This is a genomic window from Chromobacterium sp. CCUG 76385 (genome assembly GCF_059916625.1).
In genome coordinates this window covers 1-113,105 of the sequence record NZ_JAUCGU010000006.1, presented here as the reverse complement: position 1 = coordinate 113,105, position 113,105 = coordinate 1, and the positions used below count along the sequence as shown (strand labels likewise).

The following is a 113,105-nucleotide window of genomic DNA, read 5'->3' as shown; positions in this document are numbered from 1 at the left end:
TGACCATGGTGGGGCGCGGCGGATCGCCCCGTCAGGGCATCCGCCCTACCGAACTCGGAGTGATCTTCTCCCGCTTTTGCATCGACCCGTAGGGCGGAAGCCCGGCCAAGCCGGGCGTTCCGCCGCTGTTGACCATGACGGGGCGCGGCGGATCGCCCCGTCGGGGCATCCGCCCTACTAAACTCGGCGTGGTCTTCTCCCGCTTTTGCATCGACCCGTAGGGCGGAAGCCCGGCTAAGCCGGGCGTTCCGCCGTTGTTGACCATGACGGGGCGCGGCGGATCGCCCCGTCGGGGCATCCGCCCTACCAAACTCGGCGTGATTTTCTCCCGCCTTTGCATAGACCCGTAGGGCGGAAGCCCGGCTAAGCCGGGCGTTCCGCCGTTGTTGACCATGGCGGGGCGCGGCGGATCGCTCCGTCAGGGCATCCGCCCTACCGAACTCGGCATGATCTTCTCCCGTTTTTGCATCGACCCGTAGGGCGGAAGCCCGGCTAAGCCGGGCGTTCCGCCGCTGTTGAGCATGGTGGGGCGCGGCGGATCGCCCCGTCGGGGCATCCGCCCTACCGAACTCGGAGTGATCTTCTCGCGCTTTTGCATCGACCCGTAGGGCGGAAGCCCGGCCAAGCCGGGCGTTCCGCCGCTGCTGACCATGGCGGAGCGCGGCGGATCGCTCCGTCAGGGCATCCGCCCTACCTGACTTGGCGTGGTCTTGTCCCGCCTTTGCATCGACCCGTAGGGCGGAAGCCCGGCTAAGCCGGGCGTTCCGCCGTTGTATGCCGGCCTTTGCCGTGGAATGCCCAGATTAAGCCAGGGCGACGAGGGGCGCTTGCGGCTTGAGGCCGTCAACCAGGGTAAAGACCACCAGCCCGGCCTGGCGCAGCGCGTCCAGCCGCCAGAACAGGAAATTGTCCGGCACCATGCCGGGATGCGTGCCCATGACCTCCCCCACTACGCGGCTGGCCGATTGAGGCGTGCGGGAGAGCCTGGCCAGCAACAGCGGGTCCAGATGGTCCAGCGGGTATTGGACGATGCCGCCGTCTGCGGCGGTTTCGCGCCAGCCGGCCTCGCGTGTTCGCCAGTACGCCCATTGCGCCGCCAAATCCGCGCGCGCGGCGGCGTCCAGCTCCGCCGGCTTCAGATCCAGCAAGGCTTCCGGCGGGCACATCGCCACCGCGTAAAGCCCCTCGTGCTGGAAAGCCACCTGGCCGGTGATGTCCGCTACCAGCAGCGGCGTGGCGGGCGCGGCCACGCTGGCGGCCATGGCTAGCATTAGCAGGTCGTGCGCGTTGTTGCCTATCCAGATGACCAGCGGCGCCGGCGCTTGCAGCGCCTCCAGCAACTGGCCGTGACACTCCGCCTGGTGCTGCAGCAGCGGCGTTTCGTACTCTTCCGCTTCATACCACCACTGCGCGGCCCATAGGCGCTTGAGCCAAGCCATGCGCTGGCGCGGCTTGGCCGCATCGGCATCGGCCAGCTCCCCAATGCGGAAGTCTTCCATCATGGCGGTGACCGGCTGGGACAGGCCAAGCAGCCGGTTGCGTTGCTTCAGGTTGCCGGCGGCGCTGTCGCCCCAGCACAAGTGGCGAAGAGGTGTCATCATCAATGTCGATTGGATACAAACCGACCCAAGCATACCGTTGCTGATGGCTGGCGTGAGTGGTTTTACGCGGGGTTTACTCTCTCAATTTCTTCCCATGATCTGTTTTTGTGAACAGTCACCGCCAAGTGGCGGGAGGGCGCCAATAACTCAGTCAGCTGAGGCGTTCAGCGGGTACTCTTGCTTATTCTGCCCAGCGTCCGCAACGATTGCAGTGTTGAGGGCATCTTGAACTATTTTCCCCTGCTCCAGCACAACTATTCGCTCAGCCATCGCGATGGTCTCCGGACGATGCGCTACCAGGAGCCGCGTCATGGCGATGTCGCGCACCGCGGCGTTCACCATTTTTTCGTTCCACACATCCAGATGGCTGGTGGCTTCGTCCAGCACCAGCAGCTTGGGCTGCTTGTACAGCGCGCGCGCCAGCAGGATGCGCTGCTTCTGGCCGCCGGACAGGCCGGAGCCGATGTCGCCGCACAGCGTGTTGTAGGCCATAGGCATGGTGATGATTTCGTCGTGGATGGCGGCCAACTTGGCGCATTGATAAATGCGGCGTACATCAGGTTGGGGATCGAAGAAGCAGATATTGTCGCCGATGGAACCGGCGAATAGCTGATCCTCCTGCATCACCGTGCCCAGCAGCTGGCGGTAATTGGCTAGGCCAAGCTGTTTCAGCGGGATGCCGCCGATCAGCACCTCCCCTTCACTGGGCTCCAGCAGGCCCAGCATTAATTTAAGCAAGGTAGTTTTGCCGCAACCAGAGGCCCCGGTGATGGCCAGGCATTGGCCGGCAGGCACGATCAAATTGAGGTTTTGCAGTACATAGGGCTCGCCGTCGGAGTAGCGGAAGGAGACATTGCGTATTTCTATCGCCGGCTGTAACTGTTCCGGGTCGACTTCCACATCACTGTATTCGGGCTCTGGCGTCGCCATCAAAATATCGGCCAGCCGTTCGCCATGCAGACGCAGCATGCGGAGCTCGAACAGCTTGTCGATGAGGGAGGAGATGCGCTGGCTGAATTGGTCTTTGTAGCTCAGAAAGGCGATCAGCATTCCGACGGAAAACTGGTGGTCTAGTACAGCCAATGCGGCCAGCCACACCACAATGACGCGTTCCGCGTTGAATAGTATGGAGTTGACGGTTTGAAAAGAGATAGTTAATCGGGCAATGGTCAAGTCGGCGTTGAACTGATCGGCCAGCATGTTCATCCACAAAATGCGGCGGGATTCCTGGCGGCCAAATAGTCGAATGCTTTGCGCGCCACGCGCCGACTCGATGAAATGGGTGTTTTGCCGTGCGGCATGCATGATCTGCTCCGCCGTGGCCTCGCGCAGGCCTCTGAAAATGGACCAGCGAAGCATGGCGTACAAGGAAACGGCAATTAGGCTGATGACCGACAACTTGGCGTTATAGAGCAGCATGACGCCAAGCGTAGCGAGCGCCAGCAAGCCATCGATCGAGCCCCCGACAAATTGGGTGGTCAGGCTGCGTTGTATGGTTTGGATCGCGCCGAAGCGAGAGACAATATCGCCTAGATGACGTTTCTCGAACCAGGCGAGCGGCAACTTCATCAAATGGGCGAAGGCGTTGCCAAACCATTGGAAATTGAGACTAGTGGCCAGGGCTGTGGTGGCCCAAGATCGGACGGCTTCAATCGCGGATTGCAGCAGCACCAGTAGCAGGAAGCCGATGCCGAGCACCGTGATCAAATTGCGATCCGCTGCCAGCAAGGCCTCATCCACCACCCATTGCAGATAGAAGGGTGCCGCCAACACGCATACCTGCAGCGCCAGCCCTAGCAATAGCAGCTGCGTCACGCCACGCCCCAAGCCGTCGACTCGGCCCATCAGCGCGAGCAAACTCACGTGCTGTCTTTCCTCCATCGGCGTGAACTCGTGCCCCGGAGCCAACTCCAGCGCGACGCCGGTGAAGTGTTTGGCGGTTTCTTCCAGCGACAGTTTTCTTTCACCGACGGCTGGATCATGAATGATAAGGTGCTTGGCGGTGACGCGCTTCAACACCACGAAGTGATTCATATCCCAGTGCAGCACGCAGGGCAGCTTCAACTGTGGCAAGAATGGCATGTCGAGCTTCAATGGCCGGGTTTGTAGGCCCAAACCCTGAGCCATGCCGATCAGGCTTTTCAGCGTCGTGCCCTTGCGCGAAACGGCGAAGCGGCGACGCATATTGGTCAGATCGATATGGTGTCCCCAATAGCTGGCGATCATGGCAAGACAGGCCAGTCCGCATTCTGCCGCTTCAGTTTGCAGCAGTAGGGGGAGACGGCGTCGGCTGAAAAATTGGAGCACTGGGTGCTGTAGGGCCATATCAAACCTTTCCGCTGATGCTGAACAGAGGCTCCAACACCCACTCATACAGCTTGCGCTGCTCTAGCAGTATGCTTGCATCCAGTGCCATACCGGCTTTTAGGGGTTGTTGCTGGCCATAGGTTTTCACCGATTGGTTTTGCAGCCGGACGCGTATTCGATAGAGCGGCTCAGTCGCATTGCTGCCCATGGGTAGCTCATCCTTGGTCATGGGGCTATGCGACACCTCCCGGATCACACCTTGAAACTGGCCGAACTTCTGAAAAGGGTAGGCTTGATAGCGGATTTGCACGATTTGGCCTGGTTTGGCGAAACCCGCGGCGCGTGAAGGCGCATATAGTTCGGCTTCGAGCGGTGAGCCGATAGGAGACAGATTAGCCAAGGACATGCCGCTCGATACGGTTTGCCCTGTCTGCGTGGCGATGCCGCTGACGATGCCGGCCTGCGGGGCGCGGATCAGCGTCGTGCGTTTAGCTTCGTTTTCGGTGAGGTCTTGTTCGGCCGCGTCGACATTGCGCTGGGCGGCAGCCTCGTCGCGACGTATCTGGAAGCGCAAATCATTCAAATCTTGCGCCGCAGTATCGCGGTCGTTTTCTGTCGATGCCTTGGCGCGCTGAAGGTCGGCAAGCTTGGCTTGCTGGTCTATCAGCTCCGCTTGCTTGTCTTGCAAGGCCGCCGCAGAAATAAAGTGCGATGATAGCAACTTGTCATTTCGCTCAACAGCCTGCTCCGCCAGTTTGATGCGGCCTTTTTGCAGCATCACTTGCTCATCGATACGCTGGATTTCGCTGCCGAGATCTTTCAGTCTGCGTTGCTGAGCATTGATTTTCTGCTCCATTTGATGATGCAGCAGTCCCGTTTCATTTTGCAGGCTGTCACGTCTCGCCTGCAGCAGGGCGCTGATTGTGCTAGCAGTATCACCGCGTGTTGCACTGACCCGCTCATTCGACAGAACAAACAGTACATCGCCTGTATGTACCTGTTGTCCTTCTTTTGCTTTTACCGCGATTACGATGCCAGGTTGTAGTGACTGAAGCCGAATCAACCCTTGGAGTGGCATCAGAACGCCATTAACTTGCTCTTTTCTAGTGTAACTCGCGAAAGAAAAGAGAAGAATAATGGAAATGGAGAGTAAGCAAAACGTTGCGGTTAGCCAGGCAAGAATAGTTGACCGCAATAAAATAATATTCCCATATTGGCTAACGGTCGCGTGGGATAAGGCTTGAGGGCGGAACAGAGATTGCATGGTAGTCTTAATTTGCATGTCATTGGGATTATTCTCTATCCTGGCAACATTTTTTTCAAGGAAGATAGTTATACGAAGCCGTATCCGCTTTGAGGTGCATTGTAAGTCATTGTATTAAAAAGATATTATTTTTGAATCAGCATTGAAAAAGTGCTGTGGAGTAGAATTTAATAAAGTGCTTTTGTGCTATTGAGGCATAATGTCAAACAGTAATAATGTTCATTATGGCTTTTAACAGCAATTTAATTGCTATTTTATAATAAATAATAAGTTTTGCCATTGACAATCAAATGTCAAAGTCATATCATGACAATGTCATCTTCGGCGCTGCTCCATGTGGGTAATGCAGTCTGGAGTGATATGCACTTCAATTTAGTGCAAATAGAGTAGCGACCATTTATTTTGGTCATATCACATCAAGTCAAGGAGAAATAAAATGCAAAACGAAAAGCAAGCTCAACAATTCGCACAAGACCAAGAAATCGCTGATGTTCTGGGCATTTCGGTTCTGTCTCCGTTGGAAGAAGTTTCTGTTTCTGGTGGCGCTGTTCACGTAGATTCTGGCAGCACTCATATTCATGCAAGTATCGTTGCTGAATAAGGTTGGACCAATGATTGCGTAGGGAAATGCTCTGCGCATGATTTGCTTGGAGGGGCCTAACATCTATTCAGAAGTTAGGCCCTTTCATGTTTTTAGTAGCGACTAAAAGTATTTAGGCGTGTTCGGGTTTTATGGTGTTGGTGATAATCTCAGGGATGCAAATGGAAAATCAGCCGATTGTCTTTAGCAATGAATGGTGGGATGAATTCATTCATGTTACTAAAAAACTTAGCGTTCCAGCGGTTTTTTGTAAGCCTCTAGATGCAGAGAAAATAGTTTCATACCGGCACGCTGTTGCAAACATTATTTCTGCCATTGCTAAACTACGCTCTTCTCAATATGGTTTTCGAGTCTATCTGGAGGGCCACCAACTAGGCTCATCCGAGATAGAGGATATCTATGATAATCCACCGCTAGATGGAGAGTGTGTTGTTCAATGGTGCGAGCGAGTATTTAATGATAAGAAGTTTGGGGTAATAATAAACTCCGGGGAAAAGTTTGATCAGAAATTTTCAAAAGACGTTGCTGTTTTGATGAAGCCCTTGTTTGACAAAATTGGACTTCCTCGCGATGGGATTCAATTTTCAATCTTTGTCGGAAATTACGACAAGACCCCGCTTGGGATACACCAAGATTATCGCGGTGAAAATGTCTTGCACTTACATGTTGGGCCTGGTGAAAAAATCATGTATGTGTGGGATAAGGATGAATACGGTAAGTTGACAACGGAGGGAGGGCTGCGCAAGGGGAATTTTAATGATTTAGAGCCTTATGCGCAGAGCTACCATATACAGTCTGGTGACTTATTTTTCATGCCGGAAGGCACATTCCATATTGGGGCTCAAAAAGAACTCTCCATTGCCATAACGGTGTGGCAGTATACCCACACAAATGGAAGGTTTACCCAAGAGCTATTGAATCATGTGCACAAGCAGATCAACCTGTCAGGTAAAGATGCTATTGATCATGATCTCCGCCCTCTTCAAGATGATAGCCATATAGATGATATTTTTCCAGCCTGCGAATTGCCACAAGAATATAAAAACTTGACGCTTCAAGAATTGATTAAAAAGGCATATCAGGATTGGCGGCTGGGGATTTTCAGCAATGCTGGGTATCGGAATCCTCCTTTTGCAAATAAAACTCGAGAAGTATTCTCTCCTCTGGATGTTGTCAAAATTGAAAGTCCATACCGTATTCTGACGCGTAGAATAGATGGCATGGAGAAAGTGATGGTTTATGTGCGAGGGCATAAATTCGAGATTAAATATCATGCATGCTTGCTTGAGTTGATCAAGGCGCTGAATGATGGGCGTGAGCATAAAGTTAGTTATTTGTTGAAGCTGTTAGACCCGGAGTGGAGCGAGAAGGTTGGCTTGCATTTCTTGTCTGAGCTGCATGTATACCATGGTATTGTGAAAGTAGTGAATGTTAGCCATCTGGCTAATCAAAATGAACTCATGGGGAGTGAAGTGTAATGGAGCGAGTCGTAATTAATAATCCTGCTGTAGGAATTGATTTAGAGCAACTTCAGAATCAATTCAATAATGAGTGGTGGGATGGGTTTTTGACGAAAACCAAGAACATGACGATACCGGCTATACTCCCGACATCTCTCAGTCGGGAGCAGACGCGAATTTTACGACGGTATATCTTGGACATATTAGCCGAGGTGGGGTGTGTTCATAAGGAAAAATATGGATACCGGTTGTGGATTGACGGTGAGCAGGTATTGGACCTTGAGGATCATTTCTCACTTCACCCTAGGCCTGATGAAGATGCCGAGGAGTGGGTAAGCCGGGCATTTGGGGAGAAAAAATTCGGGGTTATTTTAAATCGAGGGGAGAAGTTCAGCGAGGAGTTATCGCAGGCTACTGCATTAATGTTGGAGCCTATTTTGAGGGAAATAGGTATGCCGACAGAGGGGATTCTGTATACGATCTTTGTTGGAAACTACGATATGACCCCGCTTGGGATTCATCGTGATTTTGCTGGTAAGAGCGTTTTGCACTTCCATCTTGGGCCGGGTCCCAAGACCATGTATGTTTGGGAAGATGATGACTATAAGACTGGGCCGGAAGAGAATCGCTTCAATAATATGAATATTGAAAAGCATCTGCCCCATGCGACTAAGCATACTTTTGGTGAGGGTGAGTTCTATTTCATGCCGGAAAATAAATATCATCTCGGCATGCAAAATGAATTGTCAATTGGGATTGCTTGCTGGTTTTTCAATCGCTGTGACTATGATTTTGCCAATCAATTACTCGAACGATTCAGGTCAAATTATTTGAAAAACTCTCGAGTAATGTTGAAGCCAGATAAAAAACCTGTTGATGATATCAGCACGGTGGAGCCGATTCTATCATTGTTTGATCTGCCTGGTGGCGGGGATGTTGGAATCAAGTCTTTGCTTGGTAGCATCTATAAAGATTTTCGCTATTCCTTATTCAGTAATGCCGGGTTCCGGAACCGTCCAATTCCAAGGTCCAAGGATGTCGACATCAAACGGGGAGACCGAGTGTATGCTGACTTACCCTATAAAATAGTCTGCAGGGAAGCTGAGGAGTTAGGCCATTTTGATCTGTTTGTCCGGGGAACAAAGGTTACTTTGCGCAATTTCCAAGGATTAGAACAGATTGTTGATCGAATCAACAATCAAAAAATGGTCGATGTGAATCAGTTGGTGGAGGCAATGGATGATCCGCTGGCGGAACAAAAGGTATGCTATTTGCTAAAGATGTTGCACAAGCATCGTGGCATATCGCTTGTCTAGCGTTGAAGGCTATAAGTGGCTTCTGTTGTGTGCGCGTGCTTTTACGTAGGCGCAAGTCGGCTGAGGAACTGATTTACACGGGGTTTACTTCACCCCCAGCCGCTCCATCCGGTATCGCAAAGACCGAAACGTCACCCCCAGCCGCTTGGCGGCCTGGGTGCGGTTGTAGCGGGTGGCTTCCAGCGCCTTGGCGATGGCTTCGCGCTCCACGCGGTCCAGGTAGTCTTGCAGCGGCTCGTCGCTGCCCGGTTCCGGGCTGTATTCGGCGCAGGGGGTCAGCTGCAGGTCTTCGCGCGACAGCATGGGCGCGGCGGCCAGGGCCACGGCGCGTTCCAGGATGTTTTCCAGCTCGCGGAAGTTGCCGGGGTAGGCGTAGTCCTGTAGCGCCTGACGCGCGTCGGCGGAGAGTTGGGGCGCGGAGCCATGGCCGGCGAAGCGCTGCAGCAGCCGTTCGGCGAACAGCGGAATGTCTTCGCGCAGCTCGCGCAGCGGCGGCATGCGCAGCGGCAGCACATTCAGGCGGTAGTACAAGTCCTGGCGGAAGCCGCCGTCTTCCACTTTGGCAGCCAAGTCCTGATGGGTGGCGCAGATGATGCGCACGTCCACCATCTCCTCTTGCGCGCTGCCCAGCTTGCGCACGGTTTTCTCCTGGATGGCGCGCAATAGCTTCACCTGCATGGCCAGCGGCAGGTCCGCCACCTCGTCCAGGAACAGGGTGCCGCCCTGCGCCTGCTGGAAAAAGCCGTCGCGGTCGGCATCCGCTCCAGTGAAAGCGCCCTTGCGGTAGCCGAAGAATTCGCTTTCCATCAGGTTTTCCGGAATGGCGCCGCAGTTGACGGCGACGAAGGGCCTGCCGGCGCGCGGGCCTTGCTCATGGATCAGCCGCGCCGCCTGTTCTTTGCCGGTGCCGGATTCGCCGCTGATATACACCGCGGCCTGGCTGCGCGACAGCTTGTCCACCAGCCGCAATACGTCCTGAATGGCCGGCGATTCGCCCAGCAGCCGCTGTTGCTGAGCCGGCTTGTTCGATGGCGCGTCCACTTTCAGCGCCGATTTGATCAGGCTGCGCAGCTGGGCCAGGCTGACCGGTTTTTGCAGATAGTCGAAGGCGCCGGCCTTCATCGCCTGCACCGCGTTGTCGGCGCTGCCATAGGCGGTGATCACGGCCACCGGCAGGTCCAGCCCGGCTTCGCCGATATGGCGCACCACCTCCAGGCCTTCGCCGTCCGGCAGCCGCATATCGGTCAGCGCCAGGTCGAAGCGGCCGGCCGCCAGCGCCGTTTTGGCCTGAGCCACGCTGCCGGCGCAGACCGGCGTCAGGCCCATTTTCAGCAGGGTCAGCTCCAGCAGTTCGCGGATGTCCGGTTCGTCGTCGACGATCAATACGCGCAAGGGTGTCTTAGTCATGGGCTAGGCGACAGATCAGCCGGAACACGCCGCCGGGCGGGGTGTACTCCAGACGCGCGTCGTTGGCCTCGGCCAGTTCGCGCGCGATGTACAGCCCCAGGCCGCTGCCGGTGCTTTCCGTGGTGAAAAAGGGTTCGAACAGGCGGGATTGCTCGGCCTCCGGCACGCCGGGGCCGTCGTCGATCACGCGCAGGATCAGGTGGTGTTCCGCCGTGCCGGCTTCCAGCCGCACCGAGCCGCGGGCCTGGCTGCCGTGGCGCCAGGCATTGGCCAGCAAGTTGCTCAGCACCTGGGCCAGGTGGCCGCGGTCGAATGCCAGTTTGCAAGGATCTGGCAGCTGGCAGGCGATGGCGCCGGCCGCTTGCGGCTGCACCAGCGCAAATTGCTCCAGCAACTGGGCGATGAACGATGGCAGATCGATGGTTTCGGTCTTGACGCGGTCGCGCCGGCCCAGCGTCAGCACGTCCTCCACCATGCCGTTGATGCGGCGGGCGTTGTCCTGGACGATGCGCAGCAGCCGTTGCCGCGCCGGGTCGGTTTCGTCTTCCGCCAGCAAGTCGCCGGCGTGGCTGATGGCCGACAGCGGGTTGCGGATTTCGTGGGCGATGTTGGCGGTGAGGCGGCCCAGCGCGGCCAGTTTGACGCGCTTGGCTTCCTCCGCCATGTCCGCCATGTCGCGCATGAACAGCACCACGCCGCGCAGCTGGCCATCCGGCACCGGCACCGGCACCAGCCGGCCCACCAGCTGGCGGCCGCGCACATTGTGCTGAACAAAGGTGGACAGCGCCGGGTAGCCGTTGTCCCGCCAGCGCTGCACCAGCGGCAACAGCTCAGGCATCAACTGGCCGCGTTGCAGCTGGCTGAAATAGCGTTCCGCCTGCCGGTTGAACTGGTGCAGATGGCCCGCCTCGTCCAGCACCGCCACCGCGTCGCGCTGGCTTTGCAGGATCAGTTCGTTCAGGTGGTTGAGGTTGGCGATTTCGCCGCCACGCTGCGCCGCCAGCGCTTCCGAGGCCCGGGCCAGCCGGCCCAGCTGCCAGGTGGCGATGGCGGTGATGAAGCCGGCGGCGGACAGCAGCGCGCTGAACGACAGGTCCGCCTGGCTGGCATTGCCCAGCAGCCTCTCGAAACCGGCGTAGCTCAGCAGCATCAGCGTGGCGATGGAGGCGTAGAACAGCGCGTAGCGGCCGGTGGACAGCAGGCCGGCGGCGGCTAGATACGGCAGCAGCAAGAGGCCGAAGCCGCCGCGCACGCCGTCGTTCATCGCCATCAGCCACACCATCATGGCGATGTCGGCGGCGATGGCCAGCGTCAGTTGCAGGGTGTCGCCCAGGCTGCCTTCGCGCAGCAGATACCAGATGCCGATCAGCAGCAGGTAGACGCTGCTCCACAGGTAGAAATGCGGTCCGCCCTCGATCAGCGCGTGACCGCTGTCGCCGTTGATCAGCGACAGCGAGAACAGCACCAGCAGCAGCAGCGCGCGGAAGCCGTTGACGAACAACAGGGCGGCGCGCGGCGACAGGGCTTGCGGCTGGGCTGTCAGTTTCATCACATCGGCAGCTCGCGGATGGCGCTGATCAGCCATTTCTTCGGCATCAGCTTGCCCTTCTTGGCGCGCTTGCCGACAAACTCTTCCAGCGCCAGCTTTTCATCCGCCACCTTGCCGCGGACGGAAGTGGTGGACAGCAGCGCCTTGTCGCCGGCCACCAGGCCGATGGCGGTCATGCGCGCGCCGTCGTCCAGCGCCAGCAGCATCAGGCCGCGGCCCTTGGCCAGTTCCTTCAGCTCTGTCGCCGGGAAGGCCAGCAGGCGGCCGCTGTCGCTGGCGGCCACCAGTTGCAGCGTTTCCAGCGGCGCGGCCGGCAGCGGCACCGGCGCCAGCACGGTTTCGCCGGCGTCCAGGGTGATGAAAGCCTTGCCGGCTTTGACCCGGCCGGCCATGTCGCTGATCTTGGCGATGAAGCCGTAGCCGCCGCTGCCGGCCACGACAAAGCGGTCGGCATCGCGGCCTGAGATCAGCTGCGCCGGTTTGGCGCCGTCCTGCAGGTCCACCAGCGAGGCCACCGGCACGCCATCGCCGCGGCCGGTCGGCACCGTGGCCGGGTCTATGGTGTAGGCGCGGCCGTTATGGTCCAGCACGATGGCGGACCACACGGTGCGGGTTTCCACCACGGCTGCCAGCGCGTCGCCGTCCTTGAAGCTCAGCGTTTCCAGCTCCAGATTGTGGCCGACGCGGGCGCGGATCCAGCCTTTTTGCGACAGGATCAGCGTCACCGGCTCGTCGGCGGTGGTTTGCGTCAGCACCGCGCGCTCGGCTGCCTTGATCTCGCTGCGGCGCTTGTCGCCGTACTTGGCGGCGTCGGCCTGGATTTCGTCGCGGATGAGCTTGGTCAGCGCGTCCGGCGTGTCCAGGATGTGGCGCAGGCCTTCGCGCTCCTCGCGCAGATCGGACAGCTCCTTCTCCAGTTTGAAGCCTTCCAGCCGCGCCAATTGGCGCAGACGGATTTCCAGGATGTCTTCGGCCTGGACTTCGGTCAGGCCGAAGGCCTTGATCAGGTCCGGCTTGGGCTCGTCCGATTCGCGGATGACGCGGATCACTTCATCGATATGGATGAAGGCGATCATCCGGCCTTCCAGGATGTGGATGCGCTTGTCCACCTGGGACAGGCGGTGCGCCAGGCGGCGGGTGACGGTGGCGCGGCGGAAGTCTATCCACTCGGTCAGGATGGACTTCAAGCCTTTCTGCGCCGGTCGGCCGTCTAGGCCTATCATCACCAGGTTCAGCGAGGCGTTGCCTTCCAGGCTGGTCTGCGCCAGCAGGATGTTCATGAACTCGTCCGGGTCCTGGCGGCTGGATTTGGGTTCGAACACCAGACGCACCGGGTTTTCGCTGTCGGACTCGTCGCGCACGCGGTCCAGCAGGTCCAGCATCAGCTTCTTCAGGTTTTGCTGGTCTTGCGACAGCTGCTTCTTGCCGGCCTTGAGCTTGGGGTTGGTGGCTTCCTCGATCTCCGCCAGCACCTTTTGCGCAGAAGAGCCGGGGGGCAGTTCGGTGACGATGGCGCGCCACTGGCCGCGCGCCAGCTTGTCGATTTCCCATTTGGCGCGCACGCGCACGCTGCCGCGGCCGGTTTCGTAGGCGGACTGGATGTCGGCCGCCGGGGTGATGATCTGGCCGCCGCCGGGGAAGTCCGGGCCGGGGATGTATTGCATCAGATCGGCGGTTTCCAGCGCCGGATTGTCCAGCAGCGCCACGCAGGCGCCGGCCACTTCGGTCAGATTGTGCGGCGGGATTTCCGTGGCCAGGCCCACGGCGATGCCGGACGCGCCGTTGAGCAGCACCATGGGTAGGCGGGCCGGCAGCAGCGACGGCTCATCGAAGGCGCCATCGTAGTTGGGAACGAAATCCACCGTGCCCATGTCGATTTCAGACAGCAGCAGTTCGGCAATCGGCGTCAGCCGCGCCTCGGTGTAACGCATGGCGGCCGCGCCGTCGCCGTCGCGGCTGCCGAAGTTGCCTTGGCCGTCGATCAGCGGGTAGCGCAGCGTGAAGTCCTGCGCCATGCGCACCAGCGCCTCGTAGGCCGAGCTGTCGCCGTGCGGGTGGTATTTACCCAGGATTTCACCGACCACGCGGGCCGATTTCACCGGCTTGGCGCCATGGGCCAGGCCCATGTCGCGCATCGCGTACAGGATGCGGCGCTGCACCGGCTTCTGGCCGTCCGCCACTTCCGGCAGCGCCCGGCCCTTGACCACGCTCATCGCGTATTCCAGATAGGCGCGCTCCGCGTACAGGTCCAGCGGAATCCAGTCGCCGCTGATGGCGTCCGGCGCGGCCGGAGGCGGCGGCGTGAGGTCGCCGGCCGGCGCCGGCGGGTCGAAGAGGTCGTGGTCGCTCATATATTAAATGCTATCGTCTTGATCTGGATTGGGGCACGGCGCCTGCATGCATGCTATAGCATCGCAGACGGCTGTGTCAGGAATGGGAGGGATTCTACTATGGCAAACAGGATAGCGTGGCATTGCCACGGTTTTGACGGTTTTACCCCGCTGGCGCTTTATCAAGTGCTGCAATTGCGGGATCAGGTGTTCGTGGTGGAGCAGCAGTCCATCTACGGCGATGTGGACGGCGTGGACACCCACTGCCTGCACCTGTCCGGCCGCGATGAGGCCGGCAATCTGGTGGCTTACGCGCGGCTGATCGCGCCGGGCGAGAAATACCCGGACGCGGTGGCCATCGGCCGGGTGGTGGTGGCGCCGGAAGCGCGCGGCAGGGGGCTGGGCAAGGCGCTGATGGCGCAGGCGGTGGCGCAGTGCAAAATCCACTTTGCCGGCCAGTCCATCATGCTGTCGGCGCAGTGCGATGCCAGCGGCTTATACGAATCGTTTGGATTCCAATCGGTGTCCGAGCCGTATGACGATGGCGGGATACTGCATGTGGATATGAGGAGGGAGTAAACGCCGCGGTGCCATGAAAAACGGACAACCTGCGGGTCGTCCGTTTTGTCTTTCATCGATAGATGAAGCAGGCTTACATCTTGTACGCGCCCTTCAGGAAGAAACTGCGACCAGTCGGATCAGCCAGACGTGGGTCGTAGTTCATCTGGGTGGTGCGGGTCTGTTGATTGGAAAATGGCGGTTCCTGATCAAAGAGGTTCTTGATCCCTGCGGTTAAGGTGAACTGCTTGTTCCAGGCATACGAAGCAGACATATTCCAGGTGGAATAAGGTTTAACCAGATGATTTTCACCTTTCGGATTCTCATCGGTATAACCAGACTTGTAGTTCTGGGACAGAATCGCGCTCCAGGGACCGTATATCCAATTCAAAGTCAGATTGTGCTGCCAACGGAAGGTGGGGCCACCATCGTTGAAGGTACCCAGATTGCTGAAGTAATTGCCATTTTTCTCACGCTGATACTCATATTTTGCCAGATAGGTACCATCCAGGCCGGCGGTGAATACGCCAAACGATGTTTTGGGCAGGGTCCAACTCAGGCGTAGATCGACGCCGGAGGCGCTCAGATTACCTAGGTTTGAATAGTCATCGATGATGTAGGATAAATTGCCATGCGTGTCGCGAACGTAGCGATCTGCATAGAGAGCTGGGTTCTTGATGATCAGCGACTCATCCAAAATGCTGATTTGGTCCTTGATCATCGTCCACCACAAGTCGGCGCTGGCGGTGAAGTCCTTAGTAGGCTCGATCACCATGCCGAACGACAGCGAAGAAGACTTTTCCGGCAGCAGATTCTTGTTCCCGGCGATGCGTTTGTTGCGTTGCATTTCGGTGCAGGCATCTCCATTGGTGCCCGGCAACGGCGTCCCGTTTACGCAAGCTCCCGTGTCTTTGAAGGGTTTGCCGGTGAGCTGAAGCTGGTTCGGCCGATAGATATTGTACAGAGACGGGGCGCGGAAGCCGGTGCTCGCCGATCCGCGGAACATCACCTTAGGGTCCGGCTGGAACTTGAAGGCTACCTTGGGATTTAACGAGCTTTCGGTATCGCTGTAGTGGTCGTAACGGGCAGCCAATTGAACATCAAGGGTTTTCAATACCGGAATATCGGCTTCGCCGTAGAACGCATAGGCTGAACGACTTCCTGTGGAGTCTTCGGTTTTATCCTGCCCGGTGCTGAGCGCATCGCGGGTCACCGCCTTGTTGTAGAGGGTGCTCAGGCTTTCGCGGCGGACTTCCGCGCCCAGGGCCACACCCAGCTTGCCGGCCGGCAGGTCGAACACTTCCTTGCTGACCTTGGCGTCGGCCATGTCTATGGTCGACTTGGCTTCCTTGGTTTGACCGGTCATACCAACGGCGCGCCAGGCGGCCAGATTGTTGCCGCTCAGGTCGAATGGGTCCAGCGCCTTGCTGTCGACGGCCGCCTGCATCTTGCTCTTGCTGACATAGCCGGAGGTCAGGTTTTCCTTGATCAGGTTCTCGGAACGGCCAATGCCGGCTCGGTAGTCCCAACCGGCGATCAGGCCTTCCATGTTCAGCATCAGGCGCTGTGTGACGGAATTGGCCTCGGTTTCGCGATTGCCCAGCGGCACGGCGCGTACATACAGATTGTCCCGCTGCGTCGGATCCGTGGCGTTGGCGCGAGTGATATCGCCGGAGGTCGGCAGCGGCGCGTTTTGCGCGGTGGTGATGGTCTCTGTGCGGGTATATTGCAGAGACAGCTCATGATCGTCGCTAATCCGCTTCGTTGCCTTGAAAACCCCGGAGATTTGCTCGACCTCGGGCACGATGCTTGGATAAAGCGGGAAGTATTCCCGACAGCGGCCATTGATAAACTGAGAATAAGGCGGACGGCAATTTGGCGCGGACGGTTGAACATATTTCTTCTTCACGCTGTCGTAATAGCTGCCCGGCCAGGCATTTGCGCTGGGCGTAGTGTCGGTTTGCGGCGTGATGGTGCTAGCGAAGCCGCGTTGGCTCGCCATAATCATGTCTTGTTTCAAGTAGTCGATGGCGCCGTAAACATTGAAACCATCCTTTGCTAGATCCCCCATGCCATAAGACGCATTGACCCGTTTCTCGTCGCCACCCCCATGTTGCGGGTTGGCGAAGCTGCCGCCGATGCTGAAGCCCTTAATGCTTTTCTTTGTGATGAAGTTCATCACACCGCCGATGGCGTCGGTTCCATAAATGGCTGAGGCACCGTCCAGCAGTACCTCCACTCGGTCAATAACCGACAATGGAATAGCGTTCAAATCGGCCGATGTGCCGTCGATGGCCTGATTCGCCATGCGGCGGCCATCCAGCAATACCAACGTGTACTGGTTGCCCAGGCCGCGCAGACTTGCGAAGGAGCCGCCGCCGCTGGATGCCCCGACAGCAGACGAGGCACCTTGGGTGGATTGGTTGGCGGCAATGCTGTTGACTACCTGCTCAACCGTGGTCAGGCCCTGTTTGGCCAAGTCTTCAGTCTTCAGGATGGTGACTGGCAGCGCCTTTTCTTGCTTGATGCTGCGCTTGATATTGGAACCGGTAATCGTCACCCGTTCCAGTTGATTGCCCGCATCATCCGCGGCGTGGGCGAAGCCGCTTCCCAAGAGGCCGATGGCGGCGACAGCCTGGGCCAGAATCTTGACCTTCATTTCTTCTCTTCCTTTGTCATCACGGCGTCCGCGCCTGTCGGCGCAGTGCGTATCGTCGCAGTCTCATGGCTGCAACATAATTGGCGATCCATGAAAATGGCATTGAATGGAAGAGATGACAAGGCATTCGCCCGGCATGATTTGCACGGTTGGACTATGTGTAATTGTGTGAAAATTGTTAAGCTTATGAAATTATTTGCGTTTATTTGTTAGCAGGGATGTGCGTGAATTTTTTGGTTCGTGTCTCGACGATGCAACATTCTTGTCATCTTTCGCCGACGACAAGCGTTGGCAGAGGGTAGACCAAGGGCAAGCGCGGGACGGCGCGACCCAGTTAGGCTAAAATGTCCTGTTTTCGTCTGCGGCATTGTTCGCCCATGCATCTGCTTGCCCTCGGACTCAACCACCACACCGCGCCGTTGTCGATACGGGAGAAGCTGGCATTCCCGGCGGAAACCCTGCCGCACGCCCTGGATAGCCTGGTGGCCTCGCAGGCCGCGCGGGAAGCGGCTATCGTCTCCACCTGCAACCGCACCGAGATCTATTGTCTGAGCCCGGACCCGCAGGCCGCGCTGGATTGGCTGTGCCAATTTCATGGGCTGAGCCGCGCCGAGGTGGAGCCGTATCTGTACCGGCTGGAGGCTGCGCAGGCGGCGCGGCACGCTTTCCGCGTGGCGTCCGGGCTGGATTCCATGGTGCTGGGCGAGACGCAGATTTTGGGCCAGCTGAAGGACGCGGTGCGCAGCGCGGAAAGCGCCGGCACGCTGGGCACCCTGCTGAATGGCCTGTTCCAGCGCACGTTCGCGGTGGCCAAGGAGGTGCGTTCCAGCACCGCGGTGGGGGCCAGTTCGGTGTCGATGTCGGCGGCGGCGGTCAAGCTGGCCGAGCAGATTTTCCCATCGGTGAGCGAGCTGAACGTGCTGTTCGTCGGCGCCGGCGAAATGATAGAGCTGGTGGCCACGCACTTCGCCGCGCGCAATCCGTCCTGTATCACCGTGGCCAACCGCACGCTGGAGCGCGGCCAGCGGCTGGCCGAGCAGTTTGGCGGCAACGCCATCACCCTGGCCGAATTGTCGGAATCGCTGTCGCGCTACGACGTGGTGGTGACGTCCACCGCCAGCCAGCTGCCCATCATCGGCAAGGGCATGGTGGAGCGGGCGATCAAGGCGCGCCGCCACCGGCCCATGTTCATGCTGGACCTGGCCGTGCCGCGCGACATCGAGCTGGAGGTGGACAAGCTGGACGATGTGTTCCTGTTCAGCGTGGACGATATCGCCGGCATCGTGGAGGTGGGCAAGGAGGCGCGGCAGCAGGCTGCGGCCGAGGCCGAGTCCATCATCCAGAGCCGGGTGGCCGAGTTCAATGACTGGCTGAAGAAGCGGGAGACTGTGCCGCTTATCCGCGCCCTGCGCGACGAGGCGGAGCGCACCCGCCGCCACGCGCTGGAAGGCGCGATGAAACAACTGGCGCGCGGCGACGCGCCGGAAAAAGTGCTGGAGGCCTTGTCCGTCCAGCTGACCAACAAACTGATGCACCCGCCGACCCAGGCTTTGTCCTCGGGCCGCGGCGCGGAGCATGACGCGCAGGTGCAAACCATCGCGCGGCTTTACCGTTTACACCCGGAGTCGTAATGAAAGCGTCTATTGCGGCCAGGCTCGCGCAGCTGGCCGACCGTCTGGAAGAGGTGACCCATCTGTTGGCCAGCGAAACGGCCACCCAGGACATGGAAGCCTTCCGGAAACTCACCCGCGAACACGCCGAGCTGACGCCGGTGGTGGAAACCTTCGCCGCCTATCGGCAGTGCGAGGGCGATATCGCCGCCGCCGAAGACATGCTGGCCGATCCGGAAATGAAAGAATTCGCGCAAGCGGAAATCGCCGAAGGCAAGGACAAGCTGGAAGCGCTGGACCTGGAGCTGCAGAAGCTGCTGCTGCCCAAGGACCCCAACGACGACAAGAACATCTTCCTGGAAATCCGCGCCGGCACCGGAGGCGACGAGGCGGCGCTGTTCGCGGCCGACCTGCTGCGCATGTATACCCGCTACGCCGAACGCAACCGCTGGCAGGTGGAGATCGTCTCCGCCAGCGAGTCCGATCTGGGCGGCTACAAGGAAGTGATCGTGCGGCTGATCGGCCAGGGAGCGTATTCGCGCTTGAAGTTCGAGTCCGGCGGCCACCGCGTGCAGCGCGTGCCGGCCACGGAGACTCAGGGCCGCATCCACACTTCCGCCTGCACGGTGGCGGTGATGGCGGAGGCGGACGAGATTGCCGAAGTGGTGCTGAACCCGGCCGATCTGCGCATTGATACCTTCCGCGCCTCCGGCGCCGGCGGTCAGCATATCAACAAGACCGACTCCGCGGTGCGCATCACCCACTTGCCCACCGGCATCGTGGCCGAGTGCCAGGACGGCCGTTCGCAGCACGCCAACAAGGCCAGCGCGATGCAGGTGCTGGCGGCGCGCATCTACGACATCCAGCTGCGCGAGAAGAACCAGAAGGAAGCGGCCGAGCGCAAGAGCCTGATCGGCTCCGGCGACCGTTCCGAGCGCATCCGCACCTACAATTATCCGCAAGGCCGCATCACCGACCACCGCATCAATCTGACGCTGTACAAGCTCGATTATGTGATGGATGGCGATCTGCAGGAGCTGACCGACGCGCTGATCGCCGAACAGCAGGCCGAGCTATTGGCGGCGCTGGGCGATTGAGGATTGCCGCTGGGGTTGGTCGGCGTTAGAATCACCCCCGGAAAACGGCGGGCCGCATGGCCCGCATGTTCTTGGCCCATGCAGGCCGGAGCCCGTTTTTCTCCGAAACTTGGGGCCGCCGCTGGGTGGCCTTTTCTTTTTTCCGTCTATAGCGTGGCCATATAGGCCAGCAGCGCCTTGACGTCGTCCTGGCTCAGCGTTTTCAGGATTTCCTGCATCTCCATCCGCGCCGGCGGCTGCGGCATGTCGGATACCTTCATCCTTTGCGCCAGATAGGCGGCGTGCTGGCCCGCCAGCCGCGGCGCGGCGCTGCCGCCTTCTCCCTGCTCGCCATGGCAGGTGAAGCAAGGCGGCGCGCCCACGGCCAGATTGCCCTCGGTGTACAACTTGCGGCCGCGGGCCAGCAGCGCCGGATCGGCCGGCTTGGCCGGCTGCGGAGCGGGTTTTTGCGCAGCGTAGTAGCGGGCGATGGCCTGGATGTCGGCATCGCTCTTCAATCGATCCCACGCCGCTTTGTGCGCGCCGCCGTCATCGCGCTGTCCCAGCCGCATCCAGTCCAGCTGTTGCGCGATGTAATCGGCCTGCTGGCCAGCCAGCCTGGGTGTCGGCGGCGGGCCGTTGCCGTCCATGCCATGGCAGGCGGCGCATAGTTGCTGCGCCAGTTTTGGCGGCGCGGCCAGCGCCGCCGACGCGGCGCTCAGGGCGAAAACGAGGGTGAGGGCTTTCATGCACGGCTCCGGACAGGGCGATGATGAAGGTATAGCCGCCCGCCGCCGCCGCGTCAGCCGCGCGCGTCCCAAGCGCGGTAAAGCGCCATGCCGGCCAGCATGGCCAGCAGAAACAACAGGCCATCGGCCAGGCCGCTGCCGGCCAGCACCAGCGCCGGGCCGGGGCAGATGCCGGCCAGCCCCCAGCCCATGCCGAAGATCAGGCTGCCTATGAGCAGACGTCGATCCGCGCGGCGCGCCGTCGGCAGCTGCATGGCCTCGCCCAGCAGCGAGCGATCGCGCCGCCTGGCCCAGGAAAAGGCTGGCAACGCCACGGCAATGGCGCCGGCCATCACCAGCGCGAGCGAAGGATCCCAGCGGCCTGTGATGTCCAGGAAGGCCAGCACCTTGGCCGGGTTGGCCATGCCGGCCACGATCAGGCCGATGCCGAAGATCAGTCCCGCCAGCGCGGCGCTTATCATGCGCTTCATGTTTTATCCCCCAAAATGACGGACTAGCCAGACGGCGGCAAAGCCGGCCGCCATGAAGGCCAGCGTGGCGGCCAGCGAGCGCGGTGACAGCCGGGCCAGCCCGCACACGCCGTGGCCGCTGGTGCAGCCGGAACCCAGCCGGGCGCCGAAGCCTACCAGCAAGCCGGCCGTGATCAGCAGCCAGGGCTTGTCGTCCAGAACGATGGCCGGCGGCGCGGCGAACACGCGGTACAGCCACGGCGACAGCACCAGGCCGGCGACAAAGGCCAGCCGCCAGTCCTTGTCGCCGCCGGGCGCGAGCAGATGGCCGACGATGCCGCTGATGCCGGCCACGCGGCCGTTCAGTACAACCAGCCAGGCGGCGGCCAGGCCGATCAGCGCGCCGCCGGCCAGGGCGCTCCATGGCGTGAAATGGCTCCAGTCCAGAATCATGTCTACTCCTTGGGGCAGTACAGCTGATACAGCGTGGACAACACGGCCAGGGCGTTGGCGTCCGCCACGGAATAGAAAATGCGCTTGCCGTCGCGGCGGGTGGCCACCAGGCCCTCATTGCGCAGCACGCCCAGTTGTTGCGACAGGCTGGGCTGGCGGATGCCTACCATCTCTTCCAGCTCGCCCACTGATTTTTCTCCCTGGCTGAGTTGGCACAGCAGCAGCAGGCGGTCTTCATTGGCCAGCGCGCGCAGCAGGGCGCAGGCCTGGCCGGCGGCTTGGCGCATGTCGGAAAGGGCAAGAACTGGTGTGTCCATGACGATGGCTTTGTAGAATTGTGGCTTGACTTCAATATATCAATTGATATTATATAAATCAAGATATCAACTTTCTCGATGGCGCATCGGAACAGGAGGCAGATATGAAAAGCAATGTGGGCGGTTTGGATAGAGCGCTGCGCGTTGCCGTTGGCGCAGCGTTGATTGTCGGCGCGGCGAGCGGCGTGATCGGCCCTTGGGGTTGGCTGGGCCTGGCGCCGCTGGCAACCGGCTTGTTCCGCTTCTGTCCGGCCTATTTGCCATTTGGCTGGTCCAGTTGCCGCGCCGCCTCTTCCCCATCCCAATCGGAGCAAAAACCATGAGCGGTGATGTCAACTATCCCGAGCTGACCCAAACCATCTCCAAGCACCTGGCCACCTTGCGCGCCGACGCGCCCGAAGTCATGCAGGGTTTCAACGATCTGGCCCGCGCCGCCACGCGCGACGGCGCGCTGGACAAGAAAACCAAGGAGCTGATCGCGCTGGCGCTGGGCGTGGCCGCGCGTTGCGATGGCTGCCTGGGCTTCCACGCCCAGGCGCTGGTGAAGCTGGGCGCCACCAAGCAGGAAGTGGAAGAGACGCTGGCGATGGCCGTATACATGGGCGGCGGCCCGTCCTTGATGTATTCCGCCAACGCTTTGGCCGCCTTCGAGCAGTTCAGCGCCAAACACGCCTAGTCTCGCACCGTCCGCTGTGGGACAATTCTTCATGGCCGGGCGCAAGCCCGGCTATGCTTTTTGAACCACCGCCCGGATTTCACGCCCCATGCCTGTTTCTTCCCTGCGCGTGCTGTCGCTCATTCCGCCGATGACGCAGCTGAACACGCCCTACCCGTCCACCGCCTACCTCACCGGCTTTCTGCGCTCGCGCGGCGTGGCGGCGTTCCAGGAGGACCTGGCGCTGGCGCTGGTGTTGAAGCTGTTCTCCAGGGAAGGCATGGCCACCTTGCGCGAGCATGTGCGGCGCATCCCTATGCGCCAGCGCACGGACTGCATGATGCAGTTCGACATCTCCTACGAGCGCTACGCCGCGACGATAGATGCGGCGATCGGCTTCCTGCAGGGCCGCGACGCCACGCTGTCCTACCGCATCGCCGGCCGCAACTACCTGCCGGAAGGGCCGCGCTTCGCGTCACTTGACGTGTATGTGGACCCGGACGATCCGGACGGCGGCGACCCGCTGGCCTGGGCCTTCGGCGCGCTGGGCACCCAGGACCGCGCCCGCCACTTGGCCACGCTGTACCTGAACGATATCGCCGACGTGCTGCGCGAGGCGGTGGACCCGCGCTTCGAGTTTGTCCGCTATGCCGAATCCCTGGCGCTGTCGCAGCCGACTTTCGACCCTTTGGCCAAGGCGCTGGCGGCCGAGCCCAACTGGGTGGACGACACCCTGGCCGCGCTGACGCTGGAGGCGATGGACCGGCACCAGCCGCAACTGGTGCTGGTCTCGGTGCCGTTTCCCGGCGCGGTGTACGCGGCCTTCCGCATCGCCCAAACCATCAAGCGCCACCGGCCGGACATCAAGATCTGCCTGGGCGGCGGCTACGTCAATACCGAGCTGCGCGAGCTGGCTGAGCCGCGCGTGTTCGACTACTTCGACTACGTGACGCTGGACGACGGCGAGCGCCCGCTGCTGGCGCTGATGGAGCATCTCGAAGGCAAGCGCGGCGTCAGCCGACTGGCGCGCACCTTTCTGCGCCAGGACGGCGCGGTGCGCTACGTCAATATGCAGGAAGCCGACGTGCCGTTCTCCGAAGTGGGCACGCCGACCTGGGACGGCCTGCCGATAGACCGCTACCTGTCCTTGCTGGACATGCTGAACCCGATGCACCGGCTGTGGAGCGACGGCCGCTGGAACAAGCTGACCATCGCCCACGGCTGCTACTGGAAAAAGTGCAGCTTCTGCGACGTGACGCTGGATTACATTTCGCGCTACGAGACCGCGTCGGCCGAGCTGCTGGTGGACCGCATCGAGGCCATCATCGCCGAAACCGGCCAGACCGGTTTCCACTTCGTCGACGAAGCCGCGCCGCCCAAAATGCTGAAAGCTTTGGCCGAGGAGCTGCTGCGGCGCAAGGTGTCCATCTCCTGGTGGGGCAATATCCGTTTCGAAAAATCCTTCACGCCGGAGTTGGCCCAGCTGCTGGCCGAGTCCGGCTGCATCGCCATCTCCGGCGGCCTGGAAGTCGCGTCGGACCGCTTGCTCAAGCTGATGAAAAAGGGCGTGTCGGTGGAGCAGGTGGCGCGCGTCACCCATGGTTTCGCCGAGGCCGGCGTGCTGGTGCACGCCTACCTGATGTACGGCTTTCCGACGCAAACGGTGCAGGACACGGTGGACGCGCTGGAATACGTGCGCCAGCTGTTCGACACCGGCTGCATCCAGTCCGGCTTCTTCCACCGCTTCGCCTGCACCGTGCATTCCCCGGTGGGACAGAACCCGGAAGAGTACGGCGTCAAGCTGGTGCCGCTGCCGAAAGGCGACTTCGCCAAGAACGACGTCGGCTTCATCGACCCCACCGGCACCGACCACGAGTTGATGGGCCGCGCGTTGAACAAGGCGCTGTACAACTTCATGCACGGCATCGGTCTGGACGGCGACGTGCGCGGCTGGTTCGATATCCGCGTGCCCAAACCCAAGGTGCCGCGCAACTTCATCGAGCGGGCGCTGTATTCGTAGGGCGGAAGCCCCAACGGGGCGTTCCGCCGTCTACTGCTGATAATACTTGGGCGGAACGCCCGGCCAAGGCCGGGCTTCCGCCCTACTCCCCTCCCCAAAGCCCCCAGGCCATGCCAGAATGTCCGATTCCGACTTTTGTCCGCGAGCATTGCCATGGCCCTGAAATACCACGTGATCCCGGTCACCCCGTTTGCCCAGAACTGCAGCGTGCTGTGGTGCGACGCCAGCCGCCAGGCAGCCGTCGTCGACGCCGGCGGCGACATCGAGCGCATCCGCGCCTGGGTGGATAGCCAGGGCCTGACGGTGGAGAAGCTGCTGCTGACTCACGGCCATATCGACCATGCCGGCGGCGCCGCCAAGCTGGCGGAGGAACTGGGCGTGCAGATTGAAGGACCGCAACGCGCCGAGAGCTTCTGGCTGGACCAGCTGCCCACTCAGGGACAGATGTTCGGCTTCCCGCGCAGCGAGCCGCTGACGCCGCAGCGCTGGCTGGAAGAGGGCGACACCGTCACCGTGGGCCAGGAAACGCTGCATGTCATCCATTGCCCCGGCCACACGCCGGGCCATGTCGTGTTCTACAGCCCGGCGGCCGGCGTGCTGGTGGCCGGCGACGTGCTGTTCCAAGGCTCGATCGGCCGTACGGATTTCCCCATGGGCAACCACCAGCAGCTGATAGACGCGATCCAGCAAAAGCTGTTCGTGCTTCCCGACGACACCGTGGTCATCCCCGGCCACGGCCCGCTGACCACGATAGGCGCGGAGAAACGCGACAACCCCTACGTCGCCGATCCGCGCTACCGCTGATGCCGCCGGAATTCGCCCGCCGTGTGTTGGCGCTGCTGGCGCAAGTGCCGGCTGGGCGCGTCGTCACCTACGGCCGGCTGGCGGAGCTGGCCGGCTATCCGCGCCACTCGCGCCACGTCGGCCACTTGCTGGGCCATCTGCCGGACGGCGTAACGGCTCCGTGGCACCGCGTGGTCGGCGCCGGCGGGCGGCTGTCCCGCCCCGGCAGCGAGCAGGCCGACTGGCAGCGCGTGTTGCTGGAGGAAGAGGGTGTGGCATTCCATGTCAATGGCAAAGTCGATATGCGGATTTGCGAGTGGTCGGGCGAGGTAGTTTGACCTGAAACAAACCAGAAAGCGGCGCTGGCTCAGATACTTATCTCCACGTGGAGATAATCTCGTGTGGCATTAAGCCAACAATTTGTAATTCTGACGTCATTTCGCTACAGAAAAAACAAATTTCTTTGCAAAAAAACGACAGAAGTGTGACAAATCGTTTGCACAAGGCCATTTCAGAGACTATTCTGCGCGGCGCTCGCCGACGCTTGTCGGCTGCTTACTACACGAAAATAGTCTGGTGAAACAAATGAATACTCGCAAGTCGCTGCTGGCCTTGTCTTTGTTGGCCGCCTCCACTCTGGCTCACGCCGATTACACTTTCAGCAATGTCAGCTTCAACCAGTTGGACTGGTCCAATAGCACGCTGGATAAGACCCAAAATTCCTTGTTCGGTGCCAAGCGCAACTTCCAATACCTGGAGGCCGAAGGTGGCATGGGCCGTTCCTGGGGCGACCTGTATGGTTTCTTTGACCTGGAGAACTGGAACCGCAACGAGACCGAGATTCCGGCAGCAGACCGCCGTTACACCACCAAAGTCGTAGCGCGTTTCAACATCACCGACGTTGCTGGCGTGCCGGTCAAACTTTATACCCACGTGTACGATACCCGCGGCCATCAATTCTTTGATCAGAACCGCGTGCTGGGTCTGGGCACCGATCTGTCCTTCGGCAAGGTATGGTTCAAGCCGTTCCTGGGCATGCACCAAGAGCTGAAGTACGGCGTTGGCGCGCATCGCAATGGTTGGATGGCTGGTTACGTGGCAGGCTTCGACTTCACCGCTTTCGGCCAGCCGTTCTCTGTGACTCAATGGCATGAGACTGAATTTGCTCGTTCTGACTATTTCACCACTGTGGCTCAGCCGAGTGGCCTGCAAGGTTTGGTGCAGAAGCGTACTGGCCAGAATGGCGCGGTTTCCCTGTGGTGGAACCCGACCAAGTCGATTACTACTGGTATTCAATACCGTTACGCAGTCAATAAGCTAGGCACTGCTGGTAACGAGTACGCGACAATCTACACCGTCAAGTACAACTTCTAATAAGAAGCGCCAAGGCCGCCCAATGCGGGCCTTGGCTGGCGGCTTGCCGCCCCTGTCTGCCCCCGCCTTGCGCGGGGGTTTTGTTTTTTGAATCTGCCGCGCGCCTAGGGGCTGTTGACGTTTGGTGAGTGGATCGCGTTTGAGCTACGCCAAACCCGCAGGGCCGGGCGCCTTTCGCGCCGACTCTTCGCTGTTCCGCGCTGGCAGAGAATGACTATGCGGCGCGCGAAACGCCTCGATTCGTCGCAAAACGCATCCCGGCGCGACCGCTCTCCAAACGTCAACAGCCCCTAGGCAAGATGCCGCGCCAGCAGGTGGAGCGAGCTGCTATAATCCGCCCTTAAATTCAACGGCCTGGCATGTTTTGATGAACGTTTTTTACGAAGAAAGCGGCAGTTTCAAGGTTGGCAGCATTGTGTCGCGCAGCGACGCCAGCCTGCAGGTGGATACCCAGCACGGCAAGCGCGCCAAGATCAAAAGCGCCAACGTGTTCCTGGAATTCAATTCGCCGCTGGCGGACTTTTTGCCGGCTGCCGACAAGCTGGCGGCCGACATCGACCTGGATTTCCTGTGGGAATGCAGCCCGGACGACGAATTCGGCTATCAGGATCTGGCCGCCGACTACTTCGGCCATGAGCCGTCCGCCGTCGAGGCCGCCGCGCTGATCGGCCGCCTGCACGGCGCGCCGATGTACTTCTACAAGAAGGGCAAGGGCCGCTACAAGAAGGCGCCGCAGGACGCGCTGCAGGCCGCGCTGGCCGGCATTGAGCGCAAGAAGCGCGAGCAGGAGCAGATCGACGGCTGGGTGGGCGAACTGAAGGCCGGCGCGCTGCCGGAAGCCATCCGTTCGCAACTGATGCAGCTCTTGTGGAAGCCGGACAAGAACACGCTGGAATTCAAGGCTTTCGACCAAGCCTCGCGCGAAACCGGCCTGCCGCCGCTGCGACTGGCCGACAAGGTGGGCGGCATTCCGTCGGTGCCGGACTACCTGATGGCCGGTTTCCTGATGGAGTACTTTCCCAAGGGCGCCGGCTTCGGCAAGTACGCGCCGCCGGCCGAGTTGCCGGAGCTGCCGGTTTCCAGCGCGCGCGCCTTCTCCATTGACGACGCCAACACGACTGAAATCGACGACGCGCTGTCGGTGGAAGAGCTGCCCAACGGCAACAAGCGCGTGGGCATCCACATCGCCGCGCCCACGCTGGGCGTGCCGGTGGATTCGGACATCGAGAAGATGGTGCTGTCGCGCCTGTCCACCGCCTACTTCCCCGGCGACAAGATCACCATGCTGCCGGACGATGTGGTGCAGGCGTTCACGCTGCAGGAAGGCCGCGACTGCCCGGCGTTTTCCTTGTATGCCGAGGTGACGCCGGAATTCGAGCCGGTGGCCTTTGAAAACCGCATCGAAAAAGTCCACATCGCCGCCAACCTGCGCCACGCCGAGCTGGAGCAGGTGTTCAACGAAGAGACGCTGGCCAACGATCCCGGCGTGGACTACCCGTTCAAGCGCGAGCTGGTGTGGCTGTGGCAGTTCGCCGAGGCGCTGGAGAAGCGCCGCGGCAAATACGACCCGACGCGCCCGGTGCAGCACGACTACAACATCGACGTGGCCGACGGCGTGGTGTCCATCACCATCCGCAAGCGCGGCGCGCCGATGGACAAGCTGGTGTCCGAGCTGATGATCCTGGCCAACAGCGAGTGGGGCCGCATGCTGGCCGAGGCCGACATCCCGGCCATGTACCGTGCCCAGAGCATGGGCAAGGTGCGCATGACCACCCGCCCGGAGCCGCACATGGGCCTGGGCGTGGCGCAATATGCCTGGAGCACTTCGCCGCTGCGCCGCGCCAGCGACTTCATCAACCAGCGCCAGCTGGCGGCGATGATACGCGGCGAGAAGCCGCTGTTCCCTCAGGGCGACGCCATGCTGTTCGCCATCCTGCGCGACTTCGACGCCACCTACGGCGCCTATCTGTCCTTCCAGGACAAGATGGAGCATTACTGGTGCCTGAAGTATCTGCTGCAGGAAAACATCACCGCGCCGACCGCCACCGTGATCAAGGAAGACCTGGTGCGCATCGACGGCCTGCCGCTGCGCCTGCGCATCCCGGGCCTTCCGGAACTGGCGCGCGGCGACCGCGTGCAGCTGTCGGTGGTGAAGGTGGACTTGCTGACGCAGGAGGTGGAGTTGCGCTACACCGGCCGCCTGGATCATGTCGAGGCAGAAACGGACGAGGAGGAGGGTTGATCCCTCATCGTTGGGAGACAACGCCGCCGCGCCGTGAGGCCCGGCGGCGTTTTTGCGTCGGCGCTTAGCGGCGCTTCAGGCGAGGCGGCTGGCCGCCATGTTCTTGTTGCCAAGGCCCGCGGCGCCGAAATGCGGCTCTTAGAATAATTCGTCCACCAGCGTGCTGGCCTGTTGCAGCTGCTCGATCGAGGCTTCCATGCGTTCGCGGTCCAGATTCAGTCGCTCCAGCACCCGTTCCGGCAGGCTGGCCAGCATGTCTTCGGTCGGCATGCCGTGGCGGAAGCCGGAGACGATGCAGCTGGTCAGCCCTAACAGCAGCGCGAACGGCGAGGCGTCCTCGTTCAGCAGATCGTGCTGGTTCAAGATGGCCTCCTGGATTTCGTCCGGGAAATTCCAGCGCCGGGCCAGTTCGGCGCCCAACACCGTCAGATCCATGCCCAGCAGCATGCGCTCGGCGGCGATGCGGTCGGTGCCGCCGGCGACGATGCGGTCGATCTGCTGCGCCTGTTCCGGCACGGCGACGAACAGCACCAGTTCGCCGATATTCGACAGCAGGCCGCAGGTATACCCCAGCTGCGGGTCCAGCCCGCACAGTTTGGCCAGCAGTTTGCAGGTATTGGCCATGGCGAAGCAGCGCAGCCAGAAAGCCTTCATGTCGAAGCCGGTGATGCCCAGCGTGGCGCCGGTGATGCCGGAAGCGATGACCAGCACTCTGAGGTTGTCGAAGCCCAGCAGCACCACGGCGTCGTCCAGCGAGCCGATGCGCCGGCTGCTGCCGAAGCGGGCGCTATTGGCCAGCCGCAGCACGCGCGCGCTCAGCACCTGATCATGCATCACCATATTGGTGATTTCGCCGATATTGATGTCGTTGCGATGGAAGCTGGCCATCAGCTCCTGCACCACCTTGGGCACCATCGGCAGCTTGCCTGACGCCTTGTCGAAGATTTCCGCCACTTGCATCCGCACTCTCCCGTTTGCTCGGTCACTGGTTTGAGCTTAGGCAATGGCTGTGTGAAAGTAAGGAGGAATGCGCCATTTCGCGTAGTTGTGGGTAGACGGACAAGGGGTTTTATTTTGCGCCGCCTCCGCCTAGCGACTATGTTGCAAGCTGACAGGCGTAGTGGCACGCGGTGCTAAACACGCCCTGAGGAATGCGCCGCCGGCGTATCGGAGAGGAAACCATGCTATCCCAGCTTACCGTCAAGCAAAAGCTACTGGCCGGTTATGGCTTGCTGATTCTGATTCTGATCGCCATCGTGATTTCCGCCATTCTCAAGCTGAATGCGATAAGGGAAAAGCAGGAAGAAATCACCGGCAATCGCTACCCCAAGGTGGAGATGTGCAACAAGCTGATCGTCTCCACCTTGAATATCTCCAGATTGATGCGCGATGCGATCATCGCGACGGAAGCGCCGGACATCGAGGCCAGCATTGCCAAGATCGAGGGTTTGAAAACCCAGAATACCGCCATCTTAGGCGAATTGGACAAAGTGCTGGTTTCCTCGAAAGGACGGGAGGTCTTCGCCAAAGTCATGCAGGCGCGCGAAGCCTTGACGCCGTTATACGACCCTTTATACGCGCTGGCTAGAGCCAATAAGAATGCTGAAGCCCAGGCCGTCCTGAAAAAACGTTTTGCCCCAGCCATCGCCGCCTTTCAACAGCAGCTGGATGAATTGACCGCCTATCAGCATGACAAAGTGCAGCAGGCGCTGGACGAAAGCAAATCCGCGTACAGCCAGGCTTTGTCCATCATGCTGGTTTCCGCCGGACTGGCGGTGCTGGTGGCCGTGGCCATCGCCTTGACCATCGCCAATCTGGTCACCACGCCCTTGCGCAAATCCGTGGCGCTGGTGCGGCATATCGAGCAGGGCGATCTGAGCGGCGCCGATGAGGCCTTGCCGGAGTCGCGCGATGAGGCGGTGGAAATCGCCCGCAATATCCAGAACATGCGCAAGGGTTTGCGGGAAGTGGTTTCCAGCATCCAAAACAATGCCAGCCAGGTGTCGGACTCCGCCCATGAGCTGGCCAGCATGGCGCAGCAGGTGGCCACCGGCGCCCAGCGCCAGTCCGAGGCCACGTCCGAAGCGGCCGCCACCATCGAGCAGCTGACAGTCAGCATCAATCATGTGGCGGATAATTCCGAAGAGGCGGCGCGCCAGGCCAAGGAGGCCGGCCAGCTCGCCTCGCGCGGCGGACGCGCGGTGCAGGCCTCGGTCGGCAAGATTCATTCCGTCAGCGAGGCCGTGGCTGCGACATCGGAAGAAATGCGCACGCTGACCGGCGAGGTGCAGCGCATCGGCAATATCGTCACGGTGATCCGCGATGTGGCGGACCAGACCAATCTGCTGGCGCTGAACGCGGCCATCGAGGCCGCGCGCGCCGGCGAGATGGGCCGCGGTTTCGCCGTGGTGGCGGACGAGGTGCGCAAGCTGGCGGAGCGCACCGCCAGCTCGGCCCAGGAAATCACCCAGATGATTTCCGCCATCCAGCAAGGGGTGGAGAAGGTGGTGGGCAGCATGGATCAGAGCCTGTCCAGCGTGGAAACCGTCAGCGGCAGCACGCGCGAGGCCAGCGACTCCATGGGCGAGATCGAGGGCAGCACCTTGTCCATCGTCGATACCATTTCCACCATCACCGGCGCGCTGGGCGAGCAGCGCACCGCCAGCCTGAGCCTGGCTCAGAACATGGAGCAGGTGTCGCAGATGGCGGAGTCCAACAGCGCCACGGTGGAAGAGCTGGCCACCACCTCCAGCCAGCTCAATGCGCTGTCGCACGCGCTGCAAACCGTCACGGCGCGTTTCCGGCTTTAGCCGGCCGTTGGGCGCCAGCGGCGCGCGATCAGTAGGCGAAGCGCTCGCGCAGGTCCATCAGGTTCAGTTCGTCCAGGATGGCCAGCTGGCGCTCGCGGGCGCTGGCTTTGCCCTTGCCGGTCTTCTTGGCGATGATCAGCTCGTTCTTCATCGAGTGTTCCCAGCCCACCAGCTCGGTGACTGTCAACTGGTAGCCCCGCGCCTCCAGCTGCAGGCAGCGCAGCACATTGGTCAGCTGGCTGCCGAATTCGCGGGTGTGGATGGGATGGCGCCACAGCTCGGACAGCGGCGTCTTGCCGAAGGTCTCGTTCTTCTTCTGCCGCAGCACTGACGCCACCTCGGCCTGGCAGCACGGCACCAGCACGATGTATTGCGCGTCCTTGGCCAGCGCGAAGCGGATGGCGTCGTCGGTGGCGGTGTTGCAGGCGTGCAGCGCGGTGATGATGTCCACCTGCTCCGGCAGCTCGGTCGAAGTGATCGACTGCTCCACCGTCAGGTTCAGAAAGCCCATGCGCTCGAAGCGCAGGCGCTCGGCCAGCTCGCGCGATTTATCCACCAGCTCTTGCCGGGTTTCCACGCCGTAAACATGGCCCGCGGCCTTGTCCTTCAGGAACAGGTCGTACAGGATGAAGCCGAGATAGGACTTGCCGGCGCCGTGGTCGGCCAGCGTCATCGCGCCTTTCTTGTCCAGCACATCGGCCATCAAGGGTTCGATGAACTGATACAGGTGGTAGACCTGCTTCAGCTTGCGGCGGGTGTCCTGGTTGATCTTGCCGTCGCGGGTGAGGATGTGCAGCTCTTTGAGCAGCTCCAGCGATTGCTGGGGTTTGATTTCGGGAATCAGGCTCATGGCGGCCTCCTGCAATTTCAATGCCGCGATTGTAGCAGAGCGGTCATCCCGCGCCCGAGCCGGAATCTGCCCGCGACCTTTGCACACGTTTGAACTGTACTGGAAAATGACACGTTTCCGATGCGCCAGAGGCCCTTCAAGCCTGCCGTCGGGTGGCAGGCCCGGGGTCTTAAGCGGCTGCCTGTTTGAGCCCCGCGACGTTAGCGCGGGGCGAGTTCAGCCGCGCCTCGGGCCTGACGGGTCCCGACGGGAAGCCGAAGGTCAGGCTTGCAGGGTGGCCTTTAGGGGTGGAGGGGATATTTGGCCACGCAAATATCCCCTCCCTGCCTGCCGGGCAGCCCCGGCAATGAAAACCATCATCCGCGCAGCGGATTCATCACGTGCCATGCGACACGGAAGCCGTCCCTCAAGGCTTCTTCACCACTTCCTGCTCCACCACCATGTCCAGAATCCAGCGGATGGATGAGGCATCGGCCGGCGGATTGTCCACCTTCACCTCCTTGATGCGCAGGCGGTAGGCGGTGCCCGCTTCAGGCTGGAAACCCTCGATCTCGCCGTAATGCAGCTGCCACGGCTGGCTCTTGTCGGCGCGGACCTGCAGGCATTGCATCGGCGCGACGCCGCTGCACGGCTTGCGTTCGGCGGCGACGTAGATGAACTTGGTCTCGCCCTGCGGCAGCTTCTCGAAGCGCATGGCGTCCTTGCCTTCGCCGAGCCACAACTGGCCCTGTTCCAACTTGACTGGCATGCCCGCTTCCAGCTGGCGGCTCAGCGCGGCGTCGCGCTGCATCGCCTCCGGCGGGCACATCATCATGGTGGCGGCCAGCGGCTTGGCGCGCAGCTTGCCATTTTCCAGCGTGGCCGGGCCGAACATGCCGTTGCAACCGGCCTTGATCGACAGCCGCTGCTCGGCGATCTGCAAGCTGGCGGCGGCCGGGCCGGCATCCAGCTGCTTCCACTCGCCTTGCAGCTGGGACAGCGTCGGCGCGGCGGCAGAGCCGGCGGGGCCTTGGGTGCCGGCGCAGCCGGCCAGCAGGGCCGCCGCCAGGGCGGACAGGATCAGGCGATGGTTCATCGTATTTTCCTAATGTAAATGGAAGTCAGACGCCGCCGCGCGCCGTGGGTTCCGTCAATCGGCTATCGGCGTGACCGTTTCCTGATAGATCACCTTGACCAGTTGCAGCGTCGGCTGGCCGCCATCGGCCGCCGGCTCGCCCTGCAGCTTCAGGTAGTAGCGGTGCCCCGGCTCGGCTTGAAAGCCGCTGATGGCGCCGGCATAGCTCTGCCATGGCTGGTCTTCGCGATTGCGCAGCTGCAGGCAGGACCCGCTGGCGCAGGCGCCGCTGGTGACGTACCAGTATTGCTCTCCGGGCGCGGGCTGCCATGCCGCTGCGGCGGGTTTGGCGGCGATGGCGGCTTGCGCCGCCGCGGCGTCGATCCGTTCGAAGCGGTATTCGGTCTTGCCGGCCCGCAAGGTCAGGTGCTGGCGGTCATCGGACGGCAGCAGCCGGAACGGCGCGCCCAGCAGCTTCAGCAGCGCCTGCTCGCGCTGCATGGTTTCCGGCGCGCACGCCATGCGGGTGGTGGCTACCTGGTGCTTGCCGTCATGGTCTATGCCCAGGGTGAAGCGATTGCAGCCGGCGAAGCCGCTGATGCCGCCATCGGCGATGCTCAGCGTCGGCAGCGGAGCGGCCAGGGCGGGCGATTGCAGCCGCCATTCGGTGTGTTGCAGATCGGGCAGGGCCTGGGTCGGCAGCATCATGCTGCCGCTGATGAGAAGGGCGCTGAGGGAGGGCATGCTGTCTCCTGTTCTTGTCGAGCGAAGAATGCAAAAACGCCCGCCGGCGGCGGGCGTTGCTCAGCGCGGGCGGCGTCGTCAATGTACGGCGTTTTTCAGCAGGTCTTCCACCACTTTTTTCGCATCGCCGAACACCATCATGGTTTTATCCATGTAAAACAGTTCGTTATCCAGGCCGGCATAGCCGGCGCTCATCGAACGTTTCACCACAATGACGTTGCGCGCCTTGTGCGCTTCAAGGATGGGCATGCCGTAAATCGGGCTGGCCTTGTCCTTCTGCGCCGCCGGGTTGACCACGTCGTTGGCGCCTATCACCAGCACCACGTCGGTGGTGGAGAAGTCGGCGTTGATTTCCTCCATCTCCAGCACCTGCTCGTACGGCACTTCGGCCTCGGCCAGCAGCACGTTCATGTGGCCCGGCATGCGGCCGGCCACTGGGTGGATGGCGTAGCGGACGCTGACGCCCTTTTCGTGCAACAGCTCGGCGAACTCCTGCAGCGCGTGCTGGGCGCGCGACACCGCCAGGCCGTAGCCGGGCACGATCACCACCTGGTCGGCGTTGGCCATCAGGAAGGCGGCGTCCTCGGCGCTGCCGGCCTTGTACGGCTTGGCCTCGCCCGGGCCGGCCGCCGGTCCGGCGGCCGCTTCCGCGCCGAAGCCGCCCAACAGCACGCTGACGATGGAGCGGTTCATCGCCTTGCACATGATGTAGGACAGGATGGCGCCGGACGAGCCGACGCAGGCGCCGGCGATGATCAGCACCGGGTTGTTCAGGGTGAAGCCGATGCCGGCCGCCGCCCAGCCGGAGTAGCTGTTCAGCATGGACACCACTACCGGCATGTCGGCGCCGCCGATCGGGATGATCAGCGTCACGCCCAGCACCAGCGCCACGGCCAGCATGGCGAGGAAGGCGGCCTGGCTGTCGGTGGCGAAATAGGCGATACCGAAGCCGAGCATGGCCAGCGCCAGGGTCAGGTTAAGCAGGTGTTGGCCGGAGAAGCTCACCGCCTTGGCGCCGAAGCGGCCGGACAGCTTGCCGTAGGCGACGACCGAGGCGGTGAAGGTGATGGCGCCGATGAAGGCGCCGATGAACAACTCCACTTTTTGCACCGGCGTGTGCTCCACGCCGGAGTGGAAGATGGCGGCGACGGCGATCAGCACGGCCGACAGGCCCACCAGCGAGTGCATGGCGGCCACCAGCTCCGGCATGCCGGTCATTTCCACTGTGCGCGCCTTCCAGCCGCCTATCACGGCGCCGGCGGCGATGGCGCCGGCGATCAGCGCCAGCACCGGCTTGTCCAGGATCAGCAGCGTGGTCAGCACGGCGATGGCCATGCCGACGATGCCGTACAGATTGCCGCGCCGCGCCGAAGCCGGGCTGGACAGCCCCTTCAGCGCCAGGATGAACAGGACTGCGGCGACGAGGTAAAGAATCGCTGAAATATTCTGCATCGCTTAGCCTCTGTTCTTTTTCTTGAACATGTCCAGCATGCGCTGGGTCACCAGGAAGCCGCCGAAGATATTGATGCTGGCGAGGAAGATGGCGATGGTGCCCAGCACCGAGGTCAGGGTGATTTCCTGGCCGCCCACGTCCACCACCTGCAGCATGGCGCCGACAATGATGATGCCGGAGATGGCGTTGGTCACCGCCATCAGCGGGGTGTGCAGCGCCGGGGTGACGTTCCATACCACGTGGTAGCCGACGAAGACGGCCAGCACGAAGACGGTGAGGCTGGTGATGAAGGGATCAACCATGTTGCGGCTCCTTATTGGTTTGCGCGGCGGGCTTGGCGGCGGCGCCGAAGCGCAGTTCGCCCTGATGGGTAATCAGCGTGGCCGCCAGCAGGTCGTCTTCCAGGTCGATTTTCAACCCCTCGGCGCCCAGCAGCAGGCCGAGGAAGGTCAGGAGGTTGCGCGCGTACAGGCTGGAGGCGTCGGCGGCCACCATCGAGGGCAGATTGGTCAAGCCCACCAGATGCACGCCGTTGTCGGATTGCCAGGCCTCGCCGGCGCGGGTCAGCTCGCAGTTGCCGCCGGATTCGGCCGCCAGGTCCACGATGACCGAACCCGGCCGCATCGCCGCCACGCTGGCGGCGGGCAGCAGAACCGGAGCCGGCTTGCCGGGAATCAGCGCCGTGGTGATGACGATGTCGGCGGCGGCGGCGCGCTTGGCCAGCAACTCATTCTGGCGAGCCAGGAAGTCGGGCGTCATCTCGCGGGCGTAGACGCCGGAACTGGCGGCCTTTTCCTCGTCGCTCATCGGCACTTCGATGAACTTGGCGCCCAGCGATTCCACCTGCTCGCGGGTGGCGGGGCGCACATCGTAAGCCTCCACCACCGCGCCCAGCCGCTTGGCGGTGGCGATGGCCTGCAGGCCGGCCACGCCGACGCCCAGCACCAGCACGCGGGCCGCCTTCACCGTGCCGGCGGCGGTCATCAGCATCGGCATGAAGCGCGGATAGAACTGGCAGGCCAGCAGCACGGCCTTGTAGCCGGCGATATTGTTCTGGCTGGACAGCACGTCCATGCTCTGCGCGCGGGTGGTGCGCGGCAGCAGCTCCAGCGCGAAGGCCGACACGCGCTTGGCCGCCAGTTGCGGCAGCAGCGGGTTGTGGTAGGGCGACAACATGCCCGCCAACACGGCGCCGGATTTCAGCGCGTCGAGGTCGGCGGCGTCGGGCGAGCCCACGCACAGCACGATGTCGGCGCCGGACAGCAGCGCGGGGCGCTGTTCGACGATGCTTGCGCCGGCTTCGCGATAGGCGGCATCGGGGATGGCCGCGGCCTTGCCGGCGCCGGCCTCCACCGCGACGGTGTGGCCGGCGGCGGCCAGTTTCTTCACCGTCTCCGGCGTGGCCGCGACACGGTGTTCTCCGGCCAGCCGTTCGGCTGGTATGGCGATGTGCATCTCTGGATCTCCTGCAAATGGATGGGAATTCAGGATCTTGAACGGCCGTGCGCGGCGTCTTCGAACGGCTGTTTGAAAATGATTAAAAGCATGTTGCAGTGCATTATGCAAGCCATATATTGGCTACCGTATATCGTCTGACATAGTGGCCAGGGCGTGAAACGGCGCAGGGCGGCGGCGGTTTGCCATGATTAAAACGGATTGATATTCAAATATCATTAAAATTGGTTTGTGGGGCGCGCGGAGGCCTGGCTGCGCAGGGGAACCACCGTAATCGCCGCGCCGCCGCGGTGTAAAGCCGGGAAAACCGCGTAAACCGCAAAAGTTTGCGCCGGATCAGAGGCGGTCTATTGGCCGCTGCCGCGATACAGGTCCAGTTTGAAGCGCTCCAGCGTGCCGTCGGCGCGCAGCTTGGCCAGACCCGCGTTGAAGCGGGCCATCAGTTGCTCGTTGCGCGGAGAGCGCTGCATCAGCAGGTGGCCGTACTGGATGCTGAACGGGCGGGCTTCGGTGGTGACCAGATCGTGCGCGCCGCGCGGGAACGCGTCGGAGGACAGCAGCTGCCAGCCGGTAAATTCGTCCAAGGGAAACAGTTCTATGCGGCCGGCCAGCAGCTTCAGCAGATTGGTCTTGTCGTCATTGGCTTCCTCCACCGACAACACGCCTAGCTTGGCCAACTGCCGGAATTCGGCGGTATAGGTGTAGCCGCGGGTGGCGCCGAAGCGCAGGGTGCTCAACTCGCGCAGCTTCTGCCAGCGCGGCATGGCCAGATCCTTGCGGTGGAACAGCAATTCGCGGTGCTCCGAGATCGGCTCGCTGTACAGGAATTCCTGGGCCTTGACCGGATCGTCGTACCAAAAAGAGCTGGCCCCCACGTCGCCGTTGCGCAGCGATTCCAGCGCCCGCGCCCAGGGCATGAAATGGAAGCGCACCTGTATGCCTTCGCGGGCGAAGGCCTCGCGCACCACCCGGCTGACGAAGCCTTGCTGCGCCAATTGCTCCCCGCTCCATGGCGCGTATTCGCCGGTGGAGATCAGCAGCTCGGCAGCCAGCGCGGAAGCGGTCCATGCGCATAGCCACAGCAGACGCAGGACGGCCAGCAAGAATTTCATGGCGGACTCGTTTCGGATCGACTCATCCTAAAGTTATACACCGTGCCGAATATTTTCTAATGGAATGTCTTGATGGGTATGAATCTGCCGAGCCGCTGCGCTTGCGGGCTTGCTATGATCGCGACATGAGCAACGGTGGAGGAGCGACATGCTATCCCTGATGACGCCATTGCCGGACTTCCGCAATCTGGGCGTGATGCTGCGCATCCTGCAGTTGCCCTTGCTGCTGTTGTTCGTCGACGGGCTGCTGGCGCTGGGCGCTCCGGAGCCTTTGTGGCATTGGCTGCAGACGGCGCTGGCCATCGTGCCCGGCAGCCTGTTGACGCTGGCGCTGCTGGCGCTGGCCCATCCATGGCTGGCCAGGCAAAGGCTGGGGCCGCTGTGGGCGCTGGCGCTGACCGGCGGCTGTTTCGCGCTGTGCCAGTACGCGCTGCGCGGCGAACTGGGCCAGGCCTGGGCCGCGCCGTGGGTGGCCGCGCTGGCGGCGGCGCTGTTATTGCATTATCTGTCGCTGCGGCAGCGCGCCTTGTCGCCGGCGCTGGCCGAGGCAAGGCTGGCGGCCTTGCAGGCGCGCATCCGGCCGCACTTCCTGTTCAATACGCTGAACGCGGCGATTGCGCTGATCCGGCTGCAGCCGGCCAAGGCGGAAAGCGTGCTGGAGAATCTGTCGGACCTGTTCTGGGCGCAGATGGCGGACCCGGCGCGCGCGTCGACGCTGGCGCGCGAGGTGGAGCTGGCGCGGATGTATCTGGCGATAGAGTCCGAGCGCCTGGGGCCGCGCCTGCGCGTGGCGTGGCAGCTGGATGCGCCGCAGGATGCCGCGCTGCCGCCGCTGATTCTGCAGCCCTTGGTGGAAAACGCCGTCTATCACGGCGCGGAACGGCTGGCCGGCGAGGTGGAGATCCGTGTGGCGGCGCGCCTGGCCGGCGGCTTGCTGGAGCTGGCGCTGGACAACCCGGTGCCGGACGAGTCCGACGCCGCCAGTCCCGGCAGCGGCATGGCTCTGTCCAATCTGCGCGAGCGCCTGGCCTTGTTTTTCGACGCCGAGGCCAGCCTGGTCACCGAGCGCCGCGGCGACCGCTACCACACCCGCCTGCGCCTGCCGTACCGGCGGGCGGCTGGATGAGACAACTCGGGAGTCCCGCATGGAAAAGAACCGTTTGGAAGCGTTCAGCGACGGCGTGATCGCCATCATCATCACCATCATGGTGCTGGAGCTGAAAGTGCCGCACGGCACCGACTGGCAGGCGCTGGCGCCGTTGCTGCCGGTGTTTCTGAGCTATCTGCTCAGCTTCGTCTATGTCGGCATTTATTGGAACAACCACCATCATTTCTACCACGCCACCCGCCGCATCGACGGCCGCGTGCTGTGGGCCAATCTGCACTTGCTGTTCTGGCTGTCGCTGATTCCCTTCGTCACCGGCTGGATGGGGCAGAACCACTACGAGCCGCTGCCGGTGGCGCTGTACGGCGCGGTGCTGCTGATGTGCTCCATCGCCTGGTGGATCATGCAGCAGGCGCTGTTGTGCCTGCCCGGCAACCGCACGCGGCTGTCGGAGGCGCTGGGCGGCGACATCAAGGGCAAGCTCTCGCCCGTGTGCTATCTGCTGGCCATCGCCTCGGCCTGGTGCCCTGGCTGGCCGGCGCGCTGTACCTGGCGGTGGCCTTGATGTGGCTGGTGCCGGACAGGCGCATCGAGTGCATGCTGTACGAGGAGGGCGGAGGCTGAAGCGCGTGGCGGCGGCAGCCGTATTCGTTTAAAATGTCGCTATCCATCCATCAGGGGGTAGGTACCATGTACCAGTCCGATTTCACCAAGTTCATCAATGGCTTCCTGGAAAAGAACCCGGAAGTGGACAGCGAGCGCCGCGAGCTGCGCCTGACGCTGTGGGACCGCCAGGTCGACCTGGACGACCAGCGTCGCTGGAAGGAGTCGCGCGTGCCGCAGAAGCCTTACGTCTACCAGCCGGAATAAGCGCCGGCCGGACCCGATCGACGCCCCATGCGGGCGTTTTGTCATTTCTGGAAAGCCCATCATGACCCGCCGCACCGTGGCGCTGGATAGCGCCCTCTCCGATTATCTGTTCGACATCGCCGTCACCGAGCACCCGGTGCAGCGCGAGTTGCGCGAATTCACCGCCGGCCACCGCCTGGCCAAGATGCAGATCTCGCCGGACCAAGGCCAGTTCATGGGTTGGCTGGCGCGGCTGATCGGCGCGCGCCGCTATCTGGAGATCGGCGTGTTCACCGGCTACAGCGCGCTGACCGTGGCGCTGGCGATGCCGGAGGACGGCGCGGTGGTGGCTTGCGACGTCAGCGAAGCCTTCACCAGCATCGCCCGCGAATATTGGCAAAAAGCCGGAGTGGCGGCGCGCATCGACTTGCGGCTGCAACCGGCGCTCGCCACGCTGCGTGAACTATTGGACGCCGGCCGCGCCGGCAGTTTCGATTTGGCCTTCATCGACGCCGACAAGCCAAGCTACCGCGATTACTACGAAGCCTGCCTGGAACTGGTGCGGCCGGGCGGCGTCATCGCCATCGACAATATCTTCCTGTCCGGCCGCGTGGTGGCGCCGAAACCGGAGGACCCGCCAGGCGTGCATCTGGTGCACGCCTTCAATGCCAGCCTGAAGGCCGATCCGCGCATCAATATGTGCGTGCTGCCGATAGGCGATGGCTTGACGCTGTGCACGCGGCGTTAAACGCGTGGCATGAACTTTCGATGAATCCACGCAGTCTGAACCGTTTTGGCCGCAGCATCGACACCGTTGCCGATGCTATGATGGCCATTTGACCGAGCCGAATCTGAATCCGTCATGCTGAATCGCCGTCCCCGCCGCCAGATGAACCAGATGAACGTCGTGCCCTATATCGACGTGATGCTGGTGCTGCTGGTGATTTTCATGGTCACCGCCCCGATGTTCACTCCCGGCGTGATCGATGTGCCCAGCGTGTCCCAGGCCGCGTCCATCGATGTGCGGCCGCTGGAAGTCACCGTGGACGCCACCGGCAAGATCGAGCTGATAGACGGCGAGCAGAAAAGCCGCGTCGACTCGCTGGACGATCTGGCCAGCCAGTTGCAGGCGTTGGTCGGCAACGAACAGCGTCCGGTGGCGATCTCCGCCGATGCGAACCTCAAATACGCCGAAGTGGTGAAGATCGCCGATCGCTTGCACCAGGCTGGCATCAAGCGCGTGGCGCTGACCGTCAAACAAACGCCGAAGCAATGAGTTCGCAATCGTCTTCCTCGCTGCGCCCCTGGACCCTGATCGCCTCGGCGCTGTTTCACGCCGTGGTGATCGGCCTGCTGCTGTGGGGCGGCTTTCGGTCCTCGCAGCCGCAGAATCCCGCGCCGCTGGCCTTAGAGCTGTGGACGACCGCGCCGCCGCCGCCGGCGACGATTACCGCGCCGGTGACGCCGCCACCCGCGCCGCAACCGGCGCCCGAGCCGCAACCCGTGGCGGCGACGCCGCCGGCCGAGGTGAATCTGGGCAAGAAAACGCCGCCCAAGCCCGAAGTGGTCAAGCCGGAACCCAAGCCGCCGGCCGAACCCAAGCCGGAACCGAAAAAGCCTAAGCCGGAGCCCAAGCCCGTCGAGCCGGAACCGAAACCGCACGACAAGGCCAAGCCGGCGCAGAAGGCGCCTGAGAAGAAAGAGCCGAAGGTCGCGCAGACGCCGCCGGCGGCGAAACCTGGACACCGGACGGCCAAAGCCTATAACAGCGAAGCGGATGATTTATTGTCCAGCCTGGACAGCGCGCGCGTCAGCGGCAAGCCTAACGCGCGCAGCGACCAGGCCGGCAGCAAGAACGGCGTGGCCGGCGGCGCGGTCAACGGCTCCGGCGTCAACGCCGGCTGGATCGACATGGTCAAGGCCAAGGTGACGCCGCTGGTGCAGATTCCGCCGGCCATGAGCGGCAATCCGGAAGCGCAATTGCGGGTGACGCTGCTGCCCACGCTGGAAGTGAAGTCGGTGCAGCTGGTGAGGAGCAGCGGCGTGCCGGCTTACGACGATGCCGTGCAAAGAGCGGTGTGGGAAGCCAAGACTTTCCCGAAACTGCCGGCCGGCGCCAATTTCAATGATGGTTACCGGACATTTGTCCTGAAATTCCGTCCGCGTTGAACGGACAAAGCGAAGACTTGAGGAAAACATGCCCAGTTTGAAAGCCCTGTTGCGGGGCGTGCTGGTGGCGGCGATGCTGGTCGCCGGCAGCGCGCGCGCCGAACTGAACATCGAGATCGTCGGCGGCGGCGCCAGCCGCCACGCCATTGCCGTGGTGCCGTTCAAGGACGAGGGGCCGACCCAGGGCAACTTGACGCCGGTGATCCGCAATGACCTGGCCTTGTCCGGCGCATTCCGCCTGGTGGACCCATCCGCCGTCGCCAATGTGCCGTTCGCCCCGGCGGACGTGCGCTATCCGCTGTGGCAGGCGGCCGGCGCCCAGTCCATCGCCATCGGCAAGGTGGAAAACGCGGCTGGGGGCCAGATCAAGATCAGCTTCCGGCTGATGGACGTGTCGCAGCAGAAGCAGCTGACCGGCGGCGAGTTCACGGTGACGCCGGACCGCAGCCGCCAAGTGGCGCACGCCATCGCCGACCTGATCTACGAGGCCATTACCGGGCAGAAGGGCTTCTTCAACACGCGACTCGCCTATGTGCTGAAGAGCGGCCGCAGCTACGCGCTGCAGATTTCCGACGTGGACGGCCAGCGCAGTCAGACGATCTTGCGCTCGACCGAGCCGATCATTTCGCCTAGCTGGAGTCCGAACGGCCGCTATATCGCTTATGTGTCGTTCGCCAGCCAGAAACCGGTGGTGTGGGTGCAGGATCTGGCCACCGGCCAGCGCCGCGCCGTGGCCAACTTCAAGGGCAGCAATTCCGCGCCGGCCTGGAGCCCGGACGGCAGCAAGCTGGCCGTGGTGCTGACCACCAGCGGCAATTCGCAAATCTACATTATCAGCGCAGACGGCGGCGCGGCGCGGCGGCTGATGTACAACGGCGGCATCGACACCGAGCCGGCCTTCAGTCCGGATGGCTCCATGGTGTATTTCGTGTCCGACCGCAGCGGCAATCCGCAGATCTATCGCGTGCCGGTGAACGGCGGCGACGCCCAGCGCGTCACTTGGGAAGGGAATTACAATGTTTCGCCCAAATTGTCGCCCGATGGCAAGACGTTGGTCTATATTCGTCGCGCCGCCGGCAATTTCCGTGTGATGTCGCAGGATTTGGCAACTAATGACACGCGTCTATTGTCAGATGGAAGTTACAGTGAGCGCCCCAGCTTCGCGCCGAATGGCCGCATGGTGCTGTACTCCAGCGACGTCGGCGGACAAAGCGTGCTGTACGCGGCCACCGCCGACGGCAGCAGCAAGGTGAAACTGGCAGTGCTTAACGGTGATGTACAGGACCCGGCATGGGGTCCATTCAACAATCCTTGATCGGGAGCCAAATGATGAATCTGAAACAACTCGCCCTTGCTTCTGCAGTCGCTACCCTGCTGGCCGCTTGCGCCAGCACCAAACCGGCCGAGGCCCCGGCCGCTCCGGTTACCCAAGCCCCGCAGACCCAGGCTCCGGTAACGGCTCCGGCCACCCAGAGCAATGCGGCGATGGACCCGCTGAACGACCCGAACAGCCCGCTGGCCAAGCGCAGCGTCTACTTCGCCTTCGATTCCTCCGCCGTTGACGGCGAAGGCAAGACCACCGTGGCCAACCACGCTGAGTACCTGAAGGGCCAGGCGGACAAGAAAGTGATCATCCAGGGCAATACCGACGCCCGCGGCAGCCGCGAATACAACCTGGCTCTGGGCCAGCGCCGCGCCGAGAGCGTGAAGCACGCGATGGAAGTGCTGGGCGTGAAGGAGCAGCAGCTGGAAGCAGTCAGCTTCGGCAAGGAAAAGCCTAAGGCTACCGGCCACACCGAAGCCGATTACGCCGAGAACCGTCGCGCCGACATCGTTTATCAGGGCCATTAAGCGCCTGCCGCGGGGGCCGCATCGGCCGCCCGCCGTTGTCACTCCTGCCGGATATCTATATCTAAGTGGCCGCTGCCAAGCGGCGGCCAAACCGCTATGATATCCGGCAGTCTTCATCCATCGGAAAGCCCATGAATCGCATCGCCATCAGTAGCGCCCTGCTGTTGACGCTGGCTGGCTGCGCCAGCACCAGCGACCTGGAAGCCACCCGCCGCCAACTGGACCAAGTGAACCAGCAGGCGACGACGCGCATCGCCGCGGTGGAGAGCAAGCTGTCCAATGAAAAGCTGCTGGAAATGGTCAGCCAGGTGGACAACCTGAAGGCCGAAGTCGCCAAGCTGCGCGGCGACATCGAAGTGCTGAACTACAATCTGCAAACCACGCAGAAGCGCCAGAACGACCTGTACAACGATCTGGACGGCCGCCTGGGCCGCCTGGAAGGCACCGGCAAGCACGACGCCTCGCAACCGGCCGCAGCCGCGCAGCAGCAGGCCGCCGGCGACAGCCAGGCCTCGCCGGACTACGACAAGGCGCTGAATCTGCTGCGCGCGCGCGACTTTCCCAATGCCGTCAACGCGCTGTCGCTGTTCATCCAGCAGAACCCGCAAGCGCCGCAAGCGGCCGAGGCCGCATACTGGCTGGGCGTCGCCCATACCGCCTTGCGCCAGTACGACGCCGCCATCGACATCCACCGCCGCTTCGTCGAGCAATATCCCAACAACCATTTCGCGCCGGACGCGCTGCGCAATATCGGCAACTGCCAACGCGATTTGGGCCAGGTGGATCAGGCCAAGAACACCTATCGCCGCCTGATCAAGCTGTATCCGAAGAGCGACGCCGCGCTGAAGGCCAAGCAAGCGCTGGCCAGAATGTAATGTCTCCGCGCGTCCCCGCCGCCGCGCGGGAGCGCGCCGCTTCGCCTCCCCCTTGTTTCCTTCTGCCTGTTCCAGCAAGCCAGCCATTCTGCGCGCAAGGGTAGTCTGGCCGCAGCTGGATTCAGTCTATGGCTGGCCGGCGCCGCGCTGGTGTTGCGCTCGGGTCAAGAAAGCCCGCGCAAGGCGTATTGCAGGGGCGCGTGAGCGGGGGCGGTCTCCCTGTTGCTAGCCATAAGCAAGTGGTGCGCGGCATAGGCGCGCCATGGCCGCCAGTTTTCCATTCTGGCGGGCGACAAATCCGCGGCTTTGCCTTCCCGCGCGAGCAGGGCGGCTTGCCAGTCCGGCTCGGGCGGCAACCGATCTGGCCCGTCGAGCGGCGGCGGCTCGGCCGATTCCGGCAGCGCGAAGCGCAAGGCGGGAAAGGCGGGATGGGACAGCGGCTGGCCGCGCGTTTCCAGCCACGCCAGCCTGCCCGGGATCGAAAGCTGGCGGAAGCGGATCTCCTCGCCATCCCAGACGCCGGGCAGCCGCAAGCCGGCTTGCCGCGGGACCAGCTGCGCCAGCAAGGGGTCTCGCGCAAGTTGACGTTCTATCGCTTCCATATCCGCCGCAAGGTCGAACATGGCCCTGACGCGCGCCAGCAGCTGCGGCAAGGCGCGCAGACAGGGAAGATGCAGTCCGACACGCAGGGCGTGCTTGCGCGGCTCGTGGCTGACCGTCAGCACGCCGCATTCGCCATCCTGGGCGATGGCGCGGACATAGGATTCTTCCCGTTCCCACAACAGGAGTCGTCATGATGGCGCCGCTGACCAAGTTCCAGCATTTCCGCCAACTCAACATTCAAGGCAAGCTGTTGCTGCCCAATGCCTGGGATGCCGCCAGCGCCCGGTTGTTCGAAGCCGCCGGCCATCCCGTTCTTGCTACCACCAGCGGCGGCATCGCCTATGCCCGAGGTTGGCGCGATGCTCAGCACATGGGACGCGAGGCGATGCTAAGCGAGATCGCCGCCATCGTCCGCAGCGTGGACGCGCCGGTCAGCGCCGACATCGAGGCCGGCTATGGCTTGTCGCCGCAGGATGTCGCCGTGACCGCGCGGGGGGCGATGGAGGCCGGCGCGGTTGGCGTCAATCTGGAGGACAACGGCCATGGCGCTTTGACGCAGCCCTTGTTCTCTATCGAGTCGCAATGCGCGCGGCTGGCCGCCGTCAGACAGATGGCCGACGCGTTGAACGCGCCGCTATGGATCAATGCCCGCGTCGATACCTATTTGTTGGACTTGGGCCTGAGCGCCGAGCGGCGCTTCGCCGAAACGCTGGCGCGCGGCAACGCTTATCTGGCGGCCGGGGCGGACATGGTATTCGTGCCGGGCCTGGCCGACCCCGGCGAGGCCAGGCGCCTGGCCGCCAGTTTGAACGGCCCGCTGAATCTGATGGCCTTGCCTGGCGTGGTCGGCGCGTCTGACTGGTTCGATGCCGGCGTCGCCCGGGTCAACTTGGGCGTGGGTCCCATGCTGGCGGTGATGGGTTTGGCGCGGCGCATGGCGGAAGAGGCGAGAGCGGGTATCTGGACGGCTATGGCGGAACACCATTACGGCTTTGCCGAGGCGGAGGCGCTGTTTGAGAGGCCTTGAGCGCGCAGCTTGCGGATGACTTATGCACAGGCCCGCCGGAATTTGTTTTTTATCCACAGACAGGTAGGCCGCTGCGCGCCCGCCCGGCCATGCGCTCTGGATCAGCCAACGTCAACAGCCCCTGGAGCGGCGGCCAGGCGCGCGCCGGCAAAGCCGTTTTGCCGGCGGCGCAAGGCGTTCAGACCATTAGTAGCCGTTCTTGATCTGCTGGCTGACCTGGTTTTCTTCCTGATTCAGCACTTTTTGTTCCGGCTTGGTGATGTGGCCGTGGTCGAGCTTGGCCATGTCGCGCTCCTGCTGGCGGATGTTCTGGTCTTCCCGGTGCAGCTTGCGCGCTTCGGCCTGGCTGATCTGGCCGTTTTTCTCTTCCCGGTTGATGCGCTTGTTCTGGTTGGCCAGCCGCTTGTTCACCTCCTCGCGGCGGGGGTGGTGCTTCTGCCATTGGGTTTCGTTGGCTTGGGCCGCGCCGGCGAAGGCGAGGCCGCAGAGCAGGGTGGCGGACAGGATGTGGCGAGCGAGCTTTTTCATGATGTTCTCCCGAATGGGTTCAGGTAAGGATTACCTGAACTCAGCCTACGCCAAGGCAGGGAGTCGGGCTGGGTCAAGACATATGTACATATATGTAAACGGCCGCTGTTTTACGACTGTTCATCATTGCTGCGCGGGCAGAATCAGCTTGCGTGTTTGACATGGCCATGCCGGGCCAGAAAATCCCGTTTGGCAGCGCTGGAGAGGCACTTGAAGGCATGTTCGGCCTGCAGGGCGGCCGAACGGTCCGGGTACTCCACCACCATTTCGATGGCGACCGGCGGATTGAGGCGGGTGTAGCGCGCGCCCTTGCCGGCGGCGTGTTGCGCGTAGCGGCGCGCCACGTCGGTGCTGACGCCGGTGTACAGGGCGCCGCTCTCGCAGCGCAGCACATAGAGGAACCAGGGCCGCTGCGGGCCCTGGTTTGTGAGCTTACTGCTCGTTGTCGCCATGGTTGGCCAGCGGGCTGATCAGCACCCGCTCGGTGCGGTTGCCCTTCTGCGCGGTGACGCGCAGCTTCCAGTCGCCGACGACGACTTCATCGCCCTCGCGCGGGATGCGTTCCAGGCAGTCCATCAGCAAACCGGCCACGGTGTGGAAGTCTTCATCCTCGAAATCGCCCAGCGTCAGGTACTGTTCCAGCGTCACCAGCTCCAGGCTGCCTTCCACGTTGTAGCTGCCGTCCGGATGGGCGACGATGGCCGGCAATTCATGGCGCTCGTGCTCTTCCGGGAATTCGCCGGCGATGGCTTCCATCAGGTCTTTCTGGGTGACGATGCCCTCCAGGCTGCCGAATTCGTCGACGACGAAAGCCATGTCGGCGGCGTGCTGGCGGAAGCTCTCCAGCGCCTTCAGCACGGTGACGGTCTCCGGCAGCACCAGCGGCTGGCGCAACGCGGCGTCGATGTCCAGCGGGCGGCCATCCAGCAACTGCGCCAGCAAGTCCTTGCGGGCCACGATGCCCAGCGGCTCGTCTATGCTGCCGTCGCGGATCACCACCATGCGGGAGTGCGGGCTGTCGCGCAAGGCTTTGCGCAGGGCCGCTTCCGGCTGGCTCAGGTCCAGGCGGTGGATGTCGGCGCGCGGGGTGGCGATGACGCGGATCGGCCGCTCGGCCAGGGTCAGCACGCTGTGTATCATCGCGCGCTCGTTGTGGCCGAAGGCGGTGTCTTCCACCGGCTGCGGGCCGGTTTCCGGCTTGGCCTCGGGCGCCGCGCCGTCGGACAGGCGACTCCCCATCAGGCTCAGCACGGCATCGGCGGTGCGTTCGCGGAAGCTTTGCGTGCGGTTCAGGTAGCGGATGCGGTTGGCCTGCGACACCTGGTTGAAGGCCTCGATCAGCACCGAGAAGCCGATGGCCGCGTACAGATAGCCCTTGGGAATGTGGAAGCCGAAGCCTTCCGCGATCAGGCTGAAGCCTATCATCAGCAGGAAGCCCAGGCACAGCATCACCACGGTGGGGTGGGCGTTGACGAAGGCGGTCAAGGGCTTGCTGGCGGCGATCATCAGGATCATCGCCACGATGACGGCCAGCATCATCACCGGCAGATGTTCGGACATGCCGATGGCGGTGATGACGGAGTCGATGGAGAACACGGCGTCCAGCACCAGGATTTGCGCCACCACGGTGCCGAAGGCGGCATAGGCGCGTTGCGTGGCGCCCTTGGCGTGTTCCACGCCTTCCAGCCGCTCATGCAGCTCGGTGGTGGCCTTGAACAGCAGGAAGGCGCCGCCGCCCAGCATGATCAGGTCGCGGCCGGCGAACGATTGGCCCCAGACCGAGAACAGCGGCGTGGTCAGGGTCACCAGCCAGGAGATGCTGGCCAGGAGGACCAGCCGCATGATCAGCGCCAGGGACAAGCCGGTGATGCGGGCGCGGTCGCGTTGTTCCGGCGGCAGTTTCTCGGCCAGGATGGCCACGAAAATCAGGTTGTCGATGCCGAGTACGATCTCGAGGATGATCAGCGTCAAGAGGCCCAGCCAGGCGGCGGGGTCGGACAGCCACGATAAGTCCATGATGGTGTAGAACGTTCCTTAAAGGGATAAAAAATCGATAAAAGCGTTACAAGGATACCAAATGCCATCGTTCCGGGCCGGAGAAATGCAAAACGCCCCGTTTGCGGCGGGGCGTGCATGATAACCGGGAAGGATTACAAGCCGCCGTAGGAGTGCAGGCCGGACAGGAACATATTGACGCCGAGGAAGGCGAAGGAGGTGACGGCCAGGCCGATCACCGCCCACCAGGCCAATGGCGCGCCGCGCCAGCCCTTGACCAAGCGGATGTGCAGCCAGGCGGCGTAGTTCAGCCAGACGATCAGCGCCCAGGTTTCCTTCGGGTCCCAGCTCCAGTAGCCGCCCCAAGCGTCCGCCGCCCACATCGCGCCCAGGATGGTGGCGATGGTGAAGAACAGGAAGCCCACCGAGATGGCCTTGTACATCATTTCGTCCAGCACCTCGGCGCTGGGCAGGCGGTCTTTCAGCCAGCCCTTCTGCGCCATCAGCTCGCCGACGCCCAGCATGGCCGCCAGCGAGAAGGCGCCGTAGCCGACGAAGTTGGCCGGCACGTGTATCTTCATCCACCACGATTGCAGCGCCGGGATCAGCGGCTGGATCTCATGCGCCTTGCGGTCGAAGGTGTACCACAGGATGAAGATGACCGCGGCGCTGATGACCAGCAGCACCAGCGCGCCGGCCTGGCGCGCGGCGAACTTGGCCTCGTAGTACAGGTACATCAGCGCGGTGATCAGGGTGAACAGCACGAAGACTTCGTACAGATTGGACACCGGGATGTGGCCGACGTCCGGCGCGATCAAATAGCTTTCATACCAGCGCACGAACAGGCCGGCCAGTCCCATCACCGCGGCGGACCAGGTCAGCCCGCCGCCCATGCGCGCCAGCGAGTCCGAACGGCGCAGCAGCGCCACCCAGTAGACGCCGGTGGCGAGGAAGAACAGCGTGCACATCCACATGATGGCGGATTGGCTGGACAGCGCGTATTTGAGCCAGAACGCCTGCTGGCCGCGCGCCAGATCATGCTGGTACAGCGGGATGGCGGCCAGCGCCAAGGCGCCGGCCAGCGGGAAATACCAGCGCCAGGCCTTCCAGAACCAGCCCAGCGCGATCAGGCCCAGCGCCGAACCGGCCAGGATGGCCTGCTCGTACCCGTCCATATCGAGGTGGTACAGCTTGAAGGCATAGCCGGCGGCCGCTACGATCAGCAGCGCATAGGCCCAGTCCCACAAGTTCAGCCGCCGCCATAGCGGCACGCGGGCGTAAGCGGAATTGACAAGCTCCATCAGGCTCCCCTTGTCAGGTGTTGGATGGCGTCGACGTGACGCTGAAAGTCGGTATCCAGATCGCGATTGTGTCGATTCGACGTCATGGCCACCCGCAGATGGCGGCCATCCAGGCGTATCCACAGTCTCAGTTCCCGCACATAGAACATTAGCACGATGCCGAGCACAAGCAGGACTGATCCCAAGTACACCAGGATCTTGCCCGGCGAACGGGTCAGCTGCAGGCCGGACGACTGCACCTGGTCGAAACCGTCCAGTTGCAGGAAGACCGGCGCGCCGTAGTCATGCAGGCCGCTGGCGGCCACCAGGCCGTCCAGCAGGAAGCGGTAGTGGGCGGTGTCGGCGGTCAGCGGCTTGGCGCCGGCTTTCTCATCGGCCACCGCCATCACGTCGATCACCGCGCCTTGCAGGATCTTGATATAGGTTTGCGCCACCGCCTGGCGCTTGTCGGCCGGCACCCGTTCGTCCAGGAATTTCTCCAGTCCGGCGAAGCCGTTGTCGGCAAAGCGTTGCAGCACGCCCTTGACGCTGTCGCCGAACTGGCGGGCCAGCTTGGCGTCGATCACGCCGCCCTGTTGGGCCTTGCGGGTGGCGCGGGCCGCCGCTTCGTCGTACAGCGCCGGATCGCGCAGCGCGGCGTACAGGCGCATGAAGCGGTCCAGCTTCATATCGTCGTCCAGCGGCAGGCGCAGGTACTGGAACGGCTCCGCCGGGGTGCGCCGCATGCCGGCCATCAGATAGGGCGCGCCGTCCTGTTCGATCGGCGCCATGTAATGCAGGTACTCCACCGCCTGGCCTTGGGCGTCGCGCAGCTTGAAGCTGACGGAGGGACCGAAGTTTTTCAGCGACTTTTCGTGCTTCACTTCGCGCGCGTCTTGCATGCGTTGCCGCAGCGTGGGGTCGGCCGCGTCCGGCTTGCCGATGTTTTCGATATTGAATACGCGTAGCTCGCCGAACTCCAGTGTGTAGTCCTTGCCGTTGGCGCGCAGCGGCTGGCTGCTCATCGACACCCCCGCGAGCGGCACCGGCGCCGCCTGCGGCGCGGCCAGGTTCCAGGCATGGAAGCGCAGCGGTGAGCCGCCGTCGCCGAAGCTGGATTGGTAAATCGCCACGCCGTCCACGATCAGCGGATGGTTGACTTTGACCGTCGCCTCGGTGCGCTTGCCGGTGGCCTTGTCGGTCACCACGATGTCGCTGGCGAACAGCTTGGGCATGCCGTTGCTGTAGTAATCGACATGGAATTTCTTCAGCGAGACGATGAAGGGCAGCTCCTGCACCAGATAGCCGTTGCCGGAGTTCAGGAAGGTGACGTCCGCGCTCTTGCCCTCGGCGATGTTGACGTTGCCGCGGAACGACAGGTTGGCGGTGCTCAGCCGGCTGGCGGCGGGAATCTGGCTTTGCGGGATATCGCGGGTTTCCGGCACGATGCGGCCAGCCATTTCCGCCAGTTTCAGCGGCAGGTTGCCGTCTATCAGCCCGCCGACGCAGATGACGATCAAGGCGATGTGGGCGAAGAAATAACCGAGTTTGCCGGCCGCGCCCTTCTTAGCCGCGATCAGCCGCACGCCGCTGCCGCGCTCGGTCTCCCGCCAGCGAAAGCCCTGTCCCTGCAGATAGCCGTACAGCGCGGCCGGATCGGGCCGCTCCGCGGTGAAGGCCACGCTATGCGGCATGGCGGCCAGCGAGCCATCGCTGGCCTTCTCGCGGTAAGACCGCATCTGGCGGATGAAGCCGGGGCCGTTGCGCAGCACGCACAGCGTGGTGGACAGCACCAGGAAGGCCAGGATGGTCAGGAACCAGCCGGAATGGTAGACATCGAACAAGCCCAGCCGTTCGAAGGCCTGGAACCAGAACTGGCCGAACTCGAAGGCGTAGTTCGGATACGGTTCGTTCTGTTTCAGCACGGTGCCGATGACGGAGGCGATGGCCAGGATGGTCAAGAGGCCGATGGCGAAACGCATCGAACTGAGCAGCTCATACAGCGCGTGGACGGTGGAATGGCGGCGTTGATTTTTATTCATGGTCGGGAACACAAAAAGGGAAGCCCGCCTGGGGCTTCCCTTTTGAACGAGCCGGGTCGGCAAAGTTGCGGCTGCGCGCGCTTGGCGGAGGCGTGCCGGGCGGGCATGGCGCTCAGCGCAGGCCGGAGATGTATTCGGCGACGGCCTTCATCTCCTCGTCCGTCATGCGGCTGGCGATGTCGTACATAATGGGATTCTTGCGATCGGCGCCGGCCTTGAAGTCGGCCAGTTGCTTGGCGACATACGCGGCATGCTGGCTGCCCAGGCGCGGGAACTCGTCGGGCAGACCCTTGCCGGCCGGACCGTGGCAAGCCATACAGGCCGGCACATGGGTGGTGGCGTTGCCGACGCGGTAAATCTTGGCGCCCAGCGGCATCCGCGCCTTGTCGGCGGCCTCGCGCTCCTTGGGCTTCTGTTCGCTGAAGTAGGCCGAGACGTTGCGCATATCGTCGTCGGACAGGGTGGACGCCATGCCGAGCATGGTCGGATTCTTGCGCTGGCCGCTCTTGAATGCTTTTAACTGGTTATACAGATATTGGGAACTCTGTCCTGCCAGCGAGGGGTTGGCCGCCGCGGCGCTGTTGCCGTCCACTCCGTGGCAGGCCGCGCAGACGGTATCGACGATCTGCTTGCCTTTCGCCGGGTCGCCCTGCGGGCCCGGAGCGGCCGCCAGCGCTGAGCCGGCCAGGGAAAAGGTTGCCATCGCCAACAGCATAATTCGTTTCATGGTCGCTCCTTTAGGGGTGAGCCCTAAAATATCTGTAAAAGTAGCAATTCCAAACCTGTTATTCTATACCAACTGATTTCAACCTTACTACCATGTCGATTTTTCAGAACGCCAGATTTTATACCACCGTCAACCACATGAAGGATCTGCCGGCCACCCGCGCCGAGGTCGCTTTCGTGGGACGCTCCAACGCCGGCAAGTCCAGCGCGATCAACACGCTGGCCAACCGCACGCGTCTGGCCTACGTGTCCAAGACGCCGGGCCGGACCCAGCACATCAACTTCTTCGAGCTGGGCGAGGAGTGCTTCCTGGTGGACCTGCCAGGCTACGGCTACGCCGAGGTGCCGGAGGCGGTGCGCGCGCACTGGGTGGAACTGCTGGGTCGCTACCTGCAGACGCGGCAGAGCCTGATCGGCCTCCTGTTGATTATGGACGCTCGCCACCCGCTTAAGGAGCTCGATCGCAGAATGTTGGATTTTTTCCGCGAAACCGGCCGTCCGGTGCATATCCTGCTGTCCAAGGCCGACAAGCTGTCGCGCCAGGAGCAGGCCAAGGTGCTGGCGCTGGTGAAGCGCGAACTCGCCGATTACCCGGCCGTCAGCGTGCAGATGTTCTCCAGCCTGAAGAAGGCCGGCGTAGACGAGGTGGAGCAGGTCGTGAAGGGCTGGTTCGACGCGTTGCCGCCGGTGGACGAGCCGCCGCAGGAACTTTGATCGCGGCCCGCCACCTAAGCATAAGGTGTTCACACCTCCCGCTTGGCTCCCTGAGCGGGGCCTGAATCGTTGATATTTAGGCATTGCCCCGGTCCGAAAGGCCGGGGTTTTTTCTTGGGCGGCGGGCATGAAAAAAGGCGAAGGATGCATCCTTCGCCTTTCGCCCTGTGCCATACGATTCAGCAGTCAGCCTTACAAGCTGGAGATCACGGTTTCGACGTGAAGATTCTCCGCTACGGTGCGTACGGCCTCGTCCGAGGGGAACGGGCCCAGGCGCACCTTGTAGAGGCCTTCCTGGTTGACGATGCCGAGCTTGGAGTCATATTTGTCATCCAGCTGGTCCAGCATCTTCTGCAGCAGCGCTTCCGCGTTGGCCAGCTTGGTAAATGAACCCAGCTGCAGATATTTCGGATTGTCGCCTGCCTTCAGTTCGCGGACCGGTTCGGTCACCGGTTGCGCCGAAGCGACATAAGTATCGTCGGCGGCCGGCCAGACGCGGTCCACCGCGATCTTGGCGCTGCCTTGCTTGACGAAGCCAAGCTTGTAGGCGGCTGCAAACGACAGGTCCATCAAACGGCTCTTGTGGAACGGGCCGCGATCATTGATGCGGACCACCACGGACTTGCCGTTGGTCAGGTTGGTCACCCGGGCATAGCTCGGGATCGGCAGCGTCGGGTGCGCTGCGGTCATGGCGAACATGTCATAGCGTTCGCCCGAGGTCGTCTTGCGACCGTGGAACTGTTTGCCGTACCAAGAGGCACGGCCTGTGGCGTGGTAAGGCTTTTCGCGCACGTCAGGACGGAAGCTCATCCCCAGCGCCGAGTACGGTAGGTTGGCCGACTTGATCAGCGGCTCTTCCTGCGGCACGGCGTCGGGCACCAGATTCAGGTTGACCGGGATATGATCGGCCGGACCGTCGTTCTGGAAATAAGCCCCGTTCTTGGCGACGGTCTTCTTGTTTGTCGGCGTAGCCGACTGGTTTGTGGCACTGGCCGTCTTCACGGTGGAACAGGCCACAAGCACGAGACTGACAAATACAAGCCACAGCCATCGGAGTACAGGTTGCATAAACCTCCCTATGCTGTTGGGCCAACCTTGCGAACTGCTATGCCCCCCCTGCGAAGTCGATCTGGCACCAAGCCTCATACACCGTCACAGCGACGGCGTTGGAGAGGTTGAGGCTTCTCGACTCGGGACGCATCGGCAAACGAATCCTTTGTTGCGCCGGCAGGGCAGCCAGCACCTCTTGCGGCAAGCCGCGGGATTCGGGACCGAACAGAAAAACGTCCCCGGGTTGGTAGGAAATCCGGTCATGGCGCGTGGCGCCTTTCGTCGTCGCGGCGAAAATCCGCCGTCCCTGAAGGGCCTGCAGACAAGCAGACCAGTCTTCGTGGACCACGACGCGGGCATACTCGTGATAGTCGAGTCCCGCTCGCCGCAACTTGGCATCCTCAAGCGGGAAGCCCATCGGTTTGACCAGATGCAGTTCACAGCCGGTGTTGGCACATAAACGGATCACATTGCCCGTGTTGGGCGGAATTTCCGGCTGAAATAGAACAACAGTGAACATCGTTGGCAGGCTGGATTGTTCCAAGGAATCAAAATCTTGGTCAAGTTTTTGGGGAAAACGCCCGGGCCAGCGCCCATCCGTCGACCCGTTTCGCACCCTGTTTTTTGAGCTCTCGAGCCAGGGAGGAGAGGGTGGCGCCGCTGGTGGCGACGTCGTCGATGATGGCGATGGAAAGCCCGTCGCAGCGGCGTTTTACGCCGAACGCATGGCGCACGTTTCTGAGTCTTTCGGCGCGGCCGAGCGAGGCCTGCGACGCTGTGTTGTATTTTCGCCAACACAGATTATCCGAAAAACGGGTGTTTATTGTACCAGCGAACGCTTTGGCAAGCTCGCCGCTCTGATTGAAGCCCCTTTTCGCAAGTCGTTCATTTGCCAATGGAACCGGAATGACAAGGTCGTATTCATGGCCGAGGCCCCGCGCGAAATCGCTCAGCAGGCCGCCCAAAACTCCCGCCAAAGGCAGCCGTTTGCCATACTTGAAGGCATGAATCAGCCCGCTCAGGGGGTAGTCAAAAAGATAAGGAACGTGTAGCGCGTCGAAGTGCGGCGGGCGGCGTTGGCAGTGGGCGCACAGCATGCCGCCAAGCGTCGGTTCGGCGCAACGCGGACACTGTTCAGCGGGCAGGGTGGGCAGCATGTCGCGACAAGGCGGGCATAGGCCGCGGCGGGTGCCGTATTGTCCGCAAAGCAGGCAGTTCTGCTTAATTGGTGAGCAGTTGTCAATTATCGATGTAATTAAGTTTGACAGCATCGGGCCTGGCCCTCCAAGATTTTGCCGCCCGCCCTGTTGGCGGGATGGGCAATGCGTCCCCCTGTAATGACATTAGATGAATGGAGCGTACGATGCATACTGTACCGATGGAGTTCAAGCGCCCGGCGGCGCCGCACCCGGAACAAGCCAACTGGAGCGTGGACGAGGTGGAGGCCCTGCTCGGTCTGCCCTTCATGGAGCTGGTGTTCCGCGCGGCAGAGATCCATCGGCAGTTTTTCGATCCGACCAAAATCCAGCTGTCGACGCTGGTGTCGATCAAAACCGGCGGCTGTCCGGAGGATTGCGGCTATTGTCCGCAGTCGCTGCACCATGACACGCCGGTAGCCGATCAGCCGATGATGACGGTAGACGAGGTGGTGGCGGCAGCGCGGCAGGCCAAGGCCAACGGCGCTGGCCGTTTTTGCATGGGCGCGGCCTGGCGCGGACCGAAGGATGCCGACTTGGCCAAGACTTTGGACATGGTGCGCGAGGTGAAGGCGCTGGGGCTGGAGACATGCGCCACCTTCGGCCTGTTGCGCGACGGCCAGGCTGAGCGGCTGAAGGACGCGGGCCTGGATTACTACAACCACAATCTGGACACCGCGCCTGACAAATATGCAGATATCATCCATACTCGAGAGTATGAGGACAGGCTGGAGACGCTGGGCAAAGTGCGCAAGGCCGGCTTGTCGGTATGCTGCGGCGGCATCGTCGGCATGAATGAAACCCGGCGCGACCGCGCGGGCTTGATCGCCCAGTTGGCCAATCTGGATCCGCAGCCGGAGTCGGTGCCGGTGAATAATCTGGTGCAGGTGGTGGGTACGCCGCTGGCGGACGCCAGCCGGCTGGACTGGACCGAGTTTGTGCGCACCATCGCCGCGGCGCGCATCGCCATGCCCAAGAGCTATGTCCGCTTGTCCGCCGGCCGGCGCGAGATGGACGAGGCGACCCAGGCCTTGTGTTTCCTGGCCGGCGCCAACTCGATATTCTATGGCGATAAGCTGTTGACCACGGGCAACCCCGATGTACTGGCCGACCAGACACTGATGGCCAAACTGGACTTGCGGGCCCTGTAATATTCTTTAGCAATTCTGCGCTGTCTGCTTAAATGCGAACCTATATATAGTGTGTCGTACCGAGGTGGTTCGCCGCCGCGGTTTGGTCAACCCACGCAAAAGAGTGCAACCATCATGCGCCTGCAAGACTTGTCCGCCGCCCTGAATGAACTGGATGCGAATCACCGCCTGCGCCGACGCGCCACCCTGGAGTCGCCGCAGGGCGTTGATATCGTCATTGAAGGTCAATCCTACCTATCGTTTGCCAGCAATGATTACCTGGGGCTGGCCGATCATCCGGCCCTGGTGCGCGCGCTGCAGCAGGGCGTCGAGCGCTGGGGCGCCGGCAGCGGGGCGTCGCATCTGCTGACCGGCCACAGCCAGGCCCACCAGCAGGCGGAAGAGGCGCTGGCGCGCTTCGTCGGCCGCGAGGCGGCGCTGTTGTTCGGCTCCGGCTATGCCGCCAACCTGGCGGTGATCACCAGCCTGGTCGGCCGCGACGACGCGGTGTTCGCCGACAAGCTGAACCATGCCTCGCTGAACGATGGCTGTCTGCTGTCGCGCGCCGACTTCCAGCGTTTCCGCCACAATGATCTGGAGCATCTGGAACAGCTGCTGGCGGCGAGCCGTGCCTGTACCAAGCTGATCGCGGTGGACGCGGTGTACAGCATGGATGGCGACGAGGCTCCGCTGCCGGCCTTGCTGGCGCTGGCCGAACGCTACGACGCCTGGTTGTATGTCGATGACGCGCACGGTTTCGGCGTGCTGGGCGGTGGCCGCGGCTCGGCGGCGGAGCATGGGCTGGCCTCGGAACGGCTGATCTACATGGCCACGCTGGGCAAGGCGGCCGGTCTCGCCGGCGCCTTCGTCGCCGGCAGCCGGCTGTTGGTGGAATGGCTGGTCAATCGCGGGCGCACCTATATCTTCAGCACCGCGCAGCCGCCGGCGCTGGCCGCCGCGGTGGAAACCAGCCTGCGGCTGATTGCCGAGGGCGACGACCGCCGCGAACGGCTGCGGCAACTGGCGGCGCGCTGCCGCGAACGGCTGGCCGGCACGCATTTTGCCGGCAGGGCTTCCCGCACACCGATCCAAGCCATTATCATGGGCGAAGATGCTCATGCCATAAGGCAGGCTGAGCGCTTGAAACAGCAAGGCTTCTGGGTGCCCGCCATCCGTCCGCCCACTGTGCCGGAAAACAGCGCGCGCTTGCGGATTTCCTTGTCGGCGCAGCATGAGCCAGCACAGCTGGACGCGCTGCTCGATCTGCTGTTGCAAGCGCAGGATTGAATACCGGCAGCGCGTGTGCGCTGCGGCAGCGAATCCATCGGCCCGGAGCTCATGCTCCGGGCTTTTGCATGTCCGCCAGCAGGCGCGGCCGTGGGGAAGCGGCCCGGGCGTGGCATGCGGATTTTCCGGCTAACTCGTACTACGATAATGACATGATGAGCACGGCTGAATATTTGGAAAGTCCGGCGCAAGCCGCCGAGCGCGCCTTGGCGCTGTTGGGGCGAGGCGGCGGCTTGTCCGCCGCGGCGGTATGGGGGCTGTCCGGCGTGACTTGGCAGCGCCTGGCCAGCTTGGGGGCGGCCGACGGTTTGCCAAGCGCCGAGGCTTTGGCCGGCGGCCGCCTGCCGGGACCGGATGGCGGCGCGCTGGCGTTGCGGATGGCGGATAACACGGTGGGCTGGCTGGTGTGGCGCGGACAGGCGCCGGCGGAGGTAGCCGACATCGCCGCGCTCTTGGGCGGCCACTTGTATTGCGCCGCGCTGCGCGGCGAGCAATCGGCGGCCCGGCTGGCCAATGAGACCATGCTGGAAATCAGCCTCTTGGCCGGCGAGTGCGCCAGCCTGGATCGGCTCCTGCCGCGCTTGCACAAGCTGATGCAGCGGCTGATGGATGCCAGCAATTTCGCCATCGCGCTGTATGGCGACGACGGCGCCAGCCTTCATTTCCCGTTCTACGCAGACAGGCGCGATCCGGCGCCGCCCTCGCCGCAAGCGATGCTGCCGCTGGACGACGGGCATGCCGCATTGGCGGGCTGGCTGCTGCGCGGCGGCAAGCCCATGGTGCTGACCGGCGAGCGCATCGCCGAGTTGTGCCGTGACGAGACGCTGGCGCAGCCGGCCGTGTTGCCGGCGTTCTGGATGGGCGCGCCCTTGGTGAACGCCGACGGCAATCCCATCGGCGCGGTCATGCTGCATGCCTATGAAGACCAGGCGGCGCTGACCTCGTCCGAGCAGTTGCTGTTCATGTTCGCCGCGCGCCATGTCGGTTTCGCATTGGACCGGGTGCTGTACCGCAGCCAACTGGAACGCCAGGTCTGGCTGCGCACCTGCGAGCTGGAAGGCGCCAATGCCAGACTGCGGGCCGAGGTGGCCAGCCGCAAGCAGGTGGAGAAGTTCCAGAACGCCTTGTTCCGCATCGCGGAATTATCCAACTCCAGCCTGTCGCTGGAGGCTTTTCTCAGCGGCCTGCACCGGCTGCTGTCGGAAATGGTGTCGGCGCGCAATTGCGTGGTGGCCTTATACGACAAGCTGAGCGACCGCATCACGTTTCCGTATTGCGCCGACGAATATGTCGAGATCTTGCACCCGCGCAAGCCGGCCCAGGGCTATATCGAACAGGTGCTGCACAGCGGACGGCCGCTGCTGGTCGACCCGTACAGCCAGGTGCCGGCCGCGGTGGAAGAAGGGGGCGCAAGGCCGCAAAGCTGGTTGGGCGTGCCGCTGTACTGCGACAATGAACTACTGGGCGTGTTGGCGGTGCAGAGCTACGACGGCGAGGTCAGCTACAATTTTCGCGATCAGGAAGTGCTGGAGTTCGTCGCCAACAACATCGGCGCGGCGCTGGCGCGGGTGCGCGCGCTGGAGAGCCTGCAGCAGGCCTATGCCGAGCTGGAGCAGCGGGTGCGAGAGCGCACCAGCGAGCTGGACGCAGTCAATGCCCAGCTGGAGTTCGACAGCCTGCACGATCCCTTGACCAAACTGCCCAACCGCAACTACTTCGCCAAGGCGCTGCACCGGGCCTGGGAAGGCTTCGTCGCCGGTTCTGGCGACCGTTTCGCCCTGTTGTTCATCGACCTGGACCGCTTCAAGCTGGTCAACGATACCCTGGGCCACCTGGCCGGCGATCACTTGTTGTTCGAGGCCGGCGCGCGCATCCGTTCCTGCCTGCGCCACTATGATTTTCTGGCGCGTTTGGGCGGAGACGAATTCGCCGTGGTGATGTTCGGCATGGAAGGGCCGGAAGACTGCGAGATCATCGCCCGCCGCATCGTCCGAGAGTTCGAGCGGCCGGTGATCCTGGCCGGACGCGAAGTCTTCTCCACCGCCAGCGTCGGCGTGGTGCTGGCCGACCGCGACCACTACCGCAATGCCGACGAGTTGTTGCGCGACGCCGACCATGCGATGTACTGCACCAAACAGCAAGGCCGCCAGGGCTATACCTTGTTCAGCCATCAGTTGCGCATCGACCAGGCCGACCAACTGGCGCTGGAAACCGAGTTGCGGCGCGCCCTGGAACAGGATAAGCAGCTGATTCCCTACTATCAGCCGTTTATCGATGCCAAGACCGGCAAGCTGTCCGGCTTCGAAACGCTGGTGCGCTGGCAGCATCCGCAGCGCGGGCTGATCCCGCCGGCGCTGTTCCTGCCGATGGCCGAGGAGAGCGGGCTGATCAACCGTCTGGACCGTTACATGGTCAACGCGGCTTGCGCGCAACTGCAGGCCTGGCGCGCCGAGGGGCGGGTGGCCGAGCACATTTCGCTGCACATCAATCTGTCGTCGGCCAATTTCCATGATCCGGACCTGGTCGCCTGGATAGGCGGCCGCATCGCCCATTACCAGCTGCCGCCGGCCATGCTGCATCTGGAAATCACCGAGAGCGCGCTGATCGACCAGCCGGAGACCGCGGCGACGGTGATGCAGGCGCTGCACGGCCTGGGCGTGAAGCTGGCGCTGGATGATTTCGGCACCGGCTATTCCGCGCTGTCCTATCTGCACCGCTACCGTTTCGACGTGCTGAAGATAGACCAGTCCTTCGTGTTCGACCTGGACCGCAAGGAGGAATCGGCGGCCATCGTCCGCGCCATCCTGGCGCTGGCGCGGGCGCTGGATCTGGACGTGGTGGCCGAGGGCGTGGAAACCGCCGCACAGCTGGCGATGCTGCAGGAGATGGGGTGCAGCAAGCTGCAGGGCTTCTATTTTGCCGCCCCGGCGCCGGCGCAGGGCCTGGACTGGGAGCGCTTGGCCCGTTTTGAACAGGAAATCCGCAGTGCGGCGTGAATGGGCGACCCGTTTCAACCGTTGGCGCTATGATGTGTACGCGCCCTGGTACGACAAGCTGGCGCAGGGCTTTGCCGCGCAGCGCCGCCGTTCGCTGGGCCTGCTCAATCCGCAACCGGGGGAACAGGTGCTGCTGGTGGGGGCCGGCACGGGGCTAGATCTGGATTTTCTGGTGCGTTGCCGCCATGTCACCGCCATCGACATCGCGCCGGCCATGCTGCAGCAGCTGAAGGAACGCGCCGAGCGGCTGGGCATGGCCGTGCGCGCGCTGGAGATGGACGGCCAGCAGCTGGACTTCCCCGACGCCAGCTTCGATGCGGTGGCGCTGCATCTGGTGTTGGCGGTGATTCCGGACCCGCAGGCCTGCATCCGCGAGGTGGAGCGCGTGCTGAAGCCGGGCGGCCGGGTGGCGGTTTTCGACAAGTTTCTGGCGGATCGTTCGCGCGCCCCGCTGTGGCGCCGCGCCGGCAATCTCGTGGCGCGCTTGGTCGCCACCGACATCAACCGCCGCCTCGGCGACATCGTTTCAGTTACCAAATTGCAACGCATTCACGACGAAGACGCCGGCTTAGGTGGTTTCCTTCACATCGCACTCTTGCGAAAATAGCGTTTTCCCCCCATCTGAGCGTTCATGAATCTGTTTGTCGAAACGCTGGGCCAGGGCCCGGACGTGGTCATGCTGCATGGCTGGGGCCTGCACGGCGGCGTATTCAGCCGCGTGGCCGAGCAATTGGCCGCTCGCTTCTGCGTCCATCTGGTGGATTTGCCCGGCCATGGCGCCTCGCCGGCGCTGGCGCGCTTCGACGCCGACGCGGTGGCCGACATCGTGGCCGCCCATTTTCCGCTGCCGGCGCATGTGGTGGGCTGGTCGCTCGGCGGGCTGATCGCCCAGCACTGGGCGGCCCGCCATCCGGATCGCGTCAAGAGCCTGGCGCTGATCGCCACCAGTCCGCGCTTCGTCCGCGACGACAGTTGGCCGCACGCGCAGGCGCGCCAGTCCATCGAGGCGGTGGCGCAAAGCCTGGACGGCGCCTTCGAGCAGACGCTGGAGCGCTTCCTGGCCTTGCAGATGATGGGCGCGCCGGCGGCGCGCGACACGCTGAAAGCCTTGCGCGGCGAGCTGTTTGCCCACGGCCGGCCGCAGGGCCTGCTGCCGGCGCTGGAGCTGTTGCTGGAAGCCGACGCCCGCGAACTGGCTGAGCGCATCCGCTGCCCCGCCGCCTTGTTCTATGGCGTGCGCGACGCTATCACCCCGATAGGCGCCGGCCGTTGGCTGGCCGACACCCTTGGCGACGCCGTCCTTTATGAATTCCCGCAAGCGTCGCATGCGCCTTTCCTGTCCCATGAACCGGACTTTGTGCGCGCGCTTGCCGAGCATCTGGAAACCCAGGCATGAGTGAAGCGTTTTACACCGACAAGGCGCGCGTGCGCGCCTCGTTTGAGAAGGCCGCGGCCAGTTACGATTCGGCCGCCGTGCTGCAGCGCGAGGTGTCCGACCGCATGGCGGAACGGCTCGATTACATCAGGCACCAGCCAGCGGTGATTCTGGATGCCGGCGCCGGCACCGGCTACGGCGCGGCGCATTTGCGCCAACGCTATCCGCAGGCGCGGGTGATCGAGCTGGACCTGGCGCACGCCATGCTGCTGGCCTCGCGCGAGCGCGCCCGCGAGGGCGACGGCCTGTTGAAGAAGCTGTTCAAGCCCAGCCAGCCGTGGCAGATCAACGCCGACATCGAAAAACTGCCGCTGGCCGACGACAGCGTGGACATGATCTGGTCCAACCTGACCATCCAGTGGATCAACGTGCCGGACAAGATGTTCGCCGAGCTGCGCCGGGTGCTGAAGCCGGATGGCCTGCTGATGTTCTCCACCCTGGGGCCGGACACGCTGTTCGAGCTGCGCGGCGCGTTCGCCGGCATCGACGGCGCCACCCACGTCAACCAGTTCATCGACATGCACGACATCGGCGACGCGCTGATGCGCGCCGGCTTCGCCGAGCCGGTGATGGACATGGAAAAAATCGTGCTCACTTACGACGACGCCAAGGCCGTGATGCGCGACCTCAAAGCCATCGGCGCGCACAACGCCACGGCCGGCCGCGGCCGCGGCCTGATGGGCAAGCAGGCCTGGCGCAAGGTGGAGCAAGCCTATGAGCGCCACCGCCGCGACGGCAAGCTGCCTGCCAGCTACGAGGTGGTCTACGGCCATGCCTGGAAGGGCACCGGCAAGAAGCTGGCCAAGATGACGGACGACGGCCGGCAAGTGATCGAATTCGTCAAGAAAGCGCCGCGGGCCGATTGAGCGAATCGGCGGCGCGAACCGGAGCCTGTGCAATGGACGTGGAAATCCGCAGCGCCTGTCGCGAGGATGCGGCGTGTCTGGCCGCCCTGTCGGTTCAGGTGTGGCTGAATACTTATTTGATCGGCGGCGGCATCCGCCGCGGCATCGCCGATTATGTGCTGTCCGAATTCTCGCCGGCCCATTTCGAGGCGTTGATCGCCGATCCCGCGCGCCGGCTGCTGCTGATGGAGGATGAAGGCCATCTGCTCGGCTACGCGCTGTTGAAATTGGACAGCGCGTGCCAGGGCTGCGATTTCCCGACGGTGGAGGTGGAGCGGCTCTATTTGCTGGAAAGCCATACCGGACAGGGCCTGGGCAGGCGCTTGCTGGACGCGGCGCGGCGATGGGCGCGCCTCCAGCCCGGCCAGCCGCGCTTGTGGCTGACCGTTTGGCACGGCAATGCGCGCGCCATCGGCTTCTACCGCCGGGTCGGCATGGCCTTGCATGGCGAAACGCATTTCGAATTGGAGGGCGCGCGGCATCTCAATTACGTGATGCTCGATCCCGCGCCCGTTGGGGCGGCCTTGCCGGCCGCCAATGTCTGAAAGACTGATGGAATCATGATAAGCAAGAAAGCAATGCGTCCCTGGCTGGCTTTGGGCCTGGCCGCGCTATTGGCCGGCTGTTCGACGTCCAAAGCGCCGGAAGCGCCGGCCCCTGCCCCGGTGAAAGTGAAGATAGGCCTGGCCTTGGGCGGCGGCGCGGCCAAGGGTTTCGCCCATATCGGCGTGATCAAGGTGCTGGAAGGCGCGGGCATCGTGCCCGACGTGATCACCGGCACCAGCGCCGGCAGCGTGGTGGGCAGCCTGTACGCGTCCGGCCTCAACGGCGTGCAATTGCAGCAGCGCGCCATGGCGCTGGACCAGGCCGACCTGACCGACTGGACGCTGTCCACCAAGGGTGTGCTGAAGGGCGAGAAGCTGCAGAACTGGATCAATGCCCAGGTGGGCAACAAGCCGCTGGAAAAACTGCCCAGGCCGTTCGGCGCCGTGGCGACCGAGCTGGACTCCGGCCGCAAGGTGGTGTTCCGCGTCGGCAACACCGGTCAGGCGGTGCGCGCCTCGGCCAGCATTCCCAATGTGTTCCTGCCGGTGAAAATAGGCGGCAAGCGCTATGTCGACGGCGGCCTGGTCAGCCCAGTGCCGGTCAGCGCGGCGCGTGAGATGGGCGCGCAGTTCGTCATCGCCGTGGACATCACCGCCCGTCCCAAGCCGGGAAAGGCGGTTGGTTTCCTGTCCATGCTGGACCAGAGCCTGAACATCATGAACGGCCCGGCGCTGGCCTTGGAGCTGAAGCAGGCCGACGTGGTGATTCGGCCCGATGTGCTGGACATCGGCTCCGCCGACTTTGATGCGCGCAATCAGGCTATTCTGGAAGGCGAGAAGGCGGCGCAGCAAATGCTGCCGCAAATCCGCAAATTGTTGCAGCAAAAGAGCCTGGAGCTGGCTAAATAAGGTTATAGGCTGCGATGATGTCGCAAGTTGCGGCGGGGCGGGCAGCATTCCGCCCCGCCGCTTTCCCAATGTTCTTTTGGAGATGGCATGATCAAACTGCACGGATTGTCTTTGTCGCCGTACTACAACAAGGTGAAGATCGCCTTGCTGGAGAAGGGCGTGAATTTCCAGGAGGTGCTGACCCCGCCCTCGCAGGAGGACTGGCTGCTGGAAAAGAGCCCGATGGGCAAGATTCCGTTTGTGGAGATCAACGGCCACCCGCTGGCCGAATCGACGGTGATCCTGGAGTGGCTGGAGGATGCGTATCCCACCGCTTCGCTGCTGCCGCCGACGCCGAATGGCCGCGCGCTGGCGCGCGAGCTGATGACCATGTTGGAGCTTTATGTGATGCGGCCGGCGGCCCCGTTGATCGGCCACATGATGAAAGGCAGCCAGCCTAGCGCGGAGCAGGCGGAGGAAATACGCCAGGCCCTGGCGCGCGGCATCAGCGCGGTGGCGCAGCTGGCGCGGCAGGCGCCGTGGCTGGCCGGCGAGGACTTCAGCTTCGCCGATCTCAGCGCCGCCGGCATCCTGCCGACGGTGGGACGCTTGAGCCAGACTTTCCTCGGCGAGGACATGACGCTGCGGCTGTCCGGTTGCGCCGATTATCTGCAGCGCTTGGGACAGCGGCCCAGCGTGGCTCGCGTATGGGCGGACCGCGACGCCGCGTTGGCGGCCTATATGGCCAGGCGCGAATAGCCTGACTATGGTTTTCGCGCCACAGTCAGCGGATCCTGCCTGGATGCCATGACATGGCGGTTGACAGCCCTTGCTGGATAGAGCCTAAACTCCAATCAAGTGTTTGCTTTGTCTGGCAAGGGGAAGAGTCGATGAAATTTCCGGTGGAACTGATACTGCTGGCGCTGGTGCCGGTCTTTCTGCTTTTTGTCGCCTGGGAGCTGTTGCGGCTGCGGCGTCAGGGGCGGTTGTCCGTGTACGACTGGCGCGATTCGGCCTGCTGCGCGGGGCTGGGCTTGCTGCACCAAGGCGCCGACAAGCTGGCCTGGATGTTCGTGCTGCCTTTATATGGCTGGATTTACCAGCAGCACCGGCTGTTCGATTTTGCCGACAGCTATCTGAGCTTCTTCCTGCTGTTTCTCGGCCAGGACTTTCTGTACTACTGGTTCCACCGCGTCAGCCACCGCGTGCGTTGGCTGTGGGCGGCGCACAGCGTGCACCACAGCTCCACGCGCATGAATTTCACCACCGCCTTCCGCCAGAGCCTGATGTATCCGGTGGCCGGCATGTGGGCATTCTGGCTGCCGCTGGCCTGGCTCGGCTTTCCGCCGCAACAGGTCGTGGCGGTGGTGTTGCTGAATCTCGCCTTCCAGTTCTTTGTGCATACCCAGATCGTGCCCAAGCTGGGCTGGCTCGAATACGTCTTCAACACGCCATCCATCCACCGTACCCACCATGCGAAGAACCCGCGTTACATCGACCACAACTATGCTGGGGTGCTGGTGATCTGGGACAGGCTGTTCGGCACCTTCGTCGAGGAGCGGGACAGCGATCCCTGCGAATATGGCACGGTGAAGCCGGTGAGCAGCTTCAATCCGCTGTGGGTCAGCGTGGTGGAGTGGCGCGACATGCTGGCGGAGGCCAGGCGGGCGGATAACTGGCGCGACCGGCTGGTGTCGCTGTTCGGCCCGCCGGAGGCGGCGGAAGAGGTGGCGGCGCGCCAGCGCATGCGAGTCGAGGCGCCGCGTCAGGTTGCGTGAATAAAAGAACAAGGCCCGGTTTCCGGGCCTTGTTCTTTTCGGGCTACTGTCAGTTGGATCAGATCAGCAGCTTGCCGTCCTTGGCTGGCAGGGTCTTGCCTTCCGGCTTCTGGTCCATGCGCACGGTGCCGGTCTTGCCGTCCAGCGAGTAGCGCACGTCGTAGCCGACGACTTTTTCCTTGTCCACGTTCTCGGTGTTGCAGATGGTCCGGGTGCTGGCCACCTGGTCGCGCTCCTGCATGCCTTCCTGCACCTTGTTGCCGGCCAGGCCGCCGGCCAGCGCGCCCAGCACGGTGGCGGCCTTCTTGCCGTTGCCGCCGCCGACCTGGTTGCCGAGCAGGCCGCCGACCACGCCGCCGATCACCGAGCCGGCGATGCGGTTATTGTCCTGTACCGGCGCCTGGTGGACGACTTGCTCCTGATGGCAAACCTGCTTCGGCTCGCTCACCGTTTCCTTGATCGGGGTCACAGCCAGTATCTTGGCGTGGTTGGCATGGACCGGCTTGGGCGCGGGTTTCGGCGCGGCGGCCACTACTGCCGCGGCCGGGGCCGCTACGGCGGCCGCCTGAGCCACCGTGGACGAGGCCGTGCTTGGCGGCAGCGCCTGAACGGCCGGGGCTGATGCCTGGGCCAGCGGCGCGCTGGCCGCGGCGACGGTCTCCGGTTTGGACGGTTTCAGTGCCTGGATGCCGGCGACGCCGATGGCACCCAGCGCGATGCCGCCGCCCAGCACGCTGGCGATGAGTACGGACTGTTTCATTATTCTCTCCCTGAAGTGACGCTGCGGTCACATATGGCTTGGACGCGATTATCGGTTGGCAGTTGCAAGAACTGTGTACAGCATTTGTCACCACGGGTAACGAAACGTTAGCGGCGGGGCCGCCAGGGCGTTGGTTGGGGAATTCGCAGCGTGATGCGCAATTATTGGCAATTTATGTCAAAAAAAGCCATATTAAATGGTTTTTAATTTCTAAAATGCAACCATTTATCATAATGTGAGCATATATATTGTATCCAGCGGTTTGACGGTGCGCCCGGCAGGTGGTTAGATGCACATTGCACCTTACAGGCGGCCCGCCGCCTGCACCTCAGGAGAATACAAGTGAGCGAAGTTGATACCGGTTTGCAGCGCCAGCTGAAAAACCGCCATATACAGTTGATCGCGCTGGGCGGCGCGGTCGGCACCGGCCTGTTTCTCGGCTCGGCCAGCGTGCTGAAGGCCGCCGGGCCCTCGATGATCCTCGGCTATGCCATCGCCGGCTTCATCGCCTTTTTGATCATGCGCCAATTGGGCGAGATGGTGGCGGAAGAGCCGGTGGCCGGCTCCTTCAGCCATTTCGCCTACCGCTACTGGGGCAATTTCGCCGGCTTCCTGTCCGGCTGGAACTACTGGGTGCTGTACGTGCTGGTCAGCATGGCCGAGTTGACGGCGGTGGGCGCCTACGTCCAGTACTGGTGGCCGCATGTGCCGACCTGGCTGACCGCGCTGGTGTGCTTCGTCTGCATCAACGCCATCAACCTGGCCAACGTCAAATCCTACGGCGAGACCGAGTTCTGGTTCGCGCTGATCAAGGTGGCGGCGGTGATCGGCATGATTCTGTTCGGCAGCTACCTGCTGCTGTCCGGCACCGGCGGCCCGCAGGCCTCGGTCAGCAATCTGTGGAATGACGGCGGCTTTTTCCCGCATGGTTTCGGCGGCCTGTTCATGGTGATGGCGGTGATCATGTTCTCGTTTGGCGGACTGGAGCTGATCGGCATGACCGCGGCCGAGGCGGCCGACCCGCAGAAAACCATCCCCAAGGCGGTGAATCAGGTGATCTACCGCATCCTGATTTTCTACATCGGCTCGCTGGTGGTGCTGCTGTCGCTGTATCCGTGGAACAAAGTCGCCGCCGGCGGCAGCCCCTTCGTGATGATTTTCCAGCAGATCGGCGCCGGCTTTACCGCGCACGCGCTGAACTTCGTGGTGCTGACCGCCGCGCTGTCGGTCTACAACAGCTGCGTCTACGCCACCAGCCGCATGCTGTTCGGCCTGGCCGAGCAGGGCAACGCGCCGCGCGCGCTGAAGAAACTGGACAAGCGCGGCGTGCCGGTCAACGCCACCTTGTTCTCCGCACTGGCCACCGTGGCCTGCGTGCTGCTGAACTACCTGCTGCCGGGCGAGGCGCTGGGCTTGCTGATGTCGCTGGTGGTGGCCGCGCTGGTGACCAACTGGGCGATGATCAGCCTGACCCATCTGAAGTTCCGCCGCGCCAAGGCCGGCCTGAAAATGGTGTTCCCGTCGCTGTGGCATCCGGTTTCCAACTGGGTGTGCCTGGTGTTCATGGTGATGATCCTCGGCATCTTGTTGTTCACGCCGGGCATGGCGGTATCGGTTTACGTGCTGCCGGTGTGGCTGGGCCTGCTGTGGGCGGGCTTCCGCTTGAAGGGCAAATCCGGCGCCGATGCCCGTCTTGCCAGCGAGAACGCCTGATTGTTGAAGGGCATGCCGGGCTTGACGAGGCGTCGTCAAAACCGGCATGCTGTGAAAATGATGCAAACGAAACCCACTCCCTCCTTCAACCGCAACTGGTGGTGGCGCAGCTAATCGGCGCGCCAGGGGAGTTGTCGTTTGTTGTTCCGGGCCGCCGCACAGGGCGGCCTTGTTGTATCCAGTCTCACCCCGCGCGGCGGCAGCTTCAGCTAGTTCAGGAGTATTCATGCAGCGCACGCAGTGGGGTTCCCGCCTCGGTTTCATTCTGGCTTCGGCCGGCGCCACCGTCGGTTTAGGCTCGATCTGGAAGTTTCCTTACGTCACCGCGATGAATGGCGGCGGCGCTTTCTTGCTGGCGTATCTGGCATTTACCTTTACCTTGGGCCTGGCGTTGCTGCAGGCCGAGCTGGCCATCGGCCGCGCCGCCGGTTGCGGCGCCGTGGGCGCGTTCTCCCGGCTGGGTTCGCGCCGCTGGAAGCTGCTGGGCTACAGCGGCGTATTGTGCTGCTTCCTGGTGTTCGCCTTCTACAGCGTGGTGGGCGGCTGGACCCTGGGTTATCTGCTGCGCGCCGTGGATGGCCGGGTGATGAGCGATGATATGTCGGCGCTGGGCCAGCTGTTTGGCCAGTACGTCGGCAACCCGGCCGAGGCCTTGCTCACCCATGCGCTGTTCGCCGGACTGACCTTGCTGGTGGTGGTGGGCGGGGTGCAGAAGGGCATAGAGCGCGCGGGCAAGGTGTTGATGCCGCTGCTGTTTCTGCTGATGTTGGGGCTGATCGCGCGCGCGCTGACGCTGCCCGGCGCCTTGGCCGGGGTGGAGGCGCTGTTTCGCCCCGATTTTTCCAGGCTGACGCCGGCCATGCTGGTGGAGGCGCTGGGGCTGGCCTGCTTCTCGCTGTCGGTCGGCGCCGGCTGCATGCTGGCTTACGGTTCGTATCTGGGTCAGGGCACGCGGCTGGGCAATTCGGCGCTGTGGGTCACCGGATTGACCGCGCTGACTTCAGTGCTGGCCGGATTGATGATTTTCCCGGCGATCTACGCTTTTGGCCTGGACCCGCAGGCCGGGCCCGGCCTGACCTATATGGTGATGCCGGTGGTGTTCAACCATCTGCCTTATGGCCAGCTGTTCGCCATTGTTTTCTTCATTCTGCTGTTGATGGCGGCGCTGACTTCTGCGGTGTCGTTGCTGGAAGTGGTGGTGATTCTGCCTATCGACGAATTCGGCGTCGGCCGCCGCAAGGCCACCCTCGCCGTCACTGCGCTGGTGTTTCTGGCCGGCGTGCCGGCGGCCTTGTCCTTTGGCCCGCTGGCCGATTGCAAGCTGTTTGGCCGCAATATCTTCGAGCTGATGGACTATGCCGCCTGCAATATCTTGTTGCCGCTGGGGTGCATCGGCACCGCCTTGTTTGCCGGTCGGGTGGCATGGCCGGCAGTCAGCGATCAGCTGCGGCTATCGGCGTGGGCGGAGGCGCTGATGCGCTTGAGTTGCCGCTGGTTGGCACCACTGCTGATCGGGGTGGTGCTGGTATACAACTTGTAGCTGTGCAAATCAGGCGATGGCGTTTCAAGAACCCGCCATGAAGGTGCGGATGCCGGAGCCGACGAACTGTACCCCGATGCAGATCAGCAAGAAGCCCATCAGCCGGGTCATCACTTCGCGGCCGCCGCGCCCCAGCCGCTCCGAGATCAGCAAGGACGACTTCAGCGTCAGCCACATGCCGACGCAGGTCAAGCCGATGGCGGCGAAGGTCATGAAAAAGGCGATGGCCTTGGCTGGCAAGGTGGACAGTTCGGCGATTTCGGTGGAAATGCCGATCACCACCGCGATGGTGCCGGGGCCGCTGATGCCGGGCATGGCCAGCGGGAAGAAGGCATAGTCCTCGCGCTCGCCGGACTGCTTGGGCGCCTGGCCCGGGTCTTGCGACAGGAACAGCATGCGGTAGCCCAGCACCGCCACCACGAAGCCGCCGGCAATGCGCAGCGCGCCATATGAGATGCCGAAAGCCGCCATGATCAGGTTGCCGGCCAACAGGCTCACAGCCATGATGGCTGCGGCGAACACGCAGGCGCGCTTGGCTTGCGAGTCGCGGTGCGAGTCGCTCATTTCGCGCGTCAGCGTGATGAACAGCGGAATCTTGGACAAGGGATTGGTGATGGTGATCAGACTGAGCAGACCGCCAAACAGGAATTGCAGCGACAACGTTTTGAACATGATGCAGGGCCGATGGAGAAGCCATGCGATTGTAGAGGGTTCCGCGGCCAGCGGGTAGCGCGCGGACACGCTTTAAAACGATGGCATGAATAGGTGTTGCATCGGCGACGGGCTGCGACATTTTGTCGCGCCCCGCGGCGGGTGCGCGATGGTACAGTCGAGGGCATTTTCGATCATTTCATGGAGTCCGCGATGAAACGTTTTGCCGCCGCCCTGTTGGGCATGTGCCTGTCCGGTCTGGTTGCCGCCCATTCCTTCCAGCTCGGCTCCATCCACATCGGCCATCCGTGGAGCCGCGCGATGCCGGAAACCAGCGCCACCGGCAGCGTGTACCTGTCTCTGGAAAACCAGGGCAAGGAGACCGACAAGCTGGTTTCGGCCAGCACGCCGCGCGCGGAAACCGCCGAACTGCACACCCACGTCAACGACAACGGCGTGATGCGGATGCGCAAAGTGGACAGCGTGGAGCTGGCGCCGGGCAAAACCGTCAAGTTCGCCCCGGGCAGCTACCATGTGATGCTGATGGGCCTGAAACAGCCGCTGAAGGCCGGCGATCATTTCCCGCTGACGCTGAAGTTCGAGAAGGCCGGCAGCGTGAAAGTGGATGTCGTCGTGCAGGATGGCGGCGCGGCCGCGGAACATAGCCACTGAGTCTTGCGGCCGGACCATTCCGGCCAGATCTCGGTGAACGGCAGCTTGCTTCGGATAATCGGGCAAGCTGCTGTTTTTTATGCGTATCGGGTTTCGTTGCGCCGAAGTTACATATTGCTTTGCAGCAATGAATTATATGCTTAGCGCTCGCTTTACAGTCAGATTGCGACTGGGCACACTCGGTTCTGCGACGAGTTTTGAACAAGACTTTACCCTGGCCGCCGGCTCCCGAAACTGGTTTTGCGCCAAGTCTGCCAATACAAAAGAGAATGATGGAGGAGCGGGTGCCATGCACCCGAAAACAAATTAAGACAGGGGGCCGGCGCCATTTTTCTGCGTTATGCTGTCGTTTTGTCTCGTCGCCTTCCCGCCATGTCTGATTCCGCCACTCCCGCCCTTCTTCCCCGAGTCGTCATCCATTACTGCACCGGCTGCCGTTGGCTGTTGCGCGCAGGCTGGCTGGCCCAGGAACTGCTGACCACGTTTGAAAAAGAAGTGTCCGAAGTCGCCCTGCGCCCCGGCAGCGGCGGGGTGTTCCGCGTCGAGGTAGACGGCGAGTGCCTGTGGGACCGCAAGCAGGACGACGGCTTCCCGGAACTGAAGCTGCTGAAGCAGCGGCTGCGCGATCGCATCGCCCCGGACAAGCCGCTGGGCCATAGCGATCGCCCCGCCTGAGAACCCTATTGCAATGAACGCCATCCAGCGCAAGATCATCCATGTCGATTGCGACTGCTTCTACGCCGCGATCGAAATGCGCGACGATCCCAGCCTGCGCGAGGTGCCGCTGGCCATCGGCGGGCGGCCTGAAACGCGCGGCGTGGTGGCCACCTGCAATTATGTGGCGCGCCGTTTCGGCGTGCATTCTGCGATGGCCTCGGCGCGCGCGCTGCGGCTGTGCCCGGAGCTGGTGATCCTGCCGCCGGACATGGCGCGCTACCGCCTGGCCAGCCAGCAGATCATGGCCATCTACCAGCGTTACACCGAGCTGATCGAACCCTTGTCGCTGGATGAGGCATATCTGGACGTCAGCGGCCGGCCGCATGAGCAGGGCAGCGCCACACGGATGGCTGAGGCCATCCGCCGCCAGATCCGCGACGAGGTCGGCATCACCGCCTCGGCCGGCATCGCGCCGAACAAATTCCTGGCCAAAGTGGCCAGCGACTGGAACAAGCCGGACGGGCAATTCCTGGTGCGGCCGCAGGACGTGGACGCCTTTGTCGCCGCCTTGCCGGTGGAGAAAGTGCATGGCGTGGGCAAGGTGACGGCGGAGCGCTTGCACAGGCTCGGCATCCACAGCTGCGGCGATTTGCGGCGCTGGACGCCGGCCGACCTGTTCCGCCATTTCGGCCGCTTCGGCGAACAATTGCTGGCGATGGCGCATGGCGTGGACGAGCGGCCGGTGTCGCCGGACCGCAGCCGCAAGTCGATCAGCGTGGAGGAGACTTATGCCCAAGACCTGCCGGATCTGCCCAGTTGCCTGTCCAAGCTGCCGGAGCTGGTGGAGCGACTGCAGGCCCGATTGGCGCGCAACGGCAATCCGGAATTCAAGGGCTTGTCGGTCAAACTGAAGTTCGACGATTTCAGCCAGACCACGGTGGAGCAACTGGGCCAGGCCTTGTCGATGCCTGTGTTCGGCCAGTTGCTGCGCACCGGCTTCGCGCGCGGCGCGCGGCCGGTGCGGCTGCTCGGCGTCGGCGTGAAGCTGGCCGACGAGCACGATCTGCCGCGCCAGCTCAGGCTATTCGATCGCCACGGACGGCCGTTGCCGGACAGCGCGCTGCCGACTGACGCCGTGGAGGCGGAGTTAAGAGACCAGCAAGGCGGCTGAGGCCGGACGGCGCAAGCGGGGACCCGCGCTTGTTCAACGCCAAGCCGCTGGAGAAAGCCCTGAGCCAAGGCGCGCCGACGCAGGCAGTACATTGAGTACGGCAAAGAGGCGCAACGCAGGATCAGGACTTTTGCCAGTGGCTTACAGCCTGCGCAGATTGCTGATGCCCATCAGCATGCCCATGCCGATGAACAGCGTCACCGTGGCGGTGCCGCCGTAGGACATGAAGGGCAAGGGCACACCCACCACCGGCAAGATGCCGGACACCATGCCCATATTGACGAAAGCGTAGACGAAGAAGGACATGGTGATGGAGCCTGCCATCAGCCGGCCGTACAGCGTCTGCGCGCTGGCGGTGATCATCATGGCGCGGCTCAAGATCAGCAGATAGAGCGTGAGCAGCACCAGGTTGCCGGCCAGGCCGAACTCTTCGGAGTACACGGCGAAGATGAAGTCGGTGGTGCGTTCCGGGATGTAGTCGAGGTGGGTTTGCGTGCCGTTGAGCCAGCCCTTGCCCCACGGCCCGCCGGAGCCGATGGCGATCATGGACTGGATGATGTGGTAGCCGGTGCCCAGCGGGTCGGTGGTGGGGTCGATCAGCGTCAGCACGCGCTTGCGCTGGTAATCGTGCAGGTGGTTCCACACCAGGGGCATGCTGGCGGCGGCCAGCACGATGCCGCCCAGGATCACCTTCCACGGCAGGCCGGCGAAGAACAGCACGAAGAAGCCGGCGGCTGCGATCAATAAGGCGGTGCCGAGGTCGGGCTGCTTCAGCACCAGGCCCACCGGCACCAGCATCAGCGCCGCGGCCACCAGATAATGCCACCAGCGCAGCGACAGTTCGTTCTTCTGGAAGAACCAGGCCAGCATCATCGGCAGCGCGATCTTCAGGATTTCCGACGGCTGGATGCGGGTGACGCCCAGGCTGAGCCAGCGGGTGGAGCCGTTGACGGTGATGCCCTTGAAATGCACCGCCACCAGCAGCAGCACCCCCAGCGCGTAGATCGGCGGCGCGAAGTTCATCACGCTCTGCGGCCGCATCCGCGCGATCAGCCACATCACTGTCAACGCCATGAAGGTATAGATCAGCTTGTTGTCGATCTTGTCGAAGGACTGATTGTTGGCGGAATACAGCAGCACCATGCTGACCAGGAACAGCAGGCCCAGAAACAGCATCAACCAGCCGTCCAGCGGTTCCTTGATCTGCTGCCAGATTTGCTTAATCAGCGGCGTCTTCACTCACGTCTCCGTTTTCCTGCGGGATGGTCTTCAGCAGGCCATTCATGTCTTTGGGCACCTTGCCCAAGAGATAGAAGTCGAACAGGCCGCGCGCCACCGGCGCGGCGGCGGCGGCGCCGAAGCCGGCGTTCTCCACGATGATGGCCACCGCGATCTTCGGTTTCTCCACCGGGGCGAAGGCGATGAACCAGCTGTGGTCGCGATATTGCTCGGCCAGCGCGGAGGCGTTGTATTTGGCGCCCTGCTTGATCGCCACCACCTGGGCGGTGCCGGTCTTGCCGGCCATGGAGTATTGCAGGCCGATGCCGACGCGGGCGCCGGTGCCGGAGATCATCACGCCGCGCATGCCTTCTTTGATGTAGTCGAAATATTCCTGCGGGTAGGGCAGCTGCTTGATCGGTTTTGGTTCGATCAGCCTGACGCCGCCGGTCTTGGAGTCGACAATCTGCTGCACCAGGTGCGGTTTGAAGGCGATGCCGTTATTGGCCATGATGGCGGTGGCGTTGGCCATCTGCAGCGGGGTGTAGGAATTGAAGCCCTGGCCGATGCCGACGCTGACCACGTCGGCCGGATACCAGCGCCGCACTTCCGGCTTGTAGCGGGCGAAGCGCTTGGCCTTCCACTCCTTGGACGGCAGCACGCCGCTGGCCTCGCCGTCCAGGTCGATGCCGGTCTTGCTGCCCAGACCGAACGATCCGACCACCGGGTGGATCTTGTCTATGCCCATGTCCCAGGCCAGCTTGTAGAAGAAGGTGTCGCTGGATACGGTGATGGCGCGCTGCAGGTTGACCATGCCGTTGCCGCCTTTTTTGCTGTCGCGGAACTGGTGGCTGGAGCCGGGCAGGGTGAAATAGCCGGGCGCCGGGCGGATGTCGTGCATGCCTATGCTATGGGTGACCAGCGCCGCCATCGACATGAAGGGCTTGAAGGTGGAGCCCGGAGGATAGGTGCCGCGCAGCGCGCGGTTGACCAGCGGCTTTTGCCAGTCGGTGTTCAGCGAGGACCAGGTCTGGCTGTCGATGCCGTCGATGAACAGGCTGGGATCGAAGCCCGGTTTGGACAGGAAGGCCAGCACGCCGCCGGTGTTCGGGTCGATCGCCACCAGCGCGCCGCGGCGGTCGCCGAACAGCTTGTCGGCCATTTCCTGCAGCCGGATATCCAGCGCCAGCTTCAGCGTGTTGCCGTTGATCGGCGGCGTGCGGCGCAGCGTGCGCACCGCGCGGCCGCCGGAGTCGGTTTCCACTTCCTCGAAGCCCACCTGGCCGTGCAGATCATCCTCGTACACCGCCTCCAGGCCGGTCTTGCCGATGTAGTTGGTGCCCTTGTAGTTGGTGGTCTTGTCCTCGTCGTCCAGCCGCTCCTTGTCCTTCTGGTTGATGCGGCCGATATAACCCAGCACATGGCTGGTCATCTCTTTGTACGGGTAGTCGCGGAACAGCCGCGCCTTGACTTCCACGCCGGGCAGCTCCCAGGCGTGGGAGGCCACGCGGGCCGCTTCGGCATCGGTCAGCTTGACTTTCAGCGGGATGGATTCGAAGTTCTTGCTCTCGGCCAGCAGCTTTTTGAACAGCTTCTCGTCGCGTGGGCTGACATCGGCCAGCGTCTTCAGCTTGTTGATGGTGGCGTCCAGGTCCGGCATCTTGCTGGGCGTCAGCTCCAGCGTATAGGCCGAATAGTTTTGCGCCAGCACCACGCCGTTGCGGTCCAGGATCAGGCCGCGATTGGGCAGGATGGGCACCAGCGAAATGCGGTTGTTTTGCGCCAGCGTGGAGAAGTGATCGTGCTGCAGCACCTGCAGCCAGATGAAGCGCGACAGCAGCACCAGGAACATCAATATGATCAGCGCGTAGGCGATGACCAGCCGCAGCTCGAACTGCTCCTCGTCGTTCTGCGGGTTCTTGAAGCGGGTTGGGCGGCGCATGGATCAGTCAGGTTTCATGCCGAGTGTTGGCGGTAAGGTACGAGCATCAGCTTGGTCAGCAGCGGCCACAGCAGCGCGCCGATCAAGGGCGGCAGGAAATAGCTCCAGCCGACGAAGGCCGAGCCGGTCAGCATTCTCACCACCACCATGATGAGCTGGTTGGTGAACATCAGGCCCAGCACCACCAGCGCCTGTTGGCCCAGATTGAACATCACCAGCTGGCGCTGGCGGCTCATGGCGAGGAAGGCGGTAATGGAGTAAGCCAGCGCGTGCTGGCCGAACAGCCCCGCGGTGGATACGTCGGCGACGATGCCCATCAGGAAGGCGATGCCGATGCTGACGCGGCGGGGCTGGTTGATCACCCAGTACAGAATCAGCAGGCCGATGAAATCCGGCAGCCAGCGCGTGCTGCCGTGCGGCAGCGGCACCAGCTCGATCAGCACGGCGATCACGAAAGTCAGGAAAATGAAGCGGCGCTTGACCGGCTTGAGCAGTTCCTTGGGTCGGTCCAACGACATCGGCGCTTACTCCTCGTCGGCGGACTTTCTGCCGCCCTTGGTCTTTTTCTCCGGCAGCGGCGGCGGTTCCGCCGGCCGCGCCGCTGTTTGCTTGGCTTGCAAGGCCAGCACATAGCGGGTCTGCTGCACGCCGGCCAGCGGCTGGGTGCTGACGCGGGTGAAGGCGGCGCCGGCATTGCGGTCCACCTTGGTCACCATCGCCACCGGAATGCCTTCCGGGAACAGCCCATCGAGGCCGGAGGTGACGATACGGTCGTTTTCCTTGATGTCCGAACTCTGCGGCAGATAGCGCAGCTCCACGCCGCCGCCGTAGCCGTACAGGATGGCGCGCTCGCCGGTGCGCTCCACCATGACCGGCACCATCTGGTTCTTGTCGATGATCAGCGTCACCTCTGCGGTCAAAGGCTGCACGCGGGTCACCTGGCCCAAGAGGCCGCGCGAATCCACCACCGGCTGGCCGGGCAGCAGCTTGGCGTCCGCGCCCTTGTCGATGATGATCTTGTACGAGAACGGGTCGCGGCCGGTGTATAGCGTCTCGGCGATCTGGGCGGTGTCGTCGCGCTGGCTGCGGATTTCATTCAGCCGGCGCAGTTCGTTCAACTCGCGTTCCAGCGTCTGCAAGCGGCTCAGCTGCGCCGTCATCTGCATCTGGCGCGCGCGCAGCGCGGTGTTTTCCTGCTTCAGCTCGGTTTGCGAAGTCAGGTAGTCGCCGGCGTGGCGCATGGCCTGCGCCGGCAGATTCACGGCGCGCTGCACCGGGTACAGCGCCAGCGACAGCGCTTCGCGCGCCTGCTCCATCAAACCGTAACGGCTGTCGCCGATCAACAGCACGATGGACGCGGCAACGCTCATCGCCAGGCGCGCGCCCGCAGGCGGCCCGGAGCGGAAAAAGCTGGGGGTGTTGGCGAAATCCATGGGCACAGCCGCCGCGCCTTGACGGCGCGGGGTTCGCTCGCTTTATCGGTGGTATTGGTGGAAGTTTAGGGCACGTTGGTGAAAATGGTGCCGATCTTATCCATTTTCTCCAGCGCCTTGCCGGAGCCGCGCACCACGCAGGTCAGCGGTTCTTCCGCCACGAACACCGGCAGGCCGGTTTCTTCGGCCAGCAGACGGTCGATGTCCTTCAACAGCGCGCCGCCGCCAGTCAGCACCATGCCTTTTTCGGCGATGTCGGCGCCGAGTTCCGGCGGCGTTTGTTCCAGCGCGATCTTGACCGCGGAAACGATCTGGTTCAGCGGCTCGGTCAGCGCTTCCAGGATTTCGTTGGACGATACGGTGAAGGCGCGCGGAATGCCTTCGGCCAGGTTGCGGCCCTTGACCTCCATCTCGCGCACTTCGGCGCCCGGGAAGGCGGAGCCTATGGTCTTCTTGATTTCCTCGGCGGTGGTTTCGCCGATCAGCATGCCGTAGTTGCGGCGGATGTAGTTGATGATGGCTTCATCGAACTTGTCGCCGCCCACGCGCACGGAGTTGGAGTACACCACGCCGCCCAGGGAGATCACGCCGACTTCGGTGGTGCCGCCGCCGATGTCCACCACCATGGAGCCGGTCGGCTCTTCCACCGGCAGGCCAGCGCCGATGGCAGCGGCCATCGGTTCTTCGATCAGCTCGACGCGGCGCGCGCCGGCGGCGAGCGCGGAGTCGCGGATCGCCTTGCGCTCCACCTGGGTGGAGCCGCAGGGCACGCAGATCACGATGCGCGGGCTGGCGGCGAAGAAGCGGTTCGGATTCACCTTCTTGATGAACTGCTTCAGCATCTGTTCGGTCACGGTGAAGTCGGCGATCACGCCGTCCTTCATCGGGCGGATGGCCTGGATGCTGCCCGGGGTGCGGCCCAGCATGCGCTTGGCTTCCAGGCCGACGGCCAGGATGGATTTCTTGTTGGTCGGCGCGTCGCTGTGAATGGCGACGACCGAGGGCTCGTCCAGCACGATGCCCTTGCTGCGCATGTAGATCAGGGTATTGGCGGTGCCAAGGTCGATGGCGAGGTCGTTGGAAAAGTATCCGGTCAGCGAACGAAACATTGGGCGGTCCTGGTCAGTTTTCGTCAGTGGCGAACGCCGGCGGCGTTCGGGTAAATCCAGTTCATCTGTGGTCGGCCCATGCTGCGGCCCCCTTGGCGTGGCATGAAACCACTGCAATCGGCTTCGTCATGCGGGCGGATGGTACGCCCGGTCGGCTGGCCTTTGCGGTGCTTGTCCGAAACGTCCCGGGCGGCGGTAGCAGGCCTGCTTTTTCTGCGCCCCGGCGCATGATTCCTTGCGGCGAAAAATGCCTGGGGAATGCGTCGTGGCGCAATGTCGATCTTGGGAGAATCAAACGGGGTATGATACCCTATAAAGCTTGAAATATTAAAGGTTTTAACGAGGAAGCCATGTCGCTGACGCACCAGGATGTCGCACGGATCGCCAAGCTTGCCCGCATCGATGTGAGCGAGGCGGAAATCGCCGCCACGGCGGATCAGCTTAACAACATTTTCGGCCTGATCGAAAAGATGCAGGAGGTGAACACCGACGGCATCGAGCCTATGGCCCACCCGCAGGACGTGTCGTTGCGCCTGCGCGACGACGTGGTCACCGAAACCAATCAGCGCGAACGTTTCCAGGCGGTCGCCCCGCAAGTGGAAAAAGGCTTGTTCCTCGTTCCCAAAGTGATCGAGTAAGCCTGTGAGCCGTCCCGGCGCCAATGGTTCCCTCCATTCTGCCGACCGGGCCCGACTATCCGGATAGCAAGATTTTGATCGAAATGACACAAGCCACTCTCAAGCAATTGTCGCAACAATTGGCGGCAAAGCAAGTTTCCAGTGTGGAACTGGCCAGCCAGTACCTGGATCGCATCGAGGCGCTGAACCCGCAACTCAACGCCGTCATCTCCGTTGATCGCGAAAAAACCTTGGCCGAGGCGCGGGCGGCCGACGCGCGCCTTGCCGCCGGCCGCGCGCATCCGCTGACCGGTGTGCCGCTGCTGCACAAAGACCTGTTCTGCCAGGAAGGCTGGAAGACCAGCTGCGGCTCCAAGATGCTGGACAACTTCGTCTCGCCTTACAGCGCCCACGTGGTGGAGCAGTGCGCCGCCGCCGGCATGGTGACATTGGGCCGCGCCAATATGGATGAGTTCGCCATGGGTTCGTCCAATGAGAACTCGTTCTACGGCGCAGTGAAGAACCCGTGGGATCTGAATGCCATTCCGGGCGGCAGCTCCGGCGGCTCCGCCGCGGCCGTCGCCGCGCGCCTGGCGCCGGCGGCCACCGCCACCGACACCGGCGGCTCCATCCGCCAGCCGGCCAGCCATTGCGGCGTCACCGGCATCAAGCCGACTTATGGCGTGGTGTCGCGCTATGGCATGGTAGCCTTCGCCTCCTCGCTGGACCAGGGCGGCCCGATCGCCCAGACCGCGGAGGACTGCGCGCTGATGCTGAACGTGATGGCCGGCTTCGACGCGCGCGACTCCACCAGCCTGGAGCGCGCCAAGGAAGACTACACCCGCGAGCTTGGCAACCCCTTGCGCGGCTTGCGGGTGGGCCTGCCGCGCGAGTACTTCGCCGCCGGCCTGGACGCCGATGTCGCCCGCGCGGTCGATAACGCCGTGAGCGAGCTGAAGAAACTGGGCGCCGAGGCGGTGGAAATCAGCCTGCCGAACACCGAACTGTCCATCCCGGCCTACTACGTGATCGCCCCGGCCGAGGCGTCCACCAACCTGTCGCGCTACGACGGCGTCCGCTACGGCCATCGCGCCAAGGAGTACAAGGACCTGGTGGAGATGTATGAGAAAACCCGCGCCGAAGGCTTCGGCGACGAGGTCAAGCGCCGCATCCTGGTGGGCAGCTACGTGCTGAGCCACGGCTACTACGACGCCTACTACATCAAGGCGCAGAAAATCCGCCGCCTGATCGCCAACGACTTCAAGGCCGCCTTCGCGCAGTGCGACGTGATCCTGGGGCCGGTGGCGCCGACCGCCGCCTTCGATCTGGGCCAGCTGTCGTCCGATCCGGTGCAGATGTATCTGTCCGACATCTACACGCTGTCGGTGAACCTGGCCGGGCTGCCCGGCATGAGCGTGCCGGCCGGCTTCGCCGCCAACGGCCGCCCGATCGGCCTGCAGATCATCGGCAACTACTTTGCCGAAGCCAGGATGCTGAACGTGGCGCATCAGTTCCAGCAGGCGACTGACTGGCACGCCAAGGCGCCGGCGCTGTAATTCCAACCGATTTCGCCACGAAATCCACGAAAGGACACGAAATCATGTGAGAACGGAGCAGAATTTGCTGAAGTTTGCCGTTCGTGTTTTTCGTGGCCAATATTGTTTTTGAAGGATTTTCCAACCATGAAATGGGAAGTCGTAATCGGTATCGAGGTGCACGTGCAGCTCAATACCGCCTCCAAGATTTTCTCCGGCGCCAGCACCGCCTTCGGCGCCGAACCGAACACCCAGGCTTCCGCGGTGGAGCTGGCGCTGCCCGGCGTGCTGCCGGTGCTGAACCGCGCCGTGGTGGACAAGGCCATTCGCCTGGGCTTGGCGCTGGACGCCAAGATCAACCAGAAGAACGTGTTCGCCCGCAAGAACTACTTCTACCCGGACCTTCCCAAGGGCTATCAGATCAGCCAGATGGAACTGCCTATCGTCGAGCACGGCCGGCTGAAGATTCTGGTCGGCGATCAGGAAAAGATCATCGGCGTGACGCGCGCCCACATGGAAGAAGACGCCGGCAAGAGCTTGCATGAAGACTTCCATGGCCTGTCCGGCATCGATCTGAACCGTGCCGGCACCCCGCTCTTGGAAGTGGTGTCCGAGCCGGACATGCGCTCGGTCGACGAGGCGCTGGCCTACGTCAAGGCGCTGTACTCCCTGGTGACCTGGCTGGGCATTTGCGACGGCAATATGCAGGAAGGCAGCTTCCGCATGGACGTCAACGTGTCGGTGCGCCCGGAAGGCCAGAAGGAATTCGGCACCCGGCGCGAGATCAAGAACCTCAACTCCTTCCGCTTCCTGGAGCAGGCCGCCAAGTACGAAATCCAGTGGCAGATCGACACCTTGGAAGACGGCGGCAAGGTGCAGCAGGCCACCGTGCTGTTCGACCCGGATACCGGCGAAACCCGCATGATGCGCAGCAAGGAAGACGCGCACGACTACCGCTACTTCCCGGACCCGGACCTGCTGCCGGTGCGCATCTCCGACGAGCAGATCGCCCGCATCCGGGACGAGATGCCCGAGCTGCCGGACGCGATGCAGGCCCGCTTCGTGGAAAGCTACGGCGTGTCGGCCTACGACGCGGCGCTGCTGACCGGGAGCCTGGCGCAGGCGCAATATTTCGAGGCGGTGGCCAAGGCTTCCGGCCACGGCAAGCTGGCCGCCAACTGGATCAACGGCGAAATCGCCGCCCGCCTGAACCGCGACGGCATGGACATCGCGGATTGCCCGATCTCGGTCGAGCGCTTGTCCGGCCTGATCGCGCGCATCGCCGACAACACCCTGTCCAGCAAGCTGGCCAAGCAGGTGTTCGACGCGCTGTGGGACAGCGATCTGAACGCTGACGCGATCATCGAGCGCGACGGTTTGAAGCAGGTGTCCGACGTCGGCGCCATCGAGAAGATGGTGGAAGAAGCCATCGCCGCCAATCCCAAAGCGGTGGAAGAGTTCCGCGCCGGCAAGGAAAAGGCGCTGAACGCCCTGGCCGGCCAGGTGATGAAGGCGTCCAAGGGCAAGGCCAATCCGGCGCAGGTGCAGGATATTCTGCGTCAAAAGCTGGCTTGAGCGTTGGTTTGAACAACATGGCGGCTATATTAAGCCGCCATGTTGTTTTTTAAATACAAAATGAAAATTGCGCCGTTAATTCTGTTATTTTTCTTGAAGATGCCGCCGCGCCAAATACTTCCGCCATTGATTGTTTCCATCATGTTGCATCTCTTTTGATCCGCAATCTTCACGTCCCACTTTTACAGGTGAATTTAAGTCCCTGATTTGTCACGCATTCCATTTTTATGCCCTCCCGTAAGTCATTGTCTCAAAAGGCGAATTAGGGAATTCCGATGTTGACCGTGGGGCGGTTCTTTCTTATAGTGGCGAAAAGTGGGGTAAAGTGGGTGAAAGTGGGGCAATTGCCCTCCGGAGCGACGGCTCCGTTTTCTCGGTCAGCGGATTCTTCAAATCATGATTGGTGGCGTCAGCATCTTGTCTCTCGATAGCAAGGGGCGTTTGGCTATTCCGGCCAAACACCGTGAGACGCTGCTGTCCGCTTTCGGCCACAAGCTCATCGTTACCCTCGAATCCCAGGACCACCTCCTGCTGTACCCCGAACCCAATTGGCGCCCGGTCGAGGCCCGTCTGTTGGCCCTGCCCACCGGCAATCCCACCCTGAAACGCTATCAACGACTGGTGCTCGGCCATGCCGAGACGCTGGAAATGGACGCCGCCGGCCGCATCCTGCTGCCGGCCCGCCTGCGCGAACTGACCGCGCTGGACAAGGACGTTGCCCTGGTAGGCATGGGCAATCGCTTCGAACTGTGGAACGCCGAGGAGTGGGACAGCCAGACTGCTGACGCGCTGGCCCTCGATCAGGCCGAATTGGCCCAACACCTTGGAGATTTCACGCTGTGACCACCCCTACCTTCGTGCACCGCACGGTACTGCTGACCGAGGCGGTCGACGCGCTCGCCATCCGCGACGATGGGGTATATGTCGACTGCACCTTCGGCCGCGGAGGCCACAGCCGTCTGATCCTGTCGAAGCTCGGCCCGAACGGCCGCTTGATCGCTTTCGACAAGGACCCGCAAGCCATCGCCGTCGCCGAAAAACTCGCGGCGGAAGATGCCCGTTTCAACATTGTCCACAACGGTTTCGAGACGTTGTCGGCCGAGCTGGCCCGCCTGGGCGTGAGCCGCGTCGACGGCGTGCTGATGGATCTGGGCGTGTCCTCGCCGCAAATCGACGACGGCAGCCGCGGTTTCAGCTTCCGTTTCGACGCGCCGCTGGACATGCGCATGGACACCACGCGCGGCATGACCGCCGCCGAGTGGTTGGCAACGGCCGATGAGGCCGATATCAGAGAGGTCATCAAGACTTATGGTGAAGAGCGGTTTGCTCGCAAGATCGCAGCAGCCATTGTTGCGCAACGGGACGAAAGTCCCATCACGACGACCCGTGAGCTCGCTGTGCTCGTTGGGCAAAACGTCCGTACTCGCGAACCGGGTCAAGACCCGGCTACGCGCACCTTCCAGGCGATCCGGATCTTTGTGAACCGCGAGCTGGACGAGCTGAAGGCTGTGCTGCCGCAGGCGGCGCGCCTGCTCGGCGAAGGCGGACGGCTGGCGGTCATCAGCTTCCATTCGCTGGAAGACCGCATCGTCAAGCAATACCTGCGCGACGTCAGCAGCGAGGAAAAGCTGCCGCAGTGGGCGATGGTGCGCGCGGCCGATATGGCCAAGCCGCCGATCGCGCTGGTCGGCAAGGCCATCCGCGCCGGCGACGAGGAGGTGCGGGAAAACCCGCGCGCGCGCAGCGCCATCATGCGCGTGGCCGAGCGCACCGCCGCGCCATGGCGGGAGGGCGACGCATGAACAAGCTCAACAGTGTGCTGCTGGCGATGGCCGTGTTTTCCGCCTGGTCGGTGGTCACGTCCACCCACGTCTCGCGCAAGCTGTACAGCGACTTGCAGAAGGAAACCAAGTCGGCGCAGCAGCTTGAGGTGGAGTTCGGCCAGTTGCAGCTGGAGCAGAGCACCTGGGGGGCGCACGCCGTGATCGAGAAGGCCGCGTCCACGCGCCTGGGCATGCACACGCCGGATCCGCGCCAGATCCAGGTGATTTCGTCCGGAGGAGGCGTCTGATGCGCGCCGGGTCCAGCTACAGCATCCGCCAGCGTCCGGTGTCGGCGAGTCCGGCCCTGCGCATGACGAGCACGCGCGTGCGTTGCGTGCTGCTGGTGCTGGCGCTGCTGTTCCTGGCGCTGATCGGCCGCGCCATGTATCTGCAGGTGGCGCAGCAGGACTTCCTGCAGGGCCAGGGCGAGGCGCGCTTTCGCCGCGCGATGACCCTGGAGGCCAATCGCGGCGTGATCACGGACCGCAATGGCGAACCGCTGGCGATCAGCTCTCCGGTTCAGACCATCTGGGCCAGTCCGGCCGACATGGAGCCGGTGCCGCCTGCCAAGCTGCGCGAGCTGGCGGCTTTGCTGGAGTTGTCGCCGGAAGAGCTGGCGGCCAAGCTGTCCGACCGCAAGAAAGAATTCGTCTACATCAAGCGCCAGATCAGTCCGGAGCTGGCCGACAAGGTGATGGCGCTGGGCATTCCCGGCGTTGCCAAGCAGCAGGAATACCGCCGCTTCTATCCTGCCGGCGAAGTGGTGTCGCACATCATCGGTTTCACCGGGGTGGACGGCAAAGGCCAGGAAGGCGTGGAGCTGGCCCGCGAGAAGATGCTGGCCGGCAAGGACGGCCGCCGCGTGGTGCTGAAGGATAGGCGCGGCCACATCATTGAAGACATCGCCGCCATCGAGCCGCCGCGCGATGGCCAGAAGCTGGCCTTGGCGGTGGATCACCGCATCCAGTATCTGGCTTACCGCGAGATCAAGGCCGCGGTCGAAGAGAACAAGGCCAAGGCGGGCAGCGTGGTGGTGCTGGATGCCAAGACCGGCGAGCTGCTGGCGCTGGCCAATTACCCGTCGTTCAACCCGAATAACCGCACCGGGGTGACGCCGGAAATGATGCGCAACCGCGGCGTGATCGATCTGTTCGAGCCGGGCTCCACCATGAAGCCGTTGTCGATCTCGCTGGCGCTGGAGCATGGCAAGGCCAAGGTCAACACGGTGCTGGATACCCATAGCTACACGATAGGCCCGGCCACCATCCGCGACGTGTCGCCGCAGTCCAGCCTGGACATCCTGGGCATCATCCAGAAATCGTCCAACGTCGGCACCAGCAAGCTGGCGCTGATGAATAGCCCGGAAGAGTTCTGGAAGCACTACGACGCGCTGGGCTTTGGCCGCGCGCCGAATACCGGCTTCCCCGGCGAGGCCGCCGGCCGCCTGCGCGACTGGCACAAGTGGCGGCCGATCGAACAGGCGACGATGTCCTTCGGCTACGGCGTGTCGGTCAGCCTGATCCAGATGGCGCGCGCCTACACCATTTTCGCCAACGACGGCGTGATGTTGCCGATCTCCTTGTACCGGACGGCGACGCCGATGCCGGGCAAGCGAGTGATCAGCGAGAAAATCGCCCACGAGATGCGCGACTTGTTGATCGCCAACAGCCAGCCCGGCGGCGGCGCCGTCGGCGGCCGCATCATCGGCTACAGCATAGGCGGCAAGAGCGGCACCGCGCGCAAGCTGGAGGGCCGCAGCTATGTGGCCAACAAGCACCGCGCGCTGTTCATGGGATTCGCGCCGGGCCATGCGCCCAAGGTGATCGTGGCGGTGATGATAGACGAGCCGTCAGCAGGCAAATACTACGGCGGCGCTGTGTCGGCGCCGGTGTTCTCCAAGGTGGCGGGCGGCGCGTTGCGGGTATTGAACATCGCGCCGGACGAGCCATCCAACAATACTTTATTGCCGGAATCGACGCCGGTTCCGGTGGACTTCTAAGATCATGAAGAGCCGTTTGACTGAGTTGCCGGACTGGGATCCGGCCTTGTTGCAACAGCTGGGCCTCCCGATCAAGCGGGTGGAGGCCGACAGCCGCCGCGTGTTGCCGGGCGATGTGTTCCTCGCCTGCCGCGGCGAGTATACCGACGGCCGCGATTTCATCGCCGCCGCCTTGGAGAAGGGCGCCGCCGCGGTGCTGTGGGACGACGCCGACGGTTTCGCCTGGAACCCGGCCTGGCAGGTGCCCAACTTGGCCGTGCCCAATCTGCGCGAGCGCGCCGGGATCGTGGCGGCCCATGTGCTGGGCCAGCCGTCGCGCGACCTGACCGTGGTCGGCATCACCGGCACCAACGGCAAGACTTCCATTTCGCACTGGCTGGCGCAGGCGTTTTCGCTGCTGGGCCAGAAGGCCGCGCTGATCGGCACCGTAGGCAATGGCTTCTATGGCCAATTGACCGAAACCACCCACACCACGCCGGACCCGGTGACGGTGCAGCAGAAGCTGGCCGAATACCGCCGCCAGGGCGCGCATGTGGTGACCATGGAAGTGTCCAGCCATGGCCTGGACCAGTGCCGCGTCAACGGCGTCGAATTCGCCACCGCGGTGTTCACCAATCTGACGCGCGATCACCTGGACTACCATGGTTCGATGGAGGCTTACGGCGCCTCCAAGAAGAAGCTGTTCTTCTGGGAGGGCCTGAAGCACGCGGTGATCAATGCCGATGACGCTTACGGCCGCCAACTGGCCGCCGAGATCGATCCGCAGCAAACCCAAGTGCTGACCTATGGCCTGGAGCAGGGCGATGTGCGTCCGCTGGCGCTGGCCGCCACGTTGGAAGGCTTGCAGCTGACCGTAACCACGCCGTGGGGCGTGGTGGACGTGCGCACCGGCCTGGTGGGCCGTTTCAACGCTGCCAATCTGCTGGCCTGTCTGGCCACGCTGTGCGTCAACGGCGTCAGCCTGCAGGACGCGGCCGCCGTGATGGCGCGCATCCAGCCGGCGCGCGGCCGCATGCAGAGCATAGGCGGCACGCATGAGCCGCTGGTGGTGATCGATTACGCGCACACGCCGGACGCGCTGGAGAAGGCGCTGGCCACGCTGTCGGAGATCCGCCCGGCCGGCGGCAGGCTGTTCTGCGTGTTCGGTTGCGGCGGCGACCGCGATCCGGGCAAGCGCCCGATGATGGGCGCCATCGCCGAGCAATACGCCGACGTGGCGGTGCTGACCAGCGACAACCCGCGCAGCGAGGATCCGCAGACCATCATCCGCGATGTGCTGGCAGGCATGGCGGCAGGCAAGGCCCATGTCGAAGCCGACCGCGAGGCAGCCATCCACTGGGCCGTGGCGCAGGCCCAGGTCGGCGACGTGGTGCTGGTGGCCGGCAAGGGCCATGAGGAATACCAGGACATCGCCGGCGTCAAGCGGCCGTTCTCCGACTTCCGCGTGGCGGAAGAGGCGCTGACCGCCTGGGGAGCCCAAGCATGATGACGCTGAGCCAAGCCGCCCGTTTCGCCCAAGGCCGCCTTGTCGGCGCCGATGGCGAGGTGCGCCGCGTGATCACCGACAGCCGCCAGGCGCAGCCGGGCGATCTGTTCGTCGCGCTGAAGGGCGAGCGCTTCGACGCCCATGATTTCGTCGCCGAAGTGACGGCCAAAGGCGCCGCCGCGCTGGTGCGCGACGGCTTCGAGCTGCCGGGCGCCAGCCTGATCCAGGCTGGAGACGACACCCGCCTGGCGCTGGGCCGCCTGGCCGCCGGCTGGCGCGAGACGCAGCCGGCCATCCGCATCGGCGTCACCGGCTCCAACGGCAAGACCACGGTCAAGGAAATGCTGGCCGCGATTCTGCGCGCCCATGCCGGCGACGACGCGGTGCTGGCCACCGCAGGCAACTTCAACAACGACATCGGCCTGCCGCTGACCCTGCTGCAACTGCAGCCGCAACACCGTTACGCCGTGATCGAAATGGGCATGAATCACCACGGCGAGCTGCGCTATCTGACCGGGCTGACCCGGCCGCGGGTGGCGCTGGTCAACAACGCCATGCGCGCGCACTTCGGCCATTTCGGCTCCACCGAAGAGGTGGCCCGCGCCAAGGCGGAAATTTTTGAAGGGCTGGCCGACGACGGCGTGGCCGTGGTCAACGCCGACGACGCCAATCTGGCGCTGTTCCGCCGCGCCGCCGATGGCCATCGCCAGCTGAGTTTCGGCCTGGCGGCCGCAGCCGACGTGACGGCGCGCGATGCGCGGTGTTCCGCGCTGGAGAGCCGATTCACATTGGTTTCGCCCGCGGGCGAGACCCAGATCGCGCTGCCGGCGCCGGGCGAGCACAACGTGCGCAACGCCCTGGCCGCGGCGGCTGTGGCCTTGGCGCTGGAGGTGCCGCTGGCAGCCATCGCCGGCGGCCTGGCCGCGTTCGGCGGCGCCAAGGGCCGGCTGCAGATCAAGCGCAGTCCGCGCGGCCTGACCGTGATCGACGACAGCTACAACGCCAATCCGGACTCGATGAAGGCCGGCATCGACGTGCTGGCCGGCTTGCCTGGCCCGCGCTGTTTCGTGATGGGCGATATCGGCGAATTGGGCGACGCCGGCCCCGAGCTGCACGCCGAAGTCGGCGCCCACGCCCGCGCCCGCGGCATCGAGCAGTTGTTCGCGCTGGGCGAGATGTCTGGCCGCGCCGTGGCTGCGTTTGGCGGCGCGGGGCAAGGATTTGATTCGATTGACGAGTTGTTGGAGTGCCTGGATAGCCAGCTGGCGTCTGGTACCGCCGTTCTGGTCAAAGGTTCGCGCTTCATGCGCATGGAACGGGTGGTGGAACACCTGATGCAAGCAAAGAAAGAGGGAGTATAAGGTGCTGCTTTGGCTGGCTGATCTGTTGGGCTCGCATATCCGGGCCTTCAATGTCTTCAACTACATCACGCTGCGCGCGGTGATGGCGGCGCTGACTTCGTTGACGATTTCCCTGCTGATGGGGCCGTGGGTGATCCGCAAACTGACCGAGCTGAAAGTCGGCCAGGCGGTGCGCAACGACGGCCCGCAGTCGCACCTGGTCAAGGCCGGCACGCCGACCATGGGAGGGTCGCTGATCCTGCTGTCCATCACCCTGACCACGCTGCTGTGGTCGGACCTGTCCAACAAATACGTGTGGCTGCTGCTGGCGGTGATGCTGGGCACCGGCGCGCTGGGTTTTTACGACGACTGGTGCAAGGTGGTGTACAAGGACCCGAAAGGCGTGTCCGCCAAGTTCAAGATGGCGTGGCAGTCCGCCATCGCCATCGGCGCCGGCGTGTTCCTGATCGCCACCGCCAAGCTGCCGGCGTCCACCGAGTTCATCGTGCCCTTCGTCAAGACCATCGCCTATCCGCTGGGCGCGGTGGGTTTCTGCGTGCTGACCTATCTGGTGATTGTCGGCACCTCCAACGCGGTGAATCTGACCGACGGCCTGGACGGCCTGGCGGCGCTGCCCACCGTGCTGGTGGCGGCCGGCTTGTCGATTTTCGCCTATGTCGCCGGCCACGCGGTGTTCTCCAAGTATCTGGGCGTGCCCTTCATTCCCGGCGCGCATGAGGTCGTGGTGTTCTGCGCGGCGATGTGCGGCGCCTGCCTCGGCTTCTTGTGGTTCAACGCCTATCCGGCCCAGGTGTTCATGGGCGACGTTGGCGCGCTGGCGCTGGGCGCCGCCTTGGGCACCGTGGCCGTGATCGTGCGCCAAGAAGTGGTGCTGTTCATCATGGGCGGCCTGTTCGTGATGGAGGCGCTGTCGGTGATGATACAGGTCGGCTCGTTCAAGCTGACCGGCAAGCGCGTGTTCCGCATGGCCCCGCTGCATCACCACTACGAATTGAAGGGCTGGAAGGAAACGCAGGTGGTGGTGCGCTTCTGGATCATCACCATGATGCTGGTGCTGATCGGCCTGTCGACGCTGAAGCTGCGCTGAGGATATGGGAATGGATTACGCCAATCGACAAGCGACGGTAGTGGGACTGGGAGGCTCGGGCCTGGCGGCCGCGCGCTACCTGGCGGCCCACGGCGCGCGCGTGCGCGTGGCGGACGCCAAGCCGTCCGCCGAGCGGCTGGCCGAGCTGGAGCGCCATCTGCCGGGCACCGAGGTGATCAGCGGCGTATTCGACGAGTGCACTTTCGCCGGCGCCGACCTGCTGGTGGTCAGCCCCGGCGTGCCGCTGGCCAATCCGGCCATCTCCGCCTTCCGCCGCAACGGCGGCGAGGTCGTCGGCGATATCGAGATCCTGGCGCGGGCGATTCAGGGCGATGGCAGCAAGGTGATCGCCATCACCGGCTCCAACGGCAAGACCACGGTTACCAGCCTGGTCGGCCACCTGTGCAAGACGGCAGGGCTGGATACCGTCGTCGCCGGCAATATCGGCCTGGCGGTGCTGGAGGCTTTGCTCGCGCGCGAGCAGAGCGGCAAGCGTCCGGATGTGTGGGTGCTGGAACTGTCCAGCTTCCAACTTGAATCGACCCGGAGCCTGCAAGCCGACGCCGCCACCGTGCTGAACATTTCCGAGGACCACCTCGACCGCTACCACGATTTGCTGGACTACGCCCATGCCAAGACCCAGGTGTTCCACGGCCAGGGCTTGCAGGTGCTGAACCGCGACGACGCGCTGGTGCGCGCCATGGCGCGCCCGGGGCGCCCGGTGAAGTGGTTTTCGCGCGCGGGCGACGCCGATTACGCCCTGCTGCATGAAGGCGGCCGCCATTGGCTCAGCGTTGCCGGCGAAAAAGTATTCGACTGCGCCGACATGCAGCTGCAAGGACTGCACAATGCCGCCAACGCGCAGGCCGCGTTGGCGCTGTGCCAGGGCATAGGCCTGCCGCTCTACAAGCTGCTGGATGGGCTGAAAACCTTCCGCGGGCTCGCCCATCGCGTCGAGTTGGTAGACGAATTCGGCGGCGTCGCGTTTATCGATGATTCCAAGGGCACCAATGTCGGCGCGACCGAGGCGGCGCTGTCCGGCATGACGCGGCCGGTGGTGCTGATCGCCGGCGGCGACGGCAAGGGCCAGGACTTCGCGCCGCTGAAGCCGGCCTGCCAGCGCATCGCGCGCGCCGTGCTGCTGATCGGCCGCGACGCCGGCAAGATCGAGGCGGCGCTGGCCGGCAGCGGCATCGCGCTGGAGCGCTTCGATACGCTGGAGGCGGCGACGCGCCGCGCGGCTGACTTGGCGCAGCCGGGCGATGCGGTGCTGCTGTCGCCGGCTTGCGCCAGCCTGGACATGTTCAAAAACTACGCGCACCGCGCCCAGGTGTTCATCGACACTGTGGCGGCGGTGAAGGCGGAACGGCCATGATCCGCAACCCGGCGCGCCGCTACACGGCGATCACCCCGCTCGACGAGGCGCTGGCCTGGGCGCTGGCGCTGCTGTTGTCGATCAGCCTGGTGATGGTGTATTCGGCGTCCATCGCGTATGCGGAGGCCGACGCGGCGACGCAGAACCGTTACTTCTACCTGATCCGCCACATCGTGTTCATGGTGATCGGGCTGTCTGTGGCCTACGCCGCGTTCCAGGTGCCGACGGCGTTCTGGCAGAAGTATTCGGGAAAGATTTTCCTGATCGGCCTGGTGATGCTGGTGTTGGTATTGATCCCCGGCATCGGCAAGGTGGTCAATGGTTCGCGGCGCTGGATCAATCTGTTTGTGCTGAACCTGCAGCCATCGGAAGTGATGAAGTTCGCCACCGTGTTGTACGCGGCCGATTACACGGTGCGCAAGACCCACCTGATGCACAGCCTCAAGGAGGGTTTCGCGCCTATGTTCGCCGCCATGGTGGTGGTGGCCTTCCTGCTGCTGCGCGAGCCGGACTTCGGCGCCTTGATGGTGGTGATGTCCATCGCCATGGGCCTGCTGTTTCTTGGCGGCATCAATATGCGCATCTTCAGCGGCCTGGCGGCCATGGCCATCGTGGCCATCGTGCTGCTGATCGTGTCGTCGCCGTACCGTTTGAAGCGGGTGCTGGGCTTCATGGACCCGTGGGACGACCCGTATGGCAAGGGCTACCAGCTGTCTCACTCGCTGATCGCCATCGGCCGCGGCGAATGGTTCGGCGTGGGGCTGGGCGGCAGCATCGAGAAACTGTTCTATCTGCCGGAGGCGCACACCGACTTCATCCTGGCGGTGATCGCCGAGGAGTTCGGCTTCGCCGGCATCTGCGTGCTGATCGGCCTGTATGCCTGGATCGTGCGCCGCGCTTTTCACATCGGCGTGGAGTCGAAAAAGCTGGAGCGCTACTACCAGGCGCTGGTGGCGCAGGGCATGGGCATCTGGTTGGGCATCCAGGTGTTTTTCAATATCGGTGTGAACATGGGCCTGTTGCCGACCAAGGGTTTGACGCTGCCGCTGATGTCATTCGGCGGTTCGGCGATGTTGATGAATTTGATCGCGATGGCGGTGCTGTTGCGGGTGGATTACGAAAACCGAAGGATTATGCGGGGCTATAAGGTTTAGCCCCGCATCAGGAAAGGCGGTAAGCCTTTCCAGGCGCATTGGCGCCGCCTCCTTCGGTTTCTGCGAGCCCGAAGGGCGAAGCTAAAAGCGACGCATCATGCGGGGCTACAAGGTGTAGGGCGGAAGCCCGGCAGAGCCGGGCGTTCCGCCGACAAGCGGCGCAATTTTGAAATGAATGGCGGAACGCCCTTTGGGCTTCCGCCTTACGGAAGAAGAAGGTAAATGGCAAATCGAACGGTCATGGTGATGGCGGCAGGCACGGGCGGACACATCGTCCCCGGCATCGCCGTGGCCAAGGAACTGCAACAGCGCGGCTGGAAAGTGGTATGGCTGGGCACGCGCCGCGGCATGGAAAACAAGCTGGTGCCGCCGACCGGTATCCCGCTTGAGCGGCTGAATTTCCATGGCGTGCGCGGCAAAGGTTTATTGGGCTCGCTGAAAGGCGCCTTGCAGCTGGTGGGCGCGTTTTTCAAGAGCGGCGCGCTGATCTTCCGGCACCGCCCGGACGTGGTGCTGGGCATGGGCGGTTATGTCTGCCTGCCCGGCGGGGTGATGACTGGCTTGCTGTGGAAGCCGCTGGTGCTGGTCAATGCCGACGCCAGCCTGCTGCTCAGCAATCGGGCTCTGCTGCCGTTTGCCAAAAAGCTGGTGTGCGGTTTCGACGGCAGCGCGGCGCGCGACGCCAAGGCGCTGGTCACCGGCAATCCGGTGCGGCGCGAGATCGAGGCCATCGCGGCGCCGGCCGAGCGCTTCGCCGGCCGCAGCGGCCCGTTGAAGGTGCTGGTGGTGGGCGGCAGCCTGGGCGCCAAGGTGTTGAATGAAACCCTGCCGCAGGCGATGGCCACGCTGCCGGCGGAGCAGCGGCCGCAGCTGACGCATCAAACCGGAGAGGCGAATTTCGCCGCCGTCGAGGCGGCCTATCAGGCCGCAGGCCTGCGCGAGCAAGTGGAGTTGCTGCCCTTTGTCGACGACATGCCCAAGCGGTTGGCCGAGTGCGATCTGGTGATCTGCCGCGCCGGCGCCATCACGGTCAGCGAGCTGTGCGCCGCCGGCGTGCCCAGCGTGCTGGTGCCGCTGGTGGTGTCCACCACCAGCCATCAGCGCGACAACGCCGAGTGGATGGCCCAAGCGGGCGCGGCCTGGCATTTGCCGCAAACAGAATTGAATGCCGACAAGCTTGCCAGCCTGTTGGCGCAGCTGGACAGAGACCAATTGCTGGAAAAGGCCGAGAGAGCGCGCGCGCTGGCCCGTTCCGGCGCGGCCGGCCGGGTGGCCGCGCTGTGCCAGCAGTTGGCCGGGGATAGACCGGACGCCGCAGAAGCGTCCCAGTAGAGACATACAGACATGAAACACAGGGTCAAACATATACATTTCGTCGGCATCGGCGGCGTCGGCATGTGCGGCATCGCCGAGGTGCTGCACGGCCTGGGCTATACCGTGTCCGGCTCCGACATGGCCGACGGCGCCACCACCAAGCGGCTGGCGGCGGAGGGCGTGCGCGTATTCTTCGGCCACGACGCCACCTATATCCAAGGCGCCGACGTGGTGGTGACCTCCACCGCGGTGAAGGCGGACAACCCGGAGGTGCTGGCGGCGCGCGACAAGCGCATCCCGGTGATCCCGCGCGCGATGATGCTGGCCGAGCTGATGCGCTTCAAGCAGGGCATCGCCATCGCCGGCACCCACGGTAAGACCACCACCACCAGCCTGACCGCGTCGGTGCTGGGCGCGGCCGGCCTGGACCCGACCTTCGTCATCGGCGGCAAGCTGACCGCCGCCGGCACCAATGCCAAGCTCGGTTCCGGCGAGTTCCTGGTGGCGGAAGCCGACGAGTCGGACGCGTCCTTCCTGCACCTGTCCCCGGTGATGGCGGTGGTGACCAATATCGACGCCGACCACATGGACACCTATGGCCACAGCTTCGACAAGCTGAAGCAGGCCTTCGTCGATTTCCTGCAGCGCATGCCGTTCTACGGCCGCGCGGTGCTGTGCGTGGACGATCCGAACGTGCGCGAGATCAAGGACCGCATCACCAAGCCGGTAACCACCTACGGGCTGGATGATTCGGCCGACATCTATGCCGAGAACGTGCGCGCGGTCGCCGGCCAGATGCATTTCGACGTGGTGGTGAAGAACGGCACTATCACCCGCTTCCCGGTGGTATTGAATTTCCCGGGCCGCCACAACGTGTTGAACGCGCTGTCGGCGATCGCCATCGGCCTGGAGTGCGGCGCCGGCATCGAAGCCATTCAGCAGGGATTGGCCGAGTTTGCCGGCGTGGGCCGCCGTTTCCAGCGCTATGGCGAGGTGCAGGCCAAGGACGGCGGCAGCTTCACGCTGATCGACGACTACGGCCACCACCCGGTGGAGATGGCCGCCACGCTGGCGGCGGTGCGCGGCGCCTTCCCGGGCCGCCGGCTGCTGCTGGCCTTCCAGCCGCATCGCTACACCCGCACCCGCGATTTGTTCGAAGACTTCGTGAAAGTGCTGTCCGGCGTCGACGCGCTGCTGCTGTCCGAGGTGTACGCCGCCGGCGAAGCGCCGATTGTGGCCGCCGACGGCCGGGCCCTGGCGCGCGCGGTGCGCGTGGGCGGCAAGGTGGAGCCGCTGTTCGTCGAAGCCATCGCCGACCTGCCGCAGGCCATTCTGGATGCGGCGCAGGACGGCGACGTGGTGGTGACGATGGGCGCCGGCTCGATCGGCGCGGTGCCGGCCAAAGTGGTGGCGCAGGCCGTTTGAATGGATTTTTGCCCGCGCGCGGCGCGGGCGTGTTGAGGATAGACAGATGAAGCAGTACGGCAAGGTGGCGGTGTTGATGGGCGGAAGCTCGGCGGAGCGCGAGGTGTCGCTGATGAGCGGCAACGGCGTATTGACTGCCTTGCTGAGCAAAGGCGTGGACGCGCACAAGTTCGACCCGTCGGAAAAACCGCTTGCGGCGCTGAAGGAAGAAGGATTCGACCGCGTGTTCAACGTGTTGCACGGCCCGTTCGGCGAAGACGGCACCCTGCAGGGCGCGCTGGAAGCGCTGGGCGTGCCGTATACCGGTTGCGGCGTGATGGCTTCGGCCATCAGCATGGACAAATGGCGCACCAAGCTGTTGTGGAAGGGCGCGGGTTTGCCGATTCCGGCCTTCGAACTGTTGTCCGACGACAGCGATTTCGACGCGATCGAGCGGCAACTGGGCCTGCCTATCTTCGTCAAGCCGTCGACCGAGGGTTCCAGCATCGGCGTGACCAAGGTCAAGCAGGCGGGTGGTTTGAAGGCGGCGTATGAGGAAGCGCGCAAGTACGACCGCGTGGTGATCGCCGAGCAGTTCATCGGCGGCGGCGAATACACCTGCGCCGTGATAGGCGAGGCCGCCTATCCGACGGTGAAGATCGAGCCGGCGACCGAGTACTACGACTACGACGCCAAGTATTTTCGCGACGACACGGTGTACCGCTGCCCTGGACTGGCCGGCGAGGCGGAACGCCGCGCGCGCGAACTGTGTCTGACCGCGTTCAAGGTGCTGGGTTGCCAAGGCTGGGGCCGGGTGGATTTCCTGATGGACGAGGCCGGCGGCATCTATCTGCTGGAGGCCAACACCAACCCGGGCATGACCAGCCACAGCCTGGTGCCGATGGCGGCCAAGGCAGAAGGGATCGCATACGAGGACCTGTGTCTGAAGGTATTGGATACGGTGCATGTGGGATAACCATCGGCTGCTCCGGGGCCTGGCCAATTGGATGCTGGGCGCGGCAGCGCTGATGTTGCTGTACGCGGGGGGATTCTGGCTGACGCACGAGCCGGTGTTCCCGGTGAAGAAGATACGGATTCAGGGCGACATGAACCGGGTGACGGCAGAGCAGTTGCGGTTCATCGCGGAGCATGAGCTGGCCGGCACCTTCTTCACGTTGGATATCGACAAGACGCGCGCCGCCTTCGGCAAGCTGCCATGGGTGCGCGACGCGCAGGTGAGACGGCGCTGGCCGGACGCGCTGGATATCACCGTAGAGGAGCATGTGGCGCTGGCGCGCTGGGGAGAAAACGGTCTGGTCAATACGCGCGGCGAGCGTTTCGACGCCGCCAGCGACGCGAAGCTGCCGGTGTTTTACGGCCCGGCCGGGACGGAGAGGGACATGACGGCGATGCTGACGCAACTGCGCCAGGCCTTGCAGCCGTCGGGCCTGGTCCCGCGCGAGCTGTGGCTGTCGTCGCGGCGGGCATGGAAAGTGGGGCTGGACAACCAGCTGCAGCTGGAGCTGGGACGGAATGACGCGGTGGCGAGGGCGGAGCGCTTCGCCACCTACTGGAAGAGCGAGTTGGCGCGGTTGCCGTATCACATCGAATACGTCGACCTGCGCTATCCAAATGGATTCGCTGTGCGGATGCCCGATTACAAGGCGCCGCCGGCCAAGGGAAACAAGTGATTAGGCGTTGGAGCGACAGGTGAGCAAACCAAAGGAAAGCAAGAACATGCTGGTCGGCCTGGATATCGGCACCTCCAAGATCGTGGCGATCGTGGCCGAGGTGCTGGAAGACGGCCAGCTGAATATCGTCGGCATGGGCCATACGCCTTCGCGCGGGTTGAAGCGCGGCATGGTGGTGAACATCGAATCCACCGTGCAGGCGATTCAGCGCGCGCTGGAGGAGGCCGAGCTGATGGCCGACTGCAAGATTCACGAGGTGTTTGTCGGCATCGCCGGCAGCCACATCAAGAGCGTGAACTCACACGGCATGGTGGCGATCAAGGACCGCGAAGTCACCAAGATGGATATTGATCGGGTGATCGAAACCGCGCGCGCCGTGACCATTCCGCCGGACCACCAGGTGCTGCACATCCTGACCCAGGAATACAGCATCGACGGCCAGGAAGGCGTGCGCGAGCCCCTGGGCATGAGCGGCGTGCGGCTGGAAGCCAAGGTGCACATCGTCACCGGCGCGGTGTCCGCCGCGCAGAACGTGACCAAGTGCGTGCGCCGCTGCGGCCTGGAAGTGTCCGACCTGGTGCTGCAGCCGATGGCCTCGGCCATCGCCGTGCTGTCCGAGGACGAAAAAGACCTGGGCGTGTGCCTGATCGACATCGGCGGAGGCACTACCGACATCGCCGTGTACGTGGGCGGCGCGATCCGCCACACCGCGGTGATTCCGATCGCCGGCGACCAGATCACCAACGACATCGCCATGGCGCTGCGCACCCCGACCAAGGAAGCCGAGGACATCAAGATCCAGCATGGCGTGGCCCTGGTGGGCATGGCCGATCCGGCCCAGATGATAGAAGTGCCGGGCGTGGGCGAGCGCGGTCCGCGCCAGATGTCGCGCGCCACCCTGGCCGAGGTGATCGAGCCGCGGGTGGAAGAGCTGTTCCAGCTGGTGCAGCAGGAACTGCGCCGCAGCGGTTTTGAAGAGATGTTGTCGTCCGGCATGGTGCTGACCGGCGGCGCCAGTCTGATGCCGGGCATGGTGGAGCTGGCCGAAGAAGTGTTCCACCTGCCGGTGCGCGTGGGCGTGCCCAAGTACGTCGGCGGCCTGGCCGAGGTGGTGAAGACGCCGCGCTTCTCCACCGGCGTGGGCCTGCTGCTGTACGGCAAGGAGCAGATCCAGGGCTATGCCGGCCCGGTGAAGGCCGAGTCGGCCGGCGTCGGCCAGATGTTCTCGCGGATGAAGGCTTGGTTCGGCAGCAATTTCTGATCAGATTAGGGCCGTCGGCGAGGGCCGGCGGTGTACGCAATGTTGTTCGGGCGCAGTACAAAGCAGTTTGATTGGCTCATCTTTTATGTGAGGAGAGGGAAATGAGCGGAATGGTATTCGAAGTGATGCAAGAGACGGCCAACTCGGCCGTGATCAAGGTGATCGGCGTGGGCGGCGGCGGTTGCAATGCCATCGACAACATGATCTCCGGCAACGTGCACGGCGTGGAATTCATTTGCGCCAACACCGACGCGCAGTCGCTGCAGCGCAATCGCGCGCCGCAGAAGCTGCAGCTGGGCACCAACCTGACGCGCGGCCTGGGCGCCGGCGCCAATCCGGAGGTGGGCCGCAGCGCGGCGCTGGAAGACCGCGAACGCATCGCGGAAACCCTGCGCGGCGCCAATATGGTGTTCGTCACCGCCGGCATGGGCGGCGGGACCGGCACCGGCGCCGCCCCGGTGGTGGCGGAAGTGGCCAAGGAAATGGGCATCCTGACCGTGGGCGTGGTCACCCGTCCGTTCGACCATGAAGGCAAGCGCATGAAAGTGGCGCAGAACGGCATCGAGGACCTGAAGAAGCATGTGGACTCGCTGATCGTGATCCCCAACGAGAAGCTGATGGAAGTGCTGGGCGACGACGTCACCATGCGCGAAGCCTTCCGCGCCGCCGACGATGTATTGAAGGGCGCCGTGGCCGGCATCGCCGAAGTGATCACCTGCCCGGGCCTGATCAACGTCGACTTCGCCGACGTGCGCACCGTGATGAGCGAAATGGGCCTGGCGATGATGGGTTCCGCCTACGCCTCCGGCATCGACCGCGCCCGCGTGGCCGCCGAGCAGGCCGTGGCCAGCCCGCTCTTGGACAACATCACGCTGGAAGGCGCTCGCGGCGTGCTGGTGAACATCTCCACCGCCCCGGGCTGCCTGAAGATGAGCGAGTACCGCGAGATCATGGGCATCATCCGCCAGTACGCGGACGAGGACGCGCAGATCAAGTTCGGCACCGCCGAAGTGGAAGACATGCCGGAAGACACCATCCGCGTGACGCTGATCGCCACCGGCTTGGGCCAGAAGAAGGCTGCCCGCAACGAGGATCGTCCGGAGTACATCAAGATCGTCAAGACCGGCACCGACGACCGCGCCGTGGAAATGGTGAACTACGAAGACCTGGATGCGCCGGCCATCATGCGCACCGGCCGTCGCCGCGCCGCGCAGTCGCTGGACTTTTCCAATCCGGAAGTCAGCGAGAGCTACGATATTCCGGCCTTCCTGCGCAAGCAGGCGGACTGAGCGAGGGATGCGGATAGATAAACGCTATTCATGCTAGCGAATCAATCAATAAAGCATAGGCAGTCGCTATGCTAGAATCGGGTTTTCCCGTCTGGATTGAGTAGCCTGAAATGATCTTGCAGCGCACGCTGAAGCAAGCGATCAGCGCCACGGGCGTCGGTCTGCATTCCGGCGAGCGGGTGAAGCTCACCCTGCTGCCGGCGCCGCCCGATACCGGCATCCTCTTCCGTCGCACCGACTTGCCCGAGCCGGTGGATGTGAAGGTGGACCCATTGCTCGTCAACGACACGCGCCTCTCCTCCACGCTGGTGACGGACACCGGCGTGCGTGTCGGCACGATCGAGCATCTGATGTCGGCCTTCGCGGGTTTCGGCATCGATAACCTGGTCGTCGAAGTGACGGCGGCGGAAATCCCCATCATGGATGGTTCCGCCGCGCCGTTTCTGTATCTGTTGCAGACGGCCGGGATTGTCGAGCAGCCCAAGAAAAAGCGTTTCATCCGCGTCAAACAGACCGTGATGGTGGAAGACTGCGGCGTATGGGTCCGGCTGGACCCATACGACGGCTTCAAGATCACCCTGTCCATCGAGTTCAACCATCCGGCGTTCAACCGCGCGCCGCAGACCGTGGTGGTGGACTTCGCCCGCCACTCGTATAGCGACGAAATCAGCCGCGCCCGCACTTTCGGCTTCATGCACGAGGTGGAATACATGCGCAACCACGGCCTGGGCCGCGGCGGCAGCCTGGACAACGCCATCGTGATCGATGACGAGTACGTGCTGAATCCGGAGGGCCTGCGCTTCCCGGACGAGTTCGTCCGCCACAAGATTCTGGACGCGATCGGCGACCTCTACATCGTCGGCCATCCGCTGATCGCGGCCTTCTCCGGCCACAAGTCCGGCCATGCGATGAACAACAAACTGCTGCGCAAGCTGCTGGAAACGCCGGAGGCCTGGGAGTTCGTCAGCTTCGACGACGTGCTGGATGCGCCGTCCAGCTTCCACCAGCTGCCGCAGCAGGATTAGGCCGTGTTCGGCTTCTGGCGGCTGTGGCTGCTGGCGACGATACTGGCGATAGGCTGGGCGCTGCTGTGCTTTGCGCTGACCCGTGACCGCCGCTATCTGCGCTGCGTGCTGGCTATTGTCCGCTGGAGCGCCGGCCTGTTGATCATCGTCGCCTGTTTCTGGCTCATATTCCGCCTGCTGCGTTGAATGCAGTCCTGAACAAATTTAGCCATCGCCACGGAAACACACGGAAGAACACGGAACTTAGACGCTTGGACGCACAAGAGATGACTACCGGCCTCGTGCGTCGTTAAAAAAGCAGCGGCAGATTTTGTCCGCGTCTTTCCGTGCGCTTCCGTGGCTGATCCTGTTTTACTCGAAAGGTTTGCCATGACCCGACTGACCCATTTCGACGCCGCCGGCCAGGCTCATATGGTCGATGTCGGCGGCAAGGCCGCCACGGCGCGGCGCGCCGTGGCCGAGGGCATGATCCGCATGCTGCCGGCCACGTTCGCGCTGGTGAAAAGCGGCGGCCACAAGAAGGGCGATGTGCTCGGCATCGCCCGCGTAGCCGCGATCATGGCGGCCAAGAAAACCTGGGACTTGATTCCCTTGTGCCATCCGATCGCGCTGACGCGGCTGGCGGTGGATTTCGAACTGCTGGACGACTCGTCGGCCGTGCGCATCGAAGTCACGGCGGAATGCCATGGCCAGACCGGGGTGGAAATGGAGGCGCTGACGGCCGTCAATGTAGGCCTATTGACCATCTACGACATGTGCAAGGCGGTGGACCGCGGCATGGAAATCAGCGGCATCCGCTTGCTGGAAAAAGACGGCGGCAAGAGCGGCAACTGGCGGGCGGAGGGCTAGGGTGCTTTTTATCCGTGCTCGTTTCCGCGCACCGATTAGGTGGGCAGTCTATTTGCCGGCCTCCTGGCCCAATAGCTGCGGGCTGGGGTAGCTGTCCAGATGCGCCGTGGGCGGGTGGATCTCATGCCAGCGGTCAAGACGGTTCCACTCGTACAGGCCGCGCCCGCGCTGCAAATGCAGGTAGACATGCTGGTAGCGCGAATGGGCCAGCATGCTGTGGGTCAGCTGGTTCAGTTCCGGAATCGAGATGTACAGCAGCAGAGTGGACGCCATCGCGCCGTGCTCGAAGGTGCCGGCCGCCAGCAGCAGATGCAGCTGATGGCCGTTGGGCACGTGGTAGTCCTTGCCGACCTTGGCCTCGATGCGGCAGGCGACGTCCAGCGCGTTGGCCGGCCGGGTGAACATCGAGCCTATGCCGCCTGCGGCCTGCTGGGCTTGCTGGACTTCCTTTTTGCGGGCATTGCGGCGGGCGTGCTCGCCGGCCAGCACCTCGGTCACCTCGATGGCCAGAAAGCGGCCATCTGACAGCGCCACGCCGACATCCGGCGCCGGGCACTTCAGCGATCTGACATCAATGGGCGCGATGCCTTTTTGCTCAAACAGCCGCCTGACCCATTCCCTTTCGCGATTTTCCTGCAGAGTTTGCTGATCCATCGGCGCCTACGCGAATGCAAGACAGATGCTTTATCTTAGAACATCCATCCGGCTATCCGCAGCGGGCTTCAGCCGCCTTTGCGCAGCGACTCCGCCGCCTGCGCGGCGTCGCGCGGCGCGCTGCCAAACGGACACAGCAGCGTGCGCAGCTCGCGGCGCAGCTTGTCGCTGTAGACGATGTCCTGCCACAGCGGGCGCATCGGTTCTATCCAGCGCTGGTTGACGCTGTCGCCGAAGCCATAGGCCCGGTATTGATTGCTCTTGCACTGGATGCCTTCGACGCTGAGGTTCTCCACCTGGCCGCTGAGCACCCGGCTGATGAAGCGCACCACGCCGTCCTGGCCCACGCTCAAGGTTTTGCCGTCGACAAAGAAGCGGTTGCTTTGCAGCCAGTCCGGCTTCACTTCTATCCAGTCGGCCGCCTGCGGGTAGGCCGGCAGCGAGTAGGCCTGCTCCTCCCATGGCTTGTCCACATCGAGGGCGTAGTTGTTGTTCTTGATCAGCTTGCCTTCGGCCTGCGCCGTCAGGCTCAGGCACAGCGCCAGCAGCGCCGGCAGGGTATGACGAAATTTCAATGGAGTGCTCCGGATCAGCGCGCCGTGCCGGCGCGCAGGTTGTAGTGGCGGCGGCCGGTTTCGCGTCCGGCCAGGCCCCAGCTGCGTTCGGAAAATCCGATATCGCCGCGATTGCTCACGGTCAGCAGCATGGAGCTGCGGGTGCCGTAGTCGCGGCCCTGGATGAAGATGGGCGACAGCGTTTTTTCCAGCGCCATGCCGATGCGGGTGTTGGGCAACTCGCCCGGCCCGGCCGGCGTCGGATCGGCCAGCGCCGCATAGGCCTGGTCTTCGGTCGGCGGCCGGCCGAATTCGCTCAGGTATTCCGCCAGCCGCCGGCATTTGAACCATGGCGTGTCCAGCGTGGCGTTGGACAGCGTGTGGATGCCCGGCGTGACGCGGGCGATCTGCCGGTTGGGGCTGTGGAAGAAGAACAGGTCGGCGCTGCTGCCGAACAGCAGATTGAACGGCGCGTAATGATGGCTCTCGGCCCGCAGCCAGTCGGCGAAGGCGAAAGGATCGTCGTCGCCGCTGACGAAGCGCTCCACCAGCTCGCCGCGCGAACGCTCCGCCTTGGGCGGGAAGCCGTCGCGGAAGTTGGTGATGGCGGCGATGCGGTTGCGGCCGTCCACCATCAGCCAGCTGCCGCCGGACTGCAAGTCGCGGCCGCCCAGCGTGTTGGGGTATTCCGGCCACCAATCCAGCGGCGCGGCGGGGCGGGCGTAGTATTCGTCGCGGTTGGCCAGCAAGACCAGCTGGCCCAAGCCCGGCGTTTTATAGGCAAAGGCGATGATGCACATGATACGGACCGATTTGGGTAAGGCTTGACGACTGGCGTAAACTATACGGCTACGGCTTGCCGCGCATCGCGGCCGCGCCATGTTCCCCTCATTGTAACCCGATATGGCTGAGGACACCGGCCCATGACACCCGACAAACACATCGACCTTTCCGGCTTGAACTGCCCCTTGCCGATTTTGCGCGCCAAGAAGGCGTTGGCGGACATGGCCAGCGGCGCCGTGCTGGAGGTGATCGCCACCGATCCGGGCGCGCCTAAGGATTTCGAGGCTTTTTGCCGCCAGACCGGCAATGGCCTGATGGAGTCGACCACGACAGCTGAAGGCAAGTTCCGAATGGTGCTGCGCCGCAAGTAAGCCCATGGCGACGGTTTTCCGTCGCCATTGTTTCATCCACCGTTACGCAAGCGATCCACCATGCAGACACTGACCCTGATCCGCCCCGACGATTGGCACCTGCACCTGCGCGACGACGCCGCGCTGGCCGCCGTGTTGCCCGATACCTGTCGCCAGATGGGCCGCGCCATCGTGATGCCCAATCTGAAGCCGCCGGTCACCACCGTCGAAGCCGCCGCCGCCTACCGCGAGCGGATTTTGGCCGCTCGTCCGGCCGGCAGCGCCTTCGAGCCGCTGATGACGCTGTATCTGACCGACAAGACCCGCGCCGAGGAGATCCGCAAGGCCAAGGCCAGCGGTTTCGTCCACGGCGTCAAGCTGTACCCGGCCGGCGCCACCACCAACTCCGATCATGGCGTCACCGACATCGCCCATGCCATGCCGGCGCTGCAGGCAATGGCGGAAGTGGGCATGCCGCTGTTGGTGCACGGCGAAGTCACCGACGCCGACATCGACGTATTCGACCGCGAGGCGGTGTTCATCGAGCGCGTGATGAAGCCGCTGCTGGCCAAGCTGCCGAATCTGAAGGTGGTGTTCGAGCACATCACCACGCGCGAGGCGGCCGAGTTTGTGGCCGCCGCGCCGGACAACATCGCCGCCACCATCACCGCCCATCATCTGCTGATGAACCGCAACGCGCTGTTTGTCGGCGGCATCCGGCCGCATCATTACTGCCTGCCGGTGTTGAAGCGCGAGCTGCACCGCCAAGCCCTGGTCAAGGCGGCTACTTCCGGCTCGGCCAAGTTCTTCCTCGGCACCGACAGCGCGCCGCACGCGAAGGGCGCCAAGGAGTCCGCTTGCGGCTGCGCCGGCATGTATACCGCCCATGCCGCAATCGAACTGTACGCCGAGGCCTTCGAGGCCGCCGGCGCGCTGGACAAGCTGGAGGCCTTCGCCAGCTTGAATGGTCCGGCATTCTACGGCCTGTCCGCCAACGCGGACCGTATCACCCTGGCCAAGGAAAGCTGGACGGTGCCGGCCGAGCTGCCGTATCCCGGCGATGTCCTCGTGCCGCTGCGGGCCGGCGACAGCGTGGGCTGGCGCATGAAACTGTAAAACGCCGTCAGTGTTGAGAAAAATTGATGGTAAAGCCGCTTTTCAGCGGCTTTTTTCATTTCAGGCGAAGCGGCTGCGTAAAATACTTCTTTTGATGATTCAAGCGCATTAGCATACTTCGCTCCAAGCCTGCGCCATGCTGGCGCGAAGCACGACAGGCATGAGTTTGGTTGATTTGAGGCAACAGGATTTGGCATGCAAAAATGCAATAGGTATAAAAAATAGCGGATGAGCAAGCCATTGATTTGTCCGAACAGTCCATTGTCAGACAAATCTTGCATGTTGAGGAAAATGAATGGAATAGTGCGCGTTTTAGGGCTTGAAGTATTCAAAACCCTCGGCGCATAATCAGCGATCCACTCTGGATACAATCGAGTGAAAAAAAATCGCGACCCGTTGCTCACGCGTCGAGACAGAACAAGGAGAGTAGAAAATGACTAACAAGCAATCGCTGCAGGGGATCGCCGCCGCTGTCGCGCTGGCCCTGGTTTCCGGTTCCGTGCTGGCCGCCAATGTGCCGGCCGGCGTCAAGCTGGCCGCTAAACAGGAGCTGGTGCGCTCCAATGGTTCCGAGCCGGAGTCGCTCGATCCCATGGTGGTGGAGGGGGTGCCCGCCAACATCATTACCCATGACCTGTTCGAAGGCCTGACCGCCACCGACAATGATGGCAAGCTGCTGCCGGGCGTGGCCGAGTCCTGGAAACAGACCAACCCCACCACCTGGGTATTCCACCTGCGCAAAACCGCCAAGTGGTCCGACGGCAGCGCCGTGACCGCCGACGACTTCGTCTACGGCATCCGCCGCCTGGTCGACCCCAAGCTGGCCGCCCCGTATGCCGGCACCTTCGGCATCTTCTTTGAAAACGGCCCGGATATCGTGGCCGGCAAGAAGCCGAATACCGCCATCGGCGTCAAGGCCTTGGACAAGTACACGCTGGAAGTGAAGACCGCCTTCCCGGTGTCGTATCTGCCTGAGCTGATGTCGAATGCCCAGCTCGGCCCCGCGCCGAAGGCCGTGATCGACAAGTACGGCAAGGACTGGACCAAGCCGGGCAAGATGGTGTCCAACGGCCCGTTCGTGCTGAAGGACTGGCAGGTCAACAGCAAAGTGGTGATCGAGAAGAACACGCAGTACTGGGATGCCAAGAACGTCCAGCTGACCAAGGTCAGCTTCCTGCCGATCGAAGACCAGAACGCCGACAACAAGCTGTATCTGTCCGGCCAGACCGACATGACCTATGAGATTCCGCCCGGCTCCTTCGCCAAGCTGAAGAGCGAAATGCCCAAGGATCTGAAGAACAATACCATTCTGGGCCTGCGCTACTACAGCCTGAACCACAAAGACCCGCTGATGAAGGACGTGCGTGTGCGCAAGGCGCTGTCCATGGTGCTGGACCGCGACCTCTTGGCGGCCAAGATCACCGCGGACGGCCAGGTGCCGGCTTATAGCGTGATGGTCAACGGCGTGCACGGCGCCAAGCCGTCCACCTACGATTGGGTGAAGTGGCCGATGGCCAAGCGCGTGGACGAGGCCAAGAAGCTGCTGGCCCAGGCCGGCGTGAAGCCGGGCACCACCATCAAGCTCTCTTACAATACCAGCGACTACCACAAGAAGATGGCCATCTTCGTGGCTTCCGAGTGGAAGACCAAGCTGGGCCTGAATACCGCCATGGACAACACCGAGTTCAAGGTATTCCTGAAGAAGCGCCATGACGGCGATTATCAGATCGCCCGCAACGGCTGGCTGGCCGACTACAACGATGCCACCACCTTCCTGGCGCTGATCCAGTGCGGCAACACCCAGAACGACAACTTCAACTGCAACAAGAAGGCTGACGCGCTGATCCAGCAGGGCAACGAGACCACCGATGCGGCCAAGCGCACCGAGTTGTTGACCCAAGCCACCAAGCTGGTGATGGAAGACTACCCGATGATCCCGGTGCTGCAGTACACCTTGCCGCGTCTGGTCAAGCCGTATGTCGGCGGCTACTCGCTGAAGAACACGGCTGACCGCTATCGCAGCAAGTACCTGTACATCATTCAGCACTAAGCGATTCCGCGCGGGAAGTTCCGCGTGACGAGGCCGGTTGTCCCGCAAGGGCAACCGGCCGATGATTGTGGTGTTCTCGCCCCGGGCGAGCGGCCGGCGTCCGCCTGCCGCCGAAGCGGGGCGAACGGGAGTTTGATGCGATGTGGTCTTACACTCTTCGCCGCGTGTTGGTGACGATACCAACCGTCTGGGCCGTTACGACGGTCTGTTACCTGTTGCTGCACTTGACCCCTGGCGGTCCGTTCGACGGCGAGCGCAAGGTATCGCCGGAAGTGCTGGCCAATCTGCAGGCCAAGTACCATCTGGACCTGCCCTTGTGGAAGCAGTATCTCTATTACCTGAACAGCCTGCTGCATGGCGATTTGGGCGCCTCGTTCCGCTACGCGGACTGGAGCGTCAATGATCTGGTGGCGCACGCGCTGCCGGTTTCCGCCGCCATCGGCGGCAGCGCCATCGTGATTTCGCTGGTGATCGGCGTACTGCTTGGCACCATCGCCGCCTTGCGCCAGAACAGTCTCATCGACTATCTGGTGATGCTGGTCGGCAATATGGGCAGCGCCTTCCCGTCCTTCATCATCGGTCCGGTGCTGGTGCTGATCTTCTCGATGCTGCTGCACTGGCTGCCGTCCGGCGGCTGGGATGATTTCGCCATTTCCTACATGGTGTTGCCGGTGGCCTTGCTGGTGTTCATCAACGTGGCCACCATCGGCCGCGTGATGCGCGGCAGCCTGATCGAGGTGATGAACAGCAACTTCATCCGCACCGCCCGCGCCAAGGGCCTGCCGCTGCGCACCATCGTGCTGCGCCACGCGCTGAAGCCGGCGCTGATGCCGGTGGTGACGCTGCTGGGGCCGCTGGCCATCTCGTCGATCACCTCCGCCGTGGTGACCGAGTCCATCTTCTCGCTGCCGGGTCTCGGCAAGCTGATCGTCAACGGCGCGTCCAACCGCGACTACACGCTGGTATTGGGCCTGGTGGTGCTGGTGACGGTGATCACCGTGGTGTTCAACCTCCTCGTCGACCTGGCATACGCCCTGCTCGATCCGAAGATCCGCTACTGAGGGGGATTTCGCAATGATGAAAAGCAAACAAGCCGCGGTTGCCGCGGCGCTGGAAACCGGTCTGGCCGAGGCCGCGACCGAGGGACGCAGCCCCTGGCGCGATGCCCGCATCCGTTTCTTCCGCAACAAGGCCGCCGTGGTGAGCCTGGTGATCCTGACCCTGATCACCCTGTCCTGTATCGTCGGCCCCTGGCTGCTGCCGCATGGCTACGCCGACACCGATTGGGATGCGATCAGCCTGGCGCCCACCTTCCACAACCTGCACCTGTTCGGCACCGACGAACTGGGCCGCGACCTGTTGGTGCGCACCTTGATCGGCGGCCGCATCTCGCTGATGGTCGGCCTGCTGGCCACCATCGCCGCGGTGATCATCGGCGTGCTGTGGGGCGCCACCGCCGGCTTTCTCGGCGGCAAGGTCGACAATGTGATGATGCGCGTCGTCGACATGATGTACGCCGTGCCCTACCTCTTGATCGCCATCCTGATGGTGACGCTCCTGGGCCGCGAGTTCTACCTGGTGGTGTTGACCATCACCATCCTGGGCTGGATGGACATGGCGCGCGTGGTGCGCGGCCAGACGCTGGCCATCCGTTCCAAGGAATACATCGAAGCGGCACACGCCATCGGGGTGTCCACGCCCACCATCATCTTCCGCCATATCGTGCCCAACCTCCTGGGCATCGTGGTGATCTACACCACGGTGACGGTGCCGGGCGTGATCCTGACCGAATCCGTGCTGTCCTTCCTCGGCCTGGGCGTGCAGGAGCCGATGACCAGCTGGGGCGTGCTGATCGGCGACGGCACCAAGGCCATGGAAAGCCAGCCGTGGATGATGCTGTTCCCGGCCGGCATGCTGTCCTTGACGCTTTACTGCGCCAACTATATCGGCGACGGCCTGCGCGACGCGCTGGACCCGAAAGACCGCTGACCCCAGGATAGACGAGGCAAGACATGAGCATTTTGAAAGTCAACAATCTCGGGGTGCAGTTCCAGACCAATGACGGCGTGGTCAACGCCGTCAACGGCGTGAGCTTCGAGTTGAACAAGGGCCAGACCCTCGGCATCGTCGGCGAGTCCGGTTCCGGCAAGAGCCAGACCGTGCTGGCGATGATGGGCCTGTTGGCCAAGAACGGCCAAGCCACCGGCGAGGCGCTGTTCCACGGCCAGAACATCCTGACCATGAGCGCGGCGCAGCTGAACAAGATCCGCGGCGACCGCATCTCAATGATCTTCCAGGACCCGATGACCTCGCTGAACCCGTATCTGACGGTGGAACGGCAGATGACCGAGGTGCTGGAGCTGCACAAGGGCATGAGCCGGCGCGACGCCAAAAAGCGCGCCATCGAACTGTTGGACGCGGTGCGCATTCCCGAAGCGGCGCGCCGGGTGGACATGTATCCGCACGAATTCTCCGGCGGCATGCGCCAGCGCGTGATGATCGCCATGGCGCTGCTGTGCGAGCCGGAAGTGCTGATCGCCGACGAGCCGACCACCGCGCTGGACGTGACGGTGCAGGCGCAGATACTGACCTTGCTGAAAGACCTGCAGCGCGATTTCGGCACCTCCATCATCATGATCACCCACGATCTGGGCGTGGTGGCGGGCCTGTGCGAAAACGTGCTGGTGATGTACGGCGGCCGCGCGATGGAATACGGCCGCGCCGACGACATCTTCTACCATCCGACCCATCCCTACACCATCGGCCTGCTGGGTGCCTTGCCGCGCTTGGACCACGATGGCAGCGACCTGGTCAGCATCCCGGGCAACCCGCCCAATATGGCGCATATGCCCAAGGGCTGCCCGTTCAGCGAGCGCTGCGTCCATGTCAGCGCCCGCTGCGCCGCCGAGCTGCCGCAACTGGCGGCCAGCACGCTCAACCCGAAGATTCTGCGCGCCTGCCACAAGCCGGCGGAAGAACTGGTGCAAGCCGCCGCGGAGGTGACCCATGTCTGAGAACAAGCCAGTCATTCTGTCGGTGCGCAACGTCAAGGTGCACTTCCAGGTCAAGGGCGACGACGCCTGGCCGTGGAGCCCGAAGAAAACGCTGAAGGCAGTGGACGGCGTCAGCTTCGATCTGCGCGCCGGCGAGACGCTGGGCGTGGTCGGCGAGTCCGGCTGCGGCAAATCCACGCTGTCGCGCGCCATTCTGAACCTGATCCCGGCCACCGACGGCGAGATCGTGTGGATGGGCAAGGACTTGCGCAAAGGCAGCCAGAGGGATTGGCTGAACGTGCGCAAGGATATCCAGATGATCTTCCAGGATCCGCTGGCATCGCTGAACCCGCGCATGACCATCGCCCAGATCATCGGCGAGCCCTTGCGCGTGCACAAGCCGGAGCTGTCGGCGGAAGAAGTCATGAAGCGCGTCAAGGCGATGATGAAGCGCGTCGGCCTGCGCGAGCAGATGATCAACCGCTATCCGCACGAGTTCTCCGGCGGCCAGTGCCAGCGCATCGGCATCGCCCGCGCGCTGATCCTGGAACCCAAGCTGATCATCTGCGACGAGCCGGTGTCGGCGCTGGACGTGTCGATCCAGGCGCAGATCATCAACCTGCTGAAGGAACTGCAGCGCGAGATGGGCCTGGCGCTGATCTTCATCGCCCACGACCTGGCGGTGGTCAAGCACATCTCCGACCGCATCCTGGTGATGTACCTGGGCCGCGAAATGGAACTGGCCAACAAGCATGCGCTGTACGACGTGCCCTCGCACCCGTATACCCGCGCCTTGCTGTCGGCGATTCCCATCCCGGACCCGAAGCTGGAGAAGAACAAGACCATTCAGATCCTGCAAGGCGATTTGCCCAGCCCGATCAACCCGCCGTCCGGCTGCGTGTTCCGCACCCGCTGCCCGCAAGCGGAGGCGCGTTGCGCGCAAGAAGCGCCCAAGCTGCGCAAGTTGAGCGAAGACACGCAGTCGTCCTGCCTGCTGGCTTGACGCGCTTGTCGCTGGCTTGAGCCACGCCGCCGGTTCTTGGCACCGGCGGCGTTTTTCTTTTCCGGCGTTCAGGGTTATGCTGATGGCTTCCCCACAAGAGGGCAGCGTATGAGCACCCATCTCGCAGTTTCGCTGGCTTGTGGTTTCCAAGCTAGCCAATGGCAGGAAGAGAGCCTGAATGCCGCCGATGGCGCAGGAGAGCTGAAGCGGGCCCGCATCGTCAACGTCTTGACCGGACCGCTCGAAGGAGAGGGCCGTCTGGAGTACCAGCTGTTGTACCCGGCGCGGCCGGGCGAAGGCGTCGTCTTCGTCGGCTACGAGAGGGTGACGGCACGCTGGGCCGGCAAGACGGGCAGCTTCGTTCTGCGGCATGACGGCGTCTACTCCCCGACGGCCGGCGTCAGCGGCAGCCTGCTGGTGGTGCCGGGCAGCGGCAGCGGCGATTTTTCCGCCTTGAGCGGCGACGGCCGCATCGTCGCGCGTCCGGGCGAGCATGGCGGAGAATATCTGCTGACGCTGAAGCTGGATTGAATCGCTAGGGGCTGTTGACGTTTGGTGAGCGGTCGCGCCGGAGCGCATTTCGCGCCGAATCGAGGCGTTTCGCGCGCCGCATAGTCATTCTCTGCCAGCGCGGAACAACGAAGAGTCGGCGCGAAAGG

At 63.3% G+C, this 113,105-nt stretch carries 108 protein-coding genes; 69 read left to right on the top strand and 39 right to left on the bottom strand.

What is annotated here, in order from left to right; genetic code table 11:
• Window positions 1-803: 803 nt before the first annotated feature.
• From QUG01_RS06620 to QUG01_RS06610, 3 genes are all read right to left on the bottom strand, one after another.
• A complete protein-coding gene (locus tag QUG01_RS06620) occupies window positions 804-1,601 on the bottom strand; it encodes a DUF1835 domain-containing protein (protein ID WP_500829436.1) in 798 nt (265 codons plus the stop codon).
• A gap of 147 nt (window positions 1,602-1,748) precedes the next feature.
• The gene (locus QUG01_RS06615; RefSeq protein WP_500829435.1) at window positions 1,749-3,926 is read right to left on the bottom strand and encodes a peptidase domain-containing ABC transporter; all 2,178 of its coding nucleotides are present in this window, start codon (window positions 3,924-3,926) and stop codon (window positions 1,749-1,751) included.
• 1 nt (window position 3,927) lies between these two features.
• The gene (locus QUG01_RS06610) at window positions 3,928-5,172 is read right to left on the bottom strand and encodes an HlyD family secretion protein (protein ID WP_500829434.1); all 1,245 of its coding nucleotides are present in this window, start codon (window positions 5,170-5,172) and stop codon (window positions 3,928-3,930) included.
• Window positions 5,173-5,608: 436 nt separating this feature from the next.
• On the opposite strand from QUG01_RS06610, the gene QUG01_RS06605 reads away from it, so the two are divergent.
• The 3 genes from QUG01_RS06605 to QUG01_RS06595 all read left to right on the top strand — a co-directional run bounded on the left by QUG01_RS06605 (window position 5,609) and on the right by QUG01_RS06595 (window position 8,549).
• Window positions 5,609-5,773: a hypothetical protein gene (locus QUG01_RS06605; RefSeq protein ID WP_500829433.1), complete on the top strand. Its 165-nt coding sequence runs from the start codon at window positions 5,609-5,611 to the stop codon at window positions 5,771-5,773.
• 161 nt (window positions 5,774-5,934) lie between these two features.
• Window positions 5,935-7,251, top strand: a complete 1,317-nt coding sequence (locus QUG01_RS06600) for a hypothetical protein (RefSeq protein ID WP_500829432.1) — start codon at window positions 5,935-5,937, stop codon at window positions 7,249-7,251.
• Entirely contained in the window at window positions 7,251-8,549 is a 1,299-nt protein-coding gene (locus tag QUG01_RS06595; protein ID WP_500829431.1) for a hypothetical protein, read from the top strand. The genes QUG01_RS06600 and QUG01_RS06595 overlap by 1 nt, the downstream gene beginning before the upstream one ends.
• 84 nt (window positions 8,550-8,633) lie before the next feature.
• On the opposite strand, the gene QUG01_RS06590 is transcribed toward QUG01_RS06595, so the two are convergent.
• The 3 genes from QUG01_RS06590 to parC are packed head-to-tail and all read right to left on the bottom strand — an operon-like array spanning window position 8,634 to window position 13,856.
• A complete protein-coding gene (locus tag QUG01_RS06590) occupies window positions 8,634-9,956 on the bottom strand; it encodes a sigma-54-dependent transcriptional regulator (protein WP_500829430.1) in 1,323 nt (440 codons plus the stop codon).
• The gene (locus tag QUG01_RS06585) at window positions 9,949-11,505 is read right to left on the bottom strand and encodes a two-component system sensor histidine kinase NtrB (RefSeq protein WP_500829429.1); all 1,557 of its coding nucleotides are present in this window, start codon (window positions 11,503-11,505) and stop codon (window positions 9,949-9,951) included. The genes QUG01_RS06590 and QUG01_RS06585 overlap by 8 nt, the downstream gene beginning before the upstream one ends.
• Complete coding sequence (gene parC / locus QUG01_RS06580) at window positions 11,505-13,856, bottom strand: DNA topoisomerase IV subunit A (RefSeq protein ID WP_500829428.1); 2,352 nt, start codon at window positions 13,854-13,856, stop codon at window positions 11,505-11,507. The genes QUG01_RS06585 and parC overlap by 1 nt, the downstream gene beginning before the upstream one ends.
• Window positions 13,857-13,955: 99 nt before the next feature.
• On the opposite strand from parC, the gene QUG01_RS06575 reads away from it, so the two are divergent.
• The gene (locus tag QUG01_RS06575) at window positions 13,956-14,414 is read left to right on the top strand and encodes a GNAT family N-acetyltransferase (protein WP_500829427.1); all 459 of its coding nucleotides are present in this window, start codon (window positions 13,956-13,958) and stop codon (window positions 14,412-14,414) included.
• Window positions 14,415-14,487: 73 nt separating this feature from the next.
• On the opposite strand, the gene QUG01_RS06570 is transcribed toward QUG01_RS06575, so the two are convergent.
• Window positions 14,488-17,052, bottom strand: a complete 2,565-nt coding sequence (locus QUG01_RS06570) for a TonB-dependent receptor (RefSeq protein ID WP_500829426.1) — start codon at window positions 17,050-17,052, stop codon at window positions 14,488-14,490.
• Window positions 17,053-17,429: 377 nt separating this feature from the next.
• On the opposite strand from QUG01_RS06570, the gene hemA reads away from it, so the two are divergent.
• Complete coding sequence (gene hemA, locus QUG01_RS06565; protein WP_500829425.1) at window positions 17,430-18,683, top strand: glutamyl-tRNA reductase; 1,254 nt, start codon at window positions 17,430-17,432, stop codon at window positions 18,681-18,683.
• Entirely contained in the window at window positions 18,683-19,759 is a 1,077-nt protein-coding gene (gene prfA / locus QUG01_RS06560) for a peptide chain release factor 1 (protein WP_500829424.1), read from the top strand. The genes hemA and prfA overlap by 1 nt, the downstream gene beginning before the upstream one ends.
• 146 nt (window positions 19,760-19,905) lie before the next feature.
• Here prfA and QUG01_RS06555 read toward each other — a convergent pair whose 3' ends face one another.
• From QUG01_RS06555 to QUG01_RS06540, 4 genes are read right to left on the bottom strand one after another with little or no spacing between them, the layout of a single operon-like run.
• Window positions 19,906-20,487 carry a cytochrome c4 gene (locus QUG01_RS06555; RefSeq protein WP_500829423.1) on the bottom strand — a complete coding sequence of 194 codons (582 nt, stop codon included), beginning with the start codon at window positions 20,485-20,487 and terminating at the stop codon, window positions 19,906-19,908.
• A 53-nt stretch (window positions 20,488-20,540) separates the two neighbouring features.
• Window positions 20,541-20,957 carry a DUF6691 family protein gene (locus tag QUG01_RS06550; RefSeq protein ID WP_500829422.1) on the bottom strand — a complete coding sequence of 139 codons (417 nt, stop codon included), beginning with the start codon at window positions 20,955-20,957 and terminating at the stop codon, window positions 20,541-20,543.
• Between the two features lie 3 nt (window positions 20,958-20,960).
• Window positions 20,961-21,389, bottom strand: a complete 429-nt coding sequence (locus tag QUG01_RS06545; protein WP_500829421.1) for a YeeE/YedE family protein — start codon at window positions 21,387-21,389, stop codon at window positions 20,961-20,963.
• A gap of 2 nt (window positions 21,390-21,391) precedes the next feature.
• Complete coding sequence (locus QUG01_RS06540) at window positions 21,392-21,706, bottom strand: metalloregulator ArsR/SmtB family transcription factor (protein WP_500829420.1); 315 nt, start codon at window positions 21,704-21,706, stop codon at window positions 21,392-21,394.
• A 104-nt stretch (window positions 21,707-21,810) separates the two neighbouring features.
• Between QUG01_RS06540 and QUG01_RS06535 the strand changes: the two genes are divergently transcribed.
• The 7 genes from QUG01_RS06535 (at window position 21,811) to QUG01_RS06505 (ending at window position 28,780) form a co-directional block, all read left to right on the top strand.
• On the top strand, window positions 21,811-22,029 hold the full coding sequence (locus tag QUG01_RS06535) for a YgaP family membrane protein (RefSeq protein ID WP_500829419.1): 219 nt from the start codon (window positions 21,811-21,813) through the stop codon (window positions 22,027-22,029).
• Window positions 22,026-22,382, top strand: coding sequence for a carboxymuconolactone decarboxylase family protein (locus tag QUG01_RS06530; protein ID WP_043628203.1), 357 nt, complete (start codon window positions 22,026-22,028; stop codon window positions 22,380-22,382). Before QUG01_RS06535 ends, QUG01_RS06530 begins: the two co-directional genes overlap by 4 nt.
• Window positions 22,383-22,470: 88 nt before the next feature.
• Window positions 22,471-24,381 carry a B12-binding domain-containing radical SAM protein gene (locus QUG01_RS06525; RefSeq protein WP_500829418.1) on the top strand — a complete coding sequence of 637 codons (1,911 nt, stop codon included), beginning with the start codon at window positions 22,471-22,473 and terminating at the stop codon, window positions 24,379-24,381.
• 153 nt (window positions 24,382-24,534) lie between these two features.
• Complete coding sequence (locus QUG01_RS06520) at window positions 24,535-25,185, top strand: MBL fold metallo-hydrolase (RefSeq protein WP_500829417.1); 651 nt, start codon at window positions 24,535-24,537, stop codon at window positions 25,183-25,185.
• Window positions 25,185-25,502, top strand: coding sequence for an MGMT family protein (locus QUG01_RS06515; protein ID WP_500829416.1), 318 nt, complete (start codon window positions 25,185-25,187; stop codon window positions 25,500-25,502). Before QUG01_RS06520 ends, QUG01_RS06515 begins: the two co-directional genes overlap by 1 nt.
• A 247-nt stretch (window positions 25,503-25,749) precedes the next feature.
• A complete protein-coding gene (locus QUG01_RS06510; protein ID WP_500829415.1) occupies window positions 25,750-26,538 on the top strand; it encodes an outer membrane protein OmpK in 789 nt (262 codons plus the stop codon).
• A gap of 367 nt (window positions 26,539-26,905) precedes the next feature.
• On the top strand, window positions 26,906-28,780 hold the full coding sequence (locus tag QUG01_RS06505; protein WP_500829414.1) for a ribonuclease catalytic domain-containing protein: 1,875 nt from the start codon (window positions 26,906-26,908) through the stop codon (window positions 28,778-28,780).
• 138 nt (window positions 28,781-28,918) lie between these two features.
• Here the strand turns inward: QUG01_RS06505 and QUG01_RS06500 are convergent, their stop codons facing one another.
• Window positions 28,919-29,740 carry an HDOD domain-containing protein gene (locus QUG01_RS06500; RefSeq protein ID WP_500829413.1) on the bottom strand — a complete coding sequence of 274 codons (822 nt, stop codon included), beginning with the start codon at window positions 29,738-29,740 and terminating at the stop codon, window positions 28,919-28,921.
• Window positions 29,741-29,961: 221 nt separating this feature from the next.
• On the opposite strand from QUG01_RS06500, the gene QUG01_RS06495 reads away from it, so the two are divergent.
• Window positions 29,962-31,590, top strand: a complete 1,629-nt coding sequence (locus QUG01_RS06495; RefSeq protein WP_500829412.1) for a methyl-accepting chemotaxis protein — start codon at window positions 29,962-29,964, stop codon at window positions 31,588-31,590.
• Between the two features lie 28 nt (window positions 31,591-31,618).
• Here QUG01_RS06495 and QUG01_RS06490 read toward each other — a convergent pair whose 3' ends face one another.
• The 7 genes from QUG01_RS06490 to QUG01_RS06460 form a co-directional block, all read right to left on the bottom strand.
• Complete coding sequence (locus QUG01_RS06490; RefSeq protein WP_500829411.1) at window positions 31,619-32,440, bottom strand: class I SAM-dependent methyltransferase; 822 nt, start codon at window positions 32,438-32,440, stop codon at window positions 31,619-31,621.
• A gap of 406 nt (window positions 32,441-32,846) precedes the next feature.
• Complete coding sequence (locus QUG01_RS06485) at window positions 32,847-33,515, bottom strand: DUF4377 domain-containing protein (RefSeq protein ID WP_500829410.1); 669 nt, start codon at window positions 33,513-33,515, stop codon at window positions 32,847-32,849.
• A 54-nt stretch (window positions 33,516-33,569) separates the two neighbouring features.
• Window positions 33,570-34,238 carry an META domain-containing protein gene (locus QUG01_RS06480; protein ID WP_500829409.1) on the bottom strand — a complete coding sequence of 223 codons (669 nt, stop codon included), beginning with the start codon at window positions 34,236-34,238 and terminating at the stop codon, window positions 33,570-33,572.
• Window positions 34,239-34,316: 78 nt separating this feature from the next.
• Window positions 34,317-35,690 (bottom strand): NAD(P)(+) transhydrogenase (Re/Si-specific) subunit beta, encoded by a 1,374-nt coding sequence (locus tag QUG01_RS06475; RefSeq protein ID WP_500829408.1) that lies wholly within the window; start codon window positions 35,688-35,690, stop codon window positions 34,317-34,319.
• Window positions 35,691-35,693: 3 nt separating this feature from the next.
• Window positions 35,694-35,993 carry a proton-translocating transhydrogenase family protein gene (locus tag QUG01_RS06470; protein ID WP_043627395.1) on the bottom strand — a complete coding sequence of 100 codons (300 nt, stop codon included), beginning with the start codon at window positions 35,991-35,993 and terminating at the stop codon, window positions 35,694-35,696.
• Window positions 35,986-37,146: a Re/Si-specific NAD(P)(+) transhydrogenase subunit alpha gene (locus tag QUG01_RS06465; protein WP_500829407.1), complete on the bottom strand. Its 1,161-nt coding sequence runs from the start codon at window positions 37,144-37,146 to the stop codon at window positions 35,986-35,988. Before QUG01_RS06465 ends, QUG01_RS06470 begins: the two co-directional genes overlap by 8 nt.
• A 347-nt stretch (window positions 37,147-37,493) precedes the next feature.
• Entirely contained in the window at window positions 37,494-38,258 is a 765-nt protein-coding gene (locus QUG01_RS06460; RefSeq protein WP_500829406.1) for a substrate-binding periplasmic protein, read from the bottom strand.
• A gap of 148 nt (window positions 38,259-38,406) precedes the next feature.
• On the opposite strand from QUG01_RS06460, the gene QUG01_RS06455 reads away from it, so the two are divergent.
• From QUG01_RS06455 to ybgF, 9 genes are all read left to right on the top strand, one after another.
• Complete coding sequence (locus tag QUG01_RS06455) at window positions 38,407-39,384, top strand: sensor histidine kinase (protein ID WP_500829405.1); 978 nt, start codon at window positions 38,407-38,409, stop codon at window positions 39,382-39,384.
• 19 nt (window positions 39,385-39,403) lie between these two features.
• Entirely contained in the window at window positions 39,404-39,928 is a 525-nt protein-coding gene (locus QUG01_RS06450; RefSeq protein ID WP_500829404.1) for a TMEM175 family protein, read from the top strand.
• Between the two features lie 125 nt (window positions 39,929-40,053).
• Window positions 40,054-40,233 carry a DUF3460 family protein gene (locus QUG01_RS06445; RefSeq protein WP_345909296.1) on the top strand — a complete coding sequence of 60 codons (180 nt, stop codon included), beginning with the start codon at window positions 40,054-40,056 and terminating at the stop codon, window positions 40,231-40,233.
• A 61-nt stretch (window positions 40,234-40,294) separates the two neighbouring features.
• Complete coding sequence (locus tag QUG01_RS06440; RefSeq protein WP_345909297.1) at window positions 40,295-40,960, top strand: class I SAM-dependent methyltransferase; 666 nt, start codon at window positions 40,295-40,297, stop codon at window positions 40,958-40,960.
• A 114-nt stretch (window positions 40,961-41,074) separates the two neighbouring features.
• Window positions 41,075-41,488 (top strand): ExbD/TolR family protein, encoded by a 414-nt coding sequence (locus QUG01_RS06435; RefSeq protein WP_345909298.1) that lies wholly within the window; start codon window positions 41,075-41,077, stop codon window positions 41,486-41,488.
• Window positions 41,485-42,381 carry an energy transducer TonB gene (locus QUG01_RS06430; protein WP_500829403.1) on the top strand — a complete coding sequence of 299 codons (897 nt, stop codon included), beginning with the start codon at window positions 41,485-41,487 and terminating at the stop codon, window positions 42,379-42,381. Before QUG01_RS06435 ends, QUG01_RS06430 begins: the two co-directional genes overlap by 4 nt.
• Window positions 42,382-42,409: 28 nt before the next feature.
• Entirely contained in the window at window positions 42,410-43,696 is a 1,287-nt protein-coding gene (tolB, locus tag QUG01_RS06425) for a Tol-Pal system beta propeller repeat protein TolB (protein ID WP_500829402.1), read from the top strand.
• A gap of 14 nt (window positions 43,697-43,710) precedes the next feature.
• Entirely contained in the window at window positions 43,711-44,232 is a 522-nt protein-coding gene (gene pal, locus QUG01_RS06420) for a peptidoglycan-associated lipoprotein Pal (protein ID WP_500829401.1), read from the top strand.
• A 131-nt stretch (window positions 44,233-44,363) separates the two neighbouring features.
• Window positions 44,364-45,107 carry a tol-pal system protein YbgF gene (ybgF, locus tag QUG01_RS06415; protein ID WP_500829400.1) on the top strand — a complete coding sequence of 248 codons (744 nt, stop codon included), beginning with the start codon at window positions 44,364-44,366 and terminating at the stop codon, window positions 45,105-45,107.
• Window positions 45,108-45,271: 164 nt separating this feature from the next.
• Here the strand turns inward: ybgF and QUG01_RS06410 are convergent, their stop codons facing one another.
• On the bottom strand, window positions 45,272-45,889 hold the full coding sequence (locus QUG01_RS06410) for an AlkA N-terminal domain-containing protein (RefSeq protein ID WP_500829399.1): 618 nt from the start codon (window positions 45,887-45,889) through the stop codon (window positions 45,272-45,274).
• Between the two features lie 11 nt (window positions 45,890-45,900).
• Here QUG01_RS06410 and QUG01_RS06405 point away from each other — a divergent pair, with 11 nt between their 5' ends.
• The gene (locus tag QUG01_RS06405) at window positions 45,901-46,737 is read left to right on the top strand and encodes an isocitrate lyase/PEP mutase family protein (RefSeq protein ID WP_500829398.1); all 837 of its coding nucleotides are present in this window, start codon (window positions 45,901-45,903) and stop codon (window positions 46,735-46,737) included.
• 186 nt (window positions 46,738-46,923) lie between these two features.
• On the opposite strand, the gene QUG01_RS06400 is transcribed toward QUG01_RS06405, so the two are convergent.
• The 6 genes from QUG01_RS06400 to QUG01_RS06375 form a co-directional block, all read right to left on the bottom strand.
• Window positions 46,924-47,265, bottom strand: coding sequence for a hypothetical protein (locus QUG01_RS06400; protein ID WP_500829397.1), 342 nt, complete (start codon window positions 47,263-47,265; stop codon window positions 46,924-46,926).
• Window positions 47,266-47,408: 143 nt separating this feature from the next.
• A complete protein-coding gene (locus QUG01_RS06395; RefSeq protein WP_500829396.1) occupies window positions 47,409-47,657 on the bottom strand; it encodes a GIY-YIG nuclease family protein in 249 nt (82 codons plus the stop codon).
• Window positions 47,658-47,697: 40 nt separating this feature from the next.
• A complete protein-coding gene (locus QUG01_RS06390) occupies window positions 47,698-49,281 on the bottom strand; it encodes a TerC family protein (protein ID WP_500829395.1) in 1,584 nt (527 codons plus the stop codon).
• A 134-nt stretch (window positions 49,282-49,415) separates the two neighbouring features.
• The gene (ccsB, locus tag QUG01_RS06385; protein WP_261174728.1) at window positions 49,416-50,561 is read right to left on the bottom strand and encodes a c-type cytochrome biogenesis protein CcsB; all 1,146 of its coding nucleotides are present in this window, start codon (window positions 50,559-50,561) and stop codon (window positions 49,416-49,418) included.
• Entirely contained in the window at window positions 50,561-52,582 is a 2,022-nt protein-coding gene (locus QUG01_RS06380) for a cytochrome c biogenesis protein ResB (RefSeq protein ID WP_500829394.1), read from the bottom strand. The genes ccsB and QUG01_RS06380 overlap by 1 nt, the downstream gene beginning before the upstream one ends.
• A 112-nt stretch (window positions 52,583-52,694) precedes the next feature.
• Window positions 52,695-53,309, bottom strand: a complete 615-nt coding sequence (locus QUG01_RS06375) for a c-type cytochrome (RefSeq protein ID WP_500829393.1) — start codon at window positions 53,307-53,309, stop codon at window positions 52,695-52,697.
• A 92-nt stretch (window positions 53,310-53,401) separates the two neighbouring features.
• Here QUG01_RS06375 and yihA point away from each other — a divergent pair, with 92 nt between their 5' ends.
• Window positions 53,402-54,022: a ribosome biogenesis GTP-binding protein YihA/YsxC gene (gene yihA / locus QUG01_RS06370; protein ID WP_500829392.1), complete on the top strand. Its 621-nt coding sequence runs from the start codon at window positions 53,402-53,404 to the stop codon at window positions 54,020-54,022.
• 192 nt (window positions 54,023-54,214) lie between these two features.
• On the opposite strand, the gene QUG01_RS06365 is transcribed toward yihA, so the two are convergent.
• From QUG01_RS06365 to QUG01_RS06355, 3 genes are all read right to left on the bottom strand, one after another.
• Complete coding sequence (locus QUG01_RS06365) at window positions 54,215-55,024, bottom strand: septal ring lytic transglycosylase RlpA family protein (RefSeq protein ID WP_223253587.1); 810 nt, start codon at window positions 55,022-55,024, stop codon at window positions 54,215-54,217.
• Window positions 55,025-55,127: 103 nt separating this feature from the next.
• Complete coding sequence (gene trmL, locus QUG01_RS06360; protein ID WP_500829459.1) at window positions 55,128-55,592, bottom strand: tRNA (uridine(34)/cytosine(34)/5-carboxymethylaminomethyluridine(34)-2'-O)-methyltransferase TrmL; 465 nt, start codon at window positions 55,590-55,592, stop codon at window positions 55,128-55,130.
• A 40-nt stretch (window positions 55,593-55,632) separates the two neighbouring features.
• On the bottom strand, window positions 55,633-56,343 hold the full coding sequence (locus tag QUG01_RS06355) for a ComFC family protein (protein ID WP_500829391.1): 711 nt from the start codon (window positions 56,341-56,343) through the stop codon (window positions 55,633-55,635).
• Window positions 56,344-56,435: 92 nt separating this feature from the next.
• Here QUG01_RS06355 and bioB point away from each other — a divergent pair, with 92 nt between their 5' ends.
• From bioB to QUG01_RS06305, 10 genes are all read left to right on the top strand, one after another.
• Window positions 56,436-57,419: a biotin synthase BioB gene (gene bioB / locus QUG01_RS06350; RefSeq protein ID WP_500829390.1), complete on the top strand. Its 984-nt coding sequence runs from the start codon at window positions 56,436-56,438 to the stop codon at window positions 57,417-57,419.
• A gap of 114 nt (window positions 57,420-57,533) precedes the next feature.
• Window positions 57,534-58,685: an 8-amino-7-oxononanoate synthase gene (gene bioF, locus QUG01_RS06345; protein ID WP_500829389.1), complete on the top strand. Its 1,152-nt coding sequence runs from the start codon at window positions 57,534-57,536 to the stop codon at window positions 58,683-58,685.
• Between the two features lie 152 nt (window positions 58,686-58,837).
• Window positions 58,838-61,681 (top strand): bifunctional diguanylate cyclase/phosphodiesterase, encoded by a 2,844-nt coding sequence (locus QUG01_RS06340; protein WP_500829388.1) that lies wholly within the window; start codon window positions 58,838-58,840, stop codon window positions 61,679-61,681.
• Window positions 61,671-62,288: a class I SAM-dependent methyltransferase gene (locus QUG01_RS06335; protein ID WP_500829387.1), complete on the top strand. Its 618-nt coding sequence runs from the start codon at window positions 61,671-61,673 to the stop codon at window positions 62,286-62,288. The genes QUG01_RS06340 and QUG01_RS06335 overlap by 11 nt, the downstream gene beginning before the upstream one ends.
• Before the next feature lie 24 nt (window positions 62,289-62,312).
• On the top strand, window positions 62,313-63,077 hold the full coding sequence (gene bioH, locus QUG01_RS06330; protein WP_261174734.1) for a pimeloyl-ACP methyl ester esterase BioH: 765 nt from the start codon (window positions 62,313-62,315) through the stop codon (window positions 63,075-63,077).
• Window positions 63,074-63,982, top strand: coding sequence for a malonyl-ACP O-methyltransferase BioC (bioC, locus tag QUG01_RS06325; RefSeq protein WP_500829386.1), 909 nt, complete (start codon window positions 63,074-63,076; stop codon window positions 63,980-63,982). Before bioH ends, bioC begins: the two co-directional genes overlap by 4 nt.
• A 32-nt stretch (window positions 63,983-64,014) precedes the next feature.
• Complete coding sequence (locus QUG01_RS06320; RefSeq protein ID WP_500829385.1) at window positions 64,015-64,566, top strand: GNAT family N-acetyltransferase; 552 nt, start codon at window positions 64,015-64,017, stop codon at window positions 64,564-64,566.
• 15 nt (window positions 64,567-64,581) lie between these two features.
• Window positions 64,582-65,475: a patatin-like phospholipase family protein gene (locus tag QUG01_RS06315; RefSeq protein WP_500829384.1), complete on the top strand. Its 894-nt coding sequence runs from the start codon at window positions 64,582-64,584 to the stop codon at window positions 65,473-65,475.
• A gap of 87 nt (window positions 65,476-65,562) precedes the next feature.
• Entirely contained in the window at window positions 65,563-66,213 is a 651-nt protein-coding gene (locus QUG01_RS06310) for a glutathione S-transferase family protein (RefSeq protein WP_043627445.1), read from the top strand.
• A 131-nt stretch (window positions 66,214-66,344) separates the two neighbouring features.
• A complete protein-coding gene (locus QUG01_RS06305) occupies window positions 66,345-67,232 on the top strand; it encodes a sterol desaturase family protein (RefSeq protein WP_500829383.1) in 888 nt (295 codons plus the stop codon).
• A gap of 58 nt (window positions 67,233-67,290) precedes the next feature.
• On the opposite strand, the gene QUG01_RS06300 is transcribed toward QUG01_RS06305, so the two are convergent.
• Window positions 67,291-67,992, bottom strand: a complete 702-nt coding sequence (locus QUG01_RS06300) for a glycine zipper 2TM domain-containing protein (protein ID WP_500829382.1) — start codon at window positions 67,990-67,992, stop codon at window positions 67,291-67,293.
• Between the two features lie 342 nt (window positions 67,993-68,334).
• Here QUG01_RS06300 and QUG01_RS06295 point away from each other — a divergent pair, with 342 nt between their 5' ends.
• Together QUG01_RS06295 and QUG01_RS06290 are read left to right on the top strand one after the other, a co-directional pair.
• The gene (locus QUG01_RS06295) at window positions 68,335-69,705 is read left to right on the top strand and encodes an amino acid permease (protein ID WP_500829381.1); all 1,371 of its coding nucleotides are present in this window, start codon (window positions 68,335-68,337) and stop codon (window positions 69,703-69,705) included.
• Window positions 69,706-69,931: 226 nt separating this feature from the next.
• Window positions 69,932-71,245 (top strand): sodium-dependent transporter, encoded by a 1,314-nt coding sequence (locus tag QUG01_RS06290; RefSeq protein WP_500829380.1) that lies wholly within the window; start codon window positions 69,932-69,934, stop codon window positions 71,243-71,245.
• A 24-nt stretch (window positions 71,246-71,269) separates the two neighbouring features.
• Here QUG01_RS06290 and QUG01_RS06285 read toward each other — a convergent pair whose 3' ends face one another.
• On the bottom strand, window positions 71,270-71,917 hold the full coding sequence (locus tag QUG01_RS06285; RefSeq protein ID WP_043623749.1) for a MarC family NAAT transporter: 648 nt from the start codon (window positions 71,915-71,917) through the stop codon (window positions 71,270-71,272).
• Window positions 71,918-72,109: 192 nt separating this feature from the next.
• On the opposite strand from QUG01_RS06285, the gene QUG01_RS06280 reads away from it, so the two are divergent.
• From QUG01_RS06280 to dinB, 3 genes are all read left to right on the top strand, one after another.
• Window positions 72,110-72,568 carry a copper chaperone PCu(A)C gene (locus tag QUG01_RS06280; protein ID WP_500829379.1) on the top strand — a complete coding sequence of 153 codons (459 nt, stop codon included), beginning with the start codon at window positions 72,110-72,112 and terminating at the stop codon, window positions 72,566-72,568.
• Window positions 72,569-72,940: 372 nt separating this feature from the next.
• Entirely contained in the window at window positions 72,941-73,243 is a 303-nt protein-coding gene (locus tag QUG01_RS06275; RefSeq protein ID WP_500829378.1) for an Rdx family protein, read from the top strand.
• A gap of 13 nt (window positions 73,244-73,256) precedes the next feature.
• Window positions 73,257-74,396, top strand: coding sequence for a DNA polymerase IV (gene dinB, locus QUG01_RS06270; RefSeq protein ID WP_500829377.1), 1,140 nt, complete (start codon window positions 73,257-73,259; stop codon window positions 74,394-74,396).
• A gap of 141 nt (window positions 74,397-74,537) precedes the next feature.
• Here dinB and rodA read toward each other — a convergent pair whose 3' ends face one another.
• From rodA to QUG01_RS06245, 5 genes are all read right to left on the bottom strand, one after another.
• Window positions 74,538-75,635 (bottom strand): rod shape-determining protein RodA, encoded by a 1,098-nt coding sequence (gene rodA, locus QUG01_RS06265; protein WP_103321792.1) that lies wholly within the window; start codon window positions 75,633-75,635, stop codon window positions 74,538-74,540.
• A complete protein-coding gene (gene mrdA / locus QUG01_RS06260) occupies window positions 75,616-77,556 on the bottom strand; it encodes a penicillin-binding protein 2 (RefSeq protein ID WP_500829376.1) in 1,941 nt (646 codons plus the stop codon). The genes rodA and mrdA overlap by 20 nt, the downstream gene beginning before the upstream one ends.
• A gap of 14 nt (window positions 77,557-77,570) precedes the next feature.
• Entirely contained in the window at window positions 77,571-78,074 is a 504-nt protein-coding gene (mreD, locus tag QUG01_RS06255) for a rod shape-determining protein MreD (protein WP_043623764.1), read from the bottom strand.
• 6 nt (window positions 78,075-78,080) lie between these two features.
• Window positions 78,081-78,989, bottom strand: a complete 909-nt coding sequence (gene mreC, locus QUG01_RS06250; protein ID WP_500829375.1) for a rod shape-determining protein MreC — start codon at window positions 78,987-78,989, stop codon at window positions 78,081-78,083.
• A gap of 65 nt (window positions 78,990-79,054) precedes the next feature.
• A complete protein-coding gene (locus QUG01_RS06245) occupies window positions 79,055-80,098 on the bottom strand; it encodes a rod shape-determining protein (RefSeq protein ID WP_043623769.1) in 1,044 nt (347 codons plus the stop codon).
• Window positions 80,099-80,448: 350 nt separating this feature from the next.
• On the opposite strand from QUG01_RS06245, the gene gatC reads away from it, so the two are divergent.
• The 21 genes from gatC to moaC all read left to right on the top strand — a co-directional run bounded on the left by gatC (window position 80,449) and on the right by moaC (window position 102,943).
• On the top strand, window positions 80,449-80,736 hold the full coding sequence (gene gatC / locus QUG01_RS06240) for an Asp-tRNA(Asn)/Glu-tRNA(Gln) amidotransferase subunit GatC (RefSeq protein ID WP_103321789.1): 288 nt from the start codon (window positions 80,449-80,451) through the stop codon (window positions 80,734-80,736).
• 83 nt (window positions 80,737-80,819) lie between these two features.
• Complete coding sequence (gene gatA, locus QUG01_RS06235) at window positions 80,820-82,271, top strand: Asp-tRNA(Asn)/Glu-tRNA(Gln) amidotransferase subunit GatA (protein WP_500829374.1); 1,452 nt, start codon at window positions 80,820-80,822, stop codon at window positions 82,269-82,271.
• A gap of 126 nt (window positions 82,272-82,397) precedes the next feature.
• Window positions 82,398-83,825: an Asp-tRNA(Asn)/Glu-tRNA(Gln) amidotransferase subunit GatB gene (gene gatB, locus QUG01_RS06230; RefSeq protein WP_500829373.1), complete on the top strand. Its 1,428-nt coding sequence runs from the start codon at window positions 82,398-82,400 to the stop codon at window positions 83,823-83,825.
• Window positions 83,826-84,221: 396 nt separating this feature from the next.
• Window positions 84,222-84,668, top strand: coding sequence for a division/cell wall cluster transcriptional repressor MraZ (gene mraZ, locus QUG01_RS06225; RefSeq protein WP_103321787.1), 447 nt, complete (start codon window positions 84,222-84,224; stop codon window positions 84,666-84,668).
• Complete coding sequence (gene rsmH / locus QUG01_RS06220) at window positions 84,665-85,627, top strand: 16S rRNA (cytosine(1402)-N(4))-methyltransferase RsmH (protein ID WP_500829372.1); 963 nt, start codon at window positions 84,665-84,667, stop codon at window positions 85,625-85,627. Before mraZ ends, rsmH begins: the two co-directional genes overlap by 4 nt.
• The gene (gene ftsL / locus QUG01_RS06215; protein WP_106077949.1) at window positions 85,624-85,896 is read left to right on the top strand and encodes a cell division protein FtsL; all 273 of its coding nucleotides are present in this window, start codon (window positions 85,624-85,626) and stop codon (window positions 85,894-85,896) included. The genes rsmH and ftsL overlap by 4 nt, the downstream gene beginning before the upstream one ends.
• The gene (locus QUG01_RS06210) at window positions 85,896-87,647 is read left to right on the top strand and encodes a peptidoglycan D,D-transpeptidase FtsI family protein (RefSeq protein WP_500829371.1); all 1,752 of its coding nucleotides are present in this window, start codon (window positions 85,896-85,898) and stop codon (window positions 87,645-87,647) included. Before ftsL ends, QUG01_RS06210 begins: the two co-directional genes overlap by 1 nt.
• Window positions 87,648-87,651: 4 nt before the next feature.
• Window positions 87,652-89,133: a UDP-N-acetylmuramoyl-L-alanyl-D-glutamate--2,6-diaminopimelate ligase gene (locus QUG01_RS06205; protein WP_500829370.1), complete on the top strand. Its 1,482-nt coding sequence runs from the start codon at window positions 87,652-87,654 to the stop codon at window positions 89,131-89,133.
• Window positions 89,130-90,494 carry a UDP-N-acetylmuramoyl-tripeptide--D-alanyl-D-alanine ligase gene (locus QUG01_RS06200; RefSeq protein ID WP_500829369.1) on the top strand — a complete coding sequence of 455 codons (1,365 nt, stop codon included), beginning with the start codon at window positions 89,130-89,132 and terminating at the stop codon, window positions 90,492-90,494. Before QUG01_RS06205 ends, QUG01_RS06200 begins: the two co-directional genes overlap by 4 nt.
• A gap of 1 nt (window position 90,495) precedes the next feature.
• Window positions 90,496-91,581: a phospho-N-acetylmuramoyl-pentapeptide-transferase gene (gene mraY, locus QUG01_RS06195; RefSeq protein WP_500829368.1), complete on the top strand. Its 1,086-nt coding sequence runs from the start codon at window positions 90,496-90,498 to the stop codon at window positions 91,579-91,581.
• A gap of 10 nt (window positions 91,582-91,591) precedes the next feature.
• On the top strand, window positions 91,592-92,956 hold the full coding sequence (gene murD, locus QUG01_RS06190) for a UDP-N-acetylmuramoyl-L-alanine--D-glutamate ligase (RefSeq protein WP_500829367.1): 1,365 nt from the start codon (window positions 91,592-91,594) through the stop codon (window positions 92,954-92,956).
• A complete protein-coding gene (gene ftsW, locus QUG01_RS06185; RefSeq protein ID WP_500829366.1) occupies window positions 92,953-94,110 on the top strand; it encodes a putative lipid II flippase FtsW in 1,158 nt (385 codons plus the stop codon). Before murD ends, ftsW begins: the two co-directional genes overlap by 4 nt.
• Window positions 94,111-94,332: 222 nt before the next feature.
• On the top strand, window positions 94,333-95,442 hold the full coding sequence (murG, locus tag QUG01_RS06180) for an undecaprenyldiphospho-muramoylpentapeptide beta-N-acetylglucosaminyltransferase (RefSeq protein ID WP_500829365.1): 1,110 nt from the start codon (window positions 94,333-94,335) through the stop codon (window positions 95,440-95,442).
• A gap of 12 nt (window positions 95,443-95,454) precedes the next feature.
• Window positions 95,455-96,849: a UDP-N-acetylmuramate--L-alanine ligase gene (gene murC, locus QUG01_RS06175; protein WP_500829364.1), complete on the top strand. Its 1,395-nt coding sequence runs from the start codon at window positions 95,455-95,457 to the stop codon at window positions 96,847-96,849.
• A gap of 46 nt (window positions 96,850-96,895) precedes the next feature.
• Window positions 96,896-97,804 (top strand): D-alanine--D-alanine ligase, encoded by a 909-nt coding sequence (locus tag QUG01_RS06170; RefSeq protein ID WP_500829363.1) that lies wholly within the window; start codon window positions 96,896-96,898, stop codon window positions 97,802-97,804.
• Window positions 97,794-98,519, top strand: a complete 726-nt coding sequence (locus tag QUG01_RS06165; RefSeq protein WP_500829362.1) for a cell division protein FtsQ/DivIB — start codon at window positions 97,794-97,796, stop codon at window positions 98,517-98,519. Before QUG01_RS06170 ends, QUG01_RS06165 begins: the two co-directional genes overlap by 11 nt.
• Before the next feature lie 19 nt (window positions 98,520-98,538).
• Entirely contained in the window at window positions 98,539-99,780 is a 1,242-nt protein-coding gene (gene ftsA, locus QUG01_RS06160) for a cell division protein FtsA (RefSeq protein ID WP_043623809.1), read from the top strand.
• Between the two features lie 101 nt (window positions 99,781-99,881).
• Window positions 99,882-101,069: a cell division protein FtsZ gene (ftsZ, locus tag QUG01_RS06155; protein ID WP_043623812.1), complete on the top strand. Its 1,188-nt coding sequence runs from the start codon at window positions 99,882-99,884 to the stop codon at window positions 101,067-101,069.
• Window positions 101,070-101,182: 113 nt separating this feature from the next.
• Window positions 101,183-102,094 carry a UDP-3-O-acyl-N-acetylglucosamine deacetylase gene (lpxC, locus tag QUG01_RS06150; protein WP_500829458.1) on the top strand — a complete coding sequence of 304 codons (912 nt, stop codon included), beginning with the start codon at window positions 101,183-101,185 and terminating at the stop codon, window positions 102,092-102,094.
• Between the two features lie 3 nt (window positions 102,095-102,097).
• Window positions 102,098-102,280 carry a hypothetical protein gene (locus tag QUG01_RS06145; protein ID WP_500829361.1) on the top strand — a complete coding sequence of 61 codons (183 nt, stop codon included), beginning with the start codon at window positions 102,098-102,100 and terminating at the stop codon, window positions 102,278-102,280.
• A gap of 183 nt (window positions 102,281-102,463) precedes the next feature.
• Window positions 102,464-102,943 carry a cyclic pyranopterin monophosphate synthase MoaC gene (gene moaC, locus QUG01_RS06140; RefSeq protein ID WP_500829360.1) on the top strand — a complete coding sequence of 160 codons (480 nt, stop codon included), beginning with the start codon at window positions 102,464-102,466 and terminating at the stop codon, window positions 102,941-102,943.
• Between the two features lie 48 nt (window positions 102,944-102,991).
• Here the strand turns inward: moaC and QUG01_RS06135 are convergent, their stop codons facing one another.
• The 3 genes from QUG01_RS06135 to QUG01_RS06125 form a co-directional block, all read right to left on the bottom strand.
• Window positions 102,992-103,597 (bottom strand): hypothetical protein, encoded by a 606-nt coding sequence (locus tag QUG01_RS06135; protein ID WP_500829359.1) that lies wholly within the window; start codon window positions 103,595-103,597, stop codon window positions 102,992-102,994.
• Between the two features lie 68 nt (window positions 103,598-103,665).
• Window positions 103,666-104,172: a CNP1-like family protein gene (locus tag QUG01_RS06130; protein ID WP_500829358.1), complete on the bottom strand. Its 507-nt coding sequence runs from the start codon at window positions 104,170-104,172 to the stop codon at window positions 103,666-103,668.
• Window positions 104,173-104,186: 14 nt separating this feature from the next.
• Window positions 104,187-104,951, bottom strand: a complete 765-nt coding sequence (locus QUG01_RS06125; RefSeq protein ID WP_500829357.1) for an NRDE family protein — start codon at window positions 104,949-104,951, stop codon at window positions 104,187-104,189.
• Between the two features lie 123 nt (window positions 104,952-105,074).
• Here QUG01_RS06125 and QUG01_RS06120 point away from each other — a divergent pair, with 123 nt between their 5' ends.
• The 8 genes from QUG01_RS06120 to QUG01_RS06085 all read left to right on the top strand — a co-directional run bounded on the left by QUG01_RS06120 (window position 105,075) and on the right by QUG01_RS06085 (window position 112,977).
• Window positions 105,075-105,305, top strand: coding sequence for a sulfurtransferase TusA family protein (locus QUG01_RS06120; protein ID WP_043623827.1), 231 nt, complete (start codon window positions 105,075-105,077; stop codon window positions 105,303-105,305).
• Window positions 105,306-105,365: 60 nt separating this feature from the next.
• Window positions 105,366-106,400: a dihydroorotase gene (pyrC, locus tag QUG01_RS06115; RefSeq protein ID WP_500829356.1), complete on the top strand. Its 1,035-nt coding sequence runs from the start codon at window positions 105,366-105,368 to the stop codon at window positions 106,398-106,400.
• Between the two features lie 433 nt (window positions 106,401-106,833).
• Window positions 106,834-108,450: a peptide ABC transporter substrate-binding protein gene (locus tag QUG01_RS06110; protein ID WP_500829355.1), complete on the top strand. Its 1,617-nt coding sequence runs from the start codon at window positions 106,834-106,836 to the stop codon at window positions 108,448-108,450.
• A 140-nt stretch (window positions 108,451-108,590) separates the two neighbouring features.
• Complete coding sequence (gene oppB / locus QUG01_RS06105; protein WP_500829354.1) at window positions 108,591-109,511, top strand: oligopeptide ABC transporter permease OppB; 921 nt, start codon at window positions 108,591-108,593, stop codon at window positions 109,509-109,511.
• Between the two features lie 13 nt (window positions 109,512-109,524).
• On the top strand, window positions 109,525-110,439 hold the full coding sequence (locus tag QUG01_RS06100; RefSeq protein WP_500829353.1) for an ABC transporter permease subunit: 915 nt from the start codon (window positions 109,525-109,527) through the stop codon (window positions 110,437-110,439).
• 23 nt (window positions 110,440-110,462) lie between these two features.
• Window positions 110,463-111,464: an oligopeptide/dipeptide ABC transporter ATP-binding protein gene (locus QUG01_RS06095; protein WP_500829352.1), complete on the top strand. Its 1,002-nt coding sequence runs from the start codon at window positions 110,463-110,465 to the stop codon at window positions 111,462-111,464.
• A complete protein-coding gene (oppF, locus tag QUG01_RS06090; protein ID WP_500829351.1) occupies window positions 111,457-112,446 on the top strand; it encodes a murein tripeptide/oligopeptide ABC transporter ATP binding protein OppF in 990 nt (329 codons plus the stop codon). The genes QUG01_RS06095 and oppF overlap by 8 nt, the downstream gene beginning before the upstream one ends.
• A 108-nt stretch (window positions 112,447-112,554) precedes the next feature.
• A complete protein-coding gene (locus QUG01_RS06085; RefSeq protein WP_500829350.1) occupies window positions 112,555-112,977 on the top strand; it encodes a DUF3224 domain-containing protein in 423 nt (140 codons plus the stop codon).
• Window positions 112,978-113,105: the final 128 nt, after the last annotated feature.

Coding starts and splice junctions, on each gene's coding strand:
- murD (WP_500829367.1), top strand. CDS start 91,592: ATGGATTACGCCAATCGACAAGCGACGGTAGTGGGACTGGGAGGCTCG.
- QUG01_RS06375 (WP_500829393.1), bottom strand. CDS start 53,309: ATGAAACGAATTATGCTGTTGGCGATGGCAACCTTTTCCCTGGCCGGC.
- QUG01_RS06245 (WP_043623769.1), bottom strand. CDS start 80,098: ATGTTTCGTTCGCTGACCGGATACTTTTCCAACGACCTCGCCATCGAC.
- QUG01_RS06405 (WP_500829398.1), top strand. CDS start 45,901: ATGATGGCGCCGCTGACCAAGTTCCAGCATTTCCGCCAACTCAACATT.
- QUG01_RS06400 (WP_500829397.1), bottom strand. CDS start 47,265: ATGAAAAAGCTCGCTCGCCACATCCTGTCCGCCACCCTGCTCTGCGGC.
- ybgF (WP_500829400.1), top strand. CDS start 44,364: ATGAATCGCATCGCCATCAGTAGCGCCCTGCTGTTGACGCTGGCTGGC.
- QUG01_RS06305 (WP_500829383.1), top strand. CDS start 66,345: ATGAAATTTCCGGTGGAACTGATACTGCTGGCGCTGGTGCCGGTCTTT.
- ccsB (WP_261174728.1), bottom strand. CDS start 50,561: ATGGAGCTTGTCAATTCCGCTTACGCCCGCGTGCCGCTATGGCGGCGG.
- QUG01_RS06590 (WP_500829430.1), bottom strand. CDS start 9,956: ATGACTAAGACACCCTTGCGCGTATTGATCGTCGACGACGAACCGGAC.
- QUG01_RS06555 (WP_500829423.1), bottom strand. CDS start 20,487: ATGAAAGCCCTCACCCTCGTTTTCGCCCTGAGCGCCGCGTCGGCGGCG.
- QUG01_RS06540 (WP_500829420.1), bottom strand. CDS start 21,706: ATGGACACACCAGTTCTTGCCCTTTCCGACATGCGCCAAGCCGCCGGC.
- mreD (WP_043623764.1), bottom strand. CDS start 78,074: ATGTCGTTGGACCGACCCAAGGAACTGCTCAAGCCGGTCAAGCGCCGC.
- QUG01_RS06500 (WP_500829413.1), bottom strand. CDS start 29,740: ATGCAAGTGGCGGAAATCTTCGACAAGGCGTCAGGCAAGCTGCCGATG.
- ftsW (WP_500829366.1), top strand. CDS start 92,953: ATGATCCGCAACCCGGCGCGCCGCTACACGGCGATCACCCCGCTCGAC.
- QUG01_RS06545 (WP_500829421.1), bottom strand. CDS start 21,389: ATGATTCTGGACTGGAGCCATTTCACGCCATGGAGCGCCCTGGCCGGC.
- QUG01_RS06595 (WP_500829431.1), top strand. CDS start 7,251: ATGGAGCGAGTCGTAATTAATAATCCTGCTGTAGGAATTGATTTAGAG.
- QUG01_RS06210 (WP_500829371.1), top strand. CDS start 85,896: ATGCGCGCCGGGTCCAGCTACAGCATCCGCCAGCGTCCGGTGTCGGCG.
- QUG01_RS06525 (WP_500829418.1), top strand. CDS start 22,471: ATGCCTGTTTCTTCCCTGCGCGTGCTGTCGCTCATTCCGCCGATGACG.
- QUG01_RS06435 (WP_345909298.1), top strand. CDS start 41,075: ATGCTGAATCGCCGTCCCCGCCGCCAGATGAACCAGATGAACGTCGTG.
- oppF (WP_500829351.1), top strand. CDS start 111,457: ATGTCTGAGAACAAGCCAGTCATTCTGTCGGTGCGCAACGTCAAGGTG.
- QUG01_RS06170 (WP_500829363.1), top strand. CDS start 96,896: ATGAAGCAGTACGGCAAGGTGGCGGTGTTGATGGGCGGAAGCTCGGCG.
- QUG01_RS06125 (WP_500829357.1), bottom strand. CDS start 104,951: ATGTGCATCATCGCCTTTGCCTATAAAACGCCGGGCTTGGGCCAGCTG.
- gatB (WP_500829373.1), top strand. CDS start 82,398: ATGAAATGGGAAGTCGTAATCGGTATCGAGGTGCACGTGCAGCTCAAT.
- bioB (WP_500829390.1), top strand. CDS start 56,436: ATGCATACTGTACCGATGGAGTTCAAGCGCCCGGCGGCGCCGCACCCG.
- oppB (WP_500829354.1), top strand. CDS start 108,591: ATGTGGTCTTACACTCTTCGCCGCGTGTTGGTGACGATACCAACCGTC.
- QUG01_RS06455 (WP_500829405.1), top strand. CDS start 38,407: ATGCTATCCCTGATGACGCCATTGCCGGACTTCCGCAATCTGGGCGTG.
- QUG01_RS06600 (WP_500829432.1), top strand. CDS start 5,935: ATGGAAAATCAGCCGATTGTCTTTAGCAATGAATGGTGGGATGAATTC.
- QUG01_RS06535 (WP_500829419.1), top strand. CDS start 21,811: ATGAAAAGCAATGTGGGCGGTTTGGATAGAGCGCTGCGCGTTGCCGTT.
- pyrC (WP_500829356.1), top strand. CDS start 105,366: ATGCAGACACTGACCCTGATCCGCCCCGACGATTGGCACCTGCACCTG.
- QUG01_RS06470 (WP_043627395.1), bottom strand. CDS start 35,993: ATGGTTGATCCCTTCATCACCAGCCTCACCGTCTTCGTGCTGGCCGTC.
- mrdA (WP_500829376.1), bottom strand. CDS start 77,556: ATGCGCCGCCCAACCCGCTTCAAGAACCCGCAGAACGACGAGGAGCAG.
- QUG01_RS06490 (WP_500829411.1), bottom strand. CDS start 32,440: ATGAGCCTGATTCCCGAAATCAAACCCCAGCAATCGCTGGAGCTGCTC.
- QUG01_RS06430 (WP_500829403.1), top strand. CDS start 41,485: ATGAGTTCGCAATCGTCTTCCTCGCTGCGCCCCTGGACCCTGATCGCC.
- trmL (WP_500829459.1), bottom strand. CDS start 55,592: ATGTTCACTGTTGTTCTATTTCAGCCGGAAATTCCGCCCAACACGGGC.
- pal (WP_500829401.1), top strand. CDS start 43,711: ATGAATCTGAAACAACTCGCCCTTGCTTCTGCAGTCGCTACCCTGCTG.
- QUG01_RS06445 (WP_345909296.1), top strand. CDS start 40,054: ATGTACCAGTCCGATTTCACCAAGTTCATCAATGGCTTCCTGGAAAAG.
- QUG01_RS06440 (WP_345909297.1), top strand. CDS start 40,295: ATGACCCGCCGCACCGTGGCGCTGGATAGCGCCCTCTCCGATTATCTG.
- QUG01_RS06340 (WP_500829388.1), top strand. CDS start 58,838: ATGATGAGCACGGCTGAATATTTGGAAAGTCCGGCGCAAGCCGCCGAG.
- QUG01_RS06510 (WP_500829415.1), top strand. CDS start 25,750: ATGAATACTCGCAAGTCGCTGCTGGCCTTGTCTTTGTTGGCCGCCTCC.
- gatA (WP_500829374.1), top strand. CDS start 80,820: ATGACACAAGCCACTCTCAAGCAATTGTCGCAACAATTGGCGGCAAAG.
- tolB (WP_500829402.1), top strand. CDS start 42,410: ATGCCCAGTTTGAAAGCCCTGTTGCGGGGCGTGCTGGTGGCGGCGATG.
- QUG01_RS06460 (WP_500829406.1), bottom strand. CDS start 38,258: ATGAAATTCTTGCTGGCCGTCCTGCGTCTGCTGTGGCTATGCGCATGG.
- QUG01_RS06550 (WP_500829422.1), bottom strand. CDS start 20,957: ATGAAGCGCATGATAAGCGCCGCGCTGGCGGGACTGATCTTCGGCATC.
- QUG01_RS06310 (WP_043627445.1), top strand. CDS start 65,563: ATGATCAAACTGCACGGATTGTCTTTGTCGCCGTACTACAACAAGGTG.
- QUG01_RS06320 (WP_500829385.1), top strand. CDS start 64,015: ATGGACGTGGAAATCCGCAGCGCCTGTCGCGAGGATGCGGCGTGTCTG.
- QUG01_RS06135 (WP_500829359.1), bottom strand. CDS start 103,597: ATGGATCAGCAAACTCTGCAGGAAAATCGCGAAAGGGAATGGGTCAGG.
- bioF (WP_500829389.1), top strand. CDS start 57,534: ATGCGCCTGCAAGACTTGTCCGCCGCCCTGAATGAACTGGATGCGAAT.
- QUG01_RS06520 (WP_500829417.1), top strand. CDS start 24,535: ATGGCCCTGAAATACCACGTGATCCCGGTCACCCCGTTTGCCCAGAAC.
- yihA (WP_500829392.1), top strand. CDS start 53,402: ATGTCGATTTTTCAGAACGCCAGATTTTATACCACCGTCAACCACATG.
- QUG01_RS06275 (WP_500829378.1), top strand. CDS start 72,941: ATGTCTGATTCCGCCACTCCCGCCCTTCTTCCCCGAGTCGTCATCCAT.
- mreC (WP_500829375.1), bottom strand. CDS start 78,989: ATGGATTTCGCCAACACCCCCAGCTTTTTCCGCTCCGGGCCGCCTGCG.
- QUG01_RS06200 (WP_500829369.1), top strand. CDS start 89,130: ATGATGACGCTGAGCCAAGCCGCCCGTTTCGCCCAAGGCCGCCTTGTC.
- prfA (WP_500829424.1), top strand. CDS start 18,683: ATGAAAGCGTCTATTGCGGCCAGGCTCGCGCAGCTGGCCGACCGTCTG.
- QUG01_RS06615 (WP_500829435.1), bottom strand. CDS start 3,926: ATGGCCCTACAGCACCCAGTGCTCCAATTTTTCAGCCGACGCCGTCTC.
- QUG01_RS06480 (WP_500829409.1), bottom strand. CDS start 34,238: ATGCCCTCCCTCAGCGCCCTTCTCATCAGCGGCAGCATGATGCTGCCG.
- QUG01_RS06290 (WP_500829380.1), top strand. CDS start 69,932: ATGCAGCGCACGCAGTGGGGTTCCCGCCTCGGTTTCATTCTGGCTTCG.
- QUG01_RS06300 (WP_500829382.1), bottom strand. CDS start 67,992: ATGAAACAGTCCGTACTCATCGCCAGCGTGCTGGGCGGCGGCATCGCG.
- bioC (WP_500829386.1), top strand. CDS start 63,074: ATGAGTGAAGCGTTTTACACCGACAAGGCGCGCGTGCGCGCCTCGTTT.
- QUG01_RS06475 (WP_500829408.1), bottom strand. CDS start 35,690: ATGCAGAATATTTCAGCGATTCTTTACCTCGTCGCCGCAGTCCTGTTC.
- ftsL (WP_106077949.1), top strand. CDS start 85,624: ATGAACAAGCTCAACAGTGTGCTGCTGGCGATGGCCGTGTTTTCCGCC.
- QUG01_RS06450 (WP_500829404.1), top strand. CDS start 39,404: ATGGAAAAGAACCGTTTGGAAGCGTTCAGCGACGGCGTGATCGCCATC.
- QUG01_RS06120 (WP_043623827.1), top strand. CDS start 105,075: ATGACACCCGACAAACACATCGACCTTTCCGGCTTGAACTGCCCCTTG.
- murG (WP_500829365.1), top strand. CDS start 94,333: ATGGCAAATCGAACGGTCATGGTGATGGCGGCAGGCACGGGCGGACAC.
- moaC (WP_500829360.1), top strand. CDS start 102,464: ATGACCCGACTGACCCATTTCGACGCCGCCGGCCAGGCTCATATGGTC.
- murC (WP_500829364.1), top strand. CDS start 95,455: ATGAAACACAGGGTCAAACATATACATTTCGTCGGCATCGGCGGCGTC.
- QUG01_RS06485 (WP_500829410.1), bottom strand. CDS start 33,515: ATGAACCATCGCCTGATCCTGTCCGCCCTGGCGGCGGCCCTGCTGGCC.
- QUG01_RS06610 (WP_500829434.1), bottom strand. CDS start 5,172: ATGCAATCTCTGTTCCGCCCTCAAGCCTTATCCCACGCGACCGTTAGC.
- QUG01_RS06355 (WP_500829391.1), bottom strand. CDS start 56,343: ATGCTGTCAAACTTAATTACATCGATAATTGACAACTGCTCACCAATT.
- QUG01_RS06380 (WP_500829394.1), bottom strand. CDS start 52,582: ATGAATAAAAATCAACGCCGCCATTCCACCGTCCACGCGCTGTATGAG.
- QUG01_RS06095 (WP_500829352.1), top strand. CDS start 110,463: ATGAGCATTTTGAAAGTCAACAATCTCGGGGTGCAGTTCCAGACCAAT.
- QUG01_RS06505 (WP_500829414.1), top strand. CDS start 26,906: ATGAACGTTTTTTACGAAGAAAGCGGCAGTTTCAAGGTTGGCAGCATT.
- QUG01_RS06465 (WP_500829407.1), bottom strand. CDS start 37,146: ATGCACATCGCCATACCAGCCGAACGGCTGGCCGGAGAACACCGTGTC.
- parC (WP_500829428.1), bottom strand. CDS start 13,856: ATGAGCGACCACGACCTCTTCGACCCGCCGGCGCCGGCCGGCGACCTC.
- QUG01_RS06620 (WP_500829436.1), bottom strand. CDS start 1,601: ATGATGACACCTCTTCGCCACTTGTGCTGGGGCGACAGCGCCGCCGGC.
- QUG01_RS06575 (WP_500829427.1), top strand. CDS start 13,956: ATGGCAAACAGGATAGCGTGGCATTGCCACGGTTTTGACGGTTTTACC.
- QUG01_RS06605 (WP_500829433.1), top strand. CDS start 5,609: ATGCAAAACGAAAAGCAAGCTCAACAATTCGCACAAGACCAAGAAATC.
- QUG01_RS06280 (WP_500829379.1), top strand. CDS start 72,110: ATGAAACGTTTTGCCGCCGCCCTGTTGGGCATGTGCCTGTCCGGTCTG.
- QUG01_RS06165 (WP_500829362.1), top strand. CDS start 97,794: ATGTGGGATAACCATCGGCTGCTCCGGGGCCTGGCCAATTGGATGCTG.
- QUG01_RS06315 (WP_500829384.1), top strand. CDS start 64,582: ATGATAAGCAAGAAAGCAATGCGTCCCTGGCTGGCTTTGGGCCTGGCC.
- QUG01_RS06585 (WP_500829429.1), bottom strand. CDS start 11,505: ATGAAACTGACAGCCCAGCCGCAAGCCCTGTCGCCGCGCGCCGCCCTG.
- QUG01_RS06205 (WP_500829370.1), top strand. CDS start 87,652: ATGAAGAGCCGTTTGACTGAGTTGCCGGACTGGGATCCGGCCTTGTTG.
- QUG01_RS06515 (WP_500829416.1), top strand. CDS start 25,185: ATGCCGCCGGAATTCGCCCGCCGTGTGTTGGCGCTGCTGGCGCAAGTG.
- gatC (WP_103321789.1), top strand. CDS start 80,449: ATGTCGCTGACGCACCAGGATGTCGCACGGATCGCCAAGCTTGCCCGC.
- QUG01_RS06570 (WP_500829426.1), bottom strand. CDS start 17,052: ATGAAGGTCAAGATTCTGGCCCAGGCTGTCGCCGCCATCGGCCTCTTG.
- QUG01_RS06495 (WP_500829412.1), top strand. CDS start 29,962: ATGCTATCCCAGCTTACCGTCAAGCAAAAGCTACTGGCCGGTTATGGC.
- bioH (WP_261174734.1), top strand. CDS start 62,313: ATGAATCTGTTTGTCGAAACGCTGGGCCAGGGCCCGGACGTGGTCATG.
- QUG01_RS06110 (WP_500829355.1), top strand. CDS start 106,834: ATGACTAACAAGCAATCGCTGCAGGGGATCGCCGCCGCTGTCGCGCTG.
- QUG01_RS06100 (WP_500829353.1), top strand. CDS start 109,525: ATGATGAAAAGCAAACAAGCCGCGGTTGCCGCGGCGCTGGAAACCGGT.
- QUG01_RS06530 (WP_043628203.1), top strand. CDS start 22,026: ATGAGCGGTGATGTCAACTATCCCGAGCTGACCCAAACCATCTCCAAG.
- QUG01_RS06085 (WP_500829350.1), top strand. CDS start 112,555: ATGAGCACCCATCTCGCAGTTTCGCTGGCTTGTGGTTTCCAAGCTAGC.
- mraZ (WP_103321787.1), top strand. CDS start 84,222: ATGATTGGTGGCGTCAGCATCTTGTCTCTCGATAGCAAGGGGCGTTTG.
- QUG01_RS06390 (WP_500829395.1), bottom strand. CDS start 49,281: ATGGACTTATCGTGGCTGTCCGACCCCGCCGCCTGGCTGGGCCTCTTG.
- hemA (WP_500829425.1), top strand. CDS start 17,430: ATGCATCTGCTTGCCCTCGGACTCAACCACCACACCGCGCCGTTGTCG.
- QUG01_RS06285 (WP_043623749.1), bottom strand. CDS start 71,917: ATGTTCAAAACGTTGTCGCTGCAATTCCTGTTTGGCGGTCTGCTCAGT.
- dinB (WP_500829377.1), top strand. CDS start 73,257: ATGAACGCCATCCAGCGCAAGATCATCCATGTCGATTGCGACTGCTTC.
- ftsZ (WP_043623812.1), top strand. CDS start 99,882: ATGAGCGGAATGGTATTCGAAGTGATGCAAGAGACGGCCAACTCGGCC.